This window comes from Sulfitobacter sp. D7 (genome assembly GCF_003611275.1).
Taxonomy (GTDB): domain Bacteria; phylum Pseudomonadota; class Alphaproteobacteria; order Rhodobacterales; family Rhodobacteraceae; genus Sulfitobacter; species Sulfitobacter profundi.
Window position 1 is genome coordinate 57,672 of record NZ_CP020695.1, and the last position, 114,459, is coordinate 172,130.

Here is a 114,459-nt window from a genome sequence, read left to right on the forward strand (position 1 = left end):
CGACCAGCAGGCGGCGACCATCGGGCAGGCTTGCTTCCAACCGGGCATGATGAAGTCGACCTATGGCACGGGCTGTTTTGCGCTGCTGAATACGGGCGAAACGGCGGTGACTTCAACCAATCGCCTGCTGACCACCATTGCCTATCAACTCGACGGCAAGCCAACCTATGCGCTCGAAGGGTCGATTTTCGTCGCTGGTGCCGTGGTGCAATGGCTGCGCGACGGGCTTAAGATGATCCGCGAGGCGAGCGAGACTCAAGCACTGGCCGAACAGGCCGATCCGCATCAGAATGTGGTGCTGGTGCCCGCCTTCGTCGGCCTCGGTGCGCCTTACTGGAACGCGGAGTGTCGCGGCGCGATCTATGGGCTGACGCGCAACTCCGGCCCCGCGGAACTGGCCCGCGCGGCGCTGGAAAGCGTCGGCTACCAGACCCGCGATTTGCTGGAGGCGATGCAGGCGGATTGGGCCGCACAGGGGCAGGCGGGCGAGATCGCCACCCTGCGTGTCGACGGCGGGATGAGCGCCAGTGACTGGGCGATGCAGTTCCTGTCCGACGTGATCGGCGCCTCGGTCGACCGTCCTGATGTGCTGGAAACCACGGCGCTTGGAGCGGCATGGTTGGCGGGGCAGCGGGCGGGCATCTATCCGGACATGGAAGGCTTTGCCCGCGAATGGGCGCTTGATCGGCGGTTTGAAATGGAGATGGATGCGGCGACGCGGGATGAGAAATACGGTGCATGGAAGCGCGCTGTAAACGCCACGTTGCAATTCTGATGGAGGGGATCGCAGCCTTTGGTTTCGCCACCGCTGGGCGCATCCGCTTTGGCCGTGGGACCGCTTCAGAAGCCGTCGACGCCGCGCTCAGCTTTGGCCGCCGGGTGCTGATTTTACGCGGTGGATCCGTCGCTTGGGTCGATGAGCTCAGCCGTTACCTGACGGCGGCTGGATGTGACGTGACCGAGGTCCGCAGCAGCGGCGAACCCTCGGTCGAGGATGTCCGCTCTGCCGCTCTGGCAGGGCGCGGAGCGCAGGTGGTGCTGGGCGTCGGCGGAGGGGCGGTCATCGACCTTGCCAAAGCCGCAGCGGCGCTGATCCCGTCGGATTGCGACGTGATGGAACATCTCGAAGTCGTGGGCGCGGGCAAGCCGTTGCAAGCCGACCCGCTGCCGATGATCGCGATCCCCACCACCGCAGGCACCGGGGCCGAGGTGACAAAAAACGCCGTCATCGCCGTGCCAGACGCCGCGCGAAAAGTCAGCCTGCGCGACGACCGAATGCTGCCGCGTTTGGCCTTGGTCGATCCTGCGCTGACGGATGGCGCGCCGCGCGGCGTCACGTTGGGGTCGGGCCTTGATGCGTTGGTGCAGGTGATCGAGCCCTATCTTTCAAGCAAAGCCAACCCGCTCAGCGATGCGCTCTGCCGTGCCGCGATTCCGCAGGGGATTGCCGCGCTCAAACGTCTGGCGGCGGGCGAAGACCCTGCCGCGCGGGACGCGATGGCCTATGTCAGCCTGTCGGGCGGTTTGGCGCTGGCGAATGCGGGCCTCGGCGCTGTGCATGGGCTGGCCGGTGTGATCGGCGGGCAGTTTGGCGCGCCGCATGGGTTGATTTGTGGGCGTCTGCTGGGGCCGGTGCTGGCCGCCAATAGTGATGTGCTCGGTGCCTCCCGGCGGTTTTCAGAAGTGCAGACATGGCTGGCAGAGGGTTTTGATCTGCCTGAGACCGGCACATTCACCGCCCTCTCGGCCCTGCTTGACGATTGGGGGCTGGAGCGTCTGAACCGCTGGATCCCCGAAGGGACCGACCTTGTAGAGACTGCGCAGGAAGCGGCGGCGTCTTCCTCCATGCGGGCAAACCCCTGCGCCCTCAGCCAAGATGCGCTGGAAAATTGCATCCGGGCTGCGCTGTAAGTCGGGCAGGGGCCGGTTGCCCCCGCCCGTTTGTTCTCACGCGGCACGCGGCGGTGTATTGCCGTCGCCCAGGTCCCAGAACACGCCCGCCATCACCCGCAGCGCATCGCGGCAGACGGGTTTCAGCACATGTTCATCCGGCGCGTGCTGCGAACAGCTGCGATAGGAATGCGGCACCCAGACCGTCGGCAGACCCAGAATATCGCTGAAACTGTCGTTGGGCAGGGAGCCTGCAAGGTTCGGCAGGATATGTGGCGCTTTTCCGGCGCTTTTCGTGAGGGAGGCCGCCACGAACTTCACCCAAGGGTGATCCGCATCCAGCCGCGTCGCGCGGAAGAAGCCACGGTCATGCGGCTCGATCCGCACCTCCTCGAACCCGTGTTTATCAAGGTGACGCCGCAGCGCGGGCAGGATGTCTTCGGGATCGGTGCCGACCACATAGCGCAATTGGCAAGTGGCGGTGGCATGGGCCGAGATCGCGTTGACCGGCGCTTCGGGGACGCCGCTTTTCATCGCGAGAATGGCAAAGCTGTTCCAGCCATAGGCGCGCTCGACCGGGGACAGGTCTTCTTCGCCCCAGTCGGTGTCGATGGCGGGGCCATCATCGCTTTCGATCGGCAGGTCTTTCAGCGCGTCGCGGACCGAAGGTGTCAGACTGTCAGGGCGCCATTCAGCGATCTGGATTTGCCCGCGTTTGTCGGTGATGGTCGCCAGCGCTTGGGCCAAGATCATCGCCGGATCGGCAAGCAAGCCACCCCAATTGCCCGAGTGATGCGCCCCGTCGCGTTTGTCGATGATCAGATCGAAAGAGACCCCGCCGCGCGAGCCCATGAACATGGTCGGCACATCGGGTTGCAGGCGCGGTCCGTCCGAGGCGATCAACACATCCGCCGTCAGCTTCTCGCGATGTTCGGTAAAGAACTCTGGCAAGCCCGCGCTGCCGGTCTCTTCGCTCATCTCGATCACGATGCGGCAGTTGAACCCCAGCTTGCCGCGGGTCTTCAGCACGGCTTCCAGCGCCGCGATATTGATCAGGTGTTGGCCTTTGTTGTCGGCGGTGCCACGGCCATACAGCTTGTCGCCTTCCTCAACCAGTTTGAAGGGATGCAGCCCCTCGCGCCACTGGTCGGTTTGGGCGCGGATCACGTCGCCATGGCCATAGGTCAGCACGGTCGGCAGATCGTCGCCCTCGCGGCGCTCACCGACCAAAAGCGGCCCGCCGCGTGGGTCGGGGTTGTCGTGCAGCGAACAGGTAAAGCCCATCGCGGTCAGGCGCGGCTTCATCGTCTCGGTCAGGTAGCGCATGAGTTCAGGCGCTTGGTCGGGGTTCTGGCTTTCGGTCTCGTAAGAGACGAGGGTGCCCAATTCGGATTGGAATGTGCCGTCGTCGAAATAGGTCGTGATCGCTTGGATCGCGCTGTCGCGGGTCATGCTTAAAGGTCCTTTGTCATATCTTCGGAAACGGCGTCGCCCCAGGGCGACATGATCTCGGTGCAGCCGGAATTGCGTCCCGCGTCGCGCATTACACCTGCGGGGCAGGCAAAGGCGTAGGGAAAGATCGTGCGTTTGGTCTCGGCAACGGTGCTGTCTTCGCGCAGACGGTCCAGCACATCGCGCGGCAGGTCTTCGTCGGCGATGAGTTGGTTCGCGTCCGAAGCGTCGATCCGGGGCGCGTGGAAGCTTTCCTCCAACGACATGTCGAAATCGGTGACGAAGGACGACAGTTGCGCCACCGCGCCGAGGATCTTGCGCCCGCCGGAGGCCCCAAAGGCAAAGCGTTTGTCACCCTGTTCGCCGACCACCGGGCAGACGTTCATCAAGCAGCGTTTGTCCGGGCCGAGCGAGTTTGGGCGGCCCTGAACGGGATCGAACCACATGATGCCGTTGTTCATCAAAAACCCGGTCGACGGCGAGACGACCCGCGAGCCGAAGATCGACAGCAGTGTCTGGGTTTGCGCCACCATATTGCCGTGACGGTCGACGACCGAGAAATGCGTGGTGCAGCCCGGGGCCTCGGGGCTTTCGCCGGTGTCGCCCATCGATCCGAGCCGCCGCGCATAAGCGCCCTTTAGCGCCGCAGCCATCGCGGCATAGCTGTCGGGGCCGGGAGCGCTGCCGAGGTCTTCGGTTTCCAGCGAGGCAAAGGTATCGCGGAAGGTCGGGCCAGCGGTCAGCCCCGGCACCACATGGAACCGCGCGTCGCGGTAGGCGAAATCGAGCGGGGCGTGGAACTCGGCCCGGTAGGCTTGCAGGTCTTCGCGCGAGAGGCTGCCGCCCTTGTCCTGGACATCCTTCGCCATGGCCGCGCCAAGGTCACCGTCATAGAGCGTCCGCGCCCCATGGCGCGCGATCTGATCAAGGCTGTCGGCCATGCGCGATTGATCCAGCCGCTTTTCGGCCAGCGCGGTCCAACCGCTGATCGTTGGCCATTGCCCATCTTCGAGGAAAACCGCCGCAGCATCCGCATCTTTGGCCAATTCGCGCGTGCACGAGGCAATGACGAGTGCGGCATACCAATCCACCGTCAGCCCCTTGCGGGCGTGGTCAATCGCGGGCGACAGCAGTTCGCCCCAAGGCATCTTGCCAAAGCGCGCGTGCGCTTGGCCCAGCCCATCGACCACACCCGGCACTGCGATGGCCGTCGCACCCTGCACGTTGCGGTCACCTTCGACATGCTCCCACGGAAAAAGATCGCCCGCCTTACCGCGCCCGCTGAGTGGATAGTTCGCCGGGTTAAGCGCGCCGGGGCTGCGCATACCGTGGTTTAGCGCATGGGCCTGACCTTCTTTAGCGCGCCAAAGCATCATTGCCCCGCCCCCGGCAGGGCCGCTCATCCATGGCTCCAGCACCCCGATGACAAATGAGGTGGCCACGGCTGCGTCTACCGCGTCGCCCCCTGCCGCCAGCACCTCGGCCCCCGCAAGTGCTGCCAGACGGTGCTGTGCGGCGACGACGCCGTGTTCGGTTTCGATGACGGTTTTGCGGGTTTGACTGCTGTGCGACAGGTTCAATGACATGGGATTACTCCTGCTCGTACATGGGGGTTTCCGGATCGTGCAGATGGCAGGCTACATAGCCCTCCGGGATCGGGATGTGGCGCGGCGCCTTTTGCTTGCACAGGTCCGTCGCGCGCGGGCAGCGCGGGTGGAAATGGCAGCCCGGCGGCGGCGCGATGGGGTTGGGGTAGGCCATGCCAAGCTGCGTGTCCGGCACGCCCAAGCCCGGCTCTGGCGTCAGTACGGATTTCAGCAAGGCCTTAGTGTAGGGGTGACGCGGGGCGTCAAAAAGCCCGGCGACCGAGTTCTGCTCCACGATCTCGCCCAGATACATCACCGCCACGCGGGTCGCGAGGTGTTCGACCACCGCGAGGTCGTGGCTGATGAAAAGGTAGGTCAGGCCGAATTCTTCGCGCAGCTCGCCCAGAAGGTTGAGAATTTGGCTCTGCACCGACACATCCAGCGCCGAGGTCGGCTCGTCGCAGATCACCACCTCGGGCTTCATGATCAGCGCGCGGGCAATCGCCACACGCTGCCGTTGGCCACCGGACATTTGGCTGGGGTAGGTGTTCATCACGCGCTGCGGCAGGCCGACAACGTCGAGGATTTCTTTGACCTTCTTCTTGCGGCTGGCCTCATCCCCGATGCCATGTACCCGCAGCGGCAGAGAGATCACGTCATAGATGCTTTTGCGTGGGTTGAGCGAGGAATAAGGGTCCTGAAAGATCGGCTGGATGCGCCGGGCCAGCGCCAGACGGCCCTGCTGCGTGATCTCTTCGCCGTCGATTTTGACGTGACCGGCAGTGGGTTGCTCCAGCCCCAAAAGGATCTTGGCGAGGGTGGATTTCCCGCAACCGGATTCACCGACCAGTCCCAGCACTTCGCCTTTGCCCAGTTGCAGCGATACGTCGTTCACGGCTGTCAGCGGTTTGACCTTGCCGAACATGCCCTGTTTCACCCGGTAGGTTTTGCTGACGCCCGAAAGCTCCAGCACCGGGGGGGTGTTTACGCTGTCCTTCATACGGTCAGCTCCTTCTCAGAATGGCGCTTGCCATCGGGGAAAATGCAGCGGAAGGCGTGGTTGCCCTCCTCTCTTTTCGGGATCTCGCCCCGGCATTCGGCAACCGCATGCGGGCAACGGGTGCGGAAGACGCAGCCTTCGACTTCGCCCACCAGCGAGGGCACGATGCCCGGAATGGTCCCCAGTTTCGCGCCGCGGTCGGTCTTGCCGGGCAGGGGGATGCAGCGCAGCAATCCGCGGGTATAGGGATGCGAAGGCGCGTTGAAGATGTCGCCCACCGGGCCGGTCTCGACCAACTCGCCCGCGTACATCACCGCGACCTTGTCGGCCACGCGGGCCACGACACCGAGGTCATGGGTAATCAAGATCACCGCCATGTTCATCTCGCGCCCCAGATCGTGCAGCAGCCGCAGGATCTGTGCTTGGATGGTCACATCAAGCGCGGTTGTCGGCTCATCCGCGATGATTAGTTCTGGCTCGCACATCAGCGCCATGGCGATCATCACACGCTGGCGCAGACCGCCCGAGAGCTGGTGCGGATACTGCGAAAGACGGCTCTCTGCGGCGGTGATGCCGACTTTCTCCAGCAGTTCAATCGCCCGGTCCCGCGCCTGTTGGCGGCTGACCTTGCGGTGCAACAGCAGCGCCTCGGCCAGCTGATCCCCGATCGTATAGGCGGGGTTCAGCGAGGTCATCGGCTCTTGAAAGATCATCGCCATCCGCGCGCCGCGCAGCTTGCGCATCTGGCCTTGGCTGGCGGTGGTCAACTCGGTGCCATCAAAGGTCATCCGATCCGCGTTTCGCTTGATGGATTTGCCCAAGAGCCCCATCAGCGCGAGCGAGGTGAGCGATTTGCCCGACCCGCTTTCGCCAACGATACACAGGGTCTCGCCACGGTTAAGATCAAAGTCGATCCCACGCACCGCATGCAGGGTGCCGCCGCCCGTGGGAATGTCGAGCCGCAGATTGCGGACACTCAAAAGAGGTTCTGTCATGGGTCAGCTCCGGTTTTCGGGGGCGGTCACGTCGCGCAGGCCGTCACCCATCAGGTTGATCGCCAGCACCAGCACGAAAAGGACAGCGCCGGGGATCAGCACGAGCCACGGCTCGAACAACATCATGTTCTTACCTTCAGAGACCATAAGCCCCCAGCTTGGCGTCGGGGGTTGCACCCCAAGGCCGAGGAAGGACAGCGCCGCTTCGAGCAAGATCGCATGGGCCATTTCCAGCGTCACGACGACGATCAAGTTGTTGGCGATGTTCGGCATGATCTCGGATAGCAAGATGCGCGGGGTCGAGGCACCGATGACCTGTGCCGCCGCCACGTATTCGCGCCGCCGCACCTGCATGGTCGAGGCGCGCATCACCACGGCGAAACGGTCCCAGAGCAGCAGACCCAGAACGCCGATCACGACCTGTAGCGAGCCGCCGAGGATTGCGACGACCGCGAGGGCCACCAGCACCACGGGCATCGCCAGACGCACGTTGATGAGGAAGGTCACGACCGCATCAACCTTGCCACCGAAGTAGCCCGCAGCCACGCCCATGGCCGTTCCGATCACGCCAGAGATCAGCGCCGCCACGGCCCCGATCAACAGCGATATCCGTGCGCCATAGATCAAGCGTGACAGGTAATCGCGGCCAAGGTGGTCGGTGCCCAAGGGATGCTCCCAATCGCCGCCAAGGAACACAGGCGGCTCCATCCGGGTCATCAGGCTTTGGGCATAGGGGTCATGGGGTGCGATCCATGGGGCGAGGATCGCGATGATCGTGAGGATGATCAGAACGATCGCCCCGATCAGCAGACCTTGGTGCCCAAAGACGCGCTTGCGCAGCATCTGGCCGGGGGTCGGGCCGGTGATTTCGTCCAAAAGGCTGTCATGTGTACCAGCGGTGATCATGTCAGCTGCTCCTCATGCGGGGGTCGAGCCATGCGTTGAGCACGTCTGCGAGGAAGGTGAAAACGATGTAGAACATCGAGAAAATCAGGATCAGCGCCTGTACGGTGGGCAGGTCATTCCGCGCGATGCTTTCCCACGCCAGATAGCCCGCGCCATGCAGGGCAAAGATCGATTCAACCACGATGGAGCCGCCCAGCATGAAGCCCATCTGCACGGCGGCAAGGCTCACCACCGGGATGATCGCGTTGCGCAGCGCATGGCGGAACAGCACGCGGCGTTCATTGGCCCCCTTGGCCCGCGCGGTGCGGATATAGTCGGAGTTCAGAACATCCAGCATCCCGGCGCGCGTCAAGCGCATGATGGCGGGCATCGCGTAATAGCCCAGCACGATGGTCGGTAGAATGAAATGACGCCAAGTCTCGGTGCCCGATGGCGGTAGCCAGCCCAGTTGGATGGCAAAGACAACAATCAGGATCAAACCGAACCAAAAGCTGGGCATCGCTTGCCCAGCGACCGAGATGAACAGCGCCACACGGTCGATGATCGAATTGGGGCGGATCGCGGCGACCACGCCAAGCGGCACGGCAGTCAGCAGCGCGAAGGTGATGCCGCAGACGCCCAGTATCATGGTAACACTGAGACGGTCGGCAATGAGCGAGGCAACCGGCAGGCGGAAATAGTAGCTCTCGCCAAAATCGCCCTGCATGGCCGAGAACAGCCATTCGCCATATTGCACCAGCATCGGACGGTCAAAACCGTAAAGGCGGCGCAGGGCCTCGACATCTTCGCCACTGGCGGTTTCGCCCGCAAGTGCTGCGGCAGGGTCGCCCGACAGGAACAGCAGGCTAAAGCTGATAAACGACACGGTGAAGGCCACGAGAAGGGCCAGTCCCAATCGTTTGAGAATGAATTGAAGCACGGGTGCAACTACCTTGAGGCTGCGCCGCAGGCGGATGGCCTGCCGCGTGGGTCTGGGTGGGGTGCGGAAAAAGCAAGCGCAGGGGCACCGATCACGGCGCCCCTGCAGATTGGTTTACTTCCAGCTGGCCGTGGTGAAGCGCAGAACTTCGTCGGCTGTGGGCGTGTATTCCACCTCATTGGTGGTCACGTAGTTGGTGTTGTAGGAGAACATCGGCGCCCAATAGGCTTCCTCGGTGATGCGTTCGATCGCTTTGGAGTAGTTCTCTTTGCGGACCTCTGGGTCGGTCGAGCTGTCGGCTGTGTTGAGGTATTCCAGCGTCTCATCGTCCATCGCATAGTCGAGCGAGCCATGCTTGAAGAACTGGCTGACCATGGCGGAGGCGTCGTTGATCGAATAGCTGCCCCATGTCTGGAACGACACGGCGGTTTCGCCCTTCATGTTCTGCTCGCGCAGGGCGGAATACTGCAGCATTTTGAAGTTGGTATCGATGCCCACAGCGTTCAGATAGCTTGAGATCGCTTCGGCATATTCGCGGTCACGGTAGGCGTAGAAGTCGATGGTCAGACCATCTTCATAGCCCGCTTCGGCCAGCAGTTCCTTGGCTTTTTCGGGGTTGTACTCATACTCGACCGCGGCCTCTTCATCGCAGCCGAACTGGCTGGGGAAGCAGGGGGTGTAGACGACTTTAGACTTGCCCTTGAGCAACGCATCAACCAGTTCCTGACGGTTGATCGCATAGTTCACCGCTTTGCGCACACGGATGTCGGTGAAGGGGCTGTCTTCCGAACGGCCCGCCGCATCCAACGTCAGATAACCGACGCGCATGGTGGATTCGTTGGAGACCTGAAACTCATCCCGCTCGGCCAGTTTCTCGGCTTGGTCCGAAGGCACCTGCCAGATCAGGTCGAGCGACCCGCTGAACAGTTCCGCCATCTGGGTGTTCACATCCGGGATGGTGCGGATGTCGACGTTTTTGATGCTGGGCTTGCCTTTGGGGCTGTCATGGTAACCTTCATAGGCTTCCAGCTTGAAGTGCTGGCCGGGGACGACTTCGGTCACTTTGTAGGGGCCGGTTCCGACGGGTTTGAGGCCCATGCCTTCGGGGCCAGCTTCTTCGTAGTAGTCGCTGGGGTACATCGACACGGGGCCGGACAGGAATTCGATGGCCGCTGGGAATTTCTCTTTCAGCATGATCCGCACGGTGTAATCGTCGATCTTCTCGGCCGATTTCATCCAGTTCACGTTGCGCTGTGTTTTCACGCCGTTGGCCTCATCGGCCACGTAGTTGACGGTGAACACCACGTCATCGGCGGTGAAGTCCGACCCGTCGTGGAATTTCACACCTTCGCGCAGTTTGAATTCGATGGTCGTGTCGTCGATCCATTCCCATTCGGTGGCGAGGTTGCCCATGTATTCGTTGCTGACCGGATCGCGGTAGATCAACCCGTCCCAGACGGCGCGCTGCAGCACAACGCCTTCGCGCGATGAGTTGAAGTAGCTGTCGACGTTCTCAAGCTCTTTGGTGAAGGCGACGTTCAGCGTGTCGTCTGCCTTGTCCGCCCAAGCCGCACCCGTGGCGGCGGCAAGGATAAGGCCGGTGATGGTAGATTTCAGGACCGTGGATTTCATGGTCAACTCCCCTGTTGGTTTACGAATTTAGTTCCGTATCGTTTTTGACTTGCGAAGCGTATCATATAATAATACTTGATATCGCTATACGATTAGTAAACGCAATGAGCTTGGCATACGTCAAGCCCCGGTTTGAACAATTGGGCCGGTTTCAGGGGTAGGTGATTGGAAAAGAAGCAAAATACGCTCTATGTGGGATCACTTGCCAAGGGGCTGCGACTGCTCCGCGCTTTTGATGAATCGCATACGGAATTGTCACTGGTAGAGCTGGCCGCGCGCAGCGGGCTGGACAAAAGTGCCGTGCAACGCCTTGCGAATACGCTGCATATCGAAGGCATGTTGGAGAAGGATCCGGCCACCCGGCGCTATCGCCCCTCCCATGCATGGCTCGAACTGGCCTATGCTTATTACTGGTCAGATCAACTGGTCGGGCAGGCGATTCCCAAGCTGATCGACCTCAGCCAAGAGATCGGTGAGACGGTGAATCTGGCCGAGCTTTCCAAGGACCATATCATCTACGTCAGCCGCTTGCCCTGCCAACGGACCTACTTCGCGGCGACGGTGATCGGGCGGCGGCTGCCTGCGCTTTCGACATCGGCGGGGCGGGCGATCATCTCGACCTTCTCGCCCGAAGACCGGGAAGAGGCGATTGAGACTTGGCCGCTCAAGCCCTTTACCGCGCGCACCACGATGGACCGCGCCACGATCCGCAACAGCATCAATGAGGCCGTCCAACATGGCCATGCGATTTCAAGCGATCAGATGATTCTGTCAGAGATCGGTGTGGCCTGCCCGATCACCGGCCCCGACGGGCGCGCCTTTGCGGCGGTGCAATGTTCGGTCTCGGCTCACACCTGGACGCGCGAGCGGATCAGGGCCGAAATTCTGCCGCGGTTGCAGGACACGGCGAACGCGATTTCACCATCCTCACAGGTGCATCGGCGCTAGAAAAAGGCCGGAGCATTTCGCCCCGGCCTTTGATTTCTTATTCCCAGTTCAGCTTTTCTTCGCGCTGCCATAACCGCAGCTTGCGGCAGGACTGAAGGAAGTCACCCGCATTCTCGGCAGAGACCTCCACCGTGCCCTCGTCCTTCTCAACGCCGGCGGCATTGAGCAGCGGATCGGCGGCTTTGGTCCACGCGATGAATTTGTTATGCGCAAAGGCGTCCGAGACGAAATCCTGCGAGGGTTTGTTCTTGGCGATCTTGTCAGCCTTTTCGTCGCCAAAGACCAAGGCCACCGCATCAAAGACCACCGACGGCCCGCCGTCGATCTTTTCATCCGCCGCGCGGGTGCTGCCATCTGACAGGGTGACCCCTTGGATATGCGGCGTCACGATCGCGACCATCGCGCCCTCGTCGGCGAACGTTTTCTCCAAGGCTTCCACGATCGACGCATCGGCGCCCTCCGTCAGGAACAGACCCAGCTTGCGGCCCGCGAAAGTGTTCGGCGGGTTTTTCAGAATGCTGAGCGCATCTGATGGCGGCAGATCGGTGATCGGGGTCCGGGCGGGTGTGGCCGGTTCCGGCATCTCGGTCACGCCAAGACCTTCGGCCACTTGTTTGGCCAGATCGTCATGCACGTTCATCAGATGCGACAGCATCCGCAGGCGAATGCGCTCTTCCTGACATTTCGACAGTTCGAACGTATAGGCCGCCGCGATATGCTGCTGTTCGATCTCTGTCTGGCTGATGTAGAACTGCCGCGCTTGGCTGTAGTGGTCGGCGAATGTCTCAGAGCGCACGCGCTGTTTGGTGCCACCGACCTCTTCCGCGTAGCTTTTGAACCCAATCTCCGGGTTTTCACGCGGGCCGCCATCGTCGCCCCAACTGTTGGGCTCATAGTTCACGCGGCCCTTGGGGTTGTGCATCGCCATATGGCCGTCTTGCTGGAAATGGTGGAACGGGCATTTCGGCGCGTTGATCGGGATATGGGTAAAGTTCGGCCCCCCGAGGCGTTTGATCTGTGTGTCCAGGTATGAAAAGTTCCGCCCCTGTAGCAGCGGATCGTTAGTGTGGTCGATCCCGCGCACGATGTTATGGGTGCAAAAGGCCACCTGCTCGGTCTCGGCAAAGAAGTTGTCGACGTTGGCATCCAACGTCAGCGTGCCAATGATGCGCACCGGCACCTGTTCTTCGGGGATCAACTTGGTCGCGTCGAGTATGTCGAACTCAAAATTGTCGGCGAATTCGTCGTCAAAGACCTGAATGCCCAGATCCCACTGCGGGTAATCGCCCGCGTCGATGGCATCCCACATGTCGCGGCGGTGGAAATCCGGGTCCGCGCCGTTGATCTTGAGCGCCTCGTTCCAGACCACCGATTGCACACCTTGCTTGGGCTTCCAGTGGAACTTGACGTAATGGGATTTGCCCTCGGCATTGACCAGCCGGAAGGTGTGGACGCCAAAGCCTTCCATGAAGCGGAAGGAGCGTGGGATCGCCCGGTCGGACATCTGCCACAGCGTCATGTGGGTCGCCTCGGGAGAGAGCGACACGAAATCCCAGAAGTTGTCATGCGCCGATTGCGCCTGTGGGAAGCCGCGGTCAGGGGCCGGTTTGACGGAGTGGATGAGGTCGGGGAACTTGATCGCGTCTTGGATGAAGAACACGGGGATGTTGTTGCCGACCAAGTCCCAATTGCCCTCTTTGGTGTAGAACTTCGTGGCAAAGCCGCGCACGTCACGGGCCAGATCAAAGGACCCTTTGTTGCCCGCGACGGTTGAGAAACGGGTGAAGGTCGGGGTCTTTTCGCCGACGCGCTGGAAAATATCAGCGGCAGAAAGTTCGGGGATCGCTTCTTTGAGTTCGAAATGCCCATGCACCCCGTAGCCGCGGGCGTGAACGACACGCTCTGGAATGCGCTCGTGATCGAAATGGAACATCTTTTCGCGAAAAACGTGGTCTTCCATCAAGACCGGGCCGCGCGGGCCTGCTTTGAGCGAGTTTTGATCATCCGCGATCGGACCGCCCTGCGCGGTCGTCATCGTCTTTTCACGGTCCGTGGTTTGCTGGCGGGGTTCACCGCCTTTGCCAAGTTCTTTGTCTGTCATGATCTTTCTCCACAGCGCCCCCGGAAATAATCGAGAGGATTTCTTGCTAATATGTGGCGGGCACAGATGGCCGCTCCAGAGGGGGCGGTAATCGCCCGACCCTATGAAAGTTCAACAGCCCCGGCGGTGCGGGGTTCCGATGTTTCTGCGACCTGAGCGGGAAAGTTCTCGCCCCTCCAGCAATTGGCTGGCGCCTGACCGGGCGACGCGGTTGCTTCCTCTCCCTCTGGCAGGTTTAGAAAGGCGCGCAGCTTCGCGATATGCGCAGGCAGTTCTCGGACCGGGACGCGCTGCGGTTGCGGAACCTGTGCGGGCCAGCACCCCAAAGTGCCGCGCTGCACCTGATCAAGAAGGGTCGCTGCATTCGGCAAACAGTCGTCGGCCAAATATTTCGTTCCGGCCAGCCGAATACGCAGGGTATCCGCCATTCCGCCCGCCGCCCGTCCGACAAGCCTGCAAGAGGCTTCGACCCAGATGTCATCCGCGTGATGCACCCGAAGGCCCGCCGCCCGCGCGGCGCGGATGATCGCGCGGTCCTCGCCGCAGGGGATCGGGGCGAAGCCGCCGACGGCCTCATAGGCCGCGCGGGTAAAGCCAAGGCTGGCCCCCGGTGCTTCGCCGTGGCTGTTTTGCAGATCGGCGCAGTTGGGGGCATGGCGGGCGTAGAGTTCCAGCACCAAGCGGCGATAGGCGGACTCATTGGCCTCTAGGCCGGGGTCTTGCCCCGCCAAACAGGCGGCTTCTTCGGGGTTCAGCGTCACTCTGCCACAAAGGGCATCGTAGCGGTGCAGGTGTTGAATGCTGCGGGCGACCCAATCGGGGCTGACGCGGCAATCGGCATCGGTGGTCAGGATCTGGCGCAGATGGGGCATCTGTTCCATGGCCACGGCGCCGCCCTTCCGCCGCGCCGCTCCGACCCCCATGCCGGGCGGAAAGGTGAGGTCGAGCACAGAAAGGTCGATGCCATGTCGCGCCGCCGCAAGCGTGGCAATCTTGGCGGTGTCGTCGTCGGTGTTGTTCACCACAAGGATCACGCGGATACGGTCATTGCACTGCGGGGCAAGAGCGCTCAGGCAGGCGCCGATCCGCTTCGCCTCATTCCGGGCGGGGATGATGATTGCGGTGTCTTTCCAGCGCTCGAAACTCATGCCCGCTCCCCCGGAAACGCGCGGTCGATGCGGTAGTTCTCGGTCTCACTCACGCAGGTGAATTCATGGGTGCTGAGCGCACGTGCAAAGCCCTTGAGCGCCTCTTCTCCCTGAAGCGGGTTCCCGGTGTCCCCGCGCCAAGTCACACAGATGATCTCGGCCTGCGGCCAACGGGTCGCGATGTCGGAGGCCAGATGCTCCAGCCCCGGATGATCCAGAAAATAAAGCACCTCTGACAGGATCAGCAGATCAAAGTCACCCTCGGGCAGGGGGCCGGGATAGAACCCTTGAATGAACCGCCCCTCAGGCACCGCTTGCCGCGCGGCGATGAGGGCGCTGGCCACGGCGTCCATCCCGGTATAACGCGCGCAAAGGTCAATCAGGTGCCGCGCCAATTGCCCATTGCCGCAGCCCACCTCAAAGGCCGAGCGGTAGCCATCTTGCGCAAGCGCCGCCCGCGTCGCCGCGAATTTGGCCTGCTCATAGGCGCTATGCTTAAACCCCCAAGGATCGCTCGTCTCGGCATAGAGACCTTGAAGGTGATCCAACCCCACGCCCATCACGGCATCCTCCAGAAAATCTCTTCTTGTTGCGCGAACAGGTCGATCATCGCATCGGGCAGGACAAACCCTTGGGGGTCGTCTTGCACGACCTGCCCAAGCTGACTGCGATGCGCCCGGATCGCGGCGGTTTTGGCCCCACGGTAGGTGGCGGTGTCGAGGGTGAGGGGGCCGTAGCCTGCGGTGTTCGCTGTGAAGTTCGGATCGTCAAAACGGCTCCAGACCGGGTAGCTGTGGAAATGCAGATCGGGCCGCTGCGCCCGCAACGCCTCGGCCAGTTTTGCGGTTGTCTGATGATCGCAATGTTTGTCTTCGCGGGCGGGAACAAAGACGTGCCGCGCGGCTTGGCCGTCGATCAGCGCTGTCAGCGCGGGCAGGATGTCGGCGGCGGAAACCTCATGCAAACGGCTGTCAGGGTGGCCGAGCCACGTCAGGTCCGCCGTGCCGCCGCCGAGAATTTCAAGCGCCTCAATCAACTCGCCGCGGCGCGTTTCGGCCAATCGCACCGGGGGCCAGTCGCGAGAGGCGGGGTGGCTGGCGCTGCCATCGGTCACGCAGACAACATGCGCCCCGGCGCCTGCAAAGGCACGGGCCAAAAGGCCGCCGCAGCCGAGTGTTTCATCGTCGGGATGGGGCGCCAAGACCACGATCTTTTCGCGGCCAGACAGGGCATCGGCAAGGGGCGCGCTACGGCTCATCCAAAGACACCCCAAGCCGCTTTTTCACTGGAAAGCGCGTGGCCTGCGGCGCGTTGCAGAAAAGCGTCCCGCGCTGCTTGGCGCAGGTAGACCGACAGGTCCCGCGCCATGCGGCCAGTCTCGGAAGAGGCCGTGAAATGCCGCAGGCCGAGGCTTTGCTCAACCGCTTTGATCGTGTCGAGGGCGACTTCCTCGGTGTAGAGCCGCGCCGCGATGGAGGTGCCGACGATGGTCTCTTCCTCGTGGTCGCCCACGTTGGCCTCGCCTGCGCGTTCGACCAGTGCCATCCCGGCCCAGACCCGCATCAAGACCTGCATCAGTCGCGCCAATTGGGCTTCGGCCTCAAGCCGGTCTATATCGCGCAGGGCGCTGGCCGCCGCATCGATCAACCCCGCGGCCGCGCCAGCCTGAAGCGCCGCGATCCGCCAGACCCCGCCGATGAAATGCGGCTCTTTCAGGTAGTCACCCGGGGCACCGATCCGGGCCTCTTCGCCCAAGGGCAGCCCGGAGAAATTATACGTCCCCGAGGCCGTGGCCCGCATCCCCAGCATGTCCCATTGTGTGGCATCGCCCCGTCTCGGGTCAGTCACATCAATCAGCGCAAGCTGCACCTTGGGGCCGGAATTGAGCGAGATAAGCGCGTGGGTGACGGTGCCGAGACCAGAGGCGAAGATCTTCTCACCTTGCAACACACTGCCCTCGGCCTTTGCAGGCGTGCCGCCATCGGCCCCCCAGACCCCCAACAGTCCGCCGTCTTTGATCACCTGTTTTGCGTGTTCTGCCTGTGCCGGACTGCCGTAGAGCCGGATCAGGCGCAGCGCGTTAACGTGGCCTTCCCACAAACGCCCCACGCTAAGATTGGCCGCGCCGATCTGCATCAGCGCATGGGCGGTGCGCAGGGGGGAGGCAGCACCGTCTTCCAGCATCAGACCCGCGTCGCGCAGAATCTCGATGGAGGCGCTGATCGGTGCCGTGCCCGCCTCCTCGCTCGGCGCCGCTTTGCGCAATGCGCTTCGGGCCGCTTGAGAAAGGACATCCGGTTGAGAACTGGGCGGAAAAGGATCGAAACGCGGCGCACTGTTCATGACAGTTTCCGACAGCCGCTCACGGGTATAATCACCAGATCAAGCATCACGATTCAGCCCCCATTCATGAAACGGGCAGCCTGCGCGGTCGGTAGCACTGCCTTTGACAGTGCAACCGATCAACTTATGCCTTGGTTCCCCCTTACGTTGCAGCCGCGAGGGGGGAGCCGATTTCAGCCCTCAGGAATCTCGCCCATCACCTTGGGCACGTGGTAGCCTTTTTGCACCGCGTCGCGCGCGCGTAGCCGTTGGTACCACGCCCGGACATTGGGGTAATCGGCAAGGTCGATCTGCTGCCATTCATAGCGCGAGACCCAAGGCCAGCAGGCCATATCGGCGATGGAGTATTCGCCGCAAATGTGGTCGCGCCCCTCAAGCTGTTTGTCGAGCACGCCATAAAGCCGTTTGACCTCCGCGCCGAAGCGGTCTTCGGCATAGGCGGCCTTGCCGGGGTTGAAATGCAGGAAATGATGCGCCTGCCCGGCCATCGGGCCAAAGCCGCCCATCTGCCACATCAGCCATTGCATCACCTCGGCCCGCGCGGCCTGACCTTCGGGCAGAAAGCGGCCATATTTCTCGGCGAGGTAGACCATGATCGCGCCGGATTCCATCAAGCTCACCCCGGTGTCATGGTCCACGATGGCGGGGATTTTGTTGTTGGGGCTGATTTTGAGGAAGTCGGGACTGTGCTGCTCATCCTTGCTGATGTTGATGGGATGCACGTTATAGTCGATCCCCAATTCTTCCAGTAGGATCGAGACCTTGCGCCCGTTCGGGGTGGTCCATGTGTAAAGGTCAATCATCGCTTTGGTCCCATATGTAGATGCGCGGTTTAATTTCTTGCAATGTTAAGCAGGCGGCTTGTGGCGGGTCAACGCAAGGAACCGCAGCGGGGGCAGGGGGTTTGCTTAACAAGGCACTATTTGCGGAGCGAAGATGCAGAAAAGTGATCCCCTATCGCAGCCCGACATCGCTGATCGCGCGAAATCCGTTTTGGAAAAGCTTTGCGCGCGGGACATCCATATCGCCACCGCCGAAAGCTGCACCGGCGGGCTGGTTGCCGCCCTTCTGACGGATATCGAAGGTTGCTCTCATGCGTTTGAGCGTGGTTTCGTCAGTTATACGGATCAGTCCAAACACCAGCTTTTGGGGGTCGACCGGGCGCTTTTGGACGCATGTGGCGCGGTCTCCCGCCCTGTGGCGATTGCGATGGCCGAAGGGGTAATGGCGCGCTCAGGTGCGCAGATCGCCGTCTCGACCACCGGATTTGCCGGACCGGGACGCCCCGAGGACGAAGAGGGGCTTGTGCATTTTGCGCTTGCACGCGAGGGATGTAACACGGTTCATCGGGCCGAGTCCTTTGGGGCCATTGGCCGCGATGCGATCCGGCAGCGATGCCTTGAAACGATATTGGATATGTTGGAGGAGAGCCTGACGTGAGCAAGAGCCAAGCCGCCGCCTTTACCGCCTACCACCGTCACGGCTTTGTCCGGGTGGCGACCTGTACACCCCATGTGCGGCCTGCTGATGTGGCCTTCAACCGCGATAGCCTGCTGGACGAAATGCGCCGCGCCGATGCGGCGCGTGTTGATCTGCTGGTCTGTCCCGAACTGTCGCTCTCGTCCTATGCCATTGACGATCTGCACTTGCAGGATGCGCTGTTGAATGCGGTGGAAGAGGCGCTTGGCGCGCTTGTCGAAGCCAGTGCCGAGATGACCCCCGTGATCCTGCTCGGCGCGCCGCTGCGCCGGGAGGGGCGACTGTACAACTGCGCCATCGCCATTTCGCGCGGGCAGGTGCTGGGCGTCGTGCCAAAGTCTTACCTGCCCAATTACCGCGAGTTCTATGAGAAACGCTGGTTCGCCCATGGCCGTGACACTGGCGGAGAGATCACCGTCGCGGGCCGCCGCGTGCCCTTTGGCGATGATCTGATTTTCGAGGCGACGGATCTGCCCGGCCTTATCTTCCACGCCGAAATTTGCGAAGACCTCTGGACGCCCGCGCCGCCTTCGTCGGAGGCCGCACTTGGGGGCGCGCTGATCCTTGCCAATCTTTCGGCTTCCAACATCGTGATCGGCAAATCCTCTGACCGTCATCTGCTGTGCCGGTCGCAATCCATGCGCGCCTTTGCGGCCTATGTCTACTCCGCCGCCGGGCCGGGAGAGAGCACGACCGATCTGGCCTGGGACGGGCAGGGGATGATCCATGAGTTGGGCGATCTGCTGGCCGAATCCACCCGCTTCCCACTTGAGCCGGAGCTGACCATCGCCGATGTAGATTGTGGGCGTATCCAGTCAGAGCGGATGCGGACGGGCAGTTTCCACGATGCCGCGCGGCACCACGCGCCAGAGTTTCGCCGGGTCACCTTCGCCCATCAGCCGCATCATGAAAACGCCGGGCTGATCCGCCCGCTGCGCCGTTTTCCCTATGTGCCGAACCGCGAGAGCCACCTCGATCAAGACTGCTATGAGGCGTTCAACATTCAGGTCGAAGGGCTGCGCCGCCGGTTCGAGGCGACCAAGGGCAAGACCATGGTGATCGGCATTTCCGGCGGGCTGGATTCAACCCATGCGCTGATCGTGGCGGCCAAAGCCTGTGACCGTATGGGCATCCCGCGCGACCGTATTCTTGGGTTCACCATGCCCGGCTTTGCCACCTCCGAAGGGACCAAGTCCAACGCTTGGAAGCTGATGAAGGCGATGGGCATCACCGCCGATGAGATCGACATCCGCCCCGCCGCGCGGCAGATGCTGGAGGATATGGATCACCCCTTCTCAGGTGGGGAGCCGGTCTATGACATCACCTTTGAAAACGTGCAGGCCGGGCTGCGCACCGATTACCTTTTCCGGCTGGCCAACCAGCGGCAGGGCTTCGTCATCGGCACTGGCGATCTGAGTGAGCTGGCGCTTGGCTGGTGCACCTACGGCGTCGGCGACCAGATGAGCCATTACGCGGTGAACACCGGCGTGCCGAAAACGTTGATCCAGTATCTGATCCGTTGGGCCACCCGCTCGGGCCAGTTCGACGCAGAGACGGACGGGGTGCTGCAAGCCATTCTGGACACCGAAATCTCGCCCGAATTGGTGCCCGCAGGCGAAGATGAAGAGATCCAAAGCACCGAGGCGATGATCGGCCCCTATGAGCTGAACGACTTCTTTCTCTTTCACACCATGCGCTACGGGCTTGCGCCGTCAAAGGTGGCCTTTCTGGCGTGGCACGCATGGCACGACATCGAAGAAGGCCGCTGGCCCGAAGGCTTCCCGCAGGCCAAACGCAACGCCTATGACTTGGAAACCATCCGCCATTGGCTCGAAAAATTCCTGCACCGCTTCTTTGCCACCAGCCAGTTCAAACGCTCGGCCTTGCCGAATGGGCCCAAGGTCAGCGCCGGGGGCGCGTTGTCGCCGCGCGGTGACTGGCGCGCGCCTTCGGATAGTGTCGCAACCCCGTGGTTGGAAGAGTTGCGCAGCAGCGTGCCGGAAAGCTGGCCGAAAGGCTAAGCCGCGCTATTCCTCGCGGCTCAACTCACCTTCGACAAAGTTCGGGGTCAGCGGCGGTGCCGCGTGACGCTCTTGGGTTTCGGGATCGCTGCGCAGGGTCATGCGCAGCAGCCCCCATGCCACGATGATAAGTTGAAAGCCGCCAAGCGCCAGCGGCAGGCCGCGCGGCCCCAGCGTATCCAGCAGCACACCCGCCAGCAGCGGGCCGATTGCCGCGCCAATCCCCTGCATCAACACCAAACCGCCCGAAACGGCCACCACCGCCGAGCCGGGGGCGCGGTCGTTGACATGGGCGATCACGATGGACTGCGCAGGCAGGACCAGCCCGCCGATGGCGAACCCCAGAACCAGCAGCATCGTCCCCGTCGGCGCCGGGATCGGCAGGGTCAGCAACATCAAGGCGCTGCCTGCGGCGGCTAGCCCCACGCCAAGACCCCGGCGGCTCATCCGGTCGGACATCCAACCCAGCGGGAACTGAAGCACCAGGCCGCCGATGGTAAAGGCCGCGATCAGCAGGGCGATGCGGGACTGCGTGTATCCCATTTCCTGAGCAAAGAGTGGTGCCAGCCCGTAGAATGTCCCGATGGAGGCCCCGACCAGCCCCGCGGCCACCGCGCCATAGGGCGACAGGCCCCAAAGGCGGCGCAGTGAAGGCGGCTCTTGCGCGCCCTCAGAGCGCGGCCCTTCCACGCGGCTTAGCGAAATTGGCACCAGCGACAGTGACATGACGATCGAGACGAGCACGAAGAGGATGAACTCAGCCGGATCCCCAAGGTTAAGCAAGAACTGCCCTGCCGCCCCCGACGCCATGCCGACCATGCCATAAACCGCCAGCAACTTGCCCCGCTGCGCGGAACTGACCGACGCATTGAGCCAGCTTTCCGTGACGATGATTAACCCGGCAAAGGCGAAACCCGTCAGGCAGCGCACCGCGATCCAGACCCAAGGATCGACAAAGGCCAAATGCATCAGCGCCGCCGCAGAGGCAACAGAGGCGAGCGCGGCAAAGGTGCGGATGTGCCCCACGCCGCTGATCAGCCGCGGCGCGACGAAAGACCCAATGCTCAGCCCCGCGAAAAAGCCCGACATGATCAGGCCGGTGGTCGCCCCGCCAAACCCCTCAAGCCCCGCGCGCACGGCCAAAAGAGTGCCTTGCAGTCCGTTGCTCATCTGCAAAAGCGAGAAGCCCAGTAGCAGTGTCGCCAGTGGTAGAACCGTCGCGCGCATGATGTCCCCTTTGGTCTAATGTTTGGCCTTGGCCCCGGTGATTGCCTGGCCTTTGGGCCGGAATATGTGCGGCGGCAATCGAATTTCTAGTAATCAACCCCCGCGCCCTTTCACCGGGCTGGGTTCCGCGCCATAGTGGTAGCAGCCAGCGGCCCCGTCAGGGAATGCCCGGCCATTGATCAAGCAGATTTGACGTGCCTTTTTCGGGGGGATGCTCAATTATGCGCCTTGTAAAACAATTTGAAAGCGCATCCCCGTGAAATCCCTGCGCCAATTTTTCGTATTTTTGCTGGTTCTCATTGCTGGTCTTTACATGATGTTGACCTTCGTCCCCGCCTCCCGCCCCTATGTGGCTGAGACGGGTCTGCTCGATCTTTTGGGGATCGAGGTCGCATCGCAAGAGCCGGGGTCGTCAGGCCGCGGTTGGGGTGGCGGCGGGCCCTCGCTGGTTGTCACGGCAGCGGTCAGCCAAGAGACCTTGGCCGACCGGATCACCGCCATCGGCGACGGGCGCGCGCGCCGCTCGGTCACGCTGCGCTCCAACGCCGTGGGGGTCCTCACCGACCTCAACCTGCCCGCCGGACAGTTGATCGAGGCGGGCACCGTGGTCGCCCTGCTTGAGAATGAGGCCGAGCAGATCGCCCTGAAACAAGCCGAATTGCAGCTCGAAAACGCCCGGACCGAGCAAGACCGGGTGAAACGGTTGCAAAATACCGGCGCCGTCAGCGAAGTGCGACTACGCGAGACGGAATTGGCCCTTCAAAGCGCCGAACTTGCGCTTAGCCAAGCGCAGTTCGATCTGTCACAACGCCGCATCCTCGCGCCGATCTCGGGCTGGGTGGGGATCACCGACATCGAAGAAGGCGACCGGGTGAGTGCGCAGGATCAACTGGCCACCATCACCGACCGCAGCGAGATCCTGATCGATTTCCGCGTGCCCGAGCGGGTGGTGGGCAAGCTGGACCTTGGCAAAGAAATCACGGTCACCCCGCTTGGGATGCGTGATTTGACGCTGACGGGCGAGGTCAGCGCCATCGACAGCGTGATCGACCGCGCCAGCCGCACGCTTTTGGTCCAAGGCCGGGTGCCGAACGCAGACGACCAGTTGCGCGCGGGCATGGCCTTTTCGGTCAGCCTTACCTTTGTCGGCGACCCTTTCTTGGCGATCCCGCCGCTCGCGGTGCAATGGTCCTCGGACGGGCCATTTGTCTGGACGGTGCGGGAGGGCAAGGCGCATCAAGTCGCGGTCGAAATCGCGCAGCGCAACAGCAATTCCGTTCTTGTCCTGTCGGAGGGTCTGACCGCCGAAGATGTGGTGGTGACCGAAGGCGTGCAAACCCTGCGCGAAGGCGGTGATGTGCAAGACGCCAACCGCGCGGGCAGCGTGCAATCGGGTGCCGCGCCTTCGCGGAAGACCACCCTATGAGCGCCGCACCCTCGGGCGAAGGCCCGCCGCCCCCCGCCTCCGGAGCGGGCACGGCGCTCTTCGTGCGGCGGCCAATCCTCGCCTTTGTGTTGAATGCGCTGATTGTGCTGGCGGGCATCGCCGCGCTTTTTGGCGCCGAGGTGCGTGAGCTTCCCAATGTCGACCGGCCCGTCGTTACCGTCACCACGACATTCTCGGGCGCGTCCCCGGAATCCGTTGATCAGGAACTGACCGGGCGGATCGAAGGGGCGGTGGGCCGGGTCTCGGGTGTGCGGGCGATTTCCTCGAACTCCCGCTTTGGGCGCAGCCGGGTCACGCTTGAGTTCAACGACAGCACCGATATCGACGTGGCCGCGACCGATGTGCGCGACGCGGTGGCGCGGATCGTGAACCAACTGCCCGAGGGCGCCGAGCAGCCGCAGATCGTCAAAGCCGACGCCAACGCCCAGCCGGTGATGCGTATCGCCGTGACCTCCATGGGCCGCTCGCCCGAAGAATTGACCAAACTGGTGCAGGACCGCGTCGAAGACCGGCTGATCTCGGTCAACGGGGTGGCGGATTTGCAGGTCTATGGTGACCGCGAACCGTTTTTCCGCGTCGATATTGATCAGTTGGAACTGGCCAGCCGGGGCCTGACCTTGGGTGACATCCAGCGCGCCTTGGCCGATGTCGCCTATGACGCGCCTGCGGGTGATCTGGCCGGGGACCGGCAGTCGATCAACGTGCGCACCACCGCCAGTGTCGCGACCACGCAGGCCTTTGAGGCGATGGAGATCAAAGAGAATGTCCTGCTCGGCGATGTGGCCACCGTGACGCTCGGCCCCGCCGATGGTGAGACGATCCTGCGGGCCAATGGGCAGTTGGGTCTGGGCATCGGCATCATCCGACAGGCGACCTCGAACACGCTTGAGATTTCGCGCGATGTGCGCGCCGTGGTGGCAGAGTTGAACGAGACGTTGCCCCAAGACGTGCGGATTTTCGTGACCTCGGATGATGCGACCTTTATCTCTGGCTCGATCCGCGAGGTGCTGTCGACGCTGGCCTTTGCCGTGGGCATCGTGGTGGCGGTGATCTTTATCTTCCTGCGCGACTTCCGCGCCACGCTGATCCCGGCGCTGACCCTGCCCGTGGCGTTGATCGGCACTTTGGCGGCGATCTATCTGGTCGGGTTTTCGATCAACATCCTGACCCTTTTGGCACTGGTTCTGGCCACTGGCATGGTCGTGGATGACGCGATTGTGGTGCTAGAGAACATCGTGCGCCAGCGCGCGGCGGGGATGGGGCCACGGGCGGCGGCGGTGCTGGGCACATCGCAGGTGTTCTTTGCCGTGGTCACCACCACGGCCACGCTGGCGGCGGTCTTTATCCCGCTGTCGTTCCTGCCCGGTCAGGCGGGCGGGCTGTTTCGGGAGTTTGGCTTTACCCTCGCCATTGCGGTGATGCTGTCCTCGGTGGTGGCGCTGAGCCTTTGTCCGGTGTTGGCCAGCCGTCTGCTGACCAAACCAGTGGCAGAAAACCCGCGCGGCCCTGTCGTGGCGCTTGGCAATGCGTTGTTTCGGCTCTACGCCGCGACCCTCAAAGGGGCGCTGGCGATGCCCTATGTCGTGGTGCTGATCGCGGCCTTCGTCGCGCTGACGGCGGTGCTGGTGGCGGGCGAAATCCGCCAAGAGTTGACCCCGCGCGAAGATCGCGCCGTGGCGCTGCTCAGCGTGTCGGCTCCGCAGGGCGTCTCGCTCGATTATACCCAAGCCAAGATGCGCGAGATTGAAGACCTGATCACCCCACTGCAAGAGGCGGGCGAGGTGACGAACATCTTCTCCATCACCGGGTTTGGCGCGGATAATCGCGGGTTCATGGTCTTCACCCTTGCCGGCTGGGAGGACCGCGCGCGCAGCCAAGATGAGATCGTGGGGCAGATCAACGGCAAGCTGCGCGGCATCGTCGGCGTGCGGGCCTTTGCGATCCAGCCCAACTCTCTGGGCATTCGCGGGGCGGGGCGGGGGCTGTCTTTCGCGATCACGGGCAACAATTACGAGCAACTGTCGCAGGTCGCGCAGGCCATGGTGGACCGGCTGAGCACGAACCCCGCGATGGGCCAAGTGCGGCTGGAGTATGAGCGCACGCAGCCGCAGCTTTTCGTGCAGATCGACCGGACGCTTGCGGCTGACCTCGGCGTCGATATCACCGGGCTGGGGCAAGCCTTGCAAGCCATGCTCGACGGGCGCGAGGTGGCATCGGTCTTTATCGACGACACCAGCTACGGCGTGCAGATGTTGTCGACCTCGGACCCGGTGAACGACCCGCGCGACCTTGAGAACGTCTTTGTCCAATCGGGCAACGGACAGATGATTTCGCTGGCCAGTTTTGTCACCCTCGAAGAGCGCGCCGTCGCCCCTGAGCTGGACCGGGAGGGGCAGAACCGCTCGGTCGAGATCTCAGCCGGGCTGACGCCGGGCCTGTCGCTGGGCGATGCACTGGCGCAGGTGCGGACGGTCGGCCAAGAGGTGCTGGACGAAGAGAACCTGATCGTCCCCTTGGCCGAAGCCGCCGCATTGGATCAAACCAGTTCCGGGCTGTTCGTGACCTTCGGCTTTGCGATCCTTGTGGTTTTCCTTGTCCTCGCCGCGCAGTTCGAGAGTTTCGTCTCTGCCATCGTGGTGATGGCCACGGTGCCTTTGGGCCTTGCCTGCGCGATTTTCGCGCTGCTGATGACGGGGCAAAGTCTGAACGTCTATAGCCAGATCGGGCTGGTCATGCTGATCGGGATCATGGCTAAGAACGGGATTCTTATCGTCGAATTCGCCAACCAGTTGCGCGATCAGGGCGCGGATATTCACGACGCGATCTTTGGTGCCTCTACCATCCGCCTGCGCCCAGTGATGATGACGATGACCTCGACCGTGCTGGGGGGCGTGCCGCTGATCCTGTCCTCGGGCGCGGGGGCCGAGGCGCGCGAGGCGCTCGGCTGGGTGATTGTCGGCGGCTTGGGCATGGCCACGCTTTCGACGCTCTATCTCACGCCCGTCGCCTATTTCTTGCTGGCACGTTTCACCACGCCCAAAGCCGCCGAAGAAGCCCGCCTGCAGGCCGAATTGTCAGAGGCGCAATTGGTCTGAGCGGCCGTTGCCGCCGATATTTCCGCGCCCATGCAACTTCCCACCGCACTGGGCGTTTAGTCAGGTAGGATCGAACCGAAAGGGACAGGAACGTGCGTGGCGATTTGGATTTGGCGAAGGCGGACCAACAGCATCCGACTGACGCGGCGACGCGCCAGAGCCTGTTTACCGATAAGTCCACATGGCGCGTTGCGCGGGCCGAGCGTTTTGGCCTTGTGGTCGATGCGGCGGATTACTTCCGTGTCTTGCGCAAAATCTTTCTCGGCGCGCGGCAGCAGTTGATGCTGATCGGCTGGGATTTCGACTTTGAGCTTGAGATGCTGCCGGGCGAGAGCGATGAGGACGGCAATGCGCCGGACGGCTATCCCAACCAACTCGGCGCCTTTGTAGAGGCGGTGGTTGAGCGGACGCCGGAGTTGCATGTCTACCTGCTGAAATGGAACGGGGCCGTGCTGGCCGCGCCGGGCCGTCTGGTGCCCTCGCTGGCGCTGAGCCTGTTTGGCGGTGACCGGATCCATTTCGCCTTGGACGGGCATCACCCCTTTGGCGCCTGCCACCACCAAAAGATCGTCGTGGCCGATGATGCCTTGGCCTTTTGCGGCGGCATCGACGCGACCGAAGACCGTTGGGACACGCCCGATCACCTGCCGCATGATCCGCGCCGGGTGCGCAAAGATGGCTCTCCCTCCGACCCATGGCACGATGCCACTTCGGCGATGTCCGGCCGTGCCGCTGCGGCCTTGGGCGAACTGTCGCGCCGGCGTTGGTTGCGGGCCACGGGGGATGAAATCCCCCGGCTGAGCGACGCGCAAGTGTTCGAATGGCCCAAAGACCTGCCGGTGGATGCCGAAGACATTGATGTGGGGATCGCCCGGACCGAGCCGCCTTTCGACGAAGAGCCGCTGATCAATGAGATCGAACAACTCTACCTCGCCGGGATCAAATCGGCCCGCGACTATATTTATTTTGAATCGCAGTACCTCGCTGCGGACTCGGTTTGTGATGCGCTAAAGGCGCGTTTGGCCGAGGAGGACGGGCCGGAGATCGTCATCATCAACCCGCGCGATGCGGAATCGCAGTTGGAAGATGACGCCATGCATGTCCTGCGCGAGCGGCTGGTCGAAGACCTGAAGCAGGCGGATCATCAAAACCGCTTCCGCATCTATTTCCCCGTCACCGAGGAAGGGGAGCCGATCTATGTCCATGCGAAGATCATGATCATCGACGATCATCTTCTGCGGCTCGGCTCCAGCAACCTCAACAACCGCTCCATGGGGTTTGACACCGAATGCGACGTGGCGATCGAGCGCCCCGCGCAGGTGATCGAAGGGTTCAGGACCCGCCTCATCGCCGAGCACTTGGGCCTGCCGCCCGCCCGTGTGGCCGAGGTGATGGCCGAAAAGGGGTCGATGATCGGAGCAATTGAAACCCTGAACCGCAAGAAAGGTCGCGGCCTGCGTGCTGTGTTCCGGGGCAGCGAGACGGTTGTCGGCGGCTTTCTGGCAAACACCCGGCTGCTTGACCCGCGCTATCATCCCGGAGAGGGCACCACGACCGGGCGCGGCATTCGCCCGCGTCACATGGCGTTGATCGCAGGGGGGCTGGGCCTTGCATGGCTGGCATGGCGCAAATGGGGCCGCCGCGATCCCGAGGTCTAAGGTCTGGGCTCGGCGGCAGGTGCCGCGAAATGCGCGTTATCTTGCACAGGGTCGCGCTCGGCCGGTGCCGCTGGCGCGGTGAGCACGCGCCGCGATGTTTCAGCAGTCCAAGCGATCCCATAAAGGGCCGCCGTTCCCACCGCAGGCAGCACCCATGGCATCCAAGCTGCCTCGGGCCGTGCCATCATCACCGCCTGACAGACCAGTGCGAGCACCGTGCCACTGGCAAAGATCAACAGCCCATGCCGACCAATCAGCCGGAAGGGGCTCGCCATCTGATGTCCAGAGAGGCGGGTCACGCTTGGCAATTGCGACAGAAAATATCCCAAAGCCAGAATATGGATGAACCGCGGGGCGGAGAGATAGGTCTTGTCATGCGAGGTGATGTTGAAGGGCACCCCAGCTTCGCGCAGGTGATGCATCTGTAGGTTCAGGAATTTGCCCAAGCCCGGCACATAGCGCCATGCCAGCACCCCTAGCAACACCGCGACGGACAGCCAAAACAGCGCCTTCGACGCAGGAAAAAACCGATAGCCCTGCCGCTGGCTGAGCCCAACCAGCAGGCCGCAGACAAAGATCGCCTGCCACGCAAAAGGGTTAAAGAACCAGCCGCCCGGATTGGGGTAGTTCGGCAGGTTCAGTCGGAAAACGCCGGTCAGCAGCCAAAGGGTCAGCGACAGTGCCAAAAGCAGCCGCGGCCAGCGCAGCCCCAGCATGATCGCCACAGGGGCACAGATCAGCAGAACCGAATAGGCAGGCAGGATGTTCACATAGCCAAACTGGTGCGTCAAAAGCGGTATCCCGATCACGGATTGGGTCGGGTTTTGAAAGACCTGCCGCATGTTGATCTTGGTCAGAAACTCGGCCTCTGTCGTGATCTGGAAAGCGGCGGCAAAGATGCCCAAAGTCACGGCCGAGAGCATGATCTGCACAAGATAGAGCGACCATGCCCGCTTCCACAGCGGCGCGACCGCGCGCCAAAGGCCGTGGCGCAGGCGGTCTCTCTCAATGAACCGGGGCGTATAGGCCAATCCCGCCGCGATGCCCGACATCAAAAAGAACGCCTCTGCAGCGTCGGCAAAGCCTAGGTTGCGGATGGTCAGAGCTTCATAGGGGTTGCCGGGGACGTGGTTGATGAAAATCATCACCAACGCCAAACCGCGAAACACATCGATGCGCGGGTCGCGGGCAGGTTTGGCCGTGGGGGCAGAGCCGAGCGATCTCGCCGCAGGCGACAGCCCGGTGCTAGGCTGGGGCATGGGTCAGGTCCGCCGCTTTGGGTTTCGCCATCAGATGTTCGTCATTCCACGTCAGCCGCCAGACATCGCAGATACTGTCGTATCCCGCGACGACATCCAGCGGTGCCGCATCCTCCGGCACGGCAAAGAGCGTGCGAGGCAGGGGGCGGGAGGTCCATGCGATAAGCAGCGGGGCCAACAGCATCGGAACCGCCACGGGCAGCAGCCAGATCGTCAGGTCAGGCGCGACCCATTGCACCGCCGCGATGATCGCCGCGCCAATGAAAACGATCCACCGGCCCGCCGCCCAGCCATCCGCCAAGCTCAACCGGCCTTCGTTGCGTTGGTTGGCAGGCCAGCCCCCGTCTTGGCCCGAGAGCACCTGCAACACCGCGCGGCTGTGATAGAGCAGCATCAAGGGGGCCAAAAGCGTGGTCAGCACGATCTCGGTCAGAACCGAGAGCGACATGCGCAGGCTACGGCCAAAGTCGCGTGCGCGCTTGGTCAGGATCGCGTGCAGCAAGATCAGCAGCTTCGGCACCACCAGCAGACCCAAAACGCCCAAGGCCAGCAGCGTGATCTCGCGCGTGCTGGTGTCGGGGAAGACGGGGAAAAGCTGATAGGGGCCGGGGAAATACTCAGGCGGCGGCGCGTAAAGCGTGCTGATGGCCGAGGTGATCAGAAACGCCGCCCAAAGAAGGGAGACGACATAGGCGGTGACGTTCTGCAAAAAGACAAACCGGCTCCAGCCCGCCAGCCCGGGGGCAAAGATCAGCCGCGCATGTTGCAGGTTGCCTTGGCACCAACGCCGCTCTCGCCGCGCAAAGGACAGGACATTCTCAGGGCCTTCTTCGAAAGAGCCGCCCAAGGTTTCATCCACCTCGACCTTCCAACCGGCGCGGGCAAGCAACGCCGCCTCGACATAGTCATGGCTGAGAATATGCCCGCCCAAGGGCGGCGGGCCGGAAAGCTCGGGCAGCCCACAGCTTTCGGCGAAGGCGCGGACGCGGATGATTGCGTTATGGCCCCAGAAGGGCCCCGTCGGGCCCTGCATACGGGCAAGGCCACGGGTGAAGATCGGGCCATGAAACCACGAGGCGAATTGCAGTGCCCGGCCAAAGAAAGACCGCGCGCCGATGATCTTGGGCAGGGTCTGTAGCAACCCCAATTGCGGATCGGCTTGCATCCGCGCGATCATGGCGCGGATCGTCTCGCCCTCCATCAGACTGTCGGCGTCAAGGATCACCGCAAGGTCATAGGCCCCGCCGGAGATGCGAATGAACTCTTCGATATTGCCCGCCTTGCGGCCCGCATTGTCGCGCCGTCTGCGGTAGAAAATACGCCCTTGGCCATCTGTCTCGCGCAGCAATCGGGCAAAGGCGAATTGCTCTTTCCCGGCGAGTGCGTCATCGCGCGTGTCCGACAGAACGACGAAATCCGCCGTCACACCGGCCCGGGTGACAGATCGGTCAATCGCGGCGATGCGGGCAAAAGTGGTCAGCGGGTCTTCGTTGCAGATGGGTACCGCGATCACGGTGCGCGGCTGCGGCGCGTCCAGCGCGGGGCGGGGAGGCGTTGATCTGCCGCCGAAAAGCCCGATCAGCGCCAATGACGCCCCCCAAGCCAGCCAAGCCGTGGTCGCGAAAACGAGCAGGGCGCGGATGCCGTCCCACCCGCTGAACCCATCGCGCGCCGCCGCCTCGGCCAAAAGCATTGACGCAAGGGCCGCACAGCCGAGAGACAAAAAGACGGCGACCGCCCGTGCAAAACGGGTCGCCCCGTCCGCCGCAAGCTGCCTTTGCTGAAGTGTCATTGAACCTAGGCCTTGCGCCGCAGCAGGAACGCCCGCGCGACATCGGCCAGCCCGGCCAGATGGCCGCGCCGTTCCAAGGTCTGCCGTGGCATGGCAAGCGGGGCGGCGGGCGGCATCCAGGTCTCGGCCTCAACCGTCATTGCGGAATAGGGGGTCGTCGCGTCTTGAAGGTTCATGCGTTGATCCATTGGTACACCCATGTCTCTGTAAGATTGCGGTCATATCCCGATAGAACTGCCTTGATTTCGACGATGGCGTCAGGCTCTGCACGCAGTTCCAGCACCAGCCGCCATTCGTCTCTGCCATCTACCCGGCTCAGGATCGCCTCGACGATTTCGCCGTTCTGCGCGCTGGCGATCGGCTCCAACTCTGCGTCGCTTGGCATATCGCTCAGCTGTCCGCCGGCAAAGTCGATGACGAATTTGCGGGTTTGCGTATCTGCCTCTACCCCCGCAACCCCGCCGTGGCCCGAACGCAGCCGCACCACGCGGCCAAGGGTCTGCGGGGTCGCGCCCGGTGGGTTCATCCCCCAGTGCATGCGGTAATCATAGGCCAATTCATCACCGGCCCGGGTTTCGCCCTCGGGAATCCAATAGGCGACGATGTTGTCATTGCCCTCCAGATCGGAGGGAATTTCGACCAGTCGCACCGTGCCCTTGCCCCAGTCGCCCAAGGGTTCAATCATCAAAGAGGGGCGCCGTTCGTAATGGGCCTGCGCATCGAGGTAATGCTCAAAGTCCCGGTTGCGCTGTGCCAGCCCGAAGGAGCGCGGGCTCTGCGCCCCGAAATAGGAACTCGCCAAACGCGGCGGATTGTTCAGCGGGCGGCAGAGGGTCGCATCCTTGCCCGCGTTCAGCACCAAGACTTCGCTGTCGTGAACCGAGGGGCGGAAATCGTCAAAGCTGCCCTTGTCCGCGCCATTGTGCAGGAACATCGAGGTCAGGGGCGCGATGCCAAGCTGCTTGATATCTTTGCGCAGGAACAGCCGCATGGTGACCTCGACGGTGGTGTCGTCGCCCGGTGTGATCACGAACCTATAGGCGCCGGTCACCGACGGGCTGTCGAGTGCGGCATAGATCGTGGCGCTGCTATCGCCCGGTTCGGGACGGCGCAGCCAGACCTCGCTGAAACGGGGGAACTCCTCGCCTTCGGGCAGGCCGGTGTTGACGGCAAGACCACGCGCGCTCAGCCCATAAAGCGTGTCTTTCCCCAGAGCGCGGAAATAGCTCGCGCCTTGGAAGACGATCAATTCGTCGAAAATATCGGCGCGGTTGAGTGGGGTGTGCAGACGGAAACCGGCAACGCCCGGCATCTCGGCATTGGGGGGGATCGACTTGGCAAGCGCCGCGTCGTCATATTCAAAATCCGCGGTGGTGAAGCCCATGGGCTCAACCGTCTCGCCCCGGACCTCGTTGATCTTCACCGCTTCTTTGAACAGCCAGCCGGGGTGGAAGGCGTGCAACCTAAAGGTAACGCCCTTTTCCTGCCAGCGCGCCTGTTCGGGTCGGAATCGAATCCGTTGGTAAGCGTCGTAATCAAGATCGGCGAGGAACCCTTTGACCGGCTTCGGAGCCGCATAGGACGACTGCGCCAAGTCCCGCATGTCATTGACCAGATTGTCGAATGTGAAGGAGGCGGCAGGCACCTCTTGCGCGCGACCGCGCAGCGGCATCAGCGCGGCGGCAAAGGACGCGGCTGAGAGGGTCAGAAACTGACGCCGCTCTAAGCCTTCGGTCCGCAATTTTTTCGATCGTGTAGTAGAAGAATTTGGCAAAACAATACCCCGAGAGACACGTTAAGAGTGTGCAATTTTTTCCCTATCTAATCCTTTCGGCGGCGCTGGAAACTTGATTCAGTAACTTTCAGCGGAATGCTGCAGAGCAGCGCGGAAAATCGCCTATCCGGGCTTTGCTTGCCGGGGTCTGCACAAAATTTTGCCCAGATTACCGTAGCATCGCCGCTTTTTTTGACATTCGATCCTGTGAAGCGGCGCCATTGGTGGGGCTTTGGGGGCATGCTACGGCTCTCAGCGCTCCAACCTCAGACGGGGCCGAAGCGCGGGAGGGGGTCAAACCGCGTCGAGCCCGTCGGCCAACAAGCGCTCTAGGCTTTGCATTTCGACCTCCGTCAGGGGAATCCCCTTTGCGCGGGTTTCAGCGCGGGCCTTGAACCGGCGCTGCGAGGGCAGCCGCGCCCCTTGGCCCGTGATCGCGGCAAAGAGCGTTTCCGCCCGCGCAAAGGGATCACCGGGGCGGCCAGCGGCAAACTTTTCCGGGTCGAAGGCGATGATCAACTCACCATGCGCCGGCGCGAGGGTGAGAGAGCCCAAGGCGTCGCGCGCCTCTGGGCTGGTCAGGTCGCCGATCATCACCCCGGCGAGCAGTTCGATCATGGTGGAAATGGCGGAGCCCTTATGGCCACCAAAGGGCAACATGGCCCCGGCAAGGGCGGCTTCGGGCTCGGTCGTGGGCCTGCCGTCTGGCGCGATGGCCCAGCCTTCGGGCAGGGGCGTGCCCGCGCGGCGGTGCAATTCGATCTCTCCCCGCGCGGCGACGCTGGTGGCAAAATCAAAGACGTAAGGGTCGCCCTCTGCCCGTGGCCAGCCAAAGGCGAAAGGGTTGGTCCCCATCAAGGGGTCGGTGCCGCCCGACGGGGCCACGCTGGCATAGCTGGGGCACATCGCCATGGCGGCGAGGCCCATATCGGTCAACGTCTCAATCTCGGGCCAGAGGGCGGCGAAATGGGTGCAATCGTTGATCACCATGGCGGCGATCCCGGTCGTGCGGCAACGCTCTGCCAGCACCGGCGCGCCCGCGTCGAATGCAGCGTTGGAAAAGCCGCCTCCCGCATTCACCCGCACAATGGCGCTGTCGTCTTGGTGCATCTGCGGCACCGCATCGGGCACCACTTTGCCCGCCTTGATCGTGCGCAGGCACCCTTCGATCCGGTAGATGCCGTGGGATTTGCAGGCATCGCCTTCGCCCGCCACGATCACCCGCGCGAGGGCGGCGGCATTCTGCGGCGACAGGCCCGCGCCTTGGAAAATCTGCATGACAATTCCGTTTAGGGCGTCGTGGGACAGGGTCGTATCGGTCATCTGGATCCTCGCAGGGCTTGGGTTGCAATCATGCATACATCATGTATGCAGTTGCGCAGAGACGCAAGCTGACACCGGGCCGCGGCCCGCATGAAAGGATAAATGATGGCCTTTACCCCCCATGGCAAACACCTGATCGCTGGCGAATGGATCGCCACGGACGACCGCTTTAGCTCTAGCCCCGCCCATGGGCCTGTGCATGAATTCTCGGTCGGGACGGTAGATTTGGTCGACCAAGCCTGCGAAGCCGCCGAAGCGGCGTTTTGGGATTACGGCTATTCCAGCCGGGCCACCCGCGCCAAGTTTCTGAACGCCATCGCCGATGAGATCGACGCCCGCGGCGCCGAAATCACCGAGATCGGCAGCCAAGAAAGCGGCCTGCCCGCAGCGCGTCTGGAAGGAGAGCGGGGCCGGACCGTTGGCCAACTGCGCCTATTCGCGGCACATATCGAGAAGGGTGCATATCTCGACCGGCGTTTCGATGCTGCCATGCCCGAACGCCAACCCGCCCCGCGCCCGGCGATCACCATGGTGCAACGCCCCATCGGCCCCGTGGCCGTCTTTGGTGCGTCGAACTTCCCGCTGGCTTTCTCGGTCGCAGGCGGTGACACGGCGGCGGCGCTGGCGGCAGGCTGCCCGGTCGTGGTCAAAGGTCACTCCGCCCACCCCGGCACCGGAGAGATCGTTGCCGAAGCGATTCATGCAGCGGTTGAAAGCTGCGGCATGCCGCGCGGGGTGTTTTCGCTGATCCAAGGCGGCAACCGCGCTGTCGGTCAGGCCGTGGTGCAGCATCCGCTGATCAAGGCCGTGGGTTTCACCGGCTCTCTCGCGGGGGGGCGGGCGCTGTTCGATCTCTGCGCCGCGCGGCCAGAGCCGATCCCCTTCTTTGGTGAATTGGGCTCGGTCAACCCTATGTTCATGCTCCCCGCCGCGATGGAGGCACGGGCCGAGGAACTGGGCAAAGGCTGGGCCGCGTCCCTGACCATGGGCGCGGGCCAGTTCTGCACCAATCCGGGCATTGCCGTGGTGATCGACGGGGCAGGGGCAGACGCCTTCGTGCAAAGTGCCGCCACCGCACTGCAAGACGTGGCCGAACAGGTCATGCTGACCGACGGTATCGCGCAGGCCTTCTGTGCAGGCCGCGACACGTTCAAGGCCGCGCAAAGCCTGCGCCAAGTGCATGTAGCCGACAGCACTGGCCGCAACGCCGCCCCGGCCCTGTTCGAGACCACGGGCGCAGAGTTCAAAGCCAACCCGGCGCTGCATGAAGAAGTCTTTGGCCCGCTGGGGCTGGTGGTGCGGGTTGCTTCGCTGGAAGAGATGCGCGCGCTGGCTCTCGATCTGGACGGGCAGTTGACCATCACCCTGCATATGGGTGACGCGGATGTTAAGGCCGCGCGGGTCTTGATGCCGGTGCTGGAACGCAAAGCCGGACGTCTGTTGGCAAACGGCTTCCCCACCGGCGTCGAGGTGGTGGATTCCATGGTGCACGGCGGGCCCTATCCGGCCAGCACCAACTTTGGCGCGACCAGTGTGGGCACCCTGTCGATCCGGCGTTTCCTGCGGCCTGTTTCCTATCAGAACCTGCCTGCGGCGCTCCTGCCCGAAGACGCGGCGGAGTGACCCCAGACCGAGAAAGCCGGGCCGCGTGTCTGGCTTTCTCATTTCAGCCTGAAAAGGGAGCGGCTGCGGCTCTATCCCATCCCCAGACAACGACGATAGCGTCTCAATAGTTCAAAAATATGTCGACACACTGATAAAAGTTAAAAATACATATTGTATTTTTAATGAGGACATAGTTCCTTCATACCACCCCGTACCCCGCCCAGAGAGAGTCGGGGGCGACCAACCCAAGAGGGAGATATCTATGAAATTCACGCAACTCGCCGGGAGCCTCGTGGCCGCCACCGTGATCGGCACCGCCGCTCAGGCCGACAAACTGGACGACATCATTTCTTCGGGCACGCTGCGCTGCGCCGTGGTGCTGGACTTCCCGCCCATGGGCTCGCGCGATGACAGCAACACGCCCGTCGGCTTCGACGTGGATTACTGCAACGATCTGGCCGCAGCACTTGGTGTCGAGGCCGAGATCGTTGAGACGCCTTTCCCTGACCGTATCCCCGCGCTTGTTTCTGGCCGCGCGGATGTAGGCGTTGCCTCCACGTCCGACACGCTGGAACGGGCGAAGACAGTCGGTTTTTCGGTCCCCTACTTCGCATTTACCAACGTTGTGCTGACGCGCGAAGACGCAGGCGTCGACAGCTTTGAAAGCCTCAAGGGCAAAACCGTCGGCTCCGTCGCAGGCACGTTTGAGGCCATCGCGCTGGAAGAGCAGGTCGACGCATGGGACGAGGGCAGCTTCCGCTCCTATCAGAGCCAAGCCGATGTGTTCCTGTCCCTGTCCCAAGGTCAGATCGACGCGACCGTCGTGACTTCCACCGTGGCGTCTTCCATCGTCAACGGCGGCAAATTCGAAGGTCTGACCATCGCGGGCGATGCGCCCTTTGATGTGGACTATGTCGGTCTGATCGGCCTGCGTCAGGAATACGGTCTGCTGAACTATCTCGATCTCTTCGTGAACCAGCAGGTGCGCTCGGGCCGCTATCAGGAATTGTTCGACAAATGGGTCGGCGGCGACGCGCCTGACCTGACCATCGCCAAAGCCTATCGTTGATGGATGCGGGGGCCGCAGCTTGCGGCCCCCGTCTGCCGATAACCGCTGATCGGAGCAAATGATGGGCAACTACACCTTTCAATGGCGACAGGCCTTTCGCGCTTTCCCAGAAATGCTGGAAGGCGCGCTGGTCACGCTGCAGATATCGATCCTGTCGATGCTGATCGGCGTTGCCATCGCCGTGCTGCTGGCCGTGGGCCGCGATGCCAAATCGCGCTGGCTGCGGGCACCTGCGACCGCATGGGTCGAAGTGGCGCGGAACACCCCCGCACTTTTTCAGATTTACATGGCGCATTTCGGGCTTGGGTCTTTCGGGATCTACCTCAGCCCCTATGCCGCACTGCTGGCCGGGATCGCCTTCAACAACGCGGGCTACCTGTGCGAGACGTTCCGCGGCGCGATGCGGGCCATTCCGGACACGCAGCTGCGCGCCGGTCGGTCACTGGGCATGGGGCAAGCAAAAGCGTTTCGCCTGATCATCGTGCCGCAGATGTTCCGCATCTCGTTTCTGCCAACCACAAACCAGATGATCTGGGCGATTTTGATGACATCCCTGGGTGTCACGGTGGGCCTGAATTCGGACCTCGCGGGGGTCACACAAGACCTCAATGCGCGCAGCTTCCGGACCTTTGAATTCTTCGCATTGGCGGCGGTGATCTACTACGTGATCGCCAAGGCCGTGATGCTCGGCGCACGGCTCATGGCCGCCCGCCTGTTTCGCTACTGAAGGAAGAGAATAGATGTTTGATACGGCTCTGACCTTCAACGACTTAATGTTCATGCTCAAAGGCGCGGGTGTGACGCTTTCGGTCACCGCCTTTGCGGTGGTGGGCGGCACGCTGCTTGGCGTCTTCTTCGGGGTGCTGCGCAGCCAGATCAGCCCTTGGGCGGCCCTGCCGCTGACCTTTGTGCTGGATATCTTCCGCTCGGTTCCGCTGCTGATCCAGCTGATCCTCGCCAACGCTTTTCAGGCCATCGCGGGCTGGGGGATTTCCCCCTTCGTGACCTCCTGCATCGTGCTGGCGCTTTATACCTCGGCCTATTGCACCGAGATCGTGCGCGGCGCGATTGAGGCGGTGCCTTCGGTCACCCGCCGTGCGGCGCGCTCGCTCGGCATGACATGGGGCCAAGACCTCACGCAGATCGTCTTTCCCATGGCGCTGCGCGTGGGCCTGCCCAGTTGGATCGGCCTGACGCTTGGCGTGATGAAAGACAGCGCGCTGGTGATGTGGCTTGGCATCATCGAATTGCTGCGCGCCTCGCAAATTCTGGTGACACGCCTGCAAGAGCCGATGTTCATCCTGCTCGTGACGGGTGCGATCTACTTCGCGCTCAGTTTCCCCATTGCCCGGCTTGGCAGCCGCTTGGAAAAAAGGTGGCAAGAAAATGATTGAGATTGAAAACGTCCATAAATCCTTTGGCGCACTTCAGGTGCTCAAGGGCATCGACCTGACCGTGCAGAAGGGCGAGGTCGTCTCGGTGATCGGCGGCTCTGGTTCGGGCAAATCGACGCTGCTGACCTGCATCAACGGGTTGGAGCCGATCGACAATGGCCGCATCGTGGTCGACGGCACCGAGGTCCACGCCCGCGACACCGACCTGAACAAGCTGCGCCGCAAAATCGGCATCGTGTTCCAGCAATTCAACGCCTTCCCGCATCTGACGGTGCTGGAAAACGTCACGCTGGCTCCGCGCAAGGTCAAAGGTATGGGCCGCAAAGAAGCCGAAGAGATCGCGGTGCAGCAGCTTTCGCATGTGGGGCTGGCCGACAAGCTGGGCGTCTACCCCAGCCGCCTGTCGGGCGGGCAGCAACAGCGGATGGCGATTGCGCGTGCATTGGCGATGTCGCCCGATTACATTCTCTTCGACGAGGTGACCTCGGCGCTCGACCCGCAACTGGTGGGCGAGGTGCTGGACACGCTCAAATTGCTGGCAGATGAGGGGATGACGATGATCTGTGTCACCCATGAGATGAGTTTCGCACGCGATGTGTCGGACCGTGTGGCGTTCTTTCACAAGGGCGTCATGGCCGAGATCGGCGCGCCGGATCAAATCTTTGGCGATCCGCAGCAAGAAGAGACCCGCCAATTCCTGTCGAGCGTCCGGTAATGAGCCAATCTCCGGTGACGGTTGTCGGCGCTGGCGTGGTGGGCCTGTCTACCGCGCTGGCGCTTCAGGCGCGCGGGTTGCCCGTGCGGGTGATCGACCGCGAAGGTCCGGCAGCGGGGGCGTCGGCGGGCAATGCGGGTGCTTTTGCTTTTACCGAGATCCTGCCGCTGGCTTCGCCCCGGATGATCCGGCAAGCGCCGAAGTGGCTGCTTGATCCGCTTGGGCCGCTTTCCGTGCCGCCGCGCTATGCCGCGCGGATCGCGCCGTGGATGTGGCGCTTTTGGAAAGCGAGTTGGCCCGCGCAGGTGCGCGCCTCGACCGTGGCGCAGACGGCACTGATGAAGCTCTCGCAAGCCGCCCTTGAACCGCATCTGGAGATGAGCGGTCTGGCGCATATGCTGCGGCACGACGGGCAGTTGCAGGTCTATGAAGCCGAGACCGAGTTCCGCGCGTCACTCCCCGGTTGGCAAGCCCGCGAAGAGGCGGGGATCGCCTTCACGCATCTAAAGGGCGATGAGATTGCGGCCTATCAACCCGGTCTTGCGCCCGGCTTCACCCATGCGACCTTCACCCCGGAGTGGCAGTCGATTTCGGACCCGCGTGACTATGTGCTGGCGATGGCAGAACGCTTCCGGGCAGGGGGTGGCGAGATCACGATCACTCGCGCCGAGCGTCTGGTTGCGGGCGGGGTCGAAACCTCCGATGGCATGATCCCCGGCTGCGTCGTGCTGGCCGCAGGTGCGCACTCGCATCACTTGGCCCTCACCGCCGGCGCGAAAATCCCGCTGGAGACCGAGCGAGGCTATAACACGACGCTGCCCGCCGGGGCCTTCGACCTGAAGCGTCAGATCACCTTCGGCGGCCATGGCTTTGTCATCAGCAAGGTCGGCGACGGCCTGCGCGTTGGCGGGGCGGTGGAACTGGGCGGGCTCGACCTGCCGCCGAACTTTGCCCGCGCCGATGCGATGCTGAAAAAGGCCAAGCGCTTCCTGCCGGGGCTCGACACCTCGGGTGGCACGCAATGGATGGGTTTCCGCCCCTCGCTCCCCGACAGCCTGCCTGCCATCGGGGCATTGCCAAACCGCCCGGATGTCTTCTGCGCCTTCGGCCACGGGCATCTTGGCCTCACCCAATCGGCGGGCACCGCCGCTATCATCGCGGACCTGATGACCGGCCAAGACCCCGGCATCGATCTGACCCCCTTCTCTCCCGCCCGTTTCTAGAGGCTGACATGACGCAACACACATTTCCTTGTATCGACGGCCACACCTGCGGCAATCCGGTACGGCTCGTCACCGGCGGCGCGCCCCTGCTCAAAGGTGCGAACATGCTGGAAAAACGCGCGCATTTTCTGGCGGAATACGACTGGATCCGCACCGGTCTGATGTTCGAGCCGCGCGGCCATGACCAGATGTCGGGCGCGATCCTTTATCCGCCGACACGGGATGATTGCGACATCGCCGTTCTCTTCATCGAAACTTCGGGCTGCCTGCCGATGTGCGGCCACGGCACCATCGGCACGGTCACCATCGCGCTGGAAAACGGACTGGTGACACCTGCCTCCCCCGGCCAGTTGCGCCTTGAGACCCCCGCCGGGCGGGTCGATGTGACCTACCGCCAAGAGGGGCGTTTCGTCGAAGAAGTACGGCTGACCAATGTGCCAGCCTTCCTCCATGCCGAAGGGCTGACGGCTGAGGTCGACGGATTGGGCGAAGTGGTGGTCGATGTGGCCTATGGCGGCAATTTCTACGCCATCGTCGAGCCGCAGAAAAACTTCCGCGATATGGCAGATTTCTCGGTCTCCGAACTGGTCGGTCTCAGCCCGAAACTCCGCACGGCGCTGAACGCGAAATACGAATTCATCCACCCCGAACACCCCGCCATCAACGGGCTAAGCCACATCCTATGGACCGGTGATGCCCAAGCCCCCGAGGCTCACGCCCGCAACGCGGTCTTCTACGGCGACAAGGCGATCGACCGTTCGCCTTGCGGCACCGGCACCTCTGCCCGGATGGCGCAGCTTGCTGCCAAGGGGAAGCTAAAGGTGGGCGATGATTTCGTGCATGAATCCATCATCGGGTCGATGTTCAACGGCCGCGTCGAAGCAGCGGCGGAGGTGGCGGGAAAGCCCGCGATCATCCCCTCCATCGCCGGTTGGGCCCGGGTCACCGGCTTTAACACCATCTTTATCGACGAGCGTGATCCCTTCGCGCATGGCTTTGTCGTCACCTGACTTGGAAAGGCTCCCCATGGCGCAAATCATCGTTCCCGCCGAGGCCCAAGGCGCGGTGCTCGTCTCGCCCGAGGGGTTGAGTTTCTGGGGTGGCGTCGATCCGGCCAGCGGCAAGGTCATCGACGCGCATCACCCGCTGTGCGGTCAGTCGCTGGCGGGGAAGATCGTGTTGATGTCCACCAGTCGGGGGTCTTGCACCGGCAGTGGCGTGCTGTTGGAACTGGCGCTGAATGGCCATGCGCCCGCCGCCTTGGTTTTCCGCGAGGCCGAAGACATCCTGACCTTGGGGGCGCTGATCGCGGGCAAAATGTTCGACAAGCCGCTCGCGGTACTGCGCCTCGGCGCAAACGACTACGACCTGCTCGCCAAAGCGCGCAGCGCGCGGATTACGCCGGAGATGCTGAGCACGGATGAGTGGGACTTGCCGCTGTCCGACAGGCCCGCCCGCGATCTGCATCTCACCGCTGAGGATCAAGCGATGCTGGACGGAGCCCACGGCCCGGCCGTGCAACTGGCGATGGAGATCATCTGCACCATGGCGCGCGGGCAGGGGGCCGAGAGGCTGGTCGACGTGACCCGCGTGCATATCGACGGCTGCATCTACGCCAGCCCGGCCAATCTGCTTTTTGCCCAGACCATGGCCGATATGGGCTCGCAGGTGCGGGTGCCAACGACGATGAACGCCATCTCGGTCGATCACGGCAACTGGCGCGCGCAAGGCGTGCCGCCGGATTTCGGCCTGCCCGCCAGCCGTCTGGCCGATGCCTATGTTACCATGGGTGCGCGGCCCAGTTTCACCTGCGCGCCTTACCAGCTGCCCGCCCCGCCCGAGCGCGGCGAGTTCATCGCGTGGTCTGAATCCAACGCCGTGATCTATGCCAATAGCGTGCTTGGCGCGCGGACGGTGAAACATCCCGATTTCCTCGACCTGTGCATCGCGCTGACCGCACGCGCGCCGCTTTCGGGGGTCTATCTGGATGAACACCGCGCCCCACGCCGGGTGATCGATGTGGCATTGCCCGCGCAATATGACGAGGCGATCTGGCCGATGCTCGGCTGGCTGGCGGGGCAGGCGGCACCGGACCGGATCCCGCTGCTGCGCGGGCTGGAAACCGCTGCGCCGAACGAGGATGACCTCAAAGCGCTCTGCGCCGCCTTTGGCACCACCTCCGCCGCGCCGATGCTGCATGTGGCAGGCGTCACGCCCGAAGCCGATCTGCCCCCCGTGGCTAAGGCCGATACGCTGCGCATCACGTCCAAAGACCTGCGCCGTGTCTGGCGGCAATTCAACGCGGGGCCTGCGCAGGTCGATCTCGTGGCCTTCGGCAGCCCGCATTTCTCGCTCGCGGAATGCCGAGCTTTGGATGCGGCTCTGGCCGGGCGAAAACGTCACCCAGACACGGCGGTTATCGTTACCCTTGGGCATGACACGCTCACGGCGGCGCGCGACGACGGCACCGTGGCGCGGCTCGAAGCGGCAGGGGTGCAGGTCGTGCCCGACATCTGCTGGTGCTCGATTTCCGAGCCGGTCTTCCCGCCCTCGACCAAGGTGTTGATGACCAACTCGGGCAAATATGCCCATTACGCACCGGGCCTTTCAGGCCGTGGAGTGCGCTTTGGCAGCATCGCCGATTGCGTGGATGCTGCCGTGACCGGGCAGGCCGGAGAAGCTTTGCCCAAATGGCTGGCTGAGGAGGAGACAAACAATGCGTAGCAGTAAGACCGTTCACGTCATTTCTGCCCATGCCGAGGGCGAAGTCGGCGATGTGATCGTCGGCGGTGTCACCCCGCCCCCCGGCGACACGCTTTGGGAGCAAAGCCGTTGGATCGCGCGGGACCAGACGCTCCGCAACTTCGTGCTGAACGAGCCGCGCGGCGGGGTGTTTCGCCATGTGAACCTGCTCGTCCCGCCGAAAGACCCGCGCGCCGATGCGGCCTTTATCATCATGGAGCCGGAGGACACGCCGCCGATGTCGGGCTCCAACTCGATCTGCGTGTCGACTGTCCTGCTGGACGGGGGGATCCTGCCGATGACCGAACCGGTGACGGAGCTAACGCTCGAAGCGCCGGGCGGGCTGGTGAAGGTCCGCGCGGAATGTCGCAATGGCAAGGCGGAGCGTATTTTCGTGCAGAACCTGCCGAGCTTCGCCGCCCGGTTGGATGTGCCGCTTGAGGTCGAAGGGCTGGGCAGGCTCACCGTCGATACCGCCTATGGCGGCGACAGTTTCGTGGTCGTCGATGCCGCGGCGATGGGGTTTTCGCTGGAGGCGCATGAGGCCCATGACATCGCCCGCCTCGGCGTGCGGATCACCAATGCCGCGAATGCTGCGATGCGGTTTGAGCACCCCGAGAACCCCGATTGGCAGCATTTCTCATTTTGCCTTTTTGCCGGGCCAGTCATCCGCGACGCGACCGGTCTGCGCGCCGGGGCGGCGGTGGCAATCCAGCCGGGCAAGGTCGATCGCTCCCCCACGGGCACGGCGCTCTGCGCGCGGATGGCGCTGCTGCATGCGCGGGGGGAAATGGGGGTGGAGGACAGCCTGACCACGGTCTCGCTGATCGGCTCGACCTTTACCGGGCGGATCTTGGGCGAGACGCGCGTCGGCGATCATCCGGCGATCCTTCCCGAACTCTCTGGGCGGGGCTGGGTCACAGGCATCCACCAGCACATGCTAGACCCCGATGACCCGTGGCCCGGCGGCTACCGACTGTCCGACACTTGGGGGGCACGCGGTTAGGCGCCCATCCCTTTCGCCAAATTGAACCCCGATCCCCCGGCCTGAGTGGGGGCGGGGCGCGGGGTGGATATTCGCCGCGCTACCGCCGCGCCGCCTCGGCGCGAAGCCGCCGTCCTTGGCTGACGCGAGGCAACGTCTTGCATGTGCTCTTCGTTTTCGATTGATTACTTTTCAATCAGAACACGAACTTTCAAACAACGGAGAGTCACCATGAAGCTACGCACCACACTTGCATCCTCCGCATTGGCGCTCAGCCTTGCGTTTCAGGCCCAAGCCGCCGATGTCCCCGAGGGTGTGAACCTTGCCGAAGATCAAAGCTATACCTTCTGGCTGCTTGACGCGATCAAGTCGATGGACCCGCAGATCAACACCGATGTCGAAGGTTCGGACGTGCTGCGCAACCTCTTTGAAGGGCTTTATAACGAAGACGGCAATGGCGAACTGGTCCCCGGTGTGGCGCTGGATCATGAGGTCTCCGAAGACGGCAAGACCTATACGTTCAACCTGCGCAAAGACGCCAAATGGTCCAATGGCGATCCGGTCACGGCCAATGATTTCGTCTATTCTTGGCGCCGTTTGGCGGACCCGGCGACCGCGTCGGAATACGCATGGTACATGGAGTTGATGCAGGTCGAAAACGCGCCTGAGATCATCGCCGGTGACAAGTCGCCCGAGGAATTGGGCATCCAAGCCGTCGACGACCACACGCTTGAGGTCAAGATCACCACGCCGCTGCCCTATTTCCCGCAGATGCTGGTGCATGGGTCGACCTTCCCCGTGCTGCAAAGCGTGGTGGAAGAGCATGGCGACGATTGGACCGATGCGGGCACGCTCGTCGGCAACGGCGCTTATAAACTGGTCGAGCATCAGTTGGGCGAACGTGTCGTGATGGAGAAGAACGACACCTATTGGGATACCGACAACGTGGTGATGGAGAAGATCACCGCGCTCACGATCAATGACGTGAACCAAGCGCTGACCCGCTATCTGGCGGGTGAGTTGGACCGCGTGGATATCCCCGCCGGGCAGTACCCGCGTCTGAAGAAAGAGTACCCCGAACAGGCGGTCTCAACCCCCTATAACTGCTCGTATATCTACATGCTGAACGTAGGGGAAAAGGGCCCCGAGGCGCTGAAAAACGTCAATGTACGCAAAGCCTTGGCCTATGCCATCGACCGCGACATCATTGTCGAGCGTATCCTGCAAGGCGGTCAGAAACCGTCGTACAACTGGACCCACTGGGCGATTGCCGATTTCGAGCGTCCCGAGTTGGATTGGGCCGACAATATGGATCAGGCGCAGCGCGTGGAAAAGGCCAAAGAACTGTTGGCCGAGGCGGGATATGGCCCCGACAACCCGCTCGACCTGACGCTGCAGTACAACACATCGGAAGATCACAAAAAGATCGCCATCGCGGCCTCGCAGATGCTCAAGCAGATCGGCGTGAACCTCACGCTGGATAACTACGAGTGGAAAGTGCACACCGACCGCATGCAGCGCCAAGACTACGACATGGCGCGCTATGCATGGTGCGGCGACTACAACGAGGCCTCGACCTACCTCGATCTGCTGACCTCATATTCGGGCCACAACAACGGCGAGTTCTACAATGACGCTTATGACAAGCTCATGAAGGACAGCAAAACCGCCGAAGACCCGCAGCCGCTTTACAAAGATGCGGAGCGTATCTTGGCCGAGGAAATGCCGATCATCCCGATCTACCACTACGCCAACGTCGACATGATCGCGGAAGACATCGAAGGTCTGCCCGAGAATAACGTCAACAACACGTGGTACGGTAAAGACCTCTATCGTACCGCGGAGTAACCTCTCGACATTCGGGCAGCCCGGCGGTTAGGGCACGGGCTGCCCGATTCCATTTTGCCCCCCCCTCAACCCCCCCCGTATCCGGAGCGCGCGCCTCTTGCTCAGTTACATCCTCAAGCGCCTTGCCATCGCTGTTCCGACGCTGCTTGTGCTGATCGTCATCTCCTTTCTGCTGATGCATTCCGCCCCTGGCGGGCCCTTCACATCAGAGCGTGAATTGCCGCCGCAGGTGCTGGCGAACCTCAATGCGAAATACGGGCTGGACGACCCGCTGTGGAAGCAGATCGGCAGCTATGTTTGGGGCATCGTGACCGAGTTCGATTTCGGGCCGAGCTTTGTTTACAAAGACCGTTCGGTGAATGAGATCATCGCCCAAGGTTTCCCGATTACGCTGACCTATGGGCTGTTGTCCTTTGCTGTCGCAGTGATCGTCGGCGTTGGCCTTGGCGTGGCCGCAGCGGTGCGGCACAACTCGCTGCTCGATTATGTCGCGGTTGGGGTTTCCATCGGGGCGCAGGTGCTGCCGAATTTCGTCATGGCGCCGATCTTGGTGCTGGTCTTTACGCTCTGGCTTGGTTGGTTGCCCGGGGGCGGGTGGCAAGGGCCGGAGTATTGGATCATGCCGGTGATCGCGCTGTCGACATCCTTCATGGCCTCGATTGCGCGGATCACCCGCTCGTCGATGCTTGAGGTGCTGACCTCGAACCACATCCGCACCGCGCGCGCCAAGGGGCTGCCCGAACGCCGGGTGATCCTGCGCCATGCGCTGAAACCCGCGATGCTGCCAGTGATTTCCTATCTGGGCCCCGCTTTCGTGGCGATGATCACCGGCTCCGTGGTGGTCGATATCTATTTCTCCACCGGCGGCATCGGCAAGGCTTTCGTCGATTCAGCGCTCAACCGCGATTACGCGGTGATGATGGGGGTGACGATCCTCGTGGGCGCGCTGACCATCTTCTTTAACCTCGTGGTCGATATCCTCTACGGGTGGATCGACCCCAAGATCCGGTACTGACATGGTGATGACATCCGAACAACGGGTCGAGGCCAGTGAGATTGCGGGCAAGGGGCGTTCCCCTTGGGCCGATGCGCGGCGGCGGTTCTTTCGCAACAAGGCGGCGCTGATGGGTCTGGTGATCCTCGGCTTCGTCGTGGTCTTTGCGCTTTTCGGCAACAGCTTTGCGCAATGGTCGAACGAGGAATTGGACTACAACGTCATGGGCCAGATCGTCGAATTGGGTGGGCCGTCGATTGAAAGCGGCCATTACTTTGGCACCGACGATCTGGGGCGCGATTTGTTCGCCCGCACCGTGCAAGGCACGCAGATCAGCCTCGCGGTGGGCCTTGTCGGCGCGTTGATTGCCTGTGTGGTCGGCACGCTTTACGGCGCGGTAGCGGGCTACTTCGGCGGGCGCACCGACAGCATCATGATGCGGCTCGTCGATATCTTCATGGCCGTGCCTTACATGTTCGTGCTGATCCTGCTCTTGGTGATGTATGGCCGTTCGATCACCATTCTTTTTGCGGGCGTCGGGCTGATCTCATGGATGGAGATGGCCCGCATCGTGCGCGGCCAGACGCTGACCATCAAGGGCCGCGAGTTTGTTGAGGCTGCCCGCGCCACCGGCGTTTCGGCCCCGGTCATCATCCTGCGCCATATCGTGCCCAACCTCTTGGGCGTCATCGCGGTATACGCCACGCTGCTGGTCCCGCTGATGATCCTGACGGAAAGCTTCATCTCTTTTCTCGGGCTTGGCATTCAGGAACCGCTGACCTCCCTCGGGGCGCTGATCTCCGAAGGGGCGGGCACCATCGCCTATGGCACCACTTGGCAGTTGGGTTTCCCGCTGCTGTTCTTCTGTCTCACGCTCTTTGGCCTGTTCTTTATCGGCGACGGATTGCGTGACGCGCTCGACCCCAAGGATCGCTGATGTCTCTGCTGCAAATCGACAATCTCTCTGTCACCTTCGACGGTGAAGACGGCCCCGTGCATGCGGTCAATGACCTGTCGCTCTCCATCGATAAGGGCGAGACGCTTGGCATCGTGGGCGAAAGCGGGTCGGGCAAAAGCCAGACCGCCTTTTCTGTCATGGGACTGCTCGCGCCGAATGGGCGCACTGATGGCTCGGTAAGGTTTGACGGGCAGGAAATTTTGGGCGCGAAGCCGAAGGTGCTGAACAAACTGCGGGCTGAGCGGATCGCGATGATCTTTCAAGATCCGATGACTTCGCTCAATCCCTATATGCGCATCGCCGACCAGATGACCGAGGTGCTGACCCTGCACAAAGGCATGTCCAAACGCGACGCACTGGCGGAGTCGGTGCGGATGTTGGACGCAGTAAAGATCCCCGCAGCCAAGGAGCGCATCCGCCTCTTCCCGCACGAGTTCTCCGGCGGGATGCGCCAGCGGGTGATGATCGCCATGTCGCTGCTGTGCAAACCCGACCTGCTGATCGCGGATGAGCCGACCACCGCGCTCGACGTGACGGTGCAGGCGCAGATCATGGACCTGCTGGGTGATCTGCAAAAGGATTTCGGCATGGCCACGATCCTCATTACCCATGACCTTGGCGTCGTCGCGGGCTTCTGCGAGCGGGTGCTGGTGATGTACGGTGGCCGCGTGATGGAGCAGGGCCCGACCGAGCCGCTTTTCGCGCAACCGACGCACCCCTACACCCGTGGCCTTCTGGCTGCCGTGCCGCGGGTCGATGACCAAGACGCCACCATGAAGGCGATCCCCGGCAACCCGCCCAACATGGCCGCCCCGCCCGAGGGCTGCCCTTTCCGCCCGCGCTGCTCCTACGCCGGTGAGGATTGCCGCGTGATGCCGCCACTTGCGCCTTTTGCCGAAGGCCGCGCCCGTGCCTGCCACCGTCCGATTTCGGAGGTCACCGCATGAGCCCGCTTCTCTCAGTGCGCGATCTCCACGTTCGTTTCCCCATCACCCGCGCTGGCGACATGCCTTGGACGAAACCGCGCTATCTGCACGCGGTGAACGGGGTGAGCTTTGATCTGGAGCCGGGCAAAACGCTTGGCGTGGTTGGCGAATCCGGCTGTGGTAAATCCACCCTCGCGCGGGGTTTGATCCAAATGGTCCCGGCGACGGGGCAGGTGAACTGGCGCGGAGAGACGGACCTGCTGTCACTCTCCCCCCGGCAGATGAAACCCTACCGTTCTGAGATCCAGATGGTGTTTCAAGACCCTCTGGCCTCGCTCAACCCCCGCATGACGCTGGGCCAGATTATCGCAGAGCCGCTGCGCACGCACCGGCCCGAGATCTCTGCCAAGGAACGCCGCGCCCGTGTCGCGCAGATGATGGAGCGCGTGGGTCTGCTGCCGCAGATGATCAACCGCTACCCGCATGAGTTCTCGGGCGGCCAGTGCCAACGCATCGGCATTGCCCGTGCCCTGATCGTGGAGCCGAAGTTGCTGATCTGCGATGAGCCGGTCTCGGCGCTTGATGTGTCGATCCAAGCGCAGGTGATTGAGTTGCTGAAGGAGCTGCAACGCGATCTGGGGCTGGCGATGATCTTTATCGCCCATGACCTCAGCGTGGTGAAAAACATCTCGGACGAGGTCATGGTGCTCTATCTGGGCCGCATCATGGAAAAGGCCCCCAAGGCGCAGCTCTACGACAACCCGCAGCACCCCTATACGCAGGCGTTGCTTTCGGCGGTGCCGATCCCCGACCCCGTGGCCGAACGCGCCAAGCAGATCGTGCCGATGACGGGCGATATGCCCTCCCCGATGAACCCGCCCTCGGGCTGTGTTTTCCGGGGCCGCTGCCCGCGCGTGCAGGCCGATTGCGCTGAGGTGGTGCCAGAACCGGGGCGGGGCGCGCATCAGGTGGCCTGCATTCACCCCGGCCCGATGCAGGAAAATGAAGTGGCCGTAGGGCGCTGACGCCCTGCTGTCGGTTTAAATCCCTTTATAATAACGCTTTACCTGCCGCCTTAGAACCCCGCGGCGGCTTTGCATTCTGCAAAAATGATATACGTCTATCAAAAATGATTGACGTATATCAAAATATCCTCATAGATAGGGTCAAGACGCGCCGCTTGGGAGGGTTGGTGCGATGGGGGAGGGATCATGACAAGTCCAACGCTGAGCGATGTCGCACGCGCTGCCGGGGTGAGCTATGCAACCGCGGACCGGGTGATCAACAACCGCGGCAATGTGGCCGACAAGTCCATCGCCAAGGTGCGCGAGGCGGTCACCTCTCTTGGCTATGTGCGCAATGTCGCGGCGGCCAACCTGTCGCGCGGTCGGATCTACCGGCTCGCGTTTTTGATCCCCCGCGGCTCCAACGCTTTCTTCAACCGTATCCGCCAGCACATCGACCACGCCGCCGCCCATCACGTCAGCGAGCGTGTGACCGCCGAGGTGATCGAGGTCGCAGCCTTCGCGGTGGAAGGGCTGCAAGACAGTATCTCGGCCCTGCTTGAGCGTGATTTTGACGGTGTCGCCATCGTCGGGCTGCAAAGCGCTGCGCTTGAGGCACCCTTGGCCGAATTGCGCGCCAAAGGGGTGGCTGTGGTGGGCCTTGTCTCCGACCTGCCCCGCGCCGCCCGCGCGGCCTATATCGGCATCGACAATATCGCCGCCGGGCGCACTGCCGGGCGGATGGTGGGCCTTGCCCATGGCGGGCAGGGCGGGCAGGTGCAGACCTTTGCAGGCTCGCTCGACGCGCGTGACCACGCGGAGCGCCTTACCGGATTTCGCGAAGTGCTCAACGCTGATTTTCCGCAGGTTACGGTGCTCGATCCGATCATGACCAAGGACGATGCGCAGGTGCTTCAGGCGCAGACGCAAGAGGTCCTGACCCAGCAAGGGCTGACGGCGCTTTACAACGTTGGCGCGGGCAACAGCGGCCTGATCGCCGCCCTTCGCGGCGGGCAGGGGACACGCCCCTTTTGCGTGGTGCATGAGCTTGTCGCCCATTCCCGCCAAGCACTGATGGAGCGGCAGATTGATCTGGTCATCGACCAGCGGCCTGACGTGGAAATCAACCGCGCGTTCACCGTGCTGCGCGCCCTGATTGACGCGAAAGACCTGCCGCCGATGCCGGAACTCGTGCCGACGATTTATGTGCGGGACAATCTGCCCGCCGACGCTTTGACCGATCAGATGAAGGCCCAAGATACATGAGTGATTTCTTTAAAGATATTAAGCCCCTGTCCTATGATCCAGAAGGGTCTGACCTGGCCTTTCGCCACTACAATCCTGACGAAGTGGTCATGGGCAAACGGATGGAAGACCACCTGCGCTTTGCTGTGGCCTATTGGCATTCCTTTGCGTGGCCCGGCGGCGATCCCTTCGGCGGCCAGACATTTGACCGCCCGTGGTTTGGCGAGACGATGGACATGGCGCGGCTCAAGGCCGATGTGGCGTTTGAAATGTTCGACCTGCTGAACGCGCCCTACTTTTGCTGGCACGACGCCGATATCCGCCCCGAGGGCGATACCTTTGCCGAGAGCCTGCGCAATTTCGAAGAGATCATCGACTATCTCGGCACCAAGATGGAAAGCTCCAAGACCAAGCTGCTTTGGGGCACCGCGAACCTCTTTGGTCACCGCCGCTTTATGTCGGGCGCGGCCACCAGCCCCGACCCCGAGGTCTTTGCCTGGTCTGCGGCGACGGTCAAAGCCTGCATGGATGCGACCCAAAAGTTGGACGGCCAGAACTATGTGCTTTGGGGCGGGCGCGAGGGCTATGAAACCCTGCTGAACACCGACCTGAAACGCGAACGCCAGCAGGCCGGGCGGTTCTTGCAGATGGCGGTGGAGTACAAACATAAGATCGGCTTCAAAGGTGCCATTCTGGTGGAGCCGAAGCCGCAGGAGCCCACCAAACACCAGTATGATTTCGATGTCGCGACCGTCTATGGTTTCCTTAAGGAGTTCGGGCTGGAGGGCGAGGTTCAGATGAACATCGAACAGGGCCACGCGATCCTTGCGGGCCATTCGTTCGAACATGAATTGGCGCTGGCGTCCTCTCTGGGGATCTTCGGCTCCATCGACATGAACCGCAACGACTATCAATCGGGCTGGGACACGGACCAGTTCCCCAACAACGTCCCCGAGGTCGCGCTGGCCTATTACGAGGTGCTCAAAGCGGGCGGGTTCACCACCGGCGGCACCAACTTCGACGCCAAGCTGCGGCGGCAATCGCTTGACCCGATCGATCTGGTCGCGGCCCATGCAGGCGCGATGGATGTCTGCGCGCGGGGCTTCAAAGCCGCCGTCGCGATGTTGGAGGATGGCACGCTCGAGGCCATGCGCGATGAACGCTACGCGGGGTGGGAGAGCCCCGACGCCAAGGCGATGCTGGAGGGGGATCTGGCCAGCATCGCGGCACAGGTTGCCAAAGACGGCATCAATCCGCAGCCCCGCTCGGGCCGGCAGGAAATTCTGGAGAATATCGTGAACCGGTTCGTTTAAGCCGGGGAAAGGGAGGACCACCATGAAAACGATCAAGGGACCAGCGCTGTTTCTGGCGCAGTTTGCAGGCGACGAAGCGCCGTTTAATTCTTGGGACAGCATCACCAAATGGGCTGCCGATTGTGGCTATAAGGGTGTGCAGGTACCCAGTTGGGACGCGCGGCTGATCGACTTGGCCAAAGCGGCGTCGAGCAAGGATTACTGCGACGAATTCAAGGGCAAGGCAGTCGAAAACGGCGTAGAGGTCACCGAACTTTCGACCCACCTTCAGGGCCAGTTGGTCGCGGTGCACCCGGCCTATGACACCGCATTTGATGGCTTCGCAGTTGAGGAAGTGCGCGGCAATCCGAAGGCGCGTCAGGAATGGGCGGTTGAGCAGGTCAAAATGGCGCTTTCGGCGTCCAAGAATATGGGGATTGGCGCACATGCGACCTTTTCGGGCGCGCTGGCGTGGCCTTACGTCTATCCTTGGCCGCAGCGCCCTGCGGGGCTGATTGAGACCGCCTTTGATGAGTTGGCCGCGCGTTGGCTGCCGATCCTGAACCACGCCGAAGACTGCGGCGTCGATGTCTGCTATGAGATCCATCCCGGCGAAGACCTGCATGACGGCATCACTTATGAGATGTTCTTGGAGCGCACGGGCAATCACGCGCGGGCCAATATGCTCTACGATCCCAGCCACTATGTGCTGCAATGCCTTGATTATATTGATAACATCGACATCTACAAGGACCGGATCAAGATGTTCCATGTCAAGGATGCGGAGTTCAATCCCACCGGGCGGCAAGGGGTCTATTCGGGCTACCAAAGCTGGACGGACCGCGCCGGGCGGTTCCGGTCTTTGGGCGATGGTCAGGTTGATTTCGGCGCGGTCTTTTCCAAAATGGCCGCCAATGATTTCGATGGTTGGGCCGTGGTTGAATGGGAATGCTGCCTGAAACACCCCGAAGACGGCGCGCGCGAAGGGGCGCAGTTCGTCAAGGATCACATCATCCGCGTGACGGACAAGGCCTTTGACGATTTCGCCGATGGCGGCACTGATGAGGCGGCAAACCGCAAGATGCTGGGGATCGACTGATGGCACGTATTCGACTTGGCATGGTGGGCGGCGGCAATGACGCCTTTATCGGCGGGGTGCACCGCATCGCTTCGCGCATTGACGACCGGTTCGATCTGGTCGCGGGCGCGCTGTCTTCGACCCCTGAAAAATCCGCTGCCAGTGCAGAGGCTCTGGGCATTCCGCGGTCCTACGGCAGTTTCGAAGAGATGGCGGAGGCCGAAGCCGCCCGCGAAGACGGGATCGAGGCGGTCTCGATTGTCACGCCCAACCACGTTCATGCCGCTGCCGCGAAGGCTTTCTTAGCCAAGGGCATCCATGTGATCTGCGATAAGCCCCTGACCTCCACGCTTGAGGATGCGGAGGCGTTGGCGGCCAGCGTTGCGGAGGCCGAGGCGCTTTTCATCCTCACCCACAATTACACCGGCTATCCGATGATCCGCCAAGCGCGGGCGATGGTGGCGTCGGGTGATCTTGGCGAGATCCGCATCGTTCAGGCGGAATACCCGCAGGACTGGCTGACAGCGCCGATGGAGAACGAAGGCGTCAAACAAGCCGAATGGCGGACCGATCCCGCACGCTCCGGCGCGGGCGGCTCGGTGGGCGACATTGGCACTCATGCCCATAACCTTGCGTGCTTTGTCAGCGGTCTGCAGGTCGAAAGCCTTGCCGCAGATCTGCAAAGCTGGGGCAAGGGGCGCAAACTGGATGACAACGCGCATATGATGCTGCGTTTTGCTGGCGGCGCGCGCGGCATGCTGTGGTCAAGCCAAGTGGCCCCGGGCAATGAGAACGCGCTGAAGCTGCGTGTCTATGGCGACAAGGGCGGTCTGGAGTGGTCGCAGGAGGATCCCAACTACCTGTGGTTTACGCCGCTCGGCGAACCCAAACGTCTGATCACCCGCAACGGGGCCGGGGCATCGGAAGCTTCGCAGTCGGTGAGCCGTATTCCCGGTGGCCACCCCGAAGGATACCTCGAAGGGTTCGCCACAATCTATAACGAAGCCGCCGATGCGATCCGCGCGGTGCAGGGCGGGGCGAGCCGCGAAAGCGCCATGGGCGTGCTGCCGGGCATCGCGGCGGGGATGGACGGAATGCGGTTCATCAATGCCTGCGTGACGTCTTCGGCCAACGACGCGGCGTGGACCAAGCTATGACACCCAACCCCGTTCTTGCCCTGCGCAACGTGAGCAAAAGCTTCGGCTCGATCGAGGTGTTGCATGGTGTGACCCTCGCGCTGGAGCCGGGGACCGTTCACGCGCTGATTGGCGAGAATGGGGCGGGCAAATCCACCACGATGAAGATCATGGCGGGCTATCAACTGCCCACGCAAGGGGATGTACAATTGGACGGCGCGCCCGCCCGGTTCGACAGCCTGCACGATGGCGAGGTGGCCGGGATCGTGATGATCCACCAAGAGTTCAATTTGGCCGAACAGTTGACGGTTGAGCAGAATATCTTTCTGGGCCGAGAGCTAAAGCGTGGCCCATTGCTTGATAAAGCCGAGATGCGGCGCCGCACGCGAGAGTATCTAGACCGCGTGGCTTGCGACGTTTCCCCTGATGCGCGCGTATCCACTCTGTCGAACTCCGACAAACAGATGGTCGAGATCGCCAAAGCCCTGTCGCGCGATGCGCGGGTGTTGATCATGGACGAGCCGACGGCGGTGTTGACCAAACGTGAGACGGATATGTTGTTCAAACAGGTCGCGGCGCTGCGGGCAGCGGGTACGGCGGTTCTGTTTACGTCACATAAGCTTGATGAGGTCGCCGAGATCTCGGACCATGTCACCATCATGCGCGATGGCGAAGTGGTGCAATCCAGCCCCACGGCAGAGATTACCGAAGATGAGATGGCGACCGCCATGGTGGGCCGCGATGTGTCTGATCTTTACCCGCCAAAACCCGGCGTCCCCGCAGACGCGCCGGTGGTGCTTTCGGTCGAAAACCTCAGCGTGCCCGGCTACGCCAGCAACGTGTCCTTTTCGCTCCGGCAAGGCGAGATACTGGGGATTGGTGGGCTGATCGGTTCGGGCCGGACGGAACTGATGGAGGGGCTGGCGGGACTACGGGCGGCGCGCGTCGATCGGGTGACACTCTTTGGCGAGCAGGTTCATTTCAAACAACCCAACGACGCGCAGCGGGCCGGACTTTGCTACCTCACCGAGGACCGCAAGCTGCGGGGGCTGCTGCTGGAACGCGGTATGCGTGAAAACCTGACGCTGCAGAACCTGCATAAATTCGGCGGGTTTATGATCGTCCGGGGTGCCGAGGAAACGGCGCTGACCCATGCGATCAAAGAATTCGACATTCGCGCAGGCAGCCGCGATGTGCGGGTCGGCAATATGTCAGGCGGCAACCAGCAAAAGCTTTTGCTGGCCAAAATCATGCTCTCTGAACCGCGCATCCTGATCGTAGATGAGCCGACCCGCGGCATCGACATTGGCACCAAACAACAAATCTATGCCTTCCTGCGCAAACTGGCCGATCAGGGTCATGCGATCATCGTGATCACCTCTGAAATGCCCGAACTCATCGGACTTGCCGACCGTGTGATGGTCATGCGGTCGGGCGAGGTCAGCGGCACGCTGAACGCGGATGAAATCACGGAAGACGCGATTGTGCGCCTCTCGATGGGGCTGCGCGCCGAACAAATGCCGATGACGGCCTAAGGAAACCGAAGATGACAGATGTAACCACACCTCACACCAAAAGCCTTCGGATGCCGTCGATGTCCGTCCTCGGGCCGATCATCGCCTTGGTCGTCTTGCTGTTGATTGGCGCGCTAATGAACTCTAACTTCCTGAGCGCGGCGAACATCACCAACGTCTTGGCACGGTCGGCCTTTATCGGGATCATCGCGGTGGGCATGACCTTTGTCATCACCGCTGGCGGCCTCGACCTTTCGGTTGGCTCAATGGCGGCCTTTATCGCGGGGCTAATGATTTTGGTGATGAATGCGGCGTTGCCCAGTCTAGGCATCGGCGTGCCTATTATTCTGCTGGGGATGCTCACCGCCATCGTCGCGGGGCTGCTGGCGGGGCTGTTGAATGGCTTTTTGATCACCACTCTCGGGATCGAGGCCTTTATCGTCACCCTGGGGTCGATGGGGATTTACCGGTCGCTGGTGACATGGCTTGCCGATGGGGGCACGCTGTCGCTCGACTTTGGTTTGCGGACCTTCTACCGGCCCGTCTACTTCGACGGCATTCTCGGGATCAGTTGGCCGATCATCGTCTTTGCGCTGGTTGTGATCATCGGTGAGATCATCATGTCGCGGTCTGTCTACGGGCGCCATTGTGCGGCCACCGGATCGAACGAGAATGTCGCGCATTATTCAAATGTGAACGTGAAACGCACGCGGCTAATCTCTTACGCGGCCTTGGGCATTTTGGTCGGCGTTGCGACGATCATGTATGTGCCACGGCTTGGGTCTGCTTCGGCCTCTACCGGGGTGCTGTGGGAGCTTGAGGCCATCGCCGCGGTGATCATCGGCGGCACGGTTTTGAAGGGTGGCTTTGGCCGGGTCTGGGGCACCGTCATCGGCGTGCTGATCCTAAGCCTCATCGGCAATATCCTGAACCTTACTGATTTCGTGTCGCCATATCTCAATGGGGCGATCCAAGGGATTATCATTATTCTCGCTGTGATCCTACAGCGCGAAAGGAAGACGGCGCTTTAAGCCGTAGTTTAACGCTTCATGGGAGGAGCAAAAATGACATTTACCAAAACATTCATTGCCACAGCGCTGGCCACGGCTGTCGGTACGGGCGCCTTTGCCCAAGAGACCAAGGTTATCGGCGTCTCGATCCCGGCGGCGACCCACGGCTGGGCGGGGGGTATGAACTTCCACGCCAAGGAAACCGTCGAGCGGCTGGAAGAGGTCTATCCCGATCTCGACTTCGTGCTCGCCACCGCGTCGGACCCCGGCAAACAGGTGAACGACATCGAAGACATGGTTGCCACACGCAACATTGACGCGCTGGTGGTGCTGCCGTTCGAATCCGATCCGCTGACCCCGCCGGTGCAAGCCGTGGCAGACAGCGGCGCATGGGTGACGGTTGTCGACCGTGGCCTGTCGGTCGAGGGTATTCAAGACCTCTATGTCGCGGGCGACAACAGCGGCTTTGGCAAGGTCTCGGGTGAGTTCATGGCCCAGCAGATGCCCGACGGCGGCGACATCGTCGTGCTGCGCGGCATCCCCACCACCATCGATAACGAGCGTGTCGAGGGCTTCAACACAGCCATCGAAGGCGCCGGGATCAACGTGCTCGATATGGAGCACGGCAACTGGAACCGCGACGACAGCTTTACCGTGATGCAGGATTTCCTGTCGAAATACCCCAACATCGACGCGGTCTGGGCCTCGGATGATGACATGGCGATTGGCGTTCTGGCCGCGATTGAGGCCGCAGGGCGCGATGACGTGAAATTTGTGCTCGGCGGTGCTGGCATGAAAGAGATGATCAAACGCACTGCCGATGGCGACGCGATGATCCCGGCCAATGTGACCTATCCGCCGTCGATGATCGCCACCGCGATTGAACTGACCGCCGTGGGCCTCACCTCCAACGCGCCGGTCTCGGGCACATTCGTGATCGGCTCGGTGCTGGTGACGCAAGAGAACGCGATGGATTTCTACTATCCTGACAGCCCGTTCTAATGAACATCGCCACCGGCAGATTGCCGGTGGCATTTTCCCACCTGTGAAGTAATGAGTACCGCATGACCTATCTCGGCTTGGACCTAGGCACCTCGGGCGTCAAAGCGCTTTTGATCGACGAAGGCCAAAGGGCCTTGGCCGAGGGTCATGCCCCGTTGGAGGTTCAGCGCCCGCACCCGATGTGGAGCGAGCAGGACCCCCATTCATGGATCACCGCCTGCGAGGCCGCGATTGCGCAGGTCCGCAGGGCGGCCCCTGTGCACTTCGCAGCGCTGCGCGGCATTGCCGTGTCGGGCCAGATGCACGGGGCCACGCTGCTTGACGTGAACGACCGGCCTCTGCGCCCGGCAATCCTGTGGAACGATGGCCGCGCCCACGCCGAATGCGCGGAGTTGGAAGCGCGCGCCGATTTTCGCGGGCTAGGCGGCAATATCGTCATGGCAGGTTTCACCGCGCCCAAGTTGCGGTGGGTGCAAAAGCATGAGCCTGAGGTTTTCGAACAGGTCCGCAAAGTTCTGTTGCCCAAGGACTATGTCGGCCTTTGGCTGACGGGTGAACACGTCTCGGAAATGTCCGACGCGGCGGGTACGCTTTGGCTGGATGTGGCAAAACGCGATTGGTCGGATGAACTGCTCGCCGCGACGGACCTTTCGCGCGATCACATGCCTCGCTTGGTCGAGGGCAGTGCGCGCGCGGGTGGGCTGCGGGCCGCGCTTGCCGCCGATTGGGGCGTCAGCAACGTTGCCGTTGCGGGGGGCGCGGGCGACAACGCGGCCACCGCCGTCGGGCTGGGGCTGGTGCAACCGGGGCAGGGGTTTTTGTCACTCGGCACGTCGGGCGTGCTTTTCACCGTGACCGACCGTTTCGCCAGCAACACCGAGAACGCGGTGCATAGTTTCTGCCACGCCGTGCCCGAGACATGGCATCAGATGGGCGTGATCTTATCTGCCACGGATGCTTTGGCATGGCTGGGGCAGATCACGGGACAAAGTCCCGCAGCCTTGGCGGGCATGGTTAGGGATGCGACCGAACCCTCTCCCATCACTTTCCTGCCCTATCTTTCTGGCGAACGCACGCCGCATAACGCGCCCGACGCCACTGGTGCCTTCCACGGGCTGCGCCGGGGGCATGGGCTGCCCGACATGGTGCAGGCCGTGATGGAGGGGGTCGGATTTGCCTTTGCCGACTGCTGTCGCGCACTGGAGCAATGTGGCTCCCTGCCAGAGCGTGTTTGCGTGGCGGGCGGGGGCAGCCAGTCAGAGACATGGTTGCAGATGATCGCCGACATCACCGGGCTGACCCTCGACGTGCCGGAAAGCGGTGCGCAGGGGGCGGCGCTTGGCGCGGCACGACTGGCCATGCTGGGTGGCAGTGACGCGGCGCAGGCCGAGGTGATACACCCACCAAAGATCCGCAAAAGCATCGCCCCGAACCCCGCGCTTGAAGGGGCCTATGCGCAAAGCTACGCGGCCTACCGACAGGCGTGGACGGGGCGCCAGACGCGCTAACCACCAGATCATAATGATAGACAGAGCAAGGGGCGACCAATGGGCCGCCCCGTCATCGATCACATCCCCGCAATCACCTTGTCCAAGGTGGCGGGATAGTCGCGCACCCGCACCCCGGTGGCGTTGTAGATCGCATTGGTGATCGCCGCGGCCGCGCCGCAGATGCCCAACTCACCGATCCCTTTCGCCTGCAGCGGGTTCGCCCAATCGTCACGTTCCTCCAGCAGATCGACGGTCAGCTGTGGCACGTCGGCGTTCACCGGAATGTGGTATTCGGCCAAGTTGTGGTTGGCCACATGCCCGTCGCGCGGGTCAAAGGCCAACTCCTCGGTCAGCGCGATGCCGATGCCAAAGGTCATCCCGCCCAGACATTGCGAGCGCGCCGTCTTGGCATTCAGGATCCGCCCTGCGGCGAAAGTGCCGTGCATCCGCCGCACCCGCGTCTCGCCCGAGGCGGCATGCACCGCGACTTCGGCGAAATAGGCACCGAATGTCGCCTGCCGCACCGCCTCGGATGTGTCGCCGGGCAGCACATGGCCAAGCTTTGCGATCTCATCGCCGTTCAGGATCTCGCTCAGGCTCCGGGTCTGATTGTCGAAAGTGGCCATGCCATCTTTCAGCGTCAGGTCATTTTCGTCCATTTCCAGCCGCTCGGCCAATTGTTTGCGGATCGCCTCACAGGCCAGATAGACAGAGGTGCCGCTCGACGATGCGCCCCACGAGCCGCCGGAACCAGAGGCCGGGGGCAGGGTGGTGTCGCCCAACACCACATCCACGGCATCGCGCGGCAGACCCATCATATCGCCCGCGATTTGCCCCAAGATCGCATAGGTGCCGGTGCCGATATCGGTCATATCGGTCTCGACCCGCAGGCGACCATCGGGCATCAGCGTCACGCGGGCTTGGCTCTCCATCAGCACGTTGATCCGCGCCGCCGAGGCCATGCCGTATCCGATCAGCCATTCCCCCTCGCGCCGTTCCTTGATGCCGGGGCGGTCGGCCCAGCCAAAGGTCTCGGCCCCGCTGTCAAGCGCCTCACGGAAACGACGGGAAGAGAAGTCTTTGCCGCTTTCGGGGTCTTTTTCGGGGATGTTGCGGCGGCGCAGCTCGACCGGGTCCATGCCGATCTTGTCGGCCAGCTCATCCATCGCGCCCTCGAAAACGGTGACGCCCACCGCTTCGCCCGGCGCGCGGACAGAGCCTGCGCAGAGGCGGTGCACCCGTGCCAGATCCATCGACATCTTGCGGTTCGCCCCGGCATAGAGGAAATGCGAGGCTTGCAAAACCGGCTCGGCAAAGGTCTCTCCGGGCAGGCTGGACACGCGCGCGTCATGGCCCAGACCGGTCAACTTCCCCTCGGCATCGGCGGCAAGCCGTACACGCTGCGTGGTCTCTGACCTGCGCATCGTCGCCTCATAGACCTGCGGCCGTTGGAGGGCGACAGAGACCGGGCGGCCCACTTCTTTTGCCGCAATCGCCGCCGCGACCGCCTCGGGGGCGATCCCGAGTTTCGAGCCAAAGCCGCCACCGACATAGGGGGACAGAATGCGCAGCCGGTCGGGGTGAATACCAAGCGCGTCCGACAGCTCGTTGCGGTTGTATTTCAGCATCTGATAGCTGCCGCGCAGGGTCAGGTCATCGCCGTCCCACGACGCGATAGAGGCATGCGGCTCCATCGGGGAGCTGGAATGCGACGGGGTGGTATAGGTCACATCGACCGAAAACGCGGCCTCCTGCATCGCCCCATCCAGATCGCCCTGATCCAGCGTTTTCGCCTCTTGCGGTTCAACCGCCGCCGTTGCGGGATCGACCGGCATGACCTCGCCGTTTTCAAGTTCCACCTTCAGCGATTGCGCCGCATGGCGGGCCTGTTCAAAACCTTCGGCAACCACAACCGCGATCAACTGCCCAAGATAGGAGGCGTGATCCGGCCCCTGAATCGGGGCTTTGTTCGCGGTGCCTTGGGCGGGATTGCGCAGCAGGCGTTCGTCTTGGATCACGGCCAAGACGCCCGGCATCTTCGCCACGTCATCCCGGTTGGCCAAAACCACGCGGCCACTGTTGCCCGGGGCGCGGACCATCACGCCATGCACCATCCCCTCGACCTGCCATTCGTTGGCATAGGTCGCCGTGCCGGTGACTTTCAGCGGCCCCTCGGGGCGGTCAAGCGGCGCACCGACAAGACCCTGCGCCATTTCATCAAGCCTGCGTGCGGTGGCGGGCGCGTCCATCTTGAATTGCTCGGTCATTGCTGGGCCTCCTCAGTGAGTTCGCCTAGCACCGACACCAGCGTGCGGCGGGCGAGGGGGATTTTGAAATCATTCGCACCGTAGCCTTTGGCCTCGGCCAGCAGCAGATCGGCGGCTTTGTTGAACAGGTCTTCCGATGGCGTTTCACCGGTCAGCAGGTCCTCAACCTCAGCATTCCGCCAAGGTTTCGGTGCCAGCCCGCCAAAGGCCAGATCGGCGCGGGTAATCCGCCCGTCTTCGATATCAACGATCCCTGCGACCGAGACGAGCGCGAAGGCATAAGAGGCCCGATCCCGCACTTTGCGGTAGGTCTGTTTGCCCTCGACGGGCGCGGGCAAGACCACAGCGGTGATCAACTCGCCCGCTTCAAGAACGGTCTCTTGATCGGGGCGGTCTCCCGGCAGAAGATAGAGATCATCCAGCGTCAGGCGGCGCGTGCTTCCATCCTCTTTCAGCGTCTCCACCTCGGCCCCAAGGGCGCGCATGGCCACGGCCATGTCGCTGGGATGGGTGGCGATGCAATGCTCCGACGTGCCCAGCACGGCGAGGATGCGGTTAAACCCGTCTTTCGCCGAACAGCCCGTGCCCGGCTCACGTTTGTTGCAGGGCATGGCGCGGTCGTAGAAATACAGACACCGCGTGCGTTGCAGCAGGTTGCCCCCCGTCGTCGCCTTGTTGCGCAGCTGCCCGCTGGCCCCGGCCAGCAGCGCGCGGCTCAGCACTGGCCAGCCCTTGCGCACGCGGGCGTCATTGGCCAGATCGCTGTTGGTCACCAAGGCCCCGACGCGCAGCCCGCCGTCGTCGGTCTCTTCGATCTCGGCAAGGTCCAGACGGTTGATGTCGATCAGCGCCTCGGGGGTCATGACCTCTAGTTTCATCAGGTCCAAAAGGTTGGTGCCCCCGGCGATGAAAGTGCCACCGCCCGCCGCTTGGCGCGCTGCGGCTTCTGTGTCTTCGGCGCGGGTATAGTCAAAAGGTCTCATGCGTTTTCTCCCGCGGCTTTGCGGATCGCCTCGACGATATTGGGATAGGCCGAACAGCGGCAGAGGTTGCCGCTCATCCGTTCCGAGATTTCTTCGGCCGTCAGGTCGGCCTTGCCGCTCAGATCATCGGTCACATGGCTGGGCCACCCGTTTGAGATTTCCTCAAGCATCGCGGTGGCCGAGCAGATCTGACCGGGGGTGCAATAGCCGCACTGAAACCCGTCTTCGCTGACAAAAGCCTCTTGCAGCGGGCTGAGGTTGCCGGGCTGGCCGATGCCTTCGATCGTCGTGACCTCATCACCGTCATGCATACAGGCCAGCGTCAGGCAGGCGTTGATCCGGCGACCGTTCACCATGACCGTGCAGGCGCCGCATTGCCCGTGATCGCAGCCCTTCTTGCTGCCGGTCAGTCCAAGGTGGTGGCGCAGGGCATCCAAAAGCGTTGTGCGGGGATCAAGATCCAGCCGCTGCTCGGTGCCATTAATGGTCAATTTCGTTTCCACGGCAAATTCCTTTGGCTAAATGGGAGCGAAGGGGCAAAACCCTCCAGCTATCGGCTGCGTCGGGACGTAGGGCGGCGAAGTTGGGCGGCAAGCGGTTGGGCGCGGCGGAAGCGGAAGCCTTGGGGCGCGCGGCCTTCTATTACATAATGATGATTACAAGCGACCCTTCTGCCGATAGCCGCGTTAAACCGTCCCGCCTCTGGCCGCTTGGGCCAAAGCCGATTAGAAGCGGAGGCGAAACCCCGGGGGAGCGAACCGTTGCAAAAGACCACATTGCCCGAAAGACCCGATTGGCGCGCCCATGCCGAAGAGGTCGGCTTTACCTTCGCCGATATGCATGGTGAGCCCTATTGGGACGAAACCTCGGCCTATGCGCTGTCGCTTGAGCAGATCGAGAACGACATCGAAGACCCCTCGACCGAGTTGCACGCCATGTGCCGCGAGGCCGTGGCAGAGATCATTGCCAGCGAAGAATTGATGGCGCAGCTTGCCATTCCAGAAGCGCATCGCGACCTCGTGGCCGAAAGCTGGCGGCGGGGCGACCCTGAGATCTACGGGCGTTTCGATCTGGCCTATGACGGCGCGCGCCCGGCCAAGCTGCTGGAGTATAACGCCGACACGCCAACCTCGCTCTACGAAAGCGCGGCCTTTCAATGGCAGTGGCTTGAGGATCAGTTGAAGGCGGGCGTTTTGCCCGAAGGCACGGATCAGTTCAACGGCATCCATGAGGCATTGGTCGCCCGATTTGCCGAGGTTTTTGAGCCCGACAGCGACCTGCATTTCACCGCCGTGGCGGACAACCCCGAAGATTACGGCACCGTCGAAGCCATGGGCTGGGCCGCGCGCGAAGCGGGTCTTGGTGCGCATTACTGCGACCTCGACAAGATCGCGCTCAGCGAGGACGGTCAATTCCTAGACGATCAGGATCGCCGCATTGCGGTGCTGTTCAAGCTCTACCCTTGGGAAGACCTGCTGCGCGATGACTACGCGGCGCATATCGACGGGTCAGGCTGCCTGTTTCTGGAGCCTGCGTGGAAAGCGCTTCTGTCCAACAAAGGGCTGCTGCCCGTGCTTTGGCAGATGTTCGAAGGCCACCCCAATCTGCTGCCCGCGTTTTTTGAGGCGGATGTGGCAGACGCGCTCGCCGGGCGCGGCCCCGCCGCCCCCGCCTGCGCCGAGGCCTTTGACCGTGCCGCCGCGGATCTGGCAGCAGCGCATGTGCGCAAGCCAATCCTCTCGCGCGAAGGGGCGTCGGTCTCGATCCACCAATCCGGCAAGGTGATCGAACAGTCGAAAAACTTAGACTACGCCGAACATCCGCGCATCGTTCAAGCCTATGCCCCCCTGCCCGAATTTGACGGATTTCGCCCCGTTATCGGGTCTTGGATCGTGGGCGAAAGTTGCGCGGGCATCGGTATCCGCGAGGACCGCTCGCGCATCACGCAGGATTTGTCCCGCTTCAAACCGCACTATATTCTCGCATAACGCTATGCCCCGCCGCCCCTTGGCAGAAAGACGACCATCATGACCAAACGCTCGAAACGGGTTTCCATCGCCATCGTCGGTGCCGCCGCCTTTACCCTCGCCGGATGTGAGGAGGAAAAGGTCGATGCCGCTGCCTTTCCCGACCTGCAAAGCTGTCTGGCGGATGCCTCAAGCGGCGGAATGTACACCCAGCAACAATGCGAAACCGCCTTTGACGCGGCCCAGACCCTCCATGTGGAATCCGCACCGCGCTATGACAGCCTAGAGGTCTGCGAAGAGCAGCATGGCGCAGACGCCTGCGGCTCGGAACAGACGGCAACCCAAAGTGGATCGGGCGGGATTTTCATGCCCCTGCTGGCGGGCTACCTGATCGGCAATATGATGAGCAATCGCGCAGGTATGGCGGCGGCACAGCCGCTGTATAAAACGAAGGATGGCCGCTTTACCAATGCGGCACGCTCCAGCACCTATTCAACCAATCGCGGCGCGGCCAAGCTCGGCACGTCGCAATTCACCCGGCCCAGCACCACCATCGGCAAAACCCCGATGACCCGCGCCACTGCCGCATCGCGTGGCGGTTTTGGCCGTTCGGGTGGCTCGCGCGGTTTTGGTGGCTGACGGGCACTAGGGCAGTCCCACGCCTACCTGCGGCGCATCACCGCCGCCGCAAGGATCGCAACCGCCAGCGCCAGCACCGCCACGGCCCAAAAGGGATCGTGGCCATGGGGATGCACATGCACGCCCTCATGCGCCGCCAATGGGCCTGCGAAAGTGGTAAGGGCGAATGTCAGTCTCCTCATTTCAATATCCTTAATCTATTGCGTTGGCCCTTGTGGCCTCAACCCAGCCCCAAAATCTCACGCGCCTGCTGCGGCGTGGCGACAGGGCGACCCGCCTCGGCGCAGATCTCTGCCGCGCGGGTGACGAGGGCGGCATTGGAGGGCGCAAGGGTCTGTTTGTCCATCCGAATATTATCCTCCAGCCCGGTGCGCAGATGCCCCCCTGCTGCAGCACACCATGCGTTAAGTTCGGCCTGATGCCGCCCGATCCCGGCCGCGCACCACGGGATGTCGCCGAAAAGCCGTTTGACCGTTTGGATATAGAAATCAAAGACGTCTCGATCCGCAGGCATGGCGTTTTTCACCCCCATGACGAACTGGATATAGGGCCGCGCCGGGATCTTGCCCGCGTCGGCCATGGCCTTGGCCTGTAGGATGTGGCTCAGGTCGAAGACCTCGATCTCGGGCAGCACGCTGTAGGTCATCATCTCTTCCGCCAGCCAGTCGACAAGCTCAGGCGGGTTTTCATAAACGCGGTTGGGAAAGTTGTTCGACCCTACGGAAAGCGAGGCCATATCGGGCCGCAGCGGCAGCATCCCGCCCCGGTTTCGCCCCGCGCCCGAGCGCCCTCCGGTTGAGAATTGCACGATCATTCCGGGGCAATGCTGCCGCAGCCCCTCTTGCAGCCGCGCGAAACGGTCGGGGTCTGCCGTGGGGGTGCCATCGGCGGTGCGGACATGGGCATGGCAGATCGTCGCCCCCGCCTCAAACGCGGCTTGGGTGCTTTCGATCTGTTCGGTGATGTCGATCGGCACCGCCGGGTTGTCGGCCTTGGTGGGAAGCGATCCGGTGATGGCCACGCAGATGATGGCTGGATTATCGGTCATGGGTGTCCTCGGCTGTCTGAAAATCAGTTAATCGGCGCTGTCGCGGGCAAGGGCGATGACACGGCGCAGCGCCTCCTCCGCGGCCCTCGCATCCTCCCCCGCGGGCCAGTCGTAAAACCCCTTGCCGCTGCGTTTGCCCAGATGCCCCTGCCCCACCAGGTTGGCGAGGGTCGGCGACGGGTCGTGCCGGTCACACAGATCGGGATAGAGGTATTCGGCAATGCTTAGATGTGTGCCCAGCCCGTTCAAATCGCGCTGCCGGAACGGGCCGGAAAGCGCCATGCGGACACCGACGGACCACTGAACGATCTCATCGATCTCCGCCGGGCTGGCGACACCTTGATCCACCAGATGCAGGCATTCGCGCATGATGGCATGTTGGATGCGATTGGCCACGAAACCGGGCGGCGCGTGGTCCAAACGCACGGGCCGCCGCTCCAACCCGCGCAGCAGGGTCATGACTTCTTCACATAGCCCTTCGCGCGCATCCTTGTCCGCGACCACTTCGACGGCTGGGATCACATCGCCGGGGTTGAAGAAATGCGTGATGACGGCGCGCTCTGGCCGGGCCATGTCCGCCGACATTTCTTCGAGTGTCAGGCCAGAGGTGTTCGACAAGATCGGCGCCCCCTCTGGCACCACCCCCTCCAAGGCGGCCAGCACCTTCCGCTTGAGCGCAAGGTTCTCCGGCACGCATTCCAGCGCGACATCCGCCTGCCCTGCGTCCTCCAACGCAGCAGTGGCGCTTGATCCCGGCACCGTCGCCAGAAACCCATCGCGCGCGGCCTCGGTCGGGTCGACCGCCTGTACCGTCCAGCCATGCTGGCCAAAGAGCCTGCCGATGGATTGCCCCATCGTGCCAGCCCCCACGATGATGATGCGTTTGGCCATGCTATCCCCCTCCCGGATATCAGTCGTTTACTTATCACTAGATGATGGTGATAAGTAAACAGCGAATAGAGAAAAGGAGGCCCTCGTGGCCCAAAACCCTTCCCCGCGCCATGCGGTTGTCACTGGCGGTGCGCACAACATCGGCCTTGGTATTGCCCGCAGGTTAAGAGAGGACGGCTGGCGTGTCTTCGTGCTCGATATCGCGGAACCGGAGGATCCTGCCCTGCGCGCGGATGCGCAGCAGGTCGATCTGTCAGGCCCCGAGGCAACCACCGCCGCCTTGCAAAACATCCTCAAAGAGGGGCCGGTCACCTGTCTGGTCAATAACGTCGGCATCGTGAAACCCGCGCCCTTCGACGCGGTAGAGATTGATGACTTCGACCGCATCATGCACCTGAACCTCCGCCCCAGCATCTTGGCGGCGAAACTGCTGGTGCCGGGCATGCGCGCGGCAGGGGGAGGGCGGATCGTGATGAACACCAGCCGCGTGACAAAGGGCAAGATCGACCGGACGCTTTATTCCGCCAGCAAGGGCGCGATCCAGTCGATGGCGCGGACATGGGCGCTGGAACTGGCGCGCGACGGGATCACCGTGAACTGCGTCGCCCCCGGCCCCATCGCCACGACCGCCTTTTGGGAGAACAACCCCGAAGATGCGCCAGAAACCCGCGCCATCGTCGATGCGGTGCCGATGGGCCGCATGGGCACGCCTGAGGATGTCGCGCAGGCGGTGGCCTTTTTCGCCGATGCCCGCAGCGGTTTCATCACCGGGCAAACGGTCTTTGTCTGTGGTGGCACGGCGGTTGGGTAATCAGCCCTCGGCCTCCGATGCGTCAAGCAGCCTGCGCAGGACCGGATTGCTTGGGTCGCGCAGATAGGCCAACCCGATCCGGCTTTGAACCTTTGCATCGCGGATTGGCAGAAAGGCCACGCCCGCATCCCTCATCCGCGCGGCAGAGGCGGGGACAAAGGCCACGCCCAGACCCGCCGAGACGAAATTCACGATCGCAGTAAACTGCGGCGCGCGGTGCGCGACGCGGGGCGCGAAACCAGCATCAGCACAGAGTTGATAGGCGCAGGCCGCGAAACCCATATCAGGGCCGAGATGGCTGAAAATGAAACTCTCCTCGCGCAGCGTTGCCATGGAAACCGAAGGCACCCCGGCAAGCCGGTGGTCGGGCGGCACGGCCAGCAGGATATCCTCGGTATGGACGGTGCGCGTGACCAAAGTCTCGGGCACGCCCGAGAGCGGCAGGCGCACGAACCCCGCATCGAGCCTGCCCGCCACGATCTCGGCAATTTGCAGGTCCATGTCCAACTCGCGCAGGATCAGGTCCACATCCGCAGCGCCCGCGCGCAACTCTCGCAAAAGCCGCCCCAGAATGCCCGCGTAAGAGGCCGAGCCGACATAGGCCAGTTCAATCCGCCCGCGCTGGCCGATCCGAGCGGCCTCGGCCACCGCCTCGACCCGCTGTGCTTGTTGCAACAGCGCGCGGGCTTCGGGCAACAGCGCCTTGCCGAAGTCGGTCAGCATCACCCGGCGGCGATTGCGGTCAAACAGCAGGGCGCCGCCAAAGACGGTCTCAAGGTGTTTCAACTGTTGCGTCAGTGCGGGCTGCGCCACGCCAAGATTGGCCGCCGCTTGGCCAAAATGCAGCGTTTCGGCGATGGCGACAAAGACCTCATATTGGCGCAGCGTTGCGCTGAGTTGCTTTTCCATGCGGTCCTCTGAACTGGCATCAGAGGATTTTCACACGCGGCCCGGTGATAAGCAAGTTAGATCACCGGGCGGCGGCACCTAGCCTTCGGCAGAGCGGGCGCGTTTGCGACGGTCGTGCAGGGTCTCGGCATCGGCCAGATCATCGCTTTCGACCTTGGTGGTTTCCTGCCCACTTGGCCGCTGCGCACGCTTGCGCCGGAGCGGCTCACTGTCGTCACTCTCCCGCGGGAGGATCAAACGCTCCACCCGTGTCCGGCGCAGGCCGAGTGTTGAGGTCAGATCAAAGACCCGCGCCGCGATCCGGTCGGCAGCCTGCGGCTGCACCAACACCTCAAGGCGCGTTACCGGGCGGGATTTCTTGCCCTGCCCGTTCAGCATCAGCAAATCGATCACGCCGTCCATCGCCCGCAAACGGTCCACCGCCGCGCCGAGTTCTTCGCCCGTCATGTCGTCGATATCGCAGGCGAATTGCACCAGACTGTCTTGGGCGATGCCGCTCGAGGCGGTGTCAAAAACGCTGACCCGCAGGATATTCGGCAGGCCCTTCATCACCCGCATTCCCGCGCCCGACCCGGTACAGCGCAGCCGCCCCGCTGGGCGGCTGGCGGTAGGGCTGCCGCCAGTGACATGCGCAAGGATCGCAGCACCCGTGGGGGTAACCCTTTCGCCCGCAACGCCATCGTCATGCCAGTCGTAGCCATGCAAGATCAGCGCGGTCGCCGGTGCGGGAACGGGCAGTTTGCCATGCGCCGTTTCCACCAGCCCGCCGCCCAGAGGCAATGGGGCGAGCGAGACGGTCGCCCCCGACAGCGCGGCGCAGATGCTGCCCGCAGCGGTCACGTCCATCAGCGCGTCCCAATCCGCGATCTCGTGAAAATGCACCCGGTCGATGGGGATGTCGTGCACCTGTGCTTCGGCCTCGGCAATCCGGTGGAGGATGGCGCAGGCGGCCTGAGCCGTGCCCTCGGACAGCGGTGCGTTTTCCAAAAGTTCGCGCATCGCGCGGTAGGTCGTCTCGGCCCCGTGGCGCCTGCCTGCGTCGGGTGCGGCCAGCACCAATTCGAACCGCCGCGATGTGATGCCCGAAGCCACATGTTCGCTTAGTTCCGCATGGCCCACCTCGGCCGGGAGCACGGCGGCGACATCGGCCAGGGCGCGTTCGGCCAGATCGGGGAAAGCATGCAGCATCGCCGCGATGAACATATCACCCGCCGCACCGCCGACGGGGTCGAAGTGCAGATGAAGCCCTTGGCCTAGCATCAAGGCCCCTCCGGCCAAGGGTTGCGCAGCAGGCCGTCGTCAAACTGCATCTGTTGCAGGTCACCGACCACCTCTAGCCCCGGACGGTCGCGCAGTTCCGGTAGCATCGCCTCAGAGGCATAGAGATACTCAAGCTTCAGCGTATTGGGGATGCGCAGCAGCCGGACCTTGGTGATATCCTCGGCCCCGCAGGTCTTGACCGCTGTCTGGATCGCCGTGCGGTCGCAGGGCATGACCATGGGGATCTTAGACTGCTTCAACACCTGCGACGTGATGGCATTGGCGTAAACCGCCTCTCGGTCGAAGTCTTGTTCCAACCGCTGCGTGATCACATCTGCTCGCGCCGCGCCATTGCCGTTGCCGTTGCTAAGCGGCGACAACCCAAGCGCCACCAACCGCGAGATATGCAGATGGACCTGCATCTTTTCGCTTGAGAAACGATGCGTGATGTTCGGGTCCATCCCAGTGCCAGAAAATTCTTTGCCGATCTCATCGACCACCAGCACATCCAGATCGCCCGAAGCTGATGGTGCGTCCAGCGGCCCCAGCGGCAGGCGCGGCATGTTGCGCATCGCCTCTTGCAGATAGGGCGCTTCGGCCTCCAACATCCCGTCGCTGTCGAGCGCCACGACCTGCGAAAGCTCGTCATAAGCATTCTCAATCGTGCCGATACCGAAGAGCACCTTGCAACGCTCCAGCTTCATCCGGGCCATTTTGGCGACGAAGATGCCGACGTTATCAATGCCCCGCGAATGGCAAGTCTCGGCCCCCGATTGTTTACCCAGACCGATCGAGAGCATCTTGGCCAGCCCGCTTTCGTTCGGCGCGCGGAAGGAGGTATGCGGCTTGATCCGGTTGAACAGGATGATCCCATCGGCGGCATTGGCGTGGCGGTCCATCCGCACCGACATGCCGTTGTCGAGCACGCCGATCTCGTCAGTCTCCATCGACGAGCGGATCTCGCAACCGAGGCTCTCTTCGGTCACGCCCAGTTTCGCCAGCAGCGCGGTTTGCCCCTCTGCCGTGGCGCCGCCGTGGCTGCCCATGGCGGGCACGACAAAGGGCTGCGCCCCGCGCGCGCGGACCTCGGCCACGATGGCGGCCAGCAGTTCCGGCAGGTTTGCCAGACCCCGGCTGCCTGCGGTGATGGCGATGGACATGCCGGGTTTGATCTTGCCCGCGCAATCGGCCTGCATCGCCTCCGCCACGGCAGCGCGCGGATCATCGACTTGCGTCGCGGCAAAGGTCTGACGGCAAAGCGCCATGCGCGGCAGCGGCGTATCCTCGACCAGTTTCACATAATTCGGTTTCATCTGCGCTCTCCCGTCTGACATCTTTACCCCGTGACCCCGATCGGCCAAGGCGCGAATTCCTCTTCACCCACGCCAAGCGCTTCGGATTTGCTCGGCTCGCCCGAGGCGATGGCGAGGATGCGTTCAAAGATCGCTTGGCCCAGTTCCTCAAGGCTCAATTCGCCGTCGATCACGGTCCCGCAGTTGATGTCCATATCGTCCTGCATCTTGGTGAACATCGGTGTGTTGGAGGCCAGTTTGATCGTTGGCGAGGGATAGGAGCCAAAGCAAGACCCACGCCCGGTGGTGAAGCAGATCAGGTTCGCCCCCCCCGCAATCTGCCCGGTGGCAGAGACGGGATCGAAGCCGGGCGTGTCCATAAAGACCAGCCCCTTTTGCGTCACCGCTTCGGCATAGCGGTAAACCTCCATCAACCCGGTGCTGCCGCTTTTCTTGGCCCCGCCGAGCGATTTTTCCAACACATTCGCCAGACCGCCCGCCTGATTGCCGGGGCTGACCACGCCGTTGATCTGAGTATCGCGGCCCTTGGTATGCTCCAGCCACCAGTCCATGCGTTCGACCAGTTTGCGGCCCACCTCTTCGCTGCGGGCGCGGCGGGTCAGCAGGTGTTCGACGCCGAAAATCTCGGGCGTCTCCGACAGGATCGCCGTGCCGCCGTTGCGCACGAGGATATCCGCCGCAGCCCCAAGCCCGGGGTTGGCCGACAGACCCGAAAGCCCGTCCGACCCGCCGCATTGCATTCCGATGGTGATATGCTCTGCCGAACAGGGTTCGCGCCGCACGGCATTGGCCTGATCCAACATCTCGCGCACGGCGTCCTTGCCATCGGCAATCGCGCGGGCCGTGCCGCCGACGTGCTGCATGGTGATGGTGCGCAGCATCTTGCCCTCGGCCAGTCCTTCCTCCTCAAAGAACTGCGCCAAATTGTTGCGCTCGCACCCCAGCGACAGGACCACGGCCCCGGCCAGATTGGGGTGGCGGATATAGCCCGAGAGCGTGCGCCGCAGCAGGTCCATCGGCTCGCCTGTCAGCTCCATCCCGCAGCCGGATTCGTGGATGAAGGGGATCACCCCGTCGACGTTCTCCCATGCCTCCATCCGCTCTTCGTCGAAGTAGTTGGCGATCTTGCGCGCCACGGTGGCGGAGCAATTCACGGTTACAAAAAGCCCGATGTAGTTGCGCGTGCCCACGCGGCCATTCGCGCGGCGGATGCCCATGAACTGCGCGCGGTCTGAAGGCGGCAGCAGGTCGGTCGGGGTATAGTCGCGGGCAAAGGCATAGTCTTTGTCGACCGCGTCGAACTTGATGTTGTGGCTGTGCAGCCAATCGCCTGCGGCGATCTCCTCTGCCGCGTAGCCGATGACGGTGTCGAATTTCAGGATCGGCGCGCCCCGCTGGATCGGGCGGATCGCGATCTTGTGTCCTTGGGGCGTATCGTGGTTGGCACGCAGCCCGTCTTGCGGCAATACCGCCCCTTGGGGCACCGCCGAGGTCGCCACGACCACGTTATCCGTCGGTGACAGCAGCATCACCTTTACGCGTCTGTCCTCTTGCATGGTCTGGCTGTCCATCGGATGCTCCCCCCAGGGTGTCGAAAAAAACCGCTTCGGTAAGATGTCATTAACTGATATATTAGATTTAATAGCTATGGAAGAGCCCACATGACCTCATCGAACAGATCCGCCGCACAGAGCGCACAGACCCTCGCTAAAAGCATTTTGGGCGGCGGGACTGACTTGGGTCTGTTTGAGGGTGGGCCAACGGGGCGCGGGGTCTATGCCACGCTGCGCGATCAGATTGTCCGGCTCGACCTGCCGCCCGGCACCCCGCTTTTGCGTGCCGAATTGGCCGAAACCCATGGGGTGAGCCTGACGCCGCTGCGCGATGCACTGCAGCAGCTCGCCAAGGAGGGGCTGGTCAAGATCTACCCGCAATCGCGCACGTTGGTGACGCCAATCGACATGTCGGCGATCCGCGAAGCGCAGTTCATGCGCATCGCGCTAGAGACCGAAGTCGTGCGCCGTTTGGCCGCCGAGATCGCGCCCGAAGCCCTGACCCGTCTGCGCAGCATCGTCGCCCTGCAAAGCAGCATCTCGGACCAACCCGGCGACGTGCCGACTTTTCAGGAGTTGGACGAGGTGTTTCACCAGACCCTCTTTGTGGCAGCAGGCCACGTGCAAAGCCAGCGCATCATGCGCAGTCACGCGGGCCATCTGGAACGTCTGCGCCGCCTGCATTTGGATGACATTGATGAGGCGGGGCGCATCCTGAACAACAAGGACGTGATCGGGGGCCACAGCCGGATCCTTGATGGGATTGAAGCGGGCGATGCCCCTGCCGCGATGGAGGCGCTGCGCCAACACCTGCAACGCACCGTTGACCGCATGACCGAGAAACGGGCGGCTTTCCCGGAGTATTTCACCCCGGAAAAGCCCTGATTCAGCGGTTGTTGGCCTTGCGCCATTCCGCGAACCTATCGAGGTTTTCCTGCTTGGTGCCCGGATAAAGTCCGATGATCCCCGCGCCGCCTTTGACCTCCTCGACGACGAAATCCTCATAGGCCGTCATCTCTACCGCCTCATCCGCGACCTCTTCGGCGATATCTGCGGGGATGATGATTACGCAGTCGTCGTCGCCCACCACGATATCACCGGGAAAGACCGGTGCATCGCCGCAGCCGACGGGGCAGTTGATCTCTATCGCCTCATGGAGGGTCAGGTTCGTGGGGCTTGAGGGCCGCGCGTGGTAGGCGGGCATCTCGAGCGCGCCAATGGTCGCGGCATCACGCAGCCCGCCATCTGTCACCACCCCCGCCGCGCCGCGCATCATCAGACGGGTGATGAGGATATCCCCAGCACTCGCGGCACGCGCATCCTTACGGCTGTCCATCACCAGCACATGGCCCTCGGGGCATGTCTCAATCGCGACGCGCTGCGGGTGTTCGGGATTGCGAAACTCGACCAGTTGATTGCGGTCTTCGCGGGCGGGCATATAGCGCAGCGTGAACGCCGGGCCGACCATATTCTGCCCCTTTGCCGCGACCGGGCCGACCCCCTGCACCACCTGATTGCGCAACCCGCGTTTATACAGCGCCGTGGCCAGCGTCGCGACTGAGACCGCCTTGAGTTTCTCGCGTAGTTCGGGGGTCATGCTCTCTCTCCCTTTAGTCCGTTGTCTGTTATGAATTGGTCCAGCACCGCCTGCTGCCGCTCTGTCAGGGGCCAAGCGGAGGGCGGGCGCGTGGCCCCGCAATCCTGTCCGATGGCCATAAGGGCGGCTTTGACACCGGTGACATTGGTGCCGTTATGCTCTTCCGCGCGGATGTCCTCAAAGGCGCGCATCCCTGCGATAAGGCGGTTCGCCTCGGCGTAGTTGCCTGCATCCAGTGCCGCGTGAATGGCGACCGACCGCTCGGGCCAGACGTTGATAAGGCCCGAGGTGAACCCCCGCGCCCCCACGGCATAGAGCGGCGGTGCCCAGACCTCGGCCAGCCCGCCGACCCAGACGATATCATCCGGCGCCGCCTCAATCGCGCGGGCAAGGTTCAAAGGGTTCGGCGTGGCCCATTTGACCCCCTTCACCCCCTCGACTTCGCACAACCGCGCGATGCCCTCGGGCCCCATCGCATCATTGCGCAGATACAGCATCACCGGCAGCCCGCCCGACGCATCCCGCACCGCGCGCACATAATCGACCGTGCCACGGGGGGAGACGAAGGGATCGGGCGGTTGGTGAATCATCAACGCATCCGCCCCAGCCTCGGCGCTTGCCTTGGCCAGCGCGCAGGCATCGCGAATGCCGCGCCCGACACCCGCAAGCAGCGGCGCGCGCCCGTCGATCATCTGCGCAACCTCGCGGACCATGGTGCAGGCCTCATCATTGGTCAGCGCGTAATATTCGCCGGTGTTGCCATTCACGACCGGGATATGCACCCCGGCGGCGAGCGCGCGGTCGATGATCGGGGCCAGCTTGCGCGGCGCAATCTCTCCAGCATCGTCATAGGGCGTCACGAGGATGCCCGAGATGCCGGTGAGCGCTTTTGATAGATCATGTGTCATAGACGTACCCCTCAGAAAATATCCGGCTCACCCGCCGTTTGGCCAAAGGCCGCGGTGAGATAGTCGAAGTCGCAGCCCTGATCGGCCTGCCCCACATGGCGCTGGAACATATAGCCCCAGCCCCGCTCGAACCGCGGCTCAGGGGCTTTCCAAGCGGCGCGGCGGGCGGCGAGTTCATCCTCGTCCACCAGCATGTCGAGGGTGCGCGCCTCTAGGTCCATCCGCACGATGTCGCCCGTTTTCAGCAGCGCCAGTGGCCCGCCCACGAAAGACTCCGGCGCGACATGCAGGATGCAAGCGCCGTAAGACGTGCCCGACATCCGCGCGTCTGAGATCCGCAGCATGTCGCGGTGGCCCTGTTTCAGCAGCGCCTTCGGCATCGGCAACATGCCCCATTCGGGCATCCCCGGCCCGCCCTGCGGCCCCGCGTTACGCAGCACCAGCACATGGTCCGGCGTCACGTCGAGATTTTCGTCATCAATCGCGGCCTTCATCTCGGGGTAGCTATCAAAGACCAGCGCCGGGCCTTCGTGGCGGTGGAACTTCGGGTCGCAAGCCGCCGGTTTGATCACCGCGCCATTGGGGCAAAGGTTGCCCTTAAGCACGGCGAGCGAGCCTTCTTTATAGACCGGGTTCGACAGGGGCCGGATCACGTCGTCATTATAGACAGGCGCGCCCGCGATCCCTTCCTCCAAGGGTTTGCCGGTGCAGGTGATCGCCGACCGGTCAAGCTTATCGCCCAACTGATCCATCAGCGCCCGCAGACCGCCCGCGAAATAGAAATCCTCCATCAGGTATTCGCTGCTGCCCAAGGGTCGGATATTGGCAATAAGCGGTGTGGTGCGGCCCAGAGCGTCCAGATCGTTCAACTCCAGCGCCACACCCGCGCGACGCGCCATTGCCAAGAGATGCACCACCGCATTGGTCGAACAGCCTGTCGCCATCGCCACCGTCGCCGCGTTCTGCACGGCGGCGGGGGTGATGATCTTGTCCGGCGTCAGGTCTTCCCAAACCATATCGACGATCCGCCGCCCGCAAGAGGCGCTCATCCGTTTGTGGCCCGCATCCGCAGCGGGGATCGAGGTGGCCCCCGGCAGGGTCAGCCCCATCGCCTCGGCAATCGCGGTCATGGTCGAAGCGGTGCCCATGGTCATGCAATGCCCATAAGACCGCGCGATGCCGCCTTCTACGCCGACCCATTCCTCGGCCGAGATCGTGCCCGCGCGGCGCTCGTCCCAGAACTTCCACGCATCCGAGCCTGAGCCAAGGGCCCGCCCCGCGTAATTGCCGCGCAGCATCGGGCCTGCGGGCAAGAAGATGAACGGCACGCCTGCGCTGATCGCGCCCATGGTCAGACCCGGCGTGGATTTGTCACAGCCGCCCATCAGCACCACCCCGTCGAGCGGATGCGAGCGGATCGTCTCTTCGGTCTCCATCGCGATCATATTGCGGTAGAGCATCGAAGTCGGCTTGGTGAAACTCTCGTCGATGGAAATCGTAGGGATCTCCAACCCCAGCCCGCCGGCCTGCGCGATTCCCTTTTTCACGTCCTCCGCGCGGTCGCGGAAATGGAGGTGGCAGGGGTTCATCTCGGACCAAGTGTTCAGGATGCCGATCACCGGGCGGCCTTCCCAATCCTCGGGGCCCAGACCCATCTGCATCATGCGCGACCGATGCCCAAAACTGCGCAGATCGTCGGGGGCAAACCAGCGCGCGCTGCGCAGCTGATCGGCGGTTTTCTTGGTCTCGGTCATGGAATCCTCGCCAGCTAAAACATCATCGCAAAACGGGTGGAAAACACATCTTGCTCGAACTGATATATTACCGTATCACCCCAATTGTCGATACCATTTGAGGGGCGCGTCGCGAAAATGTCGGGAAAAACACTCAAGCAATCGCTTCGCCAAGGCAGCCGCTTGTCGGGTTTCTGGCTCTCGCTCTGCTCACCTACGGTGACGGAGATCGCCGCGGGCAGCGGGATCGATTGGTTGTTGCTAGACATGGAACATGCGCCGAATGACCTAAGCCAGATCACCGATCATCTGCGCGCCGCAGGCAGCGCCAATCCCAATGCGCAGATGGTGGTGCGGATGCCCTCATCCGACCAGACGATGACCAAGCGGCTGCTGGATATCGGCGTGCAAAATCTGATGTTCCCGATGATCCAAAACGCCGAAGACGCCCGCCGCGCCGTGTCATGGACCCGCTACCCTCCCGAAGGGCTGCGCGGCATCTCGGCTACGATTCGCGCCAATAACTACGCGCGGCAGACGGATTACCTGACCACATATACAGACGCGCAATGCGTCATCGTGCAGGTCGAGACCCCCGAAGCGGTCGACCAAATTCCCGCCATCGCCGCCGTGGCCGGCGTGGACGCGATCTTTATCGGGCCGGGCGATTTGTCGTCGGCGATGGGCCATACCGGCAACCCCATGCACCCCGATGTCCAAGACAAGATCCGCGAAGCGGTCGACGCCATTCACGCCGCCGGGCTGCCTGCGGGCATCCTTGGCTACGGCGCCGATCTGGCGCGCCGCTACTTTGACAACGGTATCGAATTCGTCGCCATCGCGGGCGACGCTTGGCTGCTCACGCGGCAGATGGACGCGCTGGTGCAAACCATGGCGCAGCCCTCCCCCACTTTGACACAGCAAACCGACAAGGATTGATCATGAGCGCTGACAGCAAGACATTTCACCCCCACGGCAAGCACTTGATCGCAGGCGAATGGATCGGCGGCGGAGAAACCTTCGCCAATTCCCCCGCCACCGGCGAAAGCGACCAATTCCAAAGCGGCACCCCGGCCCATGTGGACCGCGCTTGCGAAGCCGCCGAGGACGCCTTTTGGTCCTACGCCTATTCAAGCCGCGAGAGCCGCGCCGATTTCCTTGACGCCATCGCAGACGAGATGGAGGCCCGCGCGGATATCATCACAGAAGTTGGCGCGCGCGAATCTGGCCTGCCGACTGCCCGCCTTCAGGGCGAGCGCGGACGGACCATGGGGCAGCTTCGCCTCTTTGCCGATCACATCCGCAAAGGCGCCCATCTGGACCGTCGTGTCGACGGTGCCCTGCCCGAGCGCCAACCCATGCCCCGCCCCGACATCCGCATGATCCAGCGCCCCATCGGCCCGGTTGCGATATTCGGCGCGTCGAATTTTCCGCTGGCATTCTCCACCGCAGGCGGTGACACCGCCGCGGCGCTGGCGGCGGGCTGCCCGGTCATCGTGAAAGGCCATTCCGCCCATCCCGGCACGGGGGAGATTGTGGCCGAAGCGATCCATGCCGCGATCAAGAAATGCGACATTCATCCCGGTGTCTTCTCCCTCATCCATGCCAACAGCCGTGAAGTGGGCCAGACGCTGGTGCAGCATCCGCTGATCAAAGCCGTTGGCTTCACCGGCTCCCTCGGTGGAGGCCGCGCGCTGTTTGACCTCTGCGCGCAACGGCCCGAGCCGATCCCGTTCTTCGGCGAGTTGGGCTCGGTCAATCCGATGTTCGTTCTGGCCGAGGCCACTCGAAACCGCGGCGCGGAAATCGGCGCTGGCTGGGCCGGGTCGCTGACCATGGGCGCGGGGCAGTTCTGCACCAACCCCGGCATCGCGGTCGTGGCCAAGGGGGCCGAGGGCGATGCCTTTGTCGCAGCCGCGAAAGAGGCGCTTGAGCAGGTCGGCCCGCAGGTCATGCTGACCGACGGCATCGCCAAAGCCTACCGCGACGGTAAGGAACGTTTCACCGGGCGCAACGCGGTACGCGCGCTGGTGAGCAATGACAGCGAGGGGCGCAGCGCCCAGCCGAACCTCTTTGAAACCGATGCCGATACCTACCTACAAGACCACGCACTTGGCGAAGAGGTCTTTGGCCCCTTGGGTCTGGTGCTGCGGGTCTCGTCGGGCGATGAGATGCAAGAGCTTGCCAAAGGGTTCGAAGGCCAGCTAACCGCGACACTCCAGATGGACGAGGGCGACACCGAAGCCGCCAAGGCGCTGATGCCGATCCTTGAACGGAAAGCGGGCCGGGTGCTGGTGAACGGCTTCCCCACCGGGGTCGAGGTTTGCGATGCCATGGTGCACGGCGGCCCCTACCCGGCCTCCACCAACTTCGGCGCGACCTCCGTCGGCACCATGGCGATCCGCCGCTTCCTGCGACCTGTCTCCTACCAGAACCTGCCCGAGGCCTTGCTGCCCGAAGATCTGCGCGGGGCATCGACATGAGCGGCGATCTGATCGGCCCCGTCGCCGTGCTCGACGCGATGCCGGAGGATATGCAGAATAAAGTGCGCGGCTATGCCGAAGGGCTCGACCTGCGCTTTGCGGCGTCCTATTCCGAAGAGGATTTCGCCAAGGCGGTGAAAGGTGCCGCCTATATCGTTCCGCGCGGGCGCGGCCTTCCGGCGCCGGTGCTGCGGGGGGCCGATAGCGTGCGCCTCGTGCATCAATGGGGCACCGGCTATGACAAGATCCCGGTGGATCTGGCGAAAGAAATGGGCGTGACCGTGGCGCGCAGCCCCGGCGTTAACGCCCCCACCATTGCGGATCTCACCATCGGCATGATGATCGCCGCCCTGCGCCGCATTCCGCTGCACTATAACAACACCCGCGCGGGCAAGTGGATCGTGCCAGAGATCGTCCCCGGCGCGCGGGACCTCAGCAGTCAAAAGGTCGGGCTGATCGGTTTTGGTGCCATCGGGCAACTCGTGGCGAAACGGCTGACGGGCTTTGACTGCGAGGTGCTCTACTACCGCCGCTCAGGGGAGGCTGAAGGCACCAGCGCGCGCTATGCCGAGCGCGACGAAATTCTTGAGACCTGCGATATCGTCAGCCTGCACATGCCGCTGACGGAGGCGTCGCACCACACCATCGGCACGCCGGAACTGGCGCAGATGAAATCCGACGCCCTGCTGGTCAACACCGGACGCGGAGGGCTGATTGATGAGGCGGCTCTGATCGACACGCTCACCCATAAACGCATCGCGGGCGCGGCCTTGGATGTGTTTACCGAAGAGCCTGTCGAGCCGGACAACCCACTTCTGCGGCTCGATAACGTCCTGCCCCTGCCCCACATCGGCGGCCACAGTGAGGATAACCTCAAACGTATGGTCGGCCATTGGACCAGCAACATCCGCGCCTTTCACGAAGGGCGCGGGATCGACGAAAGCTGTATCGTCACCTAAACCATGCCTCCGGCCTGAACCCTCAAGCCGGAGGCGTACCGCTTAACCTTCGAGCGGTACGGGCATGAGGATCTTATTGGTCTGGCTCACGAGATATCCCGCCTCTGCGCTCTTCTTCAGATAAGCCTGCCACTCAGTATCCGCCGCCATCTGCGCGCGGCGTGCTGCGCGGTCGGCGGCATTCTCATAGGCCCAGATATGCACGAAGGAGTTCACATCCCCCGTCTCGACCTGAGCATAGATCACTGGCTCGCCAAGAGTACGCTTTTGGGCGGGAAAGCCGAACTCCGCATAGAGGGCGAGGTGTTTCTTGATCGTGCCGGGGCGGCAGCAATAGGTGCGGTGGTCGTAGATCATAAAGGGGCCTTTCGGGGTGTTGGCGTCATGCGATACCGGCGTGGTCGGTGATCCGGGCCCGCGCCTGCAACAGGTGATAGGCCATCGATACGCCCGCAACTTCGCTGTCGCCCGCACGGATCGCTTCAAGGATTTGGCGGTGCTCATTGATCACCACGTCGATCCGCGCTTGCGAGCCTTGGCGGGTCAGTTTTTGCGCCACGTCGATCCCCTGTTCGATCGACTCGCGCGCGCAGTCGAGCATCTGAAGGAAAACCTCATTGCCCGAGGCCGCCGCGATGGCGCGGTGGAATTGGTAATCGGCATCGAAGGAAGGGTTGCGCGCCTGCATCGACGCCTCAAGCGTCTGCAGCGCGGCCTCGATCCGGGCGATATCCTTGGGGCTGGCCCGTTGCGCGGCCATATGCGCGGTGGCTTTTTCAATCGTGATCCGCGCCTCCATCGCGCGCATCAGCCCGGCAACCGACCCCGCCGTGGCGTATTCGATCAGCTTTTCCGAAGGCCGCCGCCGCACAAAAGTACCCACGCCGCGCCGCGCCTCGACCAGCCCGTCCTCTTGCAATTTACGCAGCGCTTCGCGCACCACGGGGCGGGACACGCCAAAGGCTGTGGCGATCTGGTTTTCCGAAGGCAGCTTTTCGCCCTGCACCAGTTTGTTCGACACGATCTGCTCAAGCACCTGCCCGTAAAGCTGATCGGCCAGTGTCTGCCGTTTCTTGATCTTCAGTTTCGGTGTTGTCACCGGCTACCCTCCCGCCGCGGCGCGGCGCATCATATTGGCCAGCCGCAAGGCCGAAGTCGCAGCCCCATAGCCGTTGTCGATATTCACCACCGTCACCCCCGGCGCGCAGCTGGCAAGTATCGAATCGAGCGCGACCCTCCCGCCGCGGGCCACACCATAGCCCACGGAGGTCGGCACACCAATGACCACCCCCGGCACCAGCCCGGCCACGACCGACGGCAGGGCCGCGTCCATCCCGGCGAAGACGATCACCACATCCATTTCGCGCAACAACTCCTCCCGCGTGAGCAGACGCCAAAGCCCGGCCACGCCCACGTCTGACACTTCGGTCGCGTCCATTCCACCGTAAGCCAACGTACGCTTCGCCTCTTCCATCGGGGCATAGTCTGACGTCCCCGCGCTGACCAAACCGATGCGTGGGGTGCTGGCCAACGGGCCAACCTCTCCGAGAATGGCGGTGCGAGAGGCGGCGCAGTAATCAACCAACTGACGCATATTTTCTGGCAGGTCGCCGAACTGCTCTGCCGTCAGCCTGGTCAAGAGAAGCCTGCGCCCCTCCGTCGCCGCGTCACCGATGATCGCGGCGATTTGCGGCACTGATTTATGCTCGCAAAGCACGGCTTCTTCGATGCCGATGCGCCCCCCGCGCCCCCGGTCAAAGGTCACGTCCGGATGCCCGTCGGGGCCTTTCTCATTGATGGACAAATGCACTTCCTCTTGAATAGGCCCGCAGATCCACCGCGCGCCCGTCGTCCGTGGCCCGCCGGACCTGCGTCAGAATCGCCGCGCGCTTTTGGGCGGAAAGACCTTCGTAAATAGGCGGATCAAGCTCAACCACCCACCCCCCGCGCAAGCGTCTGCAGCGCAGGGTGACATTGCCCAACGCCGCACGCAGCAGGGTTTCGACGCGATCGATCACCGCCAGATCCGCAGGCTCCACCCGCAGGCCGGTCTCAATCCGGCTGGCCAAACAAGGGGCCGCGGGCAGTTCGGCCAGTTCCCCCAGCCCAAGCGCCCGCGCCAAGGCCCGCACATCGGCTTTTGACATCTGCGCATCGACGAACGGGTGCAGCACGCTATGCTCCGCCGCAGCCTGCAAACCGGGGCGGTAGTCTGACAGATCGTCGGTATTGGTGCCCGCCGCCACCAACGGCCCCATCCGCGCCAATGTGCCATAGAGGTTCGACTTGCAGAAATAGCAGCGGTTCACCGGGTTGGCGCGGTAGGACGGATCGGCGAATTCGCCCGCATCTACCAGTTTCAGCGGCAGGCCCCAAGCGGCTGCAAAGTCTTTCACCCGGGCGGTCGCCGCCGAAGGGACCGCAGCCGAAACCGCGTGGCAAAGCGTAACCCCCTCCGTCCCCCGCACCTTGGCCGCGGCGGCAGAGAGGGTGAGGCTATCGATCCCCCCGCTAAGCGCGATGGTCAACGATGCGGGCCGCGCGAGGGCGGCTTGGAGCGCGGCAGGAACCGTCACTCGCCCAACCCATCCTCTGTCTTGAGCTGCGCCAAGAGACGCCCGCTCGACATTTGAAGGTGGTCGCGCATCCGCTGGCGCGCCCGTTCGGCATCGCCCTGAGCAATAGAGGCCGCAATGTCATAGTGTTCCTGAATGGCGTCCCGGCTTTCGCCGCCGCGTTTCAATGCTTGCAAACGCCCGGCCAGCATCGTCTCGCGCAGGCTGGCGACAAGGTAGTTGAAAAGGCTGAGATAATAGCTGTTCCCGGTCGCCTCACAAACCGCGCGGTGAAAGGCGAGGTCGGCGCTGACCCCACTCGCAACCGCGGGGCCGCCGATTTTGTTGCTTTGGTCATAGGCGGCGGCGGCGCGCTGGATCTCCTGGCAGGCTTCGGGCGTTGCACGGGCGGCAGCGATGGCGGCGGCTTCGATCTCAAGCCCCATGCGCAACTCTAGGATCTGCTCAAGCTTGCGCTGGCTTTCCATATCCCGCTCAGGAATCGCAAAGCCCTGCCGGGGCCGATCACTGGCCACAAATGCCCCACGCCCCTGCCGGCTGGAAAGCATGCCTTCCGCCTTGAGCCGCGAGACAGCCTCCCGGATCACGGTGCGGCTGACATCGAAATCGCTGGCCAAGGTGGTTTCCGACGGCAGCACATCCCCCACGCCCCAGATGCCATTCACGACATTATGGCGCAGGACTTCCGTCACTTGATCGCTGAGCGTCGCGCCATCGACGAGGAGCGCAGTCGCCTGAAGATTTCCAGTCATGATAACAACATCCTTTCGCCGATTGGAGCACCTGTATGACAAGCTGTCAATAATCAGTAACTAGGGCCATTCGCTGCATTACAAGCAGAATACAACATTACAAGTAAGAGGAAATCCCCCTAAATTTGTATTTTTAATTGACAGGCTGACGATTCCCCCGCAGTCTGCGGTCCTACGGCAAGAGGATGTCAGGGGGGAGCCCGGAACCCATCCAGTTACTGCCGATACACAGTTAAAACTCGGGAGGAGTTTCTATGTCACCAATGTTGAAATCACTGCGCCGCACAGCCGCGGCCACCATCCTTTTCACCGTCGCCGGCGTCGCCGCACATGCGCAGAGCTTTGTCATGGCCACCGGCCAGCAGGGCGGGTCGTGGTATCCCGTGGGCGGCGCGATCAAGGCGATTGTTGAGCGTGAGAACCCAGGCATGGACATCACCGTCACGCCGGGCGCGGGCGTGTCCAACGTGGTCGGCGTGGACGCGGGCCGCTTTGGCATCGCATTCGCCAACTCGATCTCGACCGTGGACAGCCTGTCGGGCAAAGAGCCTTTCCGCAAGGCGACCACCAATGTCTGCAACCTTGGCATTCTCTATCCGCAGTATTTCCAGATCGTCGCGCTTGAGGATTCCGGCATCAAGACCATCGCCGACATGAAGGGCAAACGCCTGACCACGCAGCAGCTTGGCAACACCGGCGAATTCCTGACGCGCGAGCTTTTATCGACCGCTGACATGACGTTCGATGATCTCGATAGCGTGGCCAACACGTCCTATTCCGACTCTGCTTCGCAGATGAAAGACGGTCAGGCCGATTTCTTCACCCTTGGCTCGTCGCTGCCGACCGGTTCGGTCATGGATCTGGCATCCTCGCGCAAAATCCGTCTGATCGACGTGGACGAAGAGACCTTTGCCTATTTCAAAGACAAGAACGCCGCCTTCCAGCGTCGCGAAGTCAAAGCGGGCGCCTATCCCGGTTTCGATGAGACCGTGCATGCGATCAGCTACGACACCCATATGGTCGCGCCCTGCGACTATGACGGTGAGATCATCAAATCGGTGCTCGGCGCGATTGCTGACAACAACGACAGCTTTGCCGCGATCAGCAAATCCATGGCTGACCTGACGGTTGAGGAAATGGCCACCGACATCGGCGTGCCCTTCCACCCCGCCGCGAAAGAGTTCTACGCAGAGCGTGGCGTCTCGGGGATGTAATCCACCCCTGACGAGAAACGGGTCGGCCGGGGCCATGCTCCGTCCGACCTACACCCCTAAAGGCCCTGCCCCGCGCATTCCGCGCGATGACGCATAAGGGCCGCCTTCCACTCTAGACGCGAGAACCCCCATGCAACTGTCGATCTTTCTGGACAAGATGCCCCTGATTACCCGTATAGCAAGGCTGATCCTGATCGGCATGGCTGCTTGGCATCTCTACGTCGCCTTCGTTGGCCCGCCTAACCCCTATATTATGCGCGGCGTGCACGTCGCCCTGGCGCTGCTGCTGATTTTCTTGACGGTGAACCGCAAGGGTCTGCGCAATGATGTGCCCAGTTGGTATGATGTGGTCATCGGGCTTATCGCGGCGGGGGCCGCACTCTATCCTTCCTTTAACCTTAATTACATCACGCAGCGGTTTCTCTACGTCGACCCTCTGATGCCGATGGATATCGTGGTGGGGATCACTCTTGTGGTTCTGCTGCTTGAGGCAACTCGACGGATGCTCGGGCCGATGCTGCCGATTACCGCCCTGCTGTTTCTCGGCTACGGTCTGGCTTTCACCTCCACCCTGCCGTCGGTGATCCTTGAGCAATTGTTCATGACACCCGAAGGCATCTTCGGCATCCCGATCGCGGTCTCGGCAACCTATATGGTGCTCTTCATTCTCTTCGGCTCGTTGGTCGAGCGGATGGGCGTCGGACAGCTCTTTATGGATTTTGCGGTGGCGCTTACGGGGCGTCAGGTCGGCGGCCCGGCCAAGGTGGCCTGTGTGACCTCCGGCCTCTTCGGCTCGGTCTCTGGCTCTGCCGTGGCCAATGTGATGACGACCGGCACCTTCTCTATTCCGCTGATGAAACGCATGGGGTTCAAACCCGCCTTCGCGGGCGCGGTTGAGGCCGTGGCGTCGACGGGCGGGCAGATCATGCCCCCCGTGATGGGGGCTGCGGCCTTTGTCATGGCGGAATATCTCGGCGTGGGATACCTGACGGTCGCGAAATATGCGCTGGCCCCCGCGGTTCTGTTCTATGTCGCGCTCTTCGCGGCGGTCCATTTTGAGGCCAAGCGCAAGGGCATCGGCTCAGTCCCGAAAGAGGATCAAGTGCCGCTGAAGATCGTGCTGCTTGAACGCGGCCACCTGTTCTTGCCGTTGGCGATTATCGTGGGCGTGCTGATGATGGGCTACTCTGCTCCCTATGCAGCACTTTGCGGTATCATCTCGGTCGTGCCGGTCGCGGCCCTGCGCAAGACGACACGGCATTACGTCACCATCGACAACATCCTCGAAGCGCTTGAGGGCGGCGCGCGCAACGTGTTGGCGATTGCTGCGGCCTGTGCCTGTGCGGGCATCGTTGTGGGCGTGATCGACATCACCGGTCTTGGCCTCACCTTCTCGAACTTCGTGATCGAAGCGGCCCAAGACACGCTGGTCATCGCGCTGTTCCTGTCGATGATTGCGGGTATCATTCTTGGTATGGGAATGCCGACAACACCCGCCTATATCGTGCAGGTCGCCCTGCTGGTTCCGGCGCTGGTGAAGCTGGGCGTACAGGTCGAAGCGGCGCACCTCTTTGTGTTCTACTTCGCCATCCTGTCGGCCATCACACCCCCCGTCGCCATGGCGGTCTATGCAGCCAACACCCTATCGCACGCCAAGATCGTCGAGGCGAGTTGGGCTGCGGTGAAACTCGGTGCCACCGGCTTTATCGTGCCCTTCATGTTCGTCTATGAACCGGCGATCCTGATGCAGGGTTCGGTCACCCAGATCACGCTGGTCCTGTTGCAGGCCACCATTGGCGTCATCCTGCTGGCCGCCGCCTTGCAGCGCTACTACTTCGGCAGACTGTCCAATGTGCTGTCGGTGGTGCTGTTCGGGGCGTCCTTGCTGCTGATCTACCCCGATCTGCGGCTCACCGCCTCGGGGTTGGTCATCGCGGGCGTTATCCTGGCCTTCCAAAAGGCCAGGAACCCCAACCCGAAAAGCCAAGCCGCCACACATACTTAAATCTTAGAACGAACGAAACGGAGCCTTCTCCATGCTGCAAAAAACTTCCCTCAAGGCCCGGACCGGCGGACAGGTCCTTGTGGATCAACTGCTGATCCACGGTGCCGACACCGCCTACTGCGTGCCCGGCGAAAGCTATCTTGAGGTGCTCGATGCGCTGCATGATGTGCAGGACCGTTTCACCCTCATCAACGCGCGGCACGAAGCCGGGGCCGCCAATATGGCCGAGACCTATGGCAAGCTGACCGGCACCCCCGGCATCTGCATGGTCACCCGCGGCCCCGGCGCCTGCCACGCGGCCATCGGCGTTCATATCGCGCAACAAGACAGCACGCCGATGATCCTCCTGGTGGGGCAGATCGCCCGCGACACGACCGACCGTGAGGCGTTTCAAGAAGTCGACTACCGCGCCATGTTTGGCCCCATCGCCAAATGGGCCACCCAGATCGACGACCCGGCGCGGGTGCCGGAATATATGGCCCGCGCCTTCCGCGTGGCGACCTCGGGCCGCCCCGGTCCGGTGGTGATCTCCCTGCCCGAAGACATGCTGACCGAGGTGGTCTCCGTCGCCGACGCGCGGCCCTATACGGCGACCCATGCTGGGCTGTCGCCTGACAATCTCGACATGCTCAAGACCGAGATCGCGCAGGCCGAACGGCCCCTGCTGCTGCTCGGCGGCTCTGGCTGGTCGGATGAGAGTGCGGCGGCCATCACCCGCTTTGCCGAGGCCAACAAGATCCCCGTCACCACGTCCTTCCGGCGGCAAGACATCGTGAACAACCTCTCGCCGGTCTATGCCGGGGATTTCGGCACCTCTACCGCGCCCAGCCTCTATGCGCATCAACGCGATGCGGATCTGCTCGTGGTGATCGGCGCGCGTTTGGGGGAGATGACGACCAAGACCTACACCACCATGCAATCGCCCAACCCCGAGACGCGGCTGGTGCATCTCTACCCCGACGCGGATGAGATCGGGCGCGTCTATTCGCCAGATCTGGGCATCGCTGCAGCACCCGTTTCTGTCGCTGCCGCCTTGGACGGTGTCGATCTGGGCCGCGCTGAGGCATGGGACGCATGGTGCGAGAAACTCCACGCCGATTACCTCACCGATACCGAAGCGCCCAATGGCGGCGACTGGGATCTCGACATGGGGGTGGCACTTGCGCAGCTGCGCGACGAGCTGCCCGATGATGTGGTGGTCACGCTCGACGCGGGCAACCACACCGGCTGGGCGCAACGGTTCCTGCGCTTTGGCCGTCCGGGCCGGATTGTCGGCTCGACCTGTGGTGCGATGGGCTATTCCGTGCCCGCCGCCGTCGCGGCCTCGATTGCCGAGCCGGAGCGCCTGACGCTCTCCTTCGTCGGCGATGGCGGCTTTATGATGAGCGGCAATGAACTTGCCACCGCCGCGCAATATGGCGGGCGGCCCATCGTGCTGCTGTTCAACAACGGCATCTATGGCACGATCCGCATGCACCAAGAACGCGACCACCCCGAGCGCATCTCGGGCACCACTTTGCAGAACCAAGATTTCGTCAAGATGGCCGAGGGGCTGGGCGCTCATGCGGAACGGGTTACCAAGACCGAGGATTTCGCCGCCGCCTTCATCCGCGCCCGCGAAAGTGGCCGCCCGGCCCTGATCGAGCTTGTAACCGACCCCGAGCAGATCTCGACCCGCACCACGATCAGCAAGCTGCGCGCGGCGGCCCAGAAAAAAGTCGACGCCGACCAGCGCTAAAGGATGACCCAGATGACCACTCTGACCGCGCCGCGCCGCGCGCCCGAAACGGACGGGCAAAACCATAGCGCTCTGCTCGATGATCTGCGCCAAGCCATCGGTGCCGCCCATGTCGTGACCGACGCCAAGGATTTCGACGCGCGGCTGATCGAAGATCGCGGGCTGCGGCGCGGCACGGCGCTGGCCCTCATCCGCCCCGGCTCCACCGAGGAAGTCGCCGCCTGCATGCGTCTGTGCCATGCCGCACAGGTACCGGTAACCCCACAGGGCGGCAACACCGGTCTGGCTGGGGGCGGCGTGCCGGACGGCGGGATCATCCTCACGACTGACCGGTTGAACCGCATTCGGGGGGTCGATCCGACCAACGCAACCATGACGGTTGAGGCGGGCTGTATCCTCGCCAATATCCAAGCGGCTGCGGATGAGGTTGATGCGCTCTTCCCGCTGTCGCTCGCCTCCGAAGGGTCCTGCCAGATCGGCGGCAATCTTTCGACCAACGCGGGCGGCACGGCGGTGCTGCGCTATGGCAATACCCGCGATCTGGTGCTGGGGATCGAAGCGGTTCTGCCCGATGGCCGGGTGCTGAATGATCTGGGCGGGCTGCGGAAAAACAACACTGGCTTTGACCTCAAACACCTCTTTATCGGGGCCGAAGGAACGCTTGGCATCATCACGGCAGCGGTGATCAAGCTTTTCCCCAAGCCCACCGCCCGCGCCACGGCGCTGGTGGCCTGCACCGGCCCCGACCCCGCGCTCGCGCTCTATGCCCGGATGCGTGGCCAAACGGCGGACACGCTCTCGACTTTTGAATATATCGACCGGCTTGGCCTGCAAATGGTGATCGACCACGCGCCCGGCTGTAGCGACCCGATGGCAGAGACCCATCCGGCCTATTGCCTGATCGAACTCACCGGCAATGGCGCGCAGGCCGACCTTGATGCCCGGCTGGAGGCGGCGTTGGAAGCAGCGTTTGAGGCGGAAGAAATCATCGACGCCGTGATCGGCGCATCGGAAGCGCAGAAGGACGCGCTTTGGGCGCTGCGGGAAAACCTCTCAGAAGCGCAAAAGCCTGAGGGCGCGTCGATTAAGCATGACGTATCCGTGCCGGTCTCGCGCGTGGCTGATTTCATCCGCGAGGCGACGCAAGCATGCATGGAACATATGCCCGGACTGCGCCCCTGCCCCTTTGGCCATTTCGGCGACGGCAACCTGCATTTCAACCTGTCGCGCCCCGTCGATATGGCCGATGCCGATTTCCTTGCAGAATACAGCACGTTCAACCGCATCGTGCATGATATCGTGCACCAGATGGGCGGCTCATTCTCGGCGGAACATGGCATTGGCACGTTCAAACGGGCCGAACTGCGCCGCTATAAAGACCCGGTCGCGCTGGAGTTGATGGAGCAGATCAAAGCCGTGCTCGACCCGGGCCAATTGATGAACCCGGGCAAGGTGCTTTGACGGCTTAGCCGCGCCCGACAAATGGCATCTTGGTGGCCATCACGGTGACAAACATGGCGTTGGAGTCGAGCGACAGCTTCGCCATGTATGACAGCGTTTCGGCCACGTCGTTCACATCCATGCGCGGCTCGGACATGCGGCTGCCGTTGGGTTGCAGGATGCCGTCTGCCATCCGCTCCGTCATCTCGCTGGCCGCATTGCCGATGTCGATCTGCCCGCACGCGATGTCATGCGCGCGCCCATCGAGCGACAGCGCGCGGGTGAGCCCGGTGATCGCGTGTTTCGTCGCCGTATATGGCACCGAGAGCGGGCGCGGCACATGGGCGCTGATCGAGCCGTTGTTGATGATCCGCCCGCCCTTTGGGCTTTGGCGTTTCATCAAGGCGAAGGCCGCGCGGGCGCAGAGGAATGACCCGGTCAGATTGGTCGCGACGATGTCATTCCACTCCGCCACGCTGAGCGCATCCACCTCAACCGCCGGACCATTGCGCCCGGCATTGTTGAACAGCAGGTCCAGCCGCCCGAAGGTCGCCTCCACTCTGTCGAAAAGCGCGTCGACATCGGCCTCAACCCCCACGTCCGCAGCCACGGCGATATGCCCCTGCCCGTCAAGCGTAGCACAGGCAGCGTCGATCTTATCCTGCTGCCGCCCGGTGAGAACGAGAGTGAAACCGTCTTTCGCCAACCGCTGCGCGCAGGCGAGGCCGACGCCGCTCCCGGCCCCTGTGATCAGAGCAATCTTTTGGTTCATTCTACTATCCCATTCCTTATCGTTGCGCGTCGGGCCGTTACTGAGAATCTAATATATAAGATCGCGCAGGGATAGGTTTTTTCACCGCTTTCCAATCATCACGGGGTCCGTGCCTCACATTCACGCGAGCGCACTAGACGACCGGTCTATTATTTCATAGATGCCACTCATGACAGAGGCAAAGAAATCAGATCAGACGCGGCAACGCATCTTGGACACCGGACGTAGCCTCGTGCTGCGGCACGGGTTCTCTGGCGTTGGCCTGTCGCGGATCCTGAGCGAAAGCGGCGTGCCCAAAGGCTCGTTCTACTATTACTTCGCGTCGAAAGAGGCTTTTGGCACCGCGATGCTGGCCGATTACATCGAGGCCTATCTCGACCGCGTCGATGCGCTGATTGCAGCCCCGGGAACGGCGGGCCACAAGCTCGACAGTTTTTGGGATGCATGGCTCAGCCAATCCAGTGGTCCGGGGATCGCCAGCGCTTGTTTGGTGGTGAAACTTGGCTCCGAAGTGGCTGACCTGTCGGATTCCATGCGCGAGACGCTGGACCAGGGTGTCGACGCATTGGTCGCCCGGATTGCCCAATTGCTGCGCCAAGGCGCAGAGGATGGGACCGTTCGTGCGTTGTCTGACCCCGAAACCACCGCCCGCATGCTCTATGCCAAATGGCTCGGCGCGGCGGTGCTGGCCAAACTGGCGCGCAGCGATGCAGCCCTGCGCATGGCCCGCGCTGAAACCTCTGCCCAACTCTCCCCCACTGGGGGCCAATTCCCAACCTGAAAGGAAACAGCATGTTCGCTGCCATCCACGACACATTCGGCGAGCCCGCCGAGGTTCTGACCACCCGCGAAACCGACAAACCCGCACCCGCCGGTGGCGAAGCGCTGGTCCGCATGGTGCTGTCGCCCATTCACAACCACGACCTTTGGACCGTGCGCGGCAACTATGGCTACAAGCCCGAACTGCCCGGTGCCATCGGCGGCTCTGAAGCGCTTGGCATCGTCGAGGCCGTGGGCGAAGGCGTTGACGAAGCGCTGATCGGCAAACGGGTCACGGCGGCCGGGTTCCACGGCGCATGGGCTGAGTATTTCACCGCCCCCGCTGCCGGCCTGCTGCCCCTGCCCGAGGCGATCTCGGACGAGGCCGGTGCGCAGTTGATCGCCATGCCGTTCAGCGCCCTGTCCCTGCTGGAGACCCTGAAGGTCGGCGAAGGCGAATGGTTGATCCAAACCGCCGCCAACGGCGCGGTGGGCAAGATCATGGTCGGTCTGGCCAAGGCACGCGGGATCAAGCTGCTGAACCTCGTCCGCCGCGAAGGTGCCGCCGAAGAAATGCGCGACACCGGCGCGGAGAACGTGCTTTCCACCGAAGATGCGGATTGGCAGAGCAAGGCGCGCGAGTTGATCGGCAAAGACGGCGCGGTTTCGGCCATCGACTCGGTCGGCGGTGAGTTGGGCGGTCAATTGGTCGAGCTTCTGGGCAAGGATGGGGAATTGATCGTTTTCGGCACGGCGACGGGCCAACCGCTTTCCATGTCCTCGGGCGAATTGATCATGAAGCACATCACCGTCAAAGGCTTCTGGGGTTCGCGCGTCAGTGGTGACATGGCGGCTGAGACGCGGGGCCGTCTGATTGGTGAGCTGGTGCAACTCGCCGCGAAGGGGCAGCTCCCCCTCGACACAGGCGGCACCTACCCGCTGGCCGATGTGACCGAGGCGATGAAGGCCGCACTGACCACCGGGCGTGGCGGCAAGGTCATGCTGCGCCCTTGATCGGGATTTGACGACAGCGGCGGCCCTCAACGCGGGGCCGCCGCGCCATTCTTGGACCGCCCAAGATTACGACACATCCGCGAATTTCCGCCCTTTATTTGGGCAAATGCAGCGCGCTGGCGACCCTGCACCGCCTCGGCGATGACTCTCCCCCGTCTCTATGGTGATTAAAAAATCATCATACCTTTCCGGGCGGAGCCATTCTCATTCTCGTCGACACCAGCATAAACAGCCCCCAAGCGACCCCCGTGCAGCCGCGCGCGATCGGTGCGGCGATGGTCTCGGCCAAGGCCGCGCGGGGTGGCTCGATGCTGGGGGATTTGCGGCAATCGGGCGCGATGAAGCTGCTGTTTCCGCGCCCCGACCCCGCGATGCTGCAAGCGATCATTATCAATTCCGCAGGTGGCATCACGGGCGGCGATGCCTTCACCCTGACCGCCCGTGCAGAGGCCAAGGCCGCGCTCAGCCTCACCACGCAGGCCGCCGAACGCGCCTATCGCGCGCAACCGGGGCAAGTGGCAAACCTGCGCAACACCCTCGCCGTAGACTCCGGCGCGACGCTGCATTGGCTGCCGCAAGAGACGATCCTTTATGACGGATGCGCGCTGCGGCGGCGGCTGTCGGTCGATCTGGCGCAAGATGCCTCCCTCCTGCTGGTTGAGCCGCTGGTCTTTGGCCGCGCCGCCATGGGTGAAACCCTTCGACAGGCCCATTTCCGCGACCGGATCGAGGTCAGCCGCGCGGGACGCCCGCTGTTCCACGACGCGATGACGCTTAGCGGCGATGTCACCGCCCATCTGGCGGCCTCTCATATCGCGGCGGGCGCGGGCGCCCTTGCCACGATTATCTATGTCGCGCCCGATGCCGAAGCGCGGCTTGCCCGGCTCCGCGGCCAATTGCCCGCCAGCGCCGGGGCCAGTCTGATCGGCCCTGACCTGCTGGTCGCGCGGATCCTCGCGGCAGACAGTTTCGACCTTCGCCAGTCGCTCGTCCCGATCTTGGGCGAACTGAGCGGTGACACCCTCCCCCGATCATGGATGACCTGACGTGCAACTGACCCCGCGAGAAAAAGACAAATTGCTGATCTCCATGGCCGCCGAGGTCGCCCGCAAGCGCCTTGCGCGGGGGGTCAAGCTGAACCATCCCGAAGCCATCGCGCTGATCACCGACACCGTGGTCGAAGGCGCGCGGGACGGGCGCAGCGTGGCCGATATGATGCAGGCCGGTGCCCATGTCATCACCCGAGACGACTGTATGGAGGGGGTGGCCGAGATGATCCCCGAAGTGCAAGTCGAAGCCACTTTCCCCGACGGAACCAAATTGGTCACCGTGCACAACCCCATCAGATAAGGACATTTCATGCCGCGTTTTGCCCCCCTTCTTGCCCTGCCGCTCATGTCGCTTGCCATGGCGGCCTTTGCCCATACAGCGCCTCTCCCCCATGGCCATGGCGCAGAGAGTGACGGATCGCTGGCGGTCTATATTGTCGCCGGGCTGGCCTTTGTGCTGTCGGGCCTGATCCTTGCCATGCGCCACCTGAAAACAGCAAAAGCATGATCCCCGGAGAGATCTTTCCGGCGGCGGGCCTGCTGACCCTGAATGCCGACAGCGAGGCGATCACGCTCATGGTGGCCAATACCGGTGACCGCCCGGTGCAGGTGGGCAGCCACTACCATTTCGCCGAGAGCAACCCCGCGCTTGAGTTTGACCGCGCGGCGGCACGGGGGCACCGGCTTGATATCGCGGCGGGGACCGCTGTGCGGTTCGAGCCCGGCCAACGCCGTGAGGTATCGCTGATCCCGATCCGCGGGGCGCGGCGGATCTTTGGCTTTAACAGCGCGGTGATGGGAGACCTCTGATGCCTGCACAGATCAAACGCGGTGACTATGCCGCCATGTTCGGCCCCACGGTGGGCGACCGGGTGCGGCTGGCTGACACGGACCTCATCATCGAAGTTGAGCGCGACCTGACCACCGAACACAGCGGTCAAAACGCCCCCGCCTATGGCGAAGAGGTCAAATTCGGCGGCGGCAAGGTGATCCGCGACGGCATGGGCCAGTCGCAGGTGACCCGAGCAGGCGGGGCCGTGGACACGGTCATCACCAATGCGCTGATCGTCGACCATACCGGCATCTACAAAGCCGATGTGGGGCTGAAAGACGGGCGCATCGCCAAGATCGGCAAGGCGGGCAACCCTGACACGCAACCGGGGGTCGATGTCATCATCGGACCGGGCACCGAGGTGATCGCGGGCGAAGGGCGCATCCTGACCGCAGGCGGGTTTGACAGCCACATCCATTTCATCTGCCCGCAACAGATCGAAGACGCGCTGCATTCGGGGCTGACCACCATGCTCGGCGGCGGCACCGGCCCCGCGCATGGCACATTGGCCACCACCTGCACGCCCGGCGGCTGGCATATCGGGCGCATGATGCAGGCGGCAGATGCCTTTCCGATGAACCTCGCCTTCGCGGGGAAAGGCAACGCCTCACAGCCCGCAGCCCTTGAAGAACAGATCAACGCGGGCGCTTGTGCGCTGAAACTGCATGAGGATTGGGGCACCACCCCCGCCGCGATTGACTGCTGCCTGAGCGTCGCCGACTCCATGGATGTGCAGGTGATGATCCACACCGACACGCTGAATGAAAGCGGCTTTGTCGAACATACCGTAAAGGCCATGAAAGGCCGCACGATCCACGCATTCCACACCGAAGGCGCAGGCGGGGGCCATGCGCCGGATATCATCAAGATCTGCGGCGAAGCGCATGTGCTGCCCTCCTCGACCAACCCCACGCGGCCCTTCACGGTCAACACACTGGAAGAGCATCTCGACATGCTCATGGTCTGTCACCACCTTGATAAATCCATCCCCGAGGACGTGGCCTTTGCCGAAAGCCGCATCCGGAGAGAGACCATCGCCGCTGAAGACATCCTGCATGACATGGGGGCCTTTTCCATCATCGCCAGCGACAGTCAGGCCATGGGCCGGGTCGGAGAAGTCTTGATCCGCACATGGCAGACCGCCGACAAGATGAAAAAGCAGCGCGGGCGGCTGGCCGAAGAGACGGGCGAGAACGACAACTTCCGCGTCCGCCGCTACATTGCGAAATACACCATTAACCCCGCCATCGCGCATGGCATCTCGACCCATATCGGCAGCATCGAAGAGGGCAAGCGCGCCGATCTGGTGCTGTGGAACCCCGCCTTTTTCGGAGTGAAGCCCGAGATGGTGCTTTTGGGGGGCAGCATCGTCTGCGCGCAAATGGGCGACCCAAACGCCTCTATCCCGACCCCGCAGCCGGTCTATTCGCGGCCCATGTTCGGGGCCTATGGCCGCGCGGTGGAAAACTCTGCCGTGGTCTTTATCAGCGAAGCGGCAGAGGCGGCGGGCGTGGGCGGCAGGCTTGGCCTTGCCAAACAAACCCTCGCCGTGCGCAACACCCGCGAGATCGGCAAGCGCGATCTAAAGCTGAACGATGCGCTGCCCAAGGTCGAGGTGAACCCCGAAACCTATGAAGTCCGCGCCGACGGTGAGTTGCTGACCTGTGAACCTGCCTCTGTGCTGCCCATGGCGCAGCGCTATTTCCTGTTTTGAAGAGACCGAAATGACCCCCATCCTATGCCAAGACATGCGCCGCGCCGAAGCGTGGTCCGATGCCAGTGACCGGGTAGAACTGACCTATGACGGGCGTTTTCTGCGCCGCAAGGTGCTGACCACGGCGGGCGGGCTGCCGTTTCTGGTCGATTTGGCGCAGACCATCTCGCTTGACCACGGCGACGCTTTTGTTCTGGCCGACGGGCGCGTGGTTGAGGTGGTGGCCGCCGACGAAGACCTGCTGGAAGTGACCGGCCCCGACCTGCCGCGCATCGCGTGGCACATCGGCAACCGACATACCCCCTGCCAGATCGACGCCGACCGGCTTGTGATCCAGCGCGACCATGTGATCGCCAAGATGCTTGGCCAGATTGGTGCCGCCACGCGAGAGATCACCGCCCCCTTTCGCCCCGAAGGCGGCGCCTATGGCCATGGGCGCACCCATGGGCACGACCACGGCAATGTCCATCACGCCGTTCATGATCACGACCATGCGCATGATCACGACCCCGCCCAGCACCACGACCACGCGCATGGCTGAAACCCTGCAGGCCGACGCGCTTCTGACGCTGGTGCAGATGCTCTCCCCCTCCTATCCGGTGGGGGCATTTGCCTATAGCCACGGGCTGGAATGGGCGGTGCAGGACGGGGCGGTGACGGATCAAGATGCGTTGGCCGACTGGCTGTCCAGCGTGCTGCGGCACGGCGCGGGACAGGCCGATGCGCTTTTCCTCGCGGCGGCCTATCGCGCGGATGACCCGGCAGAGATCGACGCGCAGGCCCGCGCCTTTGCAGCCTCTGCCGAACGGTTGAAAGAGACCGTGCTGCAAGGCGAAGCCTTTGCCCGCGCAAGTGCCGCGATCTGGCAGGTCGACCTGCCGCCGCTTTGCTATCCGGTTGCCGTAGGACACGCGGCGCGTCTGCAAGCGCTGCCGCTGCGCCAAACGCTAGAGATGTTCTTGCACGCCTTTGCCGCCAATCTTGCCACCGCAGGCATGCGCCTTATTCCCTTGGGGCAGACCGAGGGGCAGATCGTCATCCGCGCGCTCGCGGCAGTCTGTCTCGAAGTTGCCGGGGCGGCGGCGGCGGGCACGCTCGACGATCTCTCCTCCACCGCCTTTTTAAGTGACATCGCCGCCATGAAACACGAAACCCAGTATTCGAGGATTTTCCGCACATGAAACGCAACAACGGCCCTTTGCGCGTCGGCATCGGCGGCCCCGTGGGCGCGGGCAAAACCACCCTGACGGCAGCGCTTTGCCGCGCCCTGCGTGACCGGCTGTCAATCGGCGTGATCACCAATGACATCTACACCCAAGAGGATGCCGAAGCGCTGATGCGGATGCAGGTGTTGCCCCAAGACCGGATCATCGGGGTCGAGACCGGCGGCTGCCCGCATACGGCAATCCGCGAAGATGCCTCGATCAACCTTGCCGCCGTGGCAGAGATGGTCGCGCGCCACCCTGAGGTGGACGTGGTCTTGATCGAAAGCGGCGGCGACAATCTGTCGGCCACTTTCAGCCCTGAATTGGCGGATGTGACGCTTTATGTGATCGACGTGGCAGCGGGTGAGGAAATCCCCCGCAAAGGCGGTCCGGCGATTACCAAGTCCGACATTCTGGTGATCAACAAGACCGATCTCGCGCCCCATGTCGGGGCCTCGCTTGAGGTCATGCAGCGTGACAGCGCGCGGATGCGGCCAGTCCTGCCGACGGTCTTTTGCGCATTGAAGTCCGGTCAAGGGGTCGACGCCCTGCTGGAGCATCTGGCGCAGGTGGGCGGGTTGGACCTTGCGCCTATGGCCCCGGCAACCGCGGATTAGGCGGTGGTGAGACCCGCCTTCCGGTCGCGGAAGGCGGGCAACGGCTGCTATCCTCGCCCCGCTGCGGCCCACCATTCCAAAGCGCGTTGAGGAGTGCCGCCCATCCGTTAATCCGCGCCAAAAAGGTCGCGGGTAAAGACCTTGTCCGGGACATCCGCCAAATCGGGGTGATTGCGGTTTGCCACGATCACATCCGCGCGCGCCTTGAAGGCCTCCAGATCGCGGGTGACCTCCGAACCAAAGAACTGGTCCTCCTGCAACACAGGTTCATAGACGATCACTTCGATGCCCTTGGCCTTGAGCCGTTTCATGATCCCTTGGACCGAGCTTTGGCGGAAATTGTCCGACCCGGTCTTCATCACCAGCCGGTAGATGCCCACCCGCTGCGGGCCAAGTGCCATGATCTGCTCTGACACAAAATCCTTGCGGGTGCGGTTCGCTTCGACCACGGCGTTGATCAGGTTCTGCGGCACATCCGAATAGTTCGCCAGCAACTGCTTGGAATCCTTGGGCAAACAGTAGCCGCCATAGCCGAAAGATGGGTTGTTGTAATGCCCGCCCACGCGCGGGTCGAGGCAGACGCCGTCGATAATCTGGCGCGTGTCTAACCCATTGGTCAGCGCATAGCTGTCCAATTCATTGAAATACGCCACCCGCATGGCGAGGAAAGTATTGGCGAAGAGTTTGACCGCCTCTGCCTCGGAGGCACCGGTAAAGAGCATGGGAATATCATCGTCGATTGCCCCCTCGGCCAGCAGTTGCGCAAAGCGCCGCGCACGGGGGCTGTCTTCGCCGACGACGATCCGCGAGGGGTGCAGATTGTCATAAAGCGCGCGGCCTTCGCGCAGGAATTCCGGGCTGAAGATCACTTGATTGGTGTCCAACGCGGCAGACAGACCTGCGGTATAGCCCACCGGCACCGTGGATTTAATAACGATGGTGGCCGTTTTCGTAACCGCCAGAACATCCCGCACCACGGCCTCGACACTGGAGGTGTCGAAAACATTGGTGCGCGGGCCATAGTTCGTCGGCGTGGCGATCAGCACATAGTCGGCCTCACGGTATGCCGCCTCCGGCTCGGTGCTGGCCTTGAGGGTAAGCGGCTTTTGGGCGAGGTATTGCTCGATCTCGGGGTCGACGATCGGCGCGTGGCGCGCATTCACCTGCGCCACCCTGTCCGCGTTCAGATCCACCGCCGTCACGTCATTGTGCTGCGCCAGAAGCACCGCGTTCGACAGCCCGACATAGCCGATGCCAACAACGGCGATCTTGGTCATAGACATAAGCGTGGGCCTTTCCTGCGTGCCGGTGGCGGGATGTTAGACTGCGGCTTTCGGATTGAAAAGGTGCCGCCTGACAGGGAGTTAGGGCGGATTGGCGAATGTGAAAGCGGCCCGGTTCAGCAATTTGCGCGCGGGGCGCGGCCGGGCAAGCCCCCCGCGCCGTTGCGCCCCGCCCGAGCGGTGGGTTGTCAGGCTGGAAAGACTTCTTTCACACAGTCTCAGGCGACCCATAACCCGGAGAGCCCCGATGCCCGACACCTCAGAGCGCCTGTCCCTTCCCTATCTGATGCCGGCACAGGCGCAGAAACATGTGACCCACAACGAAGCGCTGCAACGGCTGGACCTTCTGGTGCAGCTTGCGGTCGAAGGTTTCGACGCCAACACGCCGCCCGCCCTGCCGCAGGCGGGGGAGGTTCATGCCCTCGGCACCGCCCCCACGGCGGCTTGGGCGGGTCATGTCGGCGAACTGGCCGTCTGGATTGGAGAGACCTGGCAGTTCAGCGCGCCACAGGACGGCTGGCTTGCCTTGGATAAATCCATCGGGATCCTGCGCCGTTGGGTGGCGGGCGCATGGGCCGAGGTGTCGCCCCCCGATCTGGCGAACCTCTCTGGGGTGGGGATCAACACGGATCACGACAGCGGCAATCGCTTGTCGGTTTCTTCCCCGGCGAGCCTGTTCACCCACGAAGGCGCGGGGCATCAGGTGAAGCTCAACAAAGCCAGCGCCGCCGATACCGCGAGCCTGCTGTTCCAGACCGATTTTTCCGGACGGGCCGAAATGGGCACGGCGGGGCAGGATGATTTCGCCATCAAGGTCAGCGCCGATGGCAGCGGGTGGACCACCGCGCTGGCCTTTGACGCCGCCAGCGGCATGGCCTCGGGCGCGGCGCTGACGGAGAGCGTGGGTGACGCGACGGTGGGACGGCTGCTGCGCGTGGGGGATTTCGGCATCGGTGCGGATGCGGGGCCGCTTGTGGCGGACCTTGACGCGCATGCGCTTTCGGGCAGTTTCTCAGCCTATGGCGGCGCCCATGCACAGGCACCCGCTGGGGCCAATCCGTTTTCGGCGCTGGATGGGGTTTTTGGCCTGCTTTGCGGCAACAGCACCTTGGGCGGGCAGAGCGCGAACTTGTGGCAGATCGCAGTGGGGATCGACACGCCGGGTCTGGCCTTTCGCGTGCGGGCAACCGGGGCGTGGGGCGCGTGGCAATCCCTGTGGACTGGGGCGAACACGACTGTGGATGCCAATGGTTTCATCAAAGAAGCGAGCCCGATTGTCCGGCTGTTCCACGACAGCAGCGAAGAGCCAGCGGTGCCCCTAGCGGCGCGGTTCGAACGGATTGGGCTTGGCCACTACAGATTGACGGATGTCCCGCCGCTTGCGTCCAAAGGGTGGCAGATCGAAGTGCCGCAGGATGCGAATGGCAACCGGTTGGTCTATGTCGATTGCAGCTATGACGCGGGGATGGCGGCGCTTGATGTCCGTACCCGCGAGGTGATCTGGCAGGATGGCTGGGCCGGGGGTGCGCCCTGTGACATCCCCGTGGGCCGTTGGGTTGATCTGCGGTTCGACATGCCCTGAGGCAAAGAGCCCCGGCCCGCTGACGCCACAGCGGGCCGGGCTGCAATCAGAGAATGCTGCGCAACTGCGCGACCTCATAGTTGCCCCCGCAAAGCAAAACGGCAGAGGTTTGGCCTGCGTATTTCTGCGGCTCCGCCAGATAGGCCGCCAGCGCCAAGGCGGCGGCCCCTTCGACCAACATATTCTCTTCCCATGCCAGCACCTTTAGCGCGGCGGCGATTTGTTCTTCGTTGCAATATACGATCTCGTCGATCACCGCGCTTGCCATCGGCAGGGTGAGCGACCCCTCATCGACCCCGCCCGCCACGCCATCGGCCAAAGTGTCGAGATGGTCCGTCTCGACGATCTTGCCCGCCTTGATCGACGCCGCCAGAGCGCAGCTGTTGGCGGCACTCACGCCGATCACACGGGTTTGCGGCGAGAACTCTTTGATCACCGACCCCATGCCAGAGATCAGCCCGCCCCCGCCCATCGAGATAAAGACAGTGTCGATCCCTTCGATCTGGTCGAGCAGTTCCAGCGCGGCGGTGCCTTGGCCCGCGATCACCTCGGCGTCGTTGTAGGGGGAGATATAGGTGTAGCCTTCGGCTTCGGCCAAGGCCTGCGCATGCCGTTCCGAAAGCGACGCATCCGACCCATGGATCACGACCTTGGTGCCAAAACCTTCGATGGTTTTGCGTTTCTTGGCGACGACCGTCTCGGGCAGCACGACGATCAATTCATGCCCCGTGGTCTGGGCGGCACGTGAACAGGCGATGCCGTGGTTGCCGGAGGATGCGGTGATGACCGGTCGGTCCAGCGGCACCGTGGTCAGTTTGGCACTGGCCCCGCGCAGCTTGAACGACCCGGTGTGTTGAAAGTTCTCGGTTTTGTAGAAAAGCCGCGTGCCCTCTGCCATCGGCAGGCGCGAGGCGATCACCGGGGTGCGTGAAATCGCGCCTGCGATCTTGCGGTGAACCACGCAGGAACGCGCGGCGGATTGGGCGATCAGATCAGAGACTGGCGGCATGATAGGCTCCATCAGGTTGGCTGAGATGCGCCGCTGCGGCATGTGGGCCCGTCAGAACCGATGACCACAGCGGAGGGCGGTCATCGGTTAAGGCTGCGTGGCGGTCTGGGCCACGCTCTGCCGCGCGAGGAAGGTTGAGACACGTGCCAGCCCGTCCTGCAAGTCGGCGGTCGAATTGGCGAAACCGATGCGCAGCCAACCCTCCATATCCATGGCGCTGCCGGGGGTGAAAAGCACGCCCTCTTCCTCCAGCAACTGGGTGCAGAAATCGCGGCTGCGCAGTGGCAGGTCGTATTGCACCAACGCCGTGGTGCCCGACTGGGGTTTCACCCATGAGATCAGCGGCTCCGCCTCGACCCAATCTGCCAAGATTTCGAGGTTCCCCCGGGTGATCCGATGCGCGCGGTCAAGGATCTGCGCGCGGCTCTCAAGCGCGAGAGCCGAGAAATACTCGTCGATCCCCCCGACGGAAATCGTGTTGTAGTCACGATGGATCATGATCTTCTCAAGCAGCGCCTGCGGCCCCGCCACCCAGCCCACGCGCAGCCCGGCCAGCGAATAGGCTTTGGACATGCCCGCCGTGCTGATGCCGCGGTCGGAGAGATCGCAGATCGAGGCGGTATAGCCATCACCCGTCTGATCGGTGCCGCGATAGACCTCATCGCAGAGCACCCAAGCCTCGCTGCCGCGCGCGATCTCGGCGATCTCTGCCAGCATCGCGCGGTCCATCAGCGCGCCGGTCGGGTTGTTGGGATTGTTGGTGGCGATCATCCGCGTGTCAGGGCGCATCATGGCGCGCAATTCGTTCAGATCGGGCAGAAACCCGTTCTCGGGGCGCAGGTGCAGCAGTTCGACCTCTGCGCCGATGCTCTCGGGGATGGAGTAGTGCTGCTGGTAGGTCGGCACGATGGCGATGACATGATCACCGCGCGAGATCAGCGTTTGGTGTACCAAGGCATTGGCCCCGATGGTGCCATGGGTGGTCAGGATGTTCTCGCGGCTCTGGGTCTCATAAAGCCCCGCCACTGCGTCGCGCAGACGGTCCGAGCCTTCGATCGCGCCGTAGCCCATGCGCATCCCGCGCAGTTCGCCCAGCACCGAATTGTCGACGCCCGCCATGTCGATCAACTCTCCCAATGTGATCGAATCGACGCAGGTCTCGGCGAGGTTGTAGCGGCAGTGGTTTTCGAACTCGTTCATCCACATTTCGACGCCGAAGGTCGCGATCTTCATGGGGTTTTCCTTTCGTATCTCAGTGGTCTGCCAGCGCAGCGAAAAGCTGGCGCAGAAAGTGCGGCGTGGCGGTTGGGGCGAGCCAGCGCATCACCGCCACGATGTCATGCTTCGGCGCGATCCAGATCGTGTGCCCACCCGCGCCCTGCGCGCTAAAGGCGGTTTCGGGCAGCTTGGGGTCAGCCTCCGCCCCGCGGTTCAGCCACCACAGGAAGCCGTATTTATCCAGTGTCGGCGTGGGCGTCAGCGCTTGCTGCATCCAACCTTCGGGCAAGATCTGCGCGCCGTTCCACTGGCCGTTTTGGCAGATGAACTGGCCGAAGCGCGCGTGATCGTCGGCGCCGATGAACAGCCCGCCGCCCCAATGGCCACCGCCGGTGACCGATTGAACGCGCCTGCCCGCCATCTCGATCCGAGAGGTCGAATAGCCCTCCCACCGCCAATCGTCTGAGGCGCCAATCGGGCCCATGATCCGCGCGCGCAGCACCTCTGGCAGCGGGCGGCCGAACCGCATCAGCAGCGCATAGGCCAGCGCGTTCACCCGCACGTCGTTGTATTCGTAATGGCTTCCCGGTGGGCGGACTTTGCGCAATTGTCCCTTGCGGCTGTTGTCTGCGCCCGGCCCGATCTGGCGGTAATGGTCGACCTGATCGTCTTTGCCGAAAATCTCGCCGCGCCATTCACTGTTCATCTGCAACATATGCCGCCAAGTGATGCGCCCGTTGTGGTCGCCCGCAAAATGCGGCCCCGGCACGCTGTCGCCCACGGGCGCGTCGAGGTCGGTGATCAGCCCATCCTTCACCGCCAGCCCCGCCAGCACCGACAGGTAGCTCTTGGCGATGGAAAAGGTCATGTCGGTCCGCGTCGTATCGCCCCAATCGGCGACCCGCTGCCCCCGGTGCAGGATCACCCCTGCCGGGCCGCCGCGCGGCTTTGCCGGGCCCACGATCTCGGTCCAAGGGCCGCTTTCGTTCCACTCGCGGTTGCCAACATAGGCCCCATCGGGGTGATACATCGAGCGGGGCCAGTCAGTCTCATGCGCCAGCGCGTGGTCGACGACGGCTTGCAGGGCGGGGGTGGCTGCGAATGTCATGCGGACTCCTCGGGGCTTGGGGCGAACCTTTCCCAAGGGGGGCGGAATTGTAAACCGGTTAAATGGTTTCGGCGTCCTCAATCGCGCCTGCTCAGCCCCCAATATCAGGATAGACCTGAGAGCGTTTGACCACCCCGTAGACAAAACTGGTGTCGATCGACCCGATGCCGCCGATGGGGTGCAGCCGGGCGCGCACGAAACGCTCGTAGTCTTCCAGATCGCCCACCACCACGCGCAGCAGGTAGTCTGACAATCCGCTCATCACGAAGCACTCCAGCACCTCCGGGATCGCGCGAATCTTATTTTCAAAACGTTTCACCGTGCCCTCGTCATGGCCATCGAGCGTTACCCGCACCATGACCGTAACCGGCAGGCCGTAGGCCTTGGCGTCGACCTCCACACTATAGCCACGGATCGCGCCGTTTTTCTCAAGCGCCCGCAGGCGGCGGAGACAGGGGGAAGGCGACAGGCCAACTTCCTCGGCCAGATCAAGGTTCGTCATCCGGCCATTGCGCTGTAGCGCGCGGATGATGCGGCGGTCAGTAGCGTCCAGTCGGGGTGTTTGGGGCATGATATGCCAAATCCTCTGCAATCTGCGCATACATTAGCAACCAAATGCCTCTTGCACCATCGGATCATGCCCTCAAAATCAATCAGGGGGCCAGCCATGACCGAGAACCAGAAATCCTTTTCCACCCGCGCCATCCACCACGGGTATGACGCGCAAAGCGAACAGGGCGCGCTGAACCCGCCGATCTACATGAGCTCGACCTTCACCTTCGAGACCGCCGAGGCCGGCGGCGACATGTTCGCGGGCGAGCGCGCGGGGCATTTCTATACCCGCATTTCCAATCCGACGCTGGACCATCTGGAAAAACGCATTGCCAACCTTGAGGGGGCCGAAGCGGGCCTCGCCACCGCCTCGGGCATGGGGGCGATCACCTCCACGCTCTGGACATTCCTGCAGGCGGGCGATGAGATCATCATCGACAAGACGCTTTATGGCTGCACCTTTGCATTTATGACCCACGGCCTGCCGCGCTTTGGCGTCAAGGTGACGCTGGTCGACATGACCGAGCCTGAAAACCTTTCCGAGGTGATCAGCGCTCAGACCAAGATCGTCTATTTCGAAACCCCCGCGAACCCGAACAACCGTCTGGTGGACATCGCCGCGATCTCGGCCATTGCGCATCGCGCCGGGGCCAAGGTGGTGGTCGACAACACCTATGCCACGCCGGTGATCACCCGTCCCATCGAACATGGCGCGGACATCGTGTTGCATTCGGCGACGAAATTCCTCTCCGGTCACGGTGATGTGGTCGCGGGTCTTGTCGTTGGCAGTGCCGAGGACATGACGCAGGTGCGGCTTGTCGGGCTCAAAGACATGACCGGTGCCGTGATGTCGCCGCTGACCGCCATGCTGCTCTTGCGCGGGATCAAAACGCTGGAACTGCGGATGGAGCGGCACTGCGCCACGGCCGCCAAGGTGGCCGAGGCGCTCGAAGCGCATCCGGCGGTGCTGCATGTCGCCTATCCGGGGCTGGAGAGCTTTCCGCAGGCCGAACTGGCGCGGGGGCAGATGGGCAATTTCGGCGGCATGATCCCCTTTGAGGTCAAGGGCGGCAAACCGGGCGGCATCGCCTTTATGAACCGTCTGCACCTCATTCAGCGCGCGGTGAGCCTTGGCGATGCGGAAAGCCTGATCCAGCATCCGGCGAGCATGACCCATTCCACCTATTCCCCCGAGGAACGCGCCGAGCATGGCATCGCCGAAGGGCTGGTGCGGCTCTCGGTTGGGCTGGAATCTGCGGAAGACATCATTGATGACCTTTACGCCGCGCTTGGCGCGCATAACATGCAAGCGGCCTGATCCGGCAAAGACCGGACCAGTCGCGGGCGGTGTCGAGGAGGGCACCGCCCGAGGGATCCTCAAGATGAAAGACCTGCCATGACCGCTCTCGCCCCTGCCCAGCTCAAAACCATCGAACAACGTCTGCTGTGGCTGTCGCATTGGATGATCCACAACGCCAACCACATCCGGCCCAAGGTGGACGGGATCAAGGTGGGCGGGCATCAGGCGTCTTCGGCCTCCATGGTGTCGATCATGACGGCGCTTTATTTCAGCGCCCTGCGGCCCGAGGACCGGGTGGCGGTCAAACCCCATGCCTCCCCGATCTTCCACGCGATGCAATATCTGATGGGCAATCAGACCCGCGAGAAGATGGAAAACTTCCGCGGGTTTCAGGGCGTGCAGAGCTACCCCAGCCGGACCAAGGACATCGACGATGTAGACTTCTCCACCGGATCGGTGGGTCTTGGCGTGGCAGTGACTTCCTTCGCCTCATTGGTGCAGGACTACATCACCGCGAAGGTTTGGGGCGCGGATGTCGATCTGGGCCGCATGGTGGCGCTGGTGGGCGATGCGGAACTCGACGAGGGCAATATTTATGAGGCCCTGCAAGAGGGTTGGAAGAACGATCTGCGCAACACATGGTGGATCATCGACTACAACCGCCAATCGCTCGACGGGGTGGTGCGTGAAGGGCTGTTCAAACGGATCGAGCAGATTTTCGACGCCTTCGGCTGGGATGTGGTCAAGGTGAAATACGGTGCCCTGCAACGCGCCGCCTTTGACGAGCCGGGCGGCGACAAACTGCGCGACTGGATCGACAATTGCCCCAACCAACTTTACTCGGCGCTGACCTATCAGGGCGGCGCGGTCTGGCGCGAGCGGCTGATGGAGGCGCTTGGCGATCAGGGCGATGTCACAGCACTGATCGACGCGCGCAGCGATGACGAACTGGCCGAACTGATGGAGAACCTCGGCGGCAACTGCGTTGAGACCATGGCCGAGACCTTTGCCGCCATCGACCACGACCGCCCGGTCTGTTTTCTGGCCTACACGATCAAGGGCTGGGGCACGCCGATCGCGGGGCACAAGGACAACCACGGCGGGCTGATGACCAAAAGTCAGATGGCCGATTGGCAGAAACACATGGGAGTGAATGAGGGCGCGGAATGGGAGAAATTCGCCACCGTCGACGACCCCGATGCCCTGCAAGCTGCGCTCGACCGCGTGCCGTTTTTTGCCAAGGGCCGCCGCCGCTACGGTGACGCGACCCTGCCGGTGCCGCAGATCGAACTTTCCAGCGACCGCGAGATTTCCACGCAAATGGCCTTTGGCAAGATCCTCGACGATCTGTCGAAAGGCGACAGCGATCTGGCCGCGCGTATCGTCACCATGTCCCCCGACGTGACCGGCACCACGAACCTCGGCCCGTGGGTGAACCGGCGCAAGCTGTTCGCGCGCAGCGAACAGGCCGACACCTTCATCAACGAGAAAATCCCCTCCACCGCGAAATGGGAGTTCACCCCCGAGGGCCAGCATATCGAGCTAGGCATCGCCGAGATGAACCTCTTTCTGCTCTTGGGTGCGGCGGGTCTGTCGCATTCGCTCTTTGGCAAGCGGGTCATTCCCATCGGCACGGTCTACGACCCCTTCGTCGCCCGCGGCTTGGATGCGTTGAACTATGCCTGCTATCAAGATGCGCGCTTTATGATTGTCGGCACGCCGTCGGGCGTGACGCTCGCCCCCGAAGGCGGCGCGCATCAGTCGATCGGCACACCGCTGATTGGGATGAGCCAAGACGGGCTGGCGAGCTTCGAGCCTGCCTTTGCCGATGAGTTGGCCGTCATCATGCAGTGGGCTTTCGATTATCTGCAAAAGGACGGCGAGGGCGACCCGGACGAACGCACGTGGCTGCGCGATGAGACCGGCGGCTCGGTCTATCTCCGGCTCACCACCAATCCCATCGAACAGCCCGGCAAGCGCGTGGACGAGGACTTCCGCCAAGGCGCCATCGACGGGGCCTATTGGCTGCGCAAACCGGGGCCGAACTGCGACGTGGTGATCGCCTATCAAGGCGCGGTGGCGCCCGAAGCGATCAAAGCGGCGGGCAACATCGCCGAAGGCCGCCGCGATGTCGGCGTACTGGCGGTGACCTCTGCTGACCGTCTGAACGCGGGCTGGACCGCCGCGCAACGCGCCCGCGCGCGGGGCAATGCGGCGGCGGAAAGCCATATCGAGACGCTGCTGGGGCAGCTCCCGCGCAACTGCAAACTGGTCACGGTGATCGACGGGCATCCGGCGACGCTTTCGTGGCTGGGCTCGGTCGTTGGGCACCAGACCGTGCCGCTTGGGGTTGAGCACTTCGGCCAGACCGGCACCATTGCCGACCTTTATCGCCACTTCGGGATCGACGCGCGGTCAATCGTGGAAAAGGTGCAGGGGCTGACCCCGGGCCGCCAGATGCTTCACCGGGTTGCGGGCTAGACGCCCCCCCGGATCGAAAGGACCGACATGACCTATTCCCTTGCCATCCACGGCGGTGCCGGAACCATCCTCAAGGAAAATATCACCCCCGAGCAAGAGGCCGCCTATCACGACGCCCTCGCCCGCGCGCTAGAAGCGGGCGAAGCCATCCTGCGCGAAGGGGGCAGCGCGATGGACGCGGTCGAAGCGGCGGTCTGCGCGCTGGAGGATGAGCCCCTGTTCAACGCAGGGCGCGGCGCGGTCTATACCTCGGAAGGCGCGCAGGAGATGGACGCCGCCGTGATGGACGGGCGCGACCGCAGGGCGGGATCGGTCGCCGGTGTCTTTGGCCCGAAGAACCCGGTGAAACTGGCCCGCGCGGTGATGGAGCGGACCGAGCATGTCACGCTCATTGGCCCCAACGCGCTCGAGATCGCGCGGCAAGCGGGGCTTGAATTCGGCGACCGCAACTACTTTTTCACCCAGTCCCGCTGGGACGCGCTGCAAGAGACGCTTGCGATGCGGGCGCGCGGCGAAGTCTCGGACGATCCGGCGCGGCGGCATGGCACCGTGGGGGCCGTGGCGCGCGATGTTGCAGGAAATATAGCCGCCGCCACCTCAACAGGGGGCATGACCGCCAAGGCCCCGGGCCGCGTGGGCGACACGCCGATGATCGGCGCGGGCACCTTCGCCGATAACGCGACCTGCGCGGTCTCGGCCACCGGACATGGAGAGGTCTTTATCCGCTGGAACGCGGCGGGCGAAATCGCCGCACGCATGCGACACGCGGGCGAAGACCTTGCCACCGCCGCCGATCATGTGGTGATGCAGGATCTGGCCCCCAACGACGGGTCGGGCGGGGTCATCGCCGTGGACGGTGCGGGCAATATCGCCATACCGTTCAATTCCCAAGGGATGTACCGCGGCTCGGTGCGGCAAGGCAGCGCCCCCGAAACCAACATCTACTGAGCGGCCCCGCCCTTCGGTTGCCCTCCTGCCACTGCGGGCGGGACAAATGCGGCCCGTTGAGGGCCACCCGCCATCTAAATCTTGACATTTAGCCCCCTCCCTTTGATTGACGGTCAAACGAACTTGACGGGAGAGGGGACAAGGTGCGTTTTTTAGCAGCAATTGCCAGAGTTATCTGCGCGGTGAACTTATTCATCGGCAATCTCTTCTCATGGCTCGCACTCGGCATCGTGTTGGTCTGTTTCACCGTGGTCGTGCAGCGCTATCTTTTCGCGATCAGCTTCGTTTGGATGCAAGATCTCTATATTTGGCTAAACGGCGCGATGTTCACCGCCGTTGCGGGCTTTGCCCTGCTGCGCGACGACCATGTGCGGGTCGATATCTTTTACCGCCCCGCCACGATGGCACGCCGCGCGCTGATCGACCTGATCGGCGTGGTCGTTTTTTTGCTGCCCTTCTGCTGGATCGTTTACACCTATTCGATGCCCTTCGTGACACGCGCATGGGGTTATCAAGAAGGGTCCGCCAATGTGGGCGGCATGCCGGGGCTTTATATTCTCAAGGCCTTCATCATCGGCTTTGCATTTCTACTCGCAATTCAAGGGATTGCATGGATCATCCGCTCCATCCTCGTGCTCAGCGGCAATGCTGAGCTGGTGCCCAAATCCATGCAATACAGCCGGGACCAAATCCCCGCAGACCACCCGCAGGGAGCCGTTTGATGGATCCGATTTTGATCGGCGAAATGCTCGCCGCGCTTATGTTCTTTGGCGTGATCGGCTTTTTGCTATTGGGCTTCCCGGTCGCCTTCACGCTTGCTGGTGTGTCGTTGCTCTTTGGATTGGTCGGCATCGGCTTTGGCGTCTTCGACCCATCGAACTTCGGCTCTCTGCCGAACCGTTACATCGGCTTCATGACCAACGAAGTCTTGGTCGCCGTGCCGCTATTTATCTTCATGGGGGTGATGCTGGAGCGCAGTCAGATCGCCGAGCAACTGCTGATGACCATGGGCAAACTCTTTGGCAATATGCGCGGCGGGCTTGGCTTTTCGGTCGTGATCGTGGGTGCGATGCTGGCCGCCTCAACCGGTGTGGTTGGCGCGACGGTTGTGACCATGGGGCTGATCTCTCTGCCTGCCATGTTGCGGGCAGGCTATGATCCAAAGCTTGCCACCGGCGTCATCTGCGCGAGCGGGACACTGGGCCAGATCATTCCACCGTCGACCGTTTTGATCTTCATGGGCGACATGCTCGCGGGTATCAACTCGCAAGTGCAGATGGCCAAGGGGAACTTTGCGCCATCGCCCGTGTCGGTCGGCGACCTTTTCGCCGGGGCGCTTTTGCCGGGCATCCTACTGGTGTCGCTTTACATGGGCTATGTCCTGTTCAAGGCCGTGACTGCGCCTGCCTCCTGCCCTGCGACACCCGTTCCTGCGGATGAAAAAGGCCAGCTTCTGCGGGACTTCTTTGTGGCGCTGGTGCCGCCGCTCTTGCTGATCCTTGCCGTTCTCGGTTCGATCCTCGGCGGTATTGCGACACCGACCGAGGCGGCTTCGGTCGGGGCCGTGGGCGCGATGGTCTTGGCAGCGTTGCGCTGGCGCCTGTCCTTCCGCATTCTGCGGGAGACGATGATCGCCACGGCCACGATCACCAGTATGGTCTTTATCATTCTGCTGGGCGCCTCGGTCTTTTCCATCGTGTTCCGCATGATGGGCGGCGACAATCTGGTGCATGAGTTCCTGAGCAACCTGCCCGGCGGCCCCTTGGCGGCGGTGGCGGTGGTGATGATCATCATGTTCTTCCTCGGGTTCATCCTTGATACCTTTGAGATCATCTTCATCGTGATCCCGATCACCGCGCCCGTGCTTTTGATGCTGGATGTTGATCCGATCTGGCTGGGTGTTTTGGTTGGGGTGAACCTGCAAACCTCCTTCCTCACGCCGCCCTTTGGCTTTGCGCTGTTCTATCTGCGGGGTGTGGCCCCGGCAGACCTGCCGACCAGTGCGATCTACAAGGGCATCCTGCCGTTTGTGCTGTTGCAGGTGGTGGCGATTGCGATCCTGTTTGCCTTCCCGCAGATCGTGACGTGGTTGCCGAAGTTGATCGCCGGGTAAGACGGCGTTTTTCTAGAGCAAAGGCCCGGTGGAAACGCCGGGCCTTTCGCGTTTGTACGCGAAGGGCATCGCCCTCTCTTGGGGGCGATCTGGACGTGGGAAAGTAGCTGATGCCGTGCATTATCGCAAACCAATCCGGCTGGTGAAAGGTCGCAAAATCGCCCTCCGGGGGGAGGGAGGGCGATGCCCTCAAATAAAAAGGCCCGGCGTTTCCACCGGGCCTTTCCACATTCCTGAACGCGAAGCTTAGTACTTCAAGAACTTCTGACGCGCCTGAACGTAGGGGCTGTCGATGTTCTCGGTCCGGGTGCGGACGAGGTTCAGCGCTTCGACAAAGCTGTCGGCGGTCTTCTTGACCAGCGGATCGTCGCTGTTGCGCAGTTCTTCGACCACTTCAACCGAGGCTTTGGCACCGGCTTCCATGATGTCGTCTGGGAAGTTGCGAACGGTCACGCCGTGCTCTTCGACCAGCGTCTTCAGAGCGCGCGGGTCGTTGGCATAGAAGTCAGCGGCGACCTGATCGTATTCCGCCTGGCTCACGTCACGGATGATCGCCTGAAGATTCTCGGGAAGTTCCTGATACTTCTTCTTGTCGACGACAAGCTCTGTCGCCAGACCCGATTCCACGAAGGACGGCATGTAGTAGTTCTTAGCAACCTGATGGAAGCCGAGCGCCAGATCGTTGTAGGGGCCAACGAATTCCGCGGCATCGAGTGTGCCCGACTGCAGCGCCTGGAAAATCTCGCCCGCGGCCATGTTGGTCACGGTTGCGCCAAGCTTCTCCCACACGCGGCCACCAAGGCCCGGCGTCCGGAAACGCACGCCTTTGACATCATCGAGGCTTTTCAGCTCATCGCGGAACCAACCACCCGTCTGGGTGCCGGTGTTGCCGGACAGGAAGCCCTGAACGCCGAACTGGTCATAGATCTCGTCCCAGATTTCCTGACCGCCCATGTAACGCATCCAAGCTGTCAGCTCGGGCGTGGTCATGCCGTAAGGCACGCCGGTGAAGAAGGACAGCGCGGGGGATTTGTTTTGCCAGTAGTAGGCGGCGCCGTGGCTCATCTCGGCGGTGCCGTCGATCACGGCGTCGAGCGATTGCAGCGGCGGCACCATCTCTCCGGCCGAGAAGACCTGAATGGTCAGCTCGCCACCCGAGGCCGCGGTGATCCGGTCGGCCAGACGCTGCGCGCCGACACCCAGACCGGGGAAGTTTTTGGGCCAAGTGGTGACCATGCGCCACGTGATGTTTCCCTGCGCAATAGCGGGCGCTGCAAGTGTCGTGGCGGCGGCACCTGCCCCCATCACACCAGCTTTGCGGATAAATGAACGACGATCCATGTTTTTCCTCCCAAACGGATATTTGCTAAGCCTCCCCCGACGTCGATGCGGAGGGCTCTGCGCAGCAGATAATCGTCGCTTTTCGAAAATGTCCATGGCTTAGGCAAATTGAAACCTCTCCTTCTGGACAAACTCTCCCCACGCCGCATACGTAGTGCTACTTAAAGCAGCATTATTATTGGTCTTTTGCCTTGTTTTTGGCAGAAAGGCCAATAATGTGCGAGCTGCCAGGGAGGGCTCAGATCTTGATAAAATTCATCGACCAGATGAACGAATTCGTCGGGCGTATCGTGTCGGTCGTCGCCGTCATTTTCGCCGCAATCATCATCTATGACGTTTTCATGCGCTATGCGCTGAATGACCCGACCCGCTGGGCTTTTGACGTTACGAAACAGTTATATGGCTTTTATTTCGTGATGCTGGGCGGCTATGCGCTGCGTCATCAAGCCCATGTGCGGGTCGATCTGATCACCGAGACCCTTGCCCCCACCCTGCGACGCTGGGTCGAAGCGGCGGGCTATGTGATCTTTTTCTTCCCCTTCGCGTGGATCTTCACCACCCGCTCTTATGAATTCGCCATGCGCTCTTATGCTCAGGGCGAGACGACCTATGGCTCGGTGCAGCTGCCGGTCTATCCGCTGAAAATGGCCATGGCGCTCGCCGCTGGTTTGCTGTTGCTGCAAGGTGTGGCGGAATTTTTGAAACTCGTACTTAACCGTCAGGAACTGCCCCGTGACGCCTGAACTCATTGCACTCACCATGTTTGGCCTGCTGTTGCTGGGCCTTTTCATGGGCCACCCGCTGGCCTTCGTTCTGGGCGGCACCGCCGTTTTGGGCGCTGTCATCGCTGGCAAGCCCATGGTGCTGGGCATCGTCATCAACCGGATTTTCGGCGATGTGCTCGACAACTTCACGCTGATCGCGATTCCGCTGTTCATCTTGATGGCGCGGTTCCTGTCCGATTCGGGCGTGACGGATAAGATGTTCGAATCGCTTCGGCTTTTGATGTCGAACATCCGCGGCGGTCTGGCGCTGGCGGTGGTCTTCATCTCGATCCTACTGGCCGCCACCACCGGCATCATCGGTGCGTCGATCACCGTGATGGGCGTGATGGCCCTGCGCCCGATGCTGCAATATGGCTACAGCCCGACACTGACCACCGGCGTCATCGCGGCCTCCGGCTGTCTGGGCATTCTGATCCCGCCGTCGATCATGTTGATCCTTATGGCCTCCTATTCGCCCCTGTCGGTGGGCGAGCTTTTCGCCGGTGCGATGGTGCCGGGCGTGGTGC

The 114,459-nt window shown here is 62.8% G+C and carries 103 protein-coding genes (2 of these 103 running past the window's edge); 59 read left to right on the plus strand and 44 right to left on the minus strand.

Translation table 11 applies throughout. The annotated features are described in order from the left end of the window. Window positions 1-775 carry the 3' portion of a glycerol kinase GlpK gene (gene glpK / locus B5M07_RS16795; protein WP_120352348.1) on the plus strand. Its footprint begins 722 nt before the window's first position, so the window shows 775 of its 1,497 coding nt (coding positions 723-1,497); its start codon lies off the left edge, out of view; its stop codon occupies window positions 773-775. Beyond that, window positions 739-1,911: an iron-containing alcohol dehydrogenase gene (locus B5M07_RS16800; RefSeq protein WP_120352451.1), complete on the plus strand. Its 1,173-nt coding sequence runs from the start codon at window positions 739-741 to the stop codon at window positions 1,909-1,911. Before glpK ends, B5M07_RS16800 begins: the two co-directional genes overlap by 37 nt. A gap of 36 nt (window positions 1,912-1,947) precedes the next feature. Here the strand turns inward: B5M07_RS16800 and B5M07_RS16805 are convergent, their stop codons facing one another. The 7 genes from B5M07_RS16805 to B5M07_RS16835 all read right to left on the minus strand — a co-directional run bounded on the left by B5M07_RS16805 (window position 1,948) and on the right by B5M07_RS16835 (window position 10,380). Then, a complete protein-coding gene (locus B5M07_RS16805; protein WP_120352349.1) occupies window positions 1,948-3,342 on the minus strand; it encodes a M20 family metallopeptidase in 1,395 nt (464 codons plus the stop codon). Between the two features lie 2 nt (window positions 3,343-3,344). Further along, the gene (locus tag B5M07_RS16810) at window positions 3,345-4,928 is read right to left on the minus strand and encodes a gamma-glutamyltransferase (RefSeq protein ID WP_120352350.1); all 1,584 of its coding nucleotides are present in this window, start codon (window positions 4,926-4,928) and stop codon (window positions 3,345-3,347) included. A 4-nt stretch (window positions 4,929-4,932) separates the two neighbouring features. Continuing rightward, on the minus strand, window positions 4,933-5,928 hold the full coding sequence (locus tag B5M07_RS16815; protein WP_120352351.1) for an ABC transporter ATP-binding protein: 996 nt from the start codon (window positions 5,926-5,928) through the stop codon (window positions 4,933-4,935). After that, window positions 5,925-6,923 (minus strand): ABC transporter ATP-binding protein, encoded by a 999-nt coding sequence (locus B5M07_RS16820; protein WP_120352352.1) that lies wholly within the window; start codon window positions 6,921-6,923, stop codon window positions 5,925-5,927. The genes B5M07_RS16815 and B5M07_RS16820 overlap by 4 nt, the downstream gene beginning before the upstream one ends. Before the next feature lie 3 nt (window positions 6,924-6,926). Continuing rightward, window positions 6,927-7,829, minus strand: coding sequence for an ABC transporter permease (locus B5M07_RS16825; protein WP_120352353.1), 903 nt, complete (start codon window positions 7,827-7,829; stop codon window positions 6,927-6,929). Window position 7,830: 1 nt separating this feature from the next. Next, window positions 7,831-8,748 (minus strand): ABC transporter permease, encoded by a 918-nt coding sequence (locus B5M07_RS16830; RefSeq protein WP_120352354.1) that lies wholly within the window; start codon window positions 8,746-8,748, stop codon window positions 7,831-7,833. A gap of 114 nt (window positions 8,749-8,862) precedes the next feature. Beyond that, the gene (locus B5M07_RS16835; RefSeq protein ID WP_120352355.1) at window positions 8,863-10,380 is read right to left on the minus strand and encodes an ABC transporter substrate-binding protein; all 1,518 of its coding nucleotides are present in this window, start codon (window positions 10,378-10,380) and stop codon (window positions 8,863-8,865) included. Between the two features lie 165 nt (window positions 10,381-10,545). Between B5M07_RS16835 and B5M07_RS16840 the strand changes: the two genes are divergently transcribed. Beyond that, entirely contained in the window at window positions 10,546-11,328 is a 783-nt protein-coding gene (locus tag B5M07_RS16840; RefSeq protein ID WP_067936249.1) for an IclR family transcriptional regulator, read from the plus strand. A gap of 37 nt (window positions 11,329-11,365) precedes the next feature. Here the strand turns inward: B5M07_RS16840 and B5M07_RS16845 are convergent, their stop codons facing one another. The 6 genes from B5M07_RS16845 to B5M07_RS16870 all read right to left on the minus strand — a co-directional run bounded on the left by B5M07_RS16845 (window position 11,366) and on the right by B5M07_RS16870 (window position 17,723). Continuing rightward, window positions 11,366-13,429, minus strand: coding sequence for a catalase (locus tag B5M07_RS16845; RefSeq protein ID WP_120352356.1), 2,064 nt, complete (start codon window positions 13,427-13,429; stop codon window positions 11,366-11,368). A 101-nt stretch (window positions 13,430-13,530) separates the two neighbouring features. Further along, a complete protein-coding gene (locus tag B5M07_RS16850) occupies window positions 13,531-14,577 on the minus strand; it encodes a glycosyltransferase (RefSeq protein WP_120352357.1) in 1,047 nt (348 codons plus the stop codon). After that, a complete protein-coding gene (locus B5M07_RS16855; protein WP_120352358.1) occupies window positions 14,574-15,137 on the minus strand; it encodes a class I SAM-dependent methyltransferase in 564 nt (187 codons plus the stop codon). The genes B5M07_RS16850 and B5M07_RS16855 overlap by 4 nt, the downstream gene beginning before the upstream one ends. Then, the gene (locus B5M07_RS16860; protein ID WP_120352359.1) at window positions 15,137-15,835 is read right to left on the minus strand and encodes a PIG-L deacetylase family protein; all 699 of its coding nucleotides are present in this window, start codon (window positions 15,833-15,835) and stop codon (window positions 15,137-15,139) included. Before B5M07_RS16860 ends, B5M07_RS16855 begins: the two co-directional genes overlap by 1 nt. Then, entirely contained in the window at window positions 15,832-16,920 is a 1,089-nt protein-coding gene (locus B5M07_RS16865; protein ID WP_120352360.1) for an acyl-CoA dehydrogenase, read from the minus strand. Before B5M07_RS16865 ends, B5M07_RS16860 begins: the two co-directional genes overlap by 4 nt. Window positions 16,921-17,093: 173 nt before the next feature. Continuing rightward, window positions 17,094-17,723, minus strand: a complete 630-nt coding sequence (locus B5M07_RS16870) for a glutathione S-transferase family protein (RefSeq protein WP_120352361.1) — start codon at window positions 17,721-17,723, stop codon at window positions 17,094-17,096. Between the two features lie 133 nt (window positions 17,724-17,856). Between B5M07_RS16870 and B5M07_RS16875 the strand changes: the two genes are divergently transcribed. Then, window positions 17,857-18,360 carry a CinA family protein gene (locus B5M07_RS16875; protein ID WP_120352362.1) on the plus strand — a complete coding sequence of 168 codons (504 nt, stop codon included), beginning with the start codon at window positions 17,857-17,859 and terminating at the stop codon, window positions 18,358-18,360. Continuing rightward, complete coding sequence (locus tag B5M07_RS16880) at window positions 18,357-20,420, plus strand: NAD(+) synthase (RefSeq protein WP_120352363.1); 2,064 nt, start codon at window positions 18,357-18,359, stop codon at window positions 20,418-20,420. Before B5M07_RS16875 ends, B5M07_RS16880 begins: the two co-directional genes overlap by 4 nt. A gap of 6 nt (window positions 20,421-20,426) precedes the next feature. Here the strand turns inward: B5M07_RS16880 and B5M07_RS16885 are convergent, their stop codons facing one another. Then, window positions 20,427-21,647, minus strand: a complete 1,221-nt coding sequence (locus B5M07_RS16885; RefSeq protein WP_067916452.1) for an MFS transporter — start codon at window positions 21,645-21,647, stop codon at window positions 20,427-20,429. Window positions 21,648-21,960: 313 nt separating this feature from the next. On the opposite strand from B5M07_RS16885, the gene B5M07_RS16890 reads away from it, so the two are divergent. From B5M07_RS16890 to B5M07_RS16900, 3 genes are all read left to right on the plus strand, one after another. Beyond that, window positions 21,961-23,073 (plus strand): efflux RND transporter periplasmic adaptor subunit, encoded by a 1,113-nt coding sequence (locus tag B5M07_RS16890; protein ID WP_254694010.1) that lies wholly within the window; start codon window positions 21,961-21,963, stop codon window positions 23,071-23,073. After that, the gene (locus B5M07_RS16895) at window positions 23,070-26,189 is read left to right on the plus strand and encodes an efflux RND transporter permease subunit (RefSeq protein ID WP_120352365.1); all 3,120 of its coding nucleotides are present in this window, start codon (window positions 23,070-23,072) and stop codon (window positions 26,187-26,189) included. Before B5M07_RS16890 ends, B5M07_RS16895 begins: the two co-directional genes overlap by 4 nt. A gap of 92 nt (window positions 26,190-26,281) precedes the next feature. Beyond that, window positions 26,282-27,847, plus strand: a complete 1,566-nt coding sequence (locus B5M07_RS16900; protein ID WP_120352366.1) for a phospholipase D-like domain-containing protein — start codon at window positions 26,282-26,284, stop codon at window positions 27,845-27,847. Here B5M07_RS16900 and B5M07_RS16905 read toward each other — a convergent pair. From B5M07_RS16905 to B5M07_RS16920, 5 genes are all read right to left on the minus strand, one after another. Beyond that, entirely contained in the window at window positions 27,844-29,106 is a 1,263-nt protein-coding gene (locus B5M07_RS16905) for an OpgC family protein (RefSeq protein ID WP_120352367.1), read from the minus strand. The two genes, B5M07_RS16900 and B5M07_RS16905, sit on opposite strands and share 4 nt — an antisense overlap. Continuing rightward, a complete protein-coding gene (gene mdoH, locus B5M07_RS16910; RefSeq protein WP_120352368.1) occupies window positions 29,093-30,898 on the minus strand; it encodes a glucans biosynthesis glucosyltransferase MdoH in 1,806 nt (601 codons plus the stop codon). Before mdoH ends, B5M07_RS16905 begins: the two co-directional genes overlap by 14 nt. 5 nt (window positions 30,899-30,903) lie before the next feature. Further along, on the minus strand, window positions 30,904-31,074 hold the full coding sequence (locus tag B5M07_RS19515; protein WP_162931903.1) for a hypothetical protein: 171 nt from the start codon (window positions 31,072-31,074) through the stop codon (window positions 30,904-30,906). Further along, on the minus strand, window positions 31,071-32,570 hold the full coding sequence (locus B5M07_RS16915) for a glucan biosynthesis protein (RefSeq protein WP_120352452.1): 1,500 nt from the start codon (window positions 32,568-32,570) through the stop codon (window positions 31,071-31,073). The genes B5M07_RS19515 and B5M07_RS16915 overlap by 4 nt, the downstream gene beginning before the upstream one ends. 396 nt (window positions 32,571-32,966) lie before the next feature. Then, window positions 32,967-33,995, minus strand: coding sequence for an Ldh family oxidoreductase (locus B5M07_RS16920; RefSeq protein ID WP_120352369.1), 1,029 nt, complete (start codon window positions 33,993-33,995; stop codon window positions 32,967-32,969). Between the two features lie 105 nt (window positions 33,996-34,100). On the opposite strand from B5M07_RS16920, the gene B5M07_RS16925 reads away from it, so the two are divergent. The 22 genes from B5M07_RS16925 (at window position 34,101) to xylB (ending at window position 59,243) form a co-directional block, all read left to right on the plus strand. Then, window positions 34,101-35,618 (plus strand): aldehyde dehydrogenase (NADP(+)), encoded by a 1,518-nt coding sequence (locus B5M07_RS16925; protein WP_120352370.1) that lies wholly within the window; start codon window positions 34,101-34,103, stop codon window positions 35,616-35,618. Window positions 35,619-35,862: 244 nt separating this feature from the next. Then, window positions 35,863-36,669 carry an ABC transporter substrate-binding protein gene (locus B5M07_RS16930; protein WP_067624957.1) on the plus strand — a complete coding sequence of 269 codons (807 nt, stop codon included), beginning with the start codon at window positions 35,863-35,865 and terminating at the stop codon, window positions 36,667-36,669. Between the two features lie 61 nt (window positions 36,670-36,730). Continuing rightward, window positions 36,731-37,396, plus strand: a complete 666-nt coding sequence (locus tag B5M07_RS16935) for an amino acid ABC transporter permease (RefSeq protein WP_120352371.1) — start codon at window positions 36,731-36,733, stop codon at window positions 37,394-37,396. Window positions 37,397-37,409: 13 nt separating this feature from the next. Further along, a complete protein-coding gene (locus B5M07_RS16940) occupies window positions 37,410-38,063 on the plus strand; it encodes an amino acid ABC transporter permease (RefSeq protein WP_120352372.1) in 654 nt (217 codons plus the stop codon). Further along, window positions 38,056-38,778 carry an amino acid ABC transporter ATP-binding protein gene (locus B5M07_RS16945; RefSeq protein ID WP_067624965.1) on the plus strand — a complete coding sequence of 241 codons (723 nt, stop codon included), beginning with the start codon at window positions 38,056-38,058 and terminating at the stop codon, window positions 38,776-38,778. Before B5M07_RS16940 ends, B5M07_RS16945 begins: the two co-directional genes overlap by 8 nt. Beyond that, window positions 38,778-40,001, plus strand: a complete 1,224-nt coding sequence (locus B5M07_RS16950) for an NAD(P)/FAD-dependent oxidoreductase (RefSeq protein ID WP_120352373.1) — start codon at window positions 38,778-38,780, stop codon at window positions 39,999-40,001. The genes B5M07_RS16945 and B5M07_RS16950 overlap by 1 nt, the downstream gene beginning before the upstream one ends. Before the next feature lie 8 nt (window positions 40,002-40,009). Beyond that, window positions 40,010-41,011 (plus strand): 4-hydroxyproline epimerase, encoded by a 1,002-nt coding sequence (locus tag B5M07_RS16955; protein ID WP_120352374.1) that lies wholly within the window; start codon window positions 40,010-40,012, stop codon window positions 41,009-41,011. 16 nt (window positions 41,012-41,027) lie between these two features. Then, a complete protein-coding gene (gene lhpI, locus B5M07_RS16960) occupies window positions 41,028-42,725 on the plus strand; it encodes a cis-3-hydroxy-L-proline dehydratase (protein ID WP_120352375.1) in 1,698 nt (565 codons plus the stop codon). Then, window positions 42,718-43,749, plus strand: coding sequence for a trans-3-hydroxy-L-proline dehydratase (locus B5M07_RS16965; RefSeq protein WP_120352376.1), 1,032 nt, complete (start codon window positions 42,718-42,720; stop codon window positions 43,747-43,749). The genes lhpI and B5M07_RS16965 overlap by 8 nt, the downstream gene beginning before the upstream one ends. A 210-nt stretch (window positions 43,750-43,959) precedes the next feature. Beyond that, entirely contained in the window at window positions 43,960-45,576 is a 1,617-nt protein-coding gene (locus B5M07_RS16970; protein ID WP_120352377.1) for a peptide ABC transporter substrate-binding protein, read from the plus strand. Window positions 45,577-45,673: 97 nt separating this feature from the next. Then, window positions 45,674-46,591 carry an oligopeptide ABC transporter permease OppB gene (gene oppB, locus B5M07_RS16975; protein ID WP_120352378.1) on the plus strand — a complete coding sequence of 306 codons (918 nt, stop codon included), beginning with the start codon at window positions 45,674-45,676 and terminating at the stop codon, window positions 46,589-46,591. A 1-nt stretch (window position 46,592) separates the two neighbouring features. Further along, window positions 46,593-47,507, plus strand: a complete 915-nt coding sequence (locus tag B5M07_RS16980) for an ABC transporter permease subunit (RefSeq protein ID WP_120352379.1) — start codon at window positions 46,593-46,595, stop codon at window positions 47,505-47,507. Further along, the gene (locus B5M07_RS16985; protein WP_120352380.1) at window positions 47,507-48,475 is read left to right on the plus strand and encodes an oligopeptide/dipeptide ABC transporter ATP-binding protein; all 969 of its coding nucleotides are present in this window, start codon (window positions 47,507-47,509) and stop codon (window positions 48,473-48,475) included. Before B5M07_RS16980 ends, B5M07_RS16985 begins: the two co-directional genes overlap by 1 nt. Next, window positions 48,472-49,479, plus strand: a complete 1,008-nt coding sequence (locus B5M07_RS16990; RefSeq protein WP_120352381.1) for an ABC transporter ATP-binding protein — start codon at window positions 48,472-48,474, stop codon at window positions 49,477-49,479. Before B5M07_RS16985 ends, B5M07_RS16990 begins: the two co-directional genes overlap by 4 nt. A gap of 186 nt (window positions 49,480-49,665) precedes the next feature. After that, window positions 49,666-50,724, plus strand: coding sequence for a LacI family DNA-binding transcriptional regulator (locus B5M07_RS16995; RefSeq protein WP_120352382.1), 1,059 nt, complete (start codon window positions 49,666-49,668; stop codon window positions 50,722-50,724). Continuing rightward, on the plus strand, window positions 50,721-52,016 hold the full coding sequence (gene xylA, locus B5M07_RS17000) for a xylose isomerase (RefSeq protein ID WP_120352383.1): 1,296 nt from the start codon (window positions 50,721-50,723) through the stop codon (window positions 52,014-52,016). Before B5M07_RS16995 ends, xylA begins: the two co-directional genes overlap by 4 nt. A 22-nt stretch (window positions 52,017-52,038) precedes the next feature. After that, entirely contained in the window at window positions 52,039-53,094 is a 1,056-nt protein-coding gene (locus tag B5M07_RS17005; RefSeq protein ID WP_067626531.1) for a sugar phosphate isomerase/epimerase family protein, read from the plus strand. Then, complete coding sequence (locus B5M07_RS17010; RefSeq protein WP_120352384.1) at window positions 53,094-54,230, plus strand: Gfo/Idh/MocA family protein; 1,137 nt, start codon at window positions 53,094-53,096, stop codon at window positions 54,228-54,230. Before B5M07_RS17005 ends, B5M07_RS17010 begins: the two co-directional genes overlap by 1 nt. After that, the gene (locus B5M07_RS17015; protein WP_120352385.1) at window positions 54,227-55,744 is read left to right on the plus strand and encodes a sugar ABC transporter ATP-binding protein; all 1,518 of its coding nucleotides are present in this window, start codon (window positions 54,227-54,229) and stop codon (window positions 55,742-55,744) included. The genes B5M07_RS17010 and B5M07_RS17015 overlap by 4 nt, the downstream gene beginning before the upstream one ends. 11 nt (window positions 55,745-55,755) lie before the next feature. Continuing rightward, a complete protein-coding gene (locus B5M07_RS17020) occupies window positions 55,756-56,754 on the plus strand; it encodes an ABC transporter permease (protein ID WP_205570936.1) in 999 nt (332 codons plus the stop codon). A 33-nt stretch (window positions 56,755-56,787) separates the two neighbouring features. After that, complete coding sequence (locus tag B5M07_RS17025) at window positions 56,788-57,735, plus strand: ABC transporter substrate-binding protein (RefSeq protein ID WP_120352387.1); 948 nt, start codon at window positions 56,788-56,790, stop codon at window positions 57,733-57,735. Window positions 57,736-57,797: 62 nt separating this feature from the next. Beyond that, window positions 57,798-59,243: a xylulokinase gene (xylB, locus tag B5M07_RS17030; RefSeq protein WP_120352388.1), complete on the plus strand. Its 1,446-nt coding sequence runs from the start codon at window positions 57,798-57,800 to the stop codon at window positions 59,241-59,243. A gap of 59 nt (window positions 59,244-59,302) precedes the next feature. Here xylB and B5M07_RS17035 read toward each other — a convergent pair whose 3' ends face one another. Genes B5M07_RS17035 through B5M07_RS17045 form a run of 3 tightly spaced genes read right to left on the minus strand, consistent with a single transcriptional unit; the run spans window position 59,303 to window position 62,978 of the window. Next, entirely contained in the window at window positions 59,303-61,492 is a 2,190-nt protein-coding gene (locus B5M07_RS17035) for a xanthine dehydrogenase family protein molybdopterin-binding subunit (protein ID WP_120352389.1), read from the minus strand. Then, window positions 61,489-62,475, minus strand: a complete 987-nt coding sequence (locus tag B5M07_RS17040; protein WP_120352390.1) for an FAD binding domain-containing protein — start codon at window positions 62,473-62,475, stop codon at window positions 61,489-61,491. Before B5M07_RS17040 ends, B5M07_RS17035 begins: the two co-directional genes overlap by 4 nt. Continuing rightward, a complete protein-coding gene (locus B5M07_RS17045) occupies window positions 62,472-62,978 on the minus strand; it encodes a 2Fe-2S iron-sulfur cluster-binding protein (RefSeq protein ID WP_120352391.1) in 507 nt (168 codons plus the stop codon). The genes B5M07_RS17040 and B5M07_RS17045 overlap by 4 nt, the downstream gene beginning before the upstream one ends. 258 nt (window positions 62,979-63,236) lie before the next feature. Between B5M07_RS17045 and B5M07_RS17050 the strand changes: the two genes are divergently transcribed. Continuing rightward, complete coding sequence (locus B5M07_RS17050) at window positions 63,237-64,463, plus strand: glutathionylspermidine synthase family protein (RefSeq protein ID WP_067939110.1); 1,227 nt, start codon at window positions 63,237-63,239, stop codon at window positions 64,461-64,463. A gap of 39 nt (window positions 64,464-64,502) precedes the next feature. Beyond that, window positions 64,503-65,081 carry a DUF1190 domain-containing protein gene (locus B5M07_RS17055; RefSeq protein WP_067941094.1) on the plus strand — a complete coding sequence of 193 codons (579 nt, stop codon included), beginning with the start codon at window positions 64,503-64,505 and terminating at the stop codon, window positions 65,079-65,081. A 23-nt stretch (window positions 65,082-65,104) separates the two neighbouring features. On the opposite strand, the gene B5M07_RS17060 is transcribed toward B5M07_RS17055, so the two are convergent. From B5M07_RS17060 to B5M07_RS17070, 3 genes are read right to left on the minus strand one after another with little or no spacing between them, the layout of a single operon-like run. Then, window positions 65,105-65,263 (minus strand): peptidase M23, encoded by a 159-nt coding sequence (locus tag B5M07_RS17060; protein ID WP_120352392.1) that lies wholly within the window; start codon window positions 65,261-65,263, stop codon window positions 65,105-65,107. Window positions 65,264-65,301: 38 nt separating this feature from the next. Beyond that, window positions 65,302-66,129 (minus strand): 3-keto-5-aminohexanoate cleavage protein, encoded by an 828-nt coding sequence (locus tag B5M07_RS17065; RefSeq protein WP_120352393.1) that lies wholly within the window; start codon window positions 66,127-66,129, stop codon window positions 65,302-65,304. 27 nt (window positions 66,130-66,156) lie between these two features. Continuing rightward, complete coding sequence (locus B5M07_RS17070) at window positions 66,157-67,020, minus strand: 3-hydroxyacyl-CoA dehydrogenase NAD-binding domain-containing protein (RefSeq protein WP_120352394.1); 864 nt, start codon at window positions 67,018-67,020, stop codon at window positions 66,157-66,159. 85 nt (window positions 67,021-67,105) lie between these two features. Between B5M07_RS17070 and B5M07_RS17075 the strand changes: the two genes are divergently transcribed. Next, complete coding sequence (locus B5M07_RS17075) at window positions 67,106-67,831, plus strand: SDR family NAD(P)-dependent oxidoreductase (protein WP_120352395.1); 726 nt, start codon at window positions 67,106-67,108, stop codon at window positions 67,829-67,831. Here B5M07_RS17075 and B5M07_RS17080 read toward each other — a convergent pair whose 3' ends face one another. The 4 genes from B5M07_RS17080 to B5M07_RS17095 form a co-directional block, all read right to left on the minus strand. Beyond that, a complete protein-coding gene (locus B5M07_RS17080; protein ID WP_120352396.1) occupies window positions 67,832-68,740 on the minus strand; it encodes a LysR family transcriptional regulator in 909 nt (302 codons plus the stop codon). 78 nt (window positions 68,741-68,818) lie between these two features. After that, entirely contained in the window at window positions 68,819-70,000 is a 1,182-nt protein-coding gene (locus B5M07_RS17085) for a LarC family nickel insertion protein (RefSeq protein WP_120352397.1), read from the minus strand. Next, the gene (locus tag B5M07_RS17090; protein ID WP_254694005.1) at window positions 70,000-71,313 is read right to left on the minus strand and encodes a lactate racemase domain-containing protein; all 1,314 of its coding nucleotides are present in this window, start codon (window positions 71,311-71,313) and stop codon (window positions 70,000-70,002) included. Before B5M07_RS17090 ends, B5M07_RS17085 begins: the two co-directional genes overlap by 1 nt. Window positions 71,314-71,336: 23 nt before the next feature. Beyond that, on the minus strand, window positions 71,337-72,884 hold the full coding sequence (locus B5M07_RS17095) for a UxaA family hydrolase (protein WP_254694006.1): 1,548 nt from the start codon (window positions 72,882-72,884) through the stop codon (window positions 71,337-71,339). Window positions 72,885-72,974: 90 nt separating this feature from the next. Here B5M07_RS17095 and B5M07_RS17100 point away from each other — a divergent pair, with 90 nt between their 5' ends. Then, entirely contained in the window at window positions 72,975-73,751 is a 777-nt protein-coding gene (locus B5M07_RS17100) for a GntR family transcriptional regulator (protein ID WP_120352399.1), read from the plus strand. A 1-nt stretch (window position 73,752) separates the two neighbouring features. On the opposite strand, the gene B5M07_RS17105 is transcribed toward B5M07_RS17100, so the two are convergent. From B5M07_RS17105 to araD, 3 genes are read right to left on the minus strand one after another with little or no spacing between them, the layout of a single operon-like run. After that, window positions 73,753-74,463: a ribonuclease activity regulator RraA gene (locus B5M07_RS17105; protein WP_120352400.1), complete on the minus strand. Its 711-nt coding sequence runs from the start codon at window positions 74,461-74,463 to the stop codon at window positions 73,753-73,755. Further along, window positions 74,460-75,371 carry a dihydrodipicolinate synthase family protein gene (locus tag B5M07_RS17110; RefSeq protein WP_120352401.1) on the minus strand — a complete coding sequence of 304 codons (912 nt, stop codon included), beginning with the start codon at window positions 75,369-75,371 and terminating at the stop codon, window positions 74,460-74,462. Before B5M07_RS17110 ends, B5M07_RS17105 begins: the two co-directional genes overlap by 4 nt. A gap of 11 nt (window positions 75,372-75,382) precedes the next feature. After that, window positions 75,383-77,125 (minus strand): L-arabinonate dehydratase, encoded by a 1,743-nt coding sequence (gene araD, locus B5M07_RS17115; protein WP_120352402.1) that lies wholly within the window; start codon window positions 77,123-77,125, stop codon window positions 75,383-75,385. Between the two features lie 117 nt (window positions 77,126-77,242). Here araD and B5M07_RS17120 point away from each other — a divergent pair, with 117 nt between their 5' ends. The 3 genes from B5M07_RS17120 to B5M07_RS17130 are packed head-to-tail and all read left to right on the plus strand — an operon-like array spanning window position 77,243 to window position 80,546. Further along, entirely contained in the window at window positions 77,243-78,043 is an 801-nt protein-coding gene (locus B5M07_RS17120) for an HpcH/HpaI aldolase family protein (protein WP_120352403.1), read from the plus strand. A gap of 2 nt (window positions 78,044-78,045) precedes the next feature. After that, complete coding sequence (locus tag B5M07_RS17125) at window positions 78,046-79,587, plus strand: aldehyde dehydrogenase (NADP(+)) (protein ID WP_120352404.1); 1,542 nt, start codon at window positions 78,046-78,048, stop codon at window positions 79,585-79,587. Next, the gene (locus B5M07_RS17130) at window positions 79,584-80,546 is read left to right on the plus strand and encodes a 2-hydroxyacid dehydrogenase (RefSeq protein WP_120352405.1); all 963 of its coding nucleotides are present in this window, start codon (window positions 79,584-79,586) and stop codon (window positions 80,544-80,546) included. The genes B5M07_RS17125 and B5M07_RS17130 overlap by 4 nt, the downstream gene beginning before the upstream one ends. A 42-nt stretch (window positions 80,547-80,588) precedes the next feature. Here B5M07_RS17130 and B5M07_RS17135 read toward each other — a convergent pair whose 3' ends face one another. Genes B5M07_RS17135 through B5M07_RS17155 form a run of 5 tightly spaced genes read right to left on the minus strand, consistent with a single transcriptional unit; the run spans window position 80,589 to window position 83,874 of the window. Beyond that, window positions 80,589-80,903, minus strand: a complete 315-nt coding sequence (locus B5M07_RS17135; RefSeq protein ID WP_120352406.1) for an NIPSNAP family protein — start codon at window positions 80,901-80,903, stop codon at window positions 80,589-80,591. 25 nt (window positions 80,904-80,928) lie between these two features. Further along, window positions 80,929-81,645: a FadR/GntR family transcriptional regulator gene (locus tag B5M07_RS17140; RefSeq protein WP_120352407.1), complete on the minus strand. Its 717-nt coding sequence runs from the start codon at window positions 81,643-81,645 to the stop codon at window positions 80,929-80,931. Window positions 81,646-81,648: 3 nt separating this feature from the next. Beyond that, window positions 81,649-82,350, minus strand: a complete 702-nt coding sequence (larB, locus tag B5M07_RS17145) for a nickel pincer cofactor biosynthesis protein LarB (protein ID WP_441351413.1) — start codon at window positions 82,348-82,350, stop codon at window positions 81,649-81,651. Continuing rightward, complete coding sequence (locus B5M07_RS17150; protein ID WP_120352408.1) at window positions 82,337-83,122, minus strand: adenine nucleotide alpha hydrolase; 786 nt, start codon at window positions 83,120-83,122, stop codon at window positions 82,337-82,339. Before B5M07_RS17150 ends, larB begins: the two co-directional genes overlap by 14 nt. Then, window positions 83,119-83,874 (minus strand): FadR/GntR family transcriptional regulator, encoded by a 756-nt coding sequence (locus tag B5M07_RS17155; RefSeq protein WP_120352409.1) that lies wholly within the window; start codon window positions 83,872-83,874, stop codon window positions 83,119-83,121. The genes B5M07_RS17150 and B5M07_RS17155 overlap by 4 nt, the downstream gene beginning before the upstream one ends. 254 nt (window positions 83,875-84,128) lie before the next feature. Between B5M07_RS17155 and B5M07_RS17160 the strand changes: the two genes are divergently transcribed. From B5M07_RS17160 to B5M07_RS17175, 4 genes are all read left to right on the plus strand, one after another. Continuing rightward, complete coding sequence (locus B5M07_RS17160; RefSeq protein WP_254694007.1) at window positions 84,129-85,088, plus strand: TAXI family TRAP transporter solute-binding subunit; 960 nt, start codon at window positions 84,129-84,131, stop codon at window positions 85,086-85,088. Window positions 85,089-85,218: 130 nt separating this feature from the next. Then, entirely contained in the window at window positions 85,219-87,093 is a 1,875-nt protein-coding gene (locus tag B5M07_RS17165) for a TRAP transporter permease (RefSeq protein WP_120352411.1), read from the plus strand. A 31-nt stretch (window positions 87,094-87,124) separates the two neighbouring features. Further along, window positions 87,125-88,831, plus strand: a complete 1,707-nt coding sequence (locus B5M07_RS17170; RefSeq protein WP_120352412.1) for a thiamine pyrophosphate-binding protein — start codon at window positions 87,125-87,127, stop codon at window positions 88,829-88,831. A gap of 12 nt (window positions 88,832-88,843) precedes the next feature. Further along, on the plus strand, window positions 88,844-90,292 hold the full coding sequence (locus B5M07_RS17175) for an FAD-binding oxidoreductase (protein ID WP_120352413.1): 1,449 nt from the start codon (window positions 88,844-88,846) through the stop codon (window positions 90,290-90,292). A 4-nt stretch (window positions 90,293-90,296) separates the two neighbouring features. Here B5M07_RS17175 and B5M07_RS17180 read toward each other — a convergent pair whose 3' ends face one another. Continuing rightward, window positions 90,297-91,043 carry an SDR family oxidoreductase gene (locus tag B5M07_RS17180; RefSeq protein ID WP_120352414.1) on the minus strand — a complete coding sequence of 249 codons (747 nt, stop codon included), beginning with the start codon at window positions 91,041-91,043 and terminating at the stop codon, window positions 90,297-90,299. Window positions 91,044-91,212: 169 nt separating this feature from the next. Between B5M07_RS17180 and B5M07_RS17185 the strand changes: the two genes are divergently transcribed. The 10 genes from B5M07_RS17185 (at window position 91,213) to ureG (ending at window position 98,233) form a co-directional block, all read left to right on the plus strand. Continuing rightward, on the plus strand, window positions 91,213-91,824 hold the full coding sequence (locus tag B5M07_RS17185; protein ID WP_120352415.1) for a TetR/AcrR family transcriptional regulator: 612 nt from the start codon (window positions 91,213-91,215) through the stop codon (window positions 91,822-91,824). Between the two features lie 11 nt (window positions 91,825-91,835). Continuing rightward, window positions 91,836-92,816 (plus strand): zinc-binding dehydrogenase, encoded by a 981-nt coding sequence (locus tag B5M07_RS17190; protein ID WP_120352416.1) that lies wholly within the window; start codon window positions 91,836-91,838, stop codon window positions 92,814-92,816. Between the two features lie 248 nt (window positions 92,817-93,064). Continuing rightward, window positions 93,065-93,862 (plus strand): urease accessory protein UreD, encoded by a 798-nt coding sequence (locus B5M07_RS17195; protein WP_368073837.1) that lies wholly within the window; start codon window positions 93,065-93,067, stop codon window positions 93,860-93,862. A 1-nt stretch (window position 93,863) separates the two neighbouring features. Further along, window positions 93,864-94,166, plus strand: a complete 303-nt coding sequence (locus B5M07_RS17200; protein WP_067263701.1) for an urease subunit gamma — start codon at window positions 93,864-93,866, stop codon at window positions 94,164-94,166. Window positions 94,167-94,175: 9 nt separating this feature from the next. Beyond that, window positions 94,176-94,373: a hypothetical protein gene (locus B5M07_RS17205; RefSeq protein WP_067941446.1), complete on the plus strand. Its 198-nt coding sequence runs from the start codon at window positions 94,176-94,178 to the stop codon at window positions 94,371-94,373. Continuing rightward, window positions 94,370-94,675, plus strand: coding sequence for an urease subunit beta (locus B5M07_RS17210; protein ID WP_067630724.1), 306 nt, complete (start codon window positions 94,370-94,372; stop codon window positions 94,673-94,675). The genes B5M07_RS17205 and B5M07_RS17210 overlap by 4 nt, the downstream gene beginning before the upstream one ends. Beyond that, window positions 94,675-96,411, plus strand: a complete 1,737-nt coding sequence (gene ureC / locus B5M07_RS17215; RefSeq protein WP_120352417.1) for an urease subunit alpha — start codon at window positions 94,675-94,677, stop codon at window positions 96,409-96,411. The genes B5M07_RS17210 and ureC overlap by 1 nt, the downstream gene beginning before the upstream one ends. A gap of 10 nt (window positions 96,412-96,421) precedes the next feature. Continuing rightward, window positions 96,422-96,952, plus strand: coding sequence for an urease accessory protein UreE (gene ureE / locus B5M07_RS17220; RefSeq protein WP_120352418.1), 531 nt, complete (start codon window positions 96,422-96,424; stop codon window positions 96,950-96,952). Continuing rightward, complete coding sequence (locus tag B5M07_RS17225; protein WP_120352456.1) at window positions 96,945-97,592, plus strand: urease accessory protein UreF; 648 nt, start codon at window positions 96,945-96,947, stop codon at window positions 97,590-97,592. Before ureE ends, B5M07_RS17225 begins: the two co-directional genes overlap by 8 nt. Beyond that, window positions 97,589-98,233 carry an urease accessory protein UreG gene (gene ureG, locus B5M07_RS17230; RefSeq protein WP_120352419.1) on the plus strand — a complete coding sequence of 215 codons (645 nt, stop codon included), beginning with the start codon at window positions 97,589-97,591 and terminating at the stop codon, window positions 98,231-98,233. The genes B5M07_RS17225 and ureG overlap by 4 nt, the downstream gene beginning before the upstream one ends. A 107-nt stretch (window positions 98,234-98,340) precedes the next feature. Here ureG and B5M07_RS17235 read toward each other — a convergent pair whose 3' ends face one another. After that, window positions 98,341-99,516 carry a nucleotide sugar dehydrogenase gene (locus B5M07_RS17235; RefSeq protein WP_120352420.1) on the minus strand — a complete coding sequence of 392 codons (1,176 nt, stop codon included), beginning with the start codon at window positions 99,514-99,516 and terminating at the stop codon, window positions 98,341-98,343. Window positions 99,517-99,763: 247 nt separating this feature from the next. On the opposite strand from B5M07_RS17235, the gene B5M07_RS17240 reads away from it, so the two are divergent. After that, complete coding sequence (locus B5M07_RS17240) at window positions 99,764-101,098, plus strand: DUF2793 domain-containing protein (protein WP_120352421.1); 1,335 nt, start codon at window positions 99,764-99,766, stop codon at window positions 101,096-101,098. A 46-nt stretch (window positions 101,099-101,144) separates the two neighbouring features. Here the strand turns inward: B5M07_RS17240 and B5M07_RS17245 are convergent, their stop codons facing one another. The 4 genes from B5M07_RS17245 to B5M07_RS17260 form a co-directional block, all read right to left on the minus strand. Continuing rightward, complete coding sequence (locus tag B5M07_RS17245; RefSeq protein WP_120352457.1) at window positions 101,145-102,107, minus strand: threonine ammonia-lyase; 963 nt, start codon at window positions 102,105-102,107, stop codon at window positions 101,145-101,147. Window positions 102,108-102,194: 87 nt separating this feature from the next. After that, window positions 102,195-103,340 (minus strand): aminotransferase, encoded by a 1,146-nt coding sequence (locus tag B5M07_RS17250; protein ID WP_120352422.1) that lies wholly within the window; start codon window positions 103,338-103,340, stop codon window positions 102,195-102,197. Between the two features lie 19 nt (window positions 103,341-103,359). Further along, window positions 103,360-104,433, minus strand: a complete 1,074-nt coding sequence (locus tag B5M07_RS17255) for a serine hydrolase domain-containing protein (RefSeq protein WP_120352423.1) — start codon at window positions 104,431-104,433, stop codon at window positions 103,360-103,362. Window positions 104,434-104,524: 91 nt separating this feature from the next. Beyond that, window positions 104,525-105,004 (minus strand): Lrp/AsnC family transcriptional regulator, encoded by a 480-nt coding sequence (locus tag B5M07_RS17260; RefSeq protein WP_120352424.1) that lies wholly within the window; start codon window positions 105,002-105,004, stop codon window positions 104,525-104,527. Between the two features lie 96 nt (window positions 105,005-105,100). On the opposite strand from B5M07_RS17260, the gene B5M07_RS17265 reads away from it, so the two are divergent. The 5 genes from B5M07_RS17265 (at window position 105,101) to B5M07_RS17285 (ending at window position 111,827) form a co-directional block, all read left to right on the plus strand. Next, complete coding sequence (locus B5M07_RS17265) at window positions 105,101-106,303, plus strand: methionine gamma-lyase (RefSeq protein WP_120352425.1); 1,203 nt, start codon at window positions 105,101-105,103, stop codon at window positions 106,301-106,303. A 78-nt stretch (window positions 106,304-106,381) separates the two neighbouring features. Further along, complete coding sequence (locus tag B5M07_RS17270; protein ID WP_120352426.1) at window positions 106,382-108,766, plus strand: transketolase-like TK C-terminal-containing protein; 2,385 nt, start codon at window positions 106,382-106,384, stop codon at window positions 108,764-108,766. A gap of 27 nt (window positions 108,767-108,793) precedes the next feature. After that, entirely contained in the window at window positions 108,794-109,714 is a 921-nt protein-coding gene (locus tag B5M07_RS17275; protein ID WP_120352427.1) for an isoaspartyl peptidase/L-asparaginase family protein, read from the plus strand. Between the two features lie 143 nt (window positions 109,715-109,857). After that, window positions 109,858-110,436 (plus strand): TRAP transporter small permease subunit, encoded by a 579-nt coding sequence (locus B5M07_RS17280; protein WP_067622577.1) that lies wholly within the window; start codon window positions 109,858-109,860, stop codon window positions 110,434-110,436. Next, window positions 110,436-111,827: a TRAP transporter large permease gene (locus B5M07_RS17285; RefSeq protein ID WP_120352428.1), complete on the plus strand. Its 1,392-nt coding sequence runs from the start codon at window positions 110,436-110,438 to the stop codon at window positions 111,825-111,827. Before B5M07_RS17280 ends, B5M07_RS17285 begins: the two co-directional genes overlap by 1 nt. Window positions 111,828-112,073: 246 nt before the next feature. On the opposite strand, the gene B5M07_RS17290 is transcribed toward B5M07_RS17285, so the two are convergent. Then, window positions 112,074-113,168, minus strand: coding sequence for a TRAP transporter substrate-binding protein (locus B5M07_RS17290; RefSeq protein ID WP_120352429.1), 1,095 nt, complete (start codon window positions 113,166-113,168; stop codon window positions 112,074-112,076). Window positions 113,169-113,410: 242 nt separating this feature from the next. On the opposite strand from B5M07_RS17290, the gene B5M07_RS17295 reads away from it, so the two are divergent. Both B5M07_RS17295 and B5M07_RS17300 read left to right on the plus strand, forming a co-directional pair. Then, window positions 113,411-113,911, plus strand: coding sequence for a TRAP transporter small permease subunit (locus B5M07_RS17295; RefSeq protein WP_067936149.1), 501 nt, complete (start codon window positions 113,411-113,413; stop codon window positions 113,909-113,911). Beyond that, window positions 113,901-114,459, plus strand: the 5' portion of a protein-coding gene (locus tag B5M07_RS17300; RefSeq protein ID WP_205570937.1) for a TRAP transporter large permease. It continues 764 nt past the right edge of the window; only the first 559 of its 1,323 coding nucleotides appear in the window; it begins with the start codon at window positions 113,901-113,903; its stop codon lies beyond the right edge, outside the window. The genes B5M07_RS17295 and B5M07_RS17300 overlap by 11 nt, the downstream gene beginning before the upstream one ends.

What these genes read in the sequence shown, in the direction of transcription:
- B5M07_RS16800 (WP_120352451.1), top strand. Translation starts at nt 739, where the DNA reads ATGGAAGCGCGCTGTAAACGCCACGTTGCAATTCTGATGGAGGGGATC.
- B5M07_RS16805 (WP_120352349.1), bottom strand. Translation starts at nt 3,342, where the DNA reads ATGACCCGCGACAGCGCGATCCAAGCGATCACGACCTATTTCGACGAC.
- B5M07_RS16810 (WP_120352350.1), bottom strand. Translation starts at nt 4,928, where the DNA reads ATGTCATTGAACCTGTCGCACAGCAGTCAAACCCGCAAAACCGTCATC.
- B5M07_RS16815 (WP_120352351.1), bottom strand. Translation starts at nt 5,928, where the DNA reads ATGAAGGACAGCGTAAACACCCCCCCGGTGCTGGAGCTTTCGGGCGTC.
- B5M07_RS16820 (WP_120352352.1), bottom strand. Translation starts at nt 6,923, where the DNA reads ATGACAGAACCTCTTTTGAGTGTCCGCAATCTGCGGCTCGACATTCCC.
- B5M07_RS16825 (WP_120352353.1), bottom strand. Translation starts at nt 7,829, where the DNA reads ATGATCACCGCTGGTACACATGACAGCCTTTTGGACGAAATCACCGGC.
- B5M07_RS16835 (WP_120352355.1), bottom strand. Translation starts at nt 10,380, where the DNA reads ATGAAATCCACGGTCCTGAAATCTACCATCACCGGCCTTATCCTTGCC.
- B5M07_RS16845 (WP_120352356.1), bottom strand. Translation starts at nt 13,429, where the DNA reads ATGACAGACAAAGAACTTGGCAAAGGCGGTGAACCCCGCCAGCAAACC.
- B5M07_RS16850 (WP_120352357.1), bottom strand. Translation starts at nt 14,577, where the DNA reads ATGAGTTTCGAGCGCTGGAAAGACACCGCAATCATCATCCCCGCCCGG.
- B5M07_RS16855 (WP_120352358.1), bottom strand. Translation starts at nt 15,137, where the DNA reads ATGGGCGTGGGGTTGGATCACCTTCAAGGTCTCTATGCCGAGACGAGC.
- B5M07_RS16860 (WP_120352359.1), bottom strand. Translation starts at nt 15,835, where the DNA reads ATGAGCCGTAGCGCGCCCCTTGCCGATGCCCTGTCTGGCCGCGAAAAG.
- B5M07_RS16865 (WP_120352360.1), bottom strand. Translation starts at nt 16,920, where the DNA reads ATGAACAGTGCGCCGCGTTTCGATCCTTTTCCGCCCAGTTCTCAACCG.
- B5M07_RS16870 (WP_120352361.1), bottom strand. Translation starts at nt 17,723, where the DNA reads ATGATTGACCTTTACACATGGACCACCCCGAACGGGCGCAAGGTCTCG.
- B5M07_RS16875 (WP_120352362.1), top strand. Translation starts at nt 17,857, where the DNA reads ATGCAGAAAAGTGATCCCCTATCGCAGCCCGACATCGCTGATCGCGCG.
- B5M07_RS16885 (WP_067916452.1), bottom strand. Translation starts at nt 21,647, where the DNA reads ATGCGCGCGACGGTTCTACCACTGGCGACACTGCTACTGGGCTTCTCG.
- B5M07_RS16890 (WP_254694010.1), top strand. Translation starts at nt 21,961, where the DNA reads ATGATGTTGACCTTCGTCCCCGCCTCCCGCCCCTATGTGGCTGAGACG.
- B5M07_RS16895 (WP_120352365.1), top strand. Translation starts at nt 23,070, where the DNA reads ATGAGCGCCGCACCCTCGGGCGAAGGCCCGCCGCCCCCCGCCTCCGGA.
- B5M07_RS16905 (WP_120352367.1), bottom strand. Translation starts at nt 29,106, where the DNA reads ATGCCCCAGCCTAGCACCGGGCTGTCGCCTGCGGCGAGATCGCTCGGC.
- mdoH (WP_120352368.1), bottom strand. Translation starts at nt 30,898, where the DNA reads ATGACACTTCAGCAAAGGCAGCTTGCGGCGGACGGGGCGACCCGTTTT.
- B5M07_RS19515 (WP_162931903.1), bottom strand. Translation starts at nt 31,074, where the DNA reads ATGAACCTTCAAGACGCGACGACCCCCTATTCCGCAATGACGGTTGAG.
- B5M07_RS16915 (WP_120352452.1), bottom strand. Translation starts at nt 32,570, where the DNA reads ATGCCGCTGCGCGGTCGCGCGCAAGAGGTGCCTGCCGCCTCCTTCACA.
- B5M07_RS16920 (WP_120352369.1), bottom strand. Translation starts at nt 33,995, where the DNA reads ATGACCGATACGACCCTGTCCCACGACGCCCTAAACGGAATTGTCATG.
- B5M07_RS16925 (WP_120352370.1), top strand. Translation starts at nt 34,101, where the DNA reads ATGGCCTTTACCCCCCATGGCAAACACCTGATCGCTGGCGAATGGATC.
- B5M07_RS16930 (WP_067624957.1), top strand. Translation starts at nt 35,863, where the DNA reads ATGAAATTCACGCAACTCGCCGGGAGCCTCGTGGCCGCCACCGTGATC.
- B5M07_RS16935 (WP_120352371.1), top strand. Translation starts at nt 36,731, where the DNA reads ATGGGCAACTACACCTTTCAATGGCGACAGGCCTTTCGCGCTTTCCCA.
- B5M07_RS16940 (WP_120352372.1), top strand. Translation starts at nt 37,410, where the DNA reads ATGTTTGATACGGCTCTGACCTTCAACGACTTAATGTTCATGCTCAAA.
- B5M07_RS16945 (WP_067624965.1), top strand. Translation starts at nt 38,056, where the DNA reads ATGATTGAGATTGAAAACGTCCATAAATCCTTTGGCGCACTTCAGGTG.
- B5M07_RS16950 (WP_120352373.1), top strand. Translation starts at nt 38,778, where the DNA reads ATGAGCCAATCTCCGGTGACGGTTGTCGGCGCTGGCGTGGTGGGCCTG.
- B5M07_RS16955 (WP_120352374.1), top strand. Translation starts at nt 40,010, where the DNA reads ATGACGCAACACACATTTCCTTGTATCGACGGCCACACCTGCGGCAAT.
- lhpI (WP_120352375.1), top strand. Translation starts at nt 41,028, where the DNA reads ATGGCGCAAATCATCGTTCCCGCCGAGGCCCAAGGCGCGGTGCTCGTC.
- B5M07_RS16965 (WP_120352376.1), top strand. Translation starts at nt 42,718, where the DNA reads ATGCGTAGCAGTAAGACCGTTCACGTCATTTCTGCCCATGCCGAGGGC.
- B5M07_RS16970 (WP_120352377.1), top strand. Translation starts at nt 43,960, where the DNA reads ATGAAGCTACGCACCACACTTGCATCCTCCGCATTGGCGCTCAGCCTT.
- B5M07_RS16980 (WP_120352379.1), top strand. Translation starts at nt 46,593, where the DNA reads ATGGTGATGACATCCGAACAACGGGTCGAGGCCAGTGAGATTGCGGGC.
- B5M07_RS16985 (WP_120352380.1), top strand. Translation starts at nt 47,507, where the DNA reads ATGTCTCTGCTGCAAATCGACAATCTCTCTGTCACCTTCGACGGTGAA.
- B5M07_RS16990 (WP_120352381.1), top strand. Translation starts at nt 48,472, where the DNA reads ATGAGCCCGCTTCTCTCAGTGCGCGATCTCCACGTTCGTTTCCCCATC.
- B5M07_RS16995 (WP_120352382.1), top strand. Translation starts at nt 49,666, where the DNA reads ATGACAAGTCCAACGCTGAGCGATGTCGCACGCGCTGCCGGGGTGAGC.
- xylA (WP_120352383.1), top strand. Translation starts at nt 50,721, where the DNA reads ATGAGTGATTTCTTTAAAGATATTAAGCCCCTGTCCTATGATCCAGAA.
- B5M07_RS17005 (WP_067626531.1), top strand. Translation starts at nt 52,039, where the DNA reads ATGAAAACGATCAAGGGACCAGCGCTGTTTCTGGCGCAGTTTGCAGGC.
- B5M07_RS17010 (WP_120352384.1), top strand. Translation starts at nt 53,094, where the DNA reads ATGGCACGTATTCGACTTGGCATGGTGGGCGGCGGCAATGACGCCTTT.
- B5M07_RS17015 (WP_120352385.1), top strand. Translation starts at nt 54,227, where the DNA reads ATGACACCCAACCCCGTTCTTGCCCTGCGCAACGTGAGCAAAAGCTTC.
- B5M07_RS17020 (WP_205570936.1), top strand. Translation starts at nt 55,756, where the DNA reads ATGACAGATGTAACCACACCTCACACCAAAAGCCTTCGGATGCCGTCG.
- B5M07_RS17025 (WP_120352387.1), top strand. Translation starts at nt 56,788, where the DNA reads ATGACATTTACCAAAACATTCATTGCCACAGCGCTGGCCACGGCTGTC.
- xylB (WP_120352388.1), top strand. Translation starts at nt 57,798, where the DNA reads ATGACCTATCTCGGCTTGGACCTAGGCACCTCGGGCGTCAAAGCGCTT.
- B5M07_RS17035 (WP_120352389.1), bottom strand. Translation starts at nt 61,492, where the DNA reads ATGACCGAGCAATTCAAGATGGACGCGCCCGCCACCGCACGCAGGCTT.
- B5M07_RS17040 (WP_120352390.1), bottom strand. Translation starts at nt 62,475, where the DNA reads ATGAGACCTTTTGACTATACCCGCGCCGAAGACACAGAAGCCGCAGCG.
- B5M07_RS17055 (WP_067941094.1), top strand. Translation starts at nt 64,503, where the DNA reads ATGACCAAACGCTCGAAACGGGTTTCCATCGCCATCGTCGGTGCCGCC.
- B5M07_RS17060 (WP_120352392.1), bottom strand. Translation starts at nt 65,263, where the DNA reads ATGAGGAGACTGACATTCGCCCTTACCACTTTCGCAGGCCCATTGGCG.
- B5M07_RS17065 (WP_120352393.1), bottom strand. Translation starts at nt 66,129, where the DNA reads ATGACCGATAATCCAGCCATCATCTGCGTGGCCATCACCGGATCGCTT.
- B5M07_RS17070 (WP_120352394.1), bottom strand. Translation starts at nt 67,020, where the DNA reads ATGGCCAAACGCATCATCATCGTGGGGGCTGGCACGATGGGGCAATCC.
- B5M07_RS17080 (WP_120352396.1), bottom strand. Translation starts at nt 68,740, where the DNA reads ATGGAAAAGCAACTCAGCGCAACGCTGCGCCAATATGAGGTCTTTGTC.
- B5M07_RS17085 (WP_120352397.1), bottom strand. Translation starts at nt 70,000, where the DNA reads ATGCTAGGCCAAGGGCTTCATCTGCACTTCGACCCCGTCGGCGGTGCG.
- B5M07_RS17090 (WP_254694005.1), bottom strand. Translation starts at nt 71,313, where the DNA reads ATGAAACCGAATTATGTGAAACTGGTCGAGGATACGCCGCTGCCGCGC.
- B5M07_RS17095 (WP_254694006.1), bottom strand. Translation starts at nt 72,884, where the DNA reads ATGGACAGCCAGACCATGCAAGAGGACAGACGCGTAAAGGTGATGCTG.
- B5M07_RS17100 (WP_120352399.1), top strand. Translation starts at nt 72,975, where the DNA reads ATGACCTCATCGAACAGATCCGCCGCACAGAGCGCACAGACCCTCGCT.
- B5M07_RS17105 (WP_120352400.1), bottom strand. Translation starts at nt 74,463, where the DNA reads ATGACCCCCGAACTACGCGAGAAACTCAAGGCGGTCTCAGTCGCGACG.
- B5M07_RS17110 (WP_120352401.1), bottom strand. Translation starts at nt 75,371, where the DNA reads ATGACACATGATCTATCAAAAGCGCTCACCGGCATCTCGGGCATCCTC.
- araD (WP_120352402.1), bottom strand. Translation starts at nt 77,125, where the DNA reads ATGACCGAGACCAAGAAAACCGCCGATCAGCTGCGCAGCGCGCGCTGG.
- B5M07_RS17120 (WP_120352403.1), top strand. Translation starts at nt 77,243, where the DNA reads ATGTCGGGAAAAACACTCAAGCAATCGCTTCGCCAAGGCAGCCGCTTG.
- B5M07_RS17125 (WP_120352404.1), top strand. Translation starts at nt 78,046, where the DNA reads ATGAGCGCTGACAGCAAGACATTTCACCCCCACGGCAAGCACTTGATC.
- B5M07_RS17130 (WP_120352405.1), top strand. Translation starts at nt 79,584, where the DNA reads ATGAGCGGCGATCTGATCGGCCCCGTCGCCGTGCTCGACGCGATGCCG.
- B5M07_RS17135 (WP_120352406.1), bottom strand. Translation starts at nt 80,903, where the DNA reads ATGATCTACGACCACCGCACCTATTGCTGCCGCCCCGGCACGATCAAG.
- B5M07_RS17155 (WP_120352409.1), bottom strand. Translation starts at nt 83,874, where the DNA reads ATGACTGGAAATCTTCAGGCGACTGCGCTCCTCGTCGATGGCGCGACG.
- B5M07_RS17160 (WP_254694007.1), top strand. Translation starts at nt 84,129, where the DNA reads ATGTCACCAATGTTGAAATCACTGCGCCGCACAGCCGCGGCCACCATC.
- B5M07_RS17165 (WP_120352411.1), top strand. Translation starts at nt 85,219, where the DNA reads ATGCAACTGTCGATCTTTCTGGACAAGATGCCCCTGATTACCCGTATA.
- B5M07_RS17170 (WP_120352412.1), top strand. Translation starts at nt 87,125, where the DNA reads ATGCTGCAAAAAACTTCCCTCAAGGCCCGGACCGGCGGACAGGTCCTT.
- B5M07_RS17175 (WP_120352413.1), top strand. Translation starts at nt 88,844, where the DNA reads ATGACCACTCTGACCGCGCCGCGCCGCGCGCCCGAAACGGACGGGCAA.
- B5M07_RS17180 (WP_120352414.1), bottom strand. Translation starts at nt 91,043, where the DNA reads ATGAACCAAAAGATTGCTCTGATCACAGGGGCCGGGAGCGGCGTCGGC.
- B5M07_RS17185 (WP_120352415.1), top strand. Translation starts at nt 91,213, where the DNA reads ATGACAGAGGCAAAGAAATCAGATCAGACGCGGCAACGCATCTTGGAC.
- B5M07_RS17190 (WP_120352416.1), top strand. Translation starts at nt 91,836, where the DNA reads ATGTTCGCTGCCATCCACGACACATTCGGCGAGCCCGCCGAGGTTCTG.
- B5M07_RS17205 (WP_067941446.1), top strand. Translation starts at nt 94,176, where the DNA reads ATGCCGCGTTTTGCCCCCCTTCTTGCCCTGCCGCTCATGTCGCTTGCC.
- B5M07_RS17210 (WP_067630724.1), top strand. Translation starts at nt 94,370, where the DNA reads ATGATCCCCGGAGAGATCTTTCCGGCGGCGGGCCTGCTGACCCTGAAT.
- ureC (WP_120352417.1), top strand. Translation starts at nt 94,675, where the DNA reads ATGCCTGCACAGATCAAACGCGGTGACTATGCCGCCATGTTCGGCCCC.
- ureE (WP_120352418.1), top strand. Translation starts at nt 96,422, where the DNA reads ATGACCCCCATCCTATGCCAAGACATGCGCCGCGCCGAAGCGTGGTCC.
- B5M07_RS17225 (WP_120352456.1), top strand. Translation starts at nt 96,945, where the DNA reads ATGGCTGAAACCCTGCAGGCCGACGCGCTTCTGACGCTGGTGCAGATG.
- ureG (WP_120352419.1), top strand. Translation starts at nt 97,589, where the DNA reads ATGAAACGCAACAACGGCCCTTTGCGCGTCGGCATCGGCGGCCCCGTG.
- B5M07_RS17235 (WP_120352420.1), bottom strand. Translation starts at nt 99,516, where the DNA reads ATGTCTATGACCAAGATCGCCGTTGTTGGCATCGGCTATGTCGGGCTG.
- B5M07_RS17240 (WP_120352421.1), top strand. Translation starts at nt 99,764, where the DNA reads ATGCCCGACACCTCAGAGCGCCTGTCCCTTCCCTATCTGATGCCGGCA.
- B5M07_RS17245 (WP_120352457.1), bottom strand. Translation starts at nt 102,107, where the DNA reads ATGCCGCCAGTCTCTGATCTGATCGCCCAATCCGCCGCGCGTTCCTGC.
- B5M07_RS17250 (WP_120352422.1), bottom strand. Translation starts at nt 103,340, where the DNA reads ATGAAGATCGCGACCTTCGGCGTCGAAATGTGGATGAACGAGTTCGAA.
- B5M07_RS17255 (WP_120352423.1), bottom strand. Translation starts at nt 104,433, where the DNA reads ATGACATTCGCAGCCACCCCCGCCCTGCAAGCCGTCGTCGACCACGCG.
- B5M07_RS17260 (WP_120352424.1), bottom strand. Translation starts at nt 105,004, where the DNA reads ATGCCCCAAACACCCCGACTGGACGCTACTGACCGCCGCATCATCCGC.
- B5M07_RS17265 (WP_120352425.1), top strand. Translation starts at nt 105,101, where the DNA reads ATGACCGAGAACCAGAAATCCTTTTCCACCCGCGCCATCCACCACGGG.
- B5M07_RS17270 (WP_120352426.1), top strand. Translation starts at nt 106,382, where the DNA reads ATGACCGCTCTCGCCCCTGCCCAGCTCAAAACCATCGAACAACGTCTG.
- B5M07_RS17275 (WP_120352427.1), top strand. Translation starts at nt 108,794, where the DNA reads ATGACCTATTCCCTTGCCATCCACGGCGGTGCCGGAACCATCCTCAAG.
- B5M07_RS17285 (WP_120352428.1), top strand. Translation starts at nt 110,436, where the DNA reads ATGGATCCGATTTTGATCGGCGAAATGCTCGCCGCGCTTATGTTCTTT.
- B5M07_RS17290 (WP_120352429.1), bottom strand. Translation starts at nt 113,168, where the DNA reads ATGGATCGTCGTTCATTTATCCGCAAAGCTGGTGTGATGGGGGCAGGT.